The 112,058-nt window shown below is 61.3% G+C and carries 118 protein-coding genes, 3 pseudogenes and 1 riboswitch (1 of these 122 only partly in view); of the genes and pseudogenes, 50 read left to right on the top strand and 71 right to left on the bottom strand.

The features are described from left to right. From AR689_RS15680 to AR689_RS15665, 4 genes are all read right to left on the bottom strand, one after another. Positions 1-162 carry the start of an adenylate kinase gene (locus AR689_RS15680; protein WP_062071595.1) on the bottom strand. 417 nt of this gene lie to the left of the window's left edge, so 162 of the gene's 579 nt are visible here — the first part of the coding sequence; its start codon is at positions 160-162; the stop codon falls past the left edge of the window. 101 nt (positions 163-263) lie between these two features. Further along, positions 264-752: an SRPBCC family protein gene (locus AR689_RS15675; RefSeq protein ID WP_062071593.1), complete on the bottom strand. Its 489-nt coding sequence runs from the start codon at positions 750-752 to the stop codon at positions 264-266. Continuing rightward, complete coding sequence (locus tag AR689_RS15670; RefSeq protein ID WP_062071592.1) at positions 749-1,111, bottom strand: ArsR/SmtB family transcription factor; 363 nt, start codon at positions 1,109-1,111, stop codon at positions 749-751. The genes AR689_RS15675 and AR689_RS15670 overlap by 4 nt, the downstream gene beginning before the upstream one ends. Before the next feature lie 66 nt (positions 1,112-1,177). After that, positions 1,178-2,056 (bottom strand): MurR/RpiR family transcriptional regulator, encoded by an 879-nt coding sequence (locus AR689_RS15665; RefSeq protein WP_062071590.1) that lies wholly within the window; start codon positions 2,054-2,056, stop codon positions 1,178-1,180. A gap of 108 nt (positions 2,057-2,164) precedes the next feature. Between AR689_RS15665 and AR689_RS15660 the strand changes: the two genes are divergently transcribed. Genes AR689_RS15660 through AR689_RS15650 form a run of 3 tightly spaced genes read left to right on the top strand, consistent with a single transcriptional unit; the run spans position 2,165 to position 5,274 of the window. Then, positions 2,165-3,553 carry an MFS transporter gene (locus AR689_RS15660; protein WP_062071588.1) on the top strand — a complete coding sequence of 463 codons (1,389 nt, stop codon included), beginning with the start codon at positions 2,165-2,167 and terminating at the stop codon, positions 3,551-3,553. 5 nt (positions 3,554-3,558) lie between these two features. After that, a complete protein-coding gene (locus tag AR689_RS15655; RefSeq protein WP_082698167.1) occupies positions 3,559-4,053 on the top strand; it encodes a GAF domain-containing protein in 495 nt (164 codons plus the stop codon). Beyond that, a complete protein-coding gene (locus tag AR689_RS15650) occupies positions 4,054-5,274 on the top strand; it encodes a metal-dependent hydrolase family protein (RefSeq protein ID WP_062071586.1) in 1,221 nt (406 codons plus the stop codon). Between the two features lie 104 nt (positions 5,275-5,378). On the opposite strand, the gene AR689_RS15645 is transcribed toward AR689_RS15650, so the two are convergent. The 6 genes from AR689_RS15645 to AR689_RS15620 all read right to left on the bottom strand — a co-directional run bounded on the left by AR689_RS15645 (position 5,379) and on the right by AR689_RS15620 (position 13,173). After that, positions 5,379-7,046 carry an ABC transporter ATP-binding protein gene (locus AR689_RS15645; protein WP_062071584.1) on the bottom strand — a complete coding sequence of 556 codons (1,668 nt, stop codon included), beginning with the start codon at positions 7,044-7,046 and terminating at the stop codon, positions 5,379-5,381. Continuing rightward, positions 7,043-7,996 (bottom strand): ABC transporter permease, encoded by a 954-nt coding sequence (locus AR689_RS15640; protein WP_062071582.1) that lies wholly within the window; start codon positions 7,994-7,996, stop codon positions 7,043-7,045. Before AR689_RS15640 ends, AR689_RS15645 begins: the two co-directional genes overlap by 4 nt. 10 nt (positions 7,997-8,006) lie before the next feature. After that, positions 8,007-8,954 carry an ABC transporter permease gene (locus tag AR689_RS15635; RefSeq protein ID WP_062071581.1) on the bottom strand — a complete coding sequence of 316 codons (948 nt, stop codon included), beginning with the start codon at positions 8,952-8,954 and terminating at the stop codon, positions 8,007-8,009. Positions 8,955-8,961: 7 nt separating this feature from the next. Continuing rightward, positions 8,962-10,599 (bottom strand): ABC transporter substrate-binding protein, encoded by a 1,638-nt coding sequence (locus AR689_RS15630; RefSeq protein ID WP_062071579.1) that lies wholly within the window; start codon positions 10,597-10,599, stop codon positions 8,962-8,964. Beyond that, positions 10,596-12,011, bottom strand: a complete 1,416-nt coding sequence (locus AR689_RS15625) for an NtaA/DmoA family FMN-dependent monooxygenase (RefSeq protein ID WP_062071578.1) — start codon at positions 12,009-12,011, stop codon at positions 10,596-10,598. Before AR689_RS15625 ends, AR689_RS15630 begins: the two co-directional genes overlap by 4 nt. A 64-nt stretch (positions 12,012-12,075) precedes the next feature. Continuing rightward, a complete protein-coding gene (locus AR689_RS15620) occupies positions 12,076-13,173 on the bottom strand; it encodes an LLM class flavin-dependent oxidoreductase (protein ID WP_062071576.1) in 1,098 nt (365 codons plus the stop codon). A 36-nt stretch (positions 13,174-13,209) separates the two neighbouring features. Continuing rightward, a riboswitch (SAM riboswitch) is annotated at positions 13,210-13,319 on the bottom strand. Between the two features lie 222 nt (positions 13,320-13,541). Between AR689_RS15620 and AR689_RS15615 the strand changes: the two genes are divergently transcribed. Then, a complete protein-coding gene (locus tag AR689_RS15615; RefSeq protein WP_062071574.1) occupies positions 13,542-14,681 on the top strand; it encodes an LLM class flavin-dependent oxidoreductase in 1,140 nt (379 codons plus the stop codon). Positions 14,682-14,722: 41 nt separating this feature from the next. Beyond that, positions 14,723-15,163 carry a rhodanese-like domain-containing protein gene (locus AR689_RS15610; protein ID WP_062071573.1) on the top strand — a complete coding sequence of 147 codons (441 nt, stop codon included), beginning with the start codon at positions 14,723-14,725 and terminating at the stop codon, positions 15,161-15,163. Here the strand turns inward: AR689_RS15610 and AR689_RS15605 are convergent. Continuing rightward, entirely contained in the window at positions 15,127-16,662 is a 1,536-nt protein-coding gene (locus tag AR689_RS15605) for an MFS transporter (RefSeq protein ID WP_062071571.1), read from the bottom strand. The genes AR689_RS15610 and AR689_RS15605 overlap by 37 nt on opposite strands. Positions 16,663-16,854: 192 nt before the next feature. Here AR689_RS15605 and AR689_RS15600 point away from each other — a divergent pair, with 192 nt between their 5' ends. Then, positions 16,855-18,228, top strand: coding sequence for a PLP-dependent cysteine synthase family protein (locus AR689_RS15600; protein WP_062071570.1), 1,374 nt, complete (start codon positions 16,855-16,857; stop codon positions 18,226-18,228). Between the two features lie 33 nt (positions 18,229-18,261). On the opposite strand, the gene AR689_RS15595 is transcribed toward AR689_RS15600, so the two are convergent. From AR689_RS15595 to AR689_RS15585, 3 genes are read right to left on the bottom strand one after another with little or no spacing between them, the layout of a single operon-like run. Continuing rightward, a complete protein-coding gene (locus AR689_RS15595; protein ID WP_062071568.1) occupies positions 18,262-19,422 on the bottom strand; it encodes an LLM class flavin-dependent oxidoreductase in 1,161 nt (386 codons plus the stop codon). Between the two features lie 17 nt (positions 19,423-19,439). Further along, positions 19,440-20,099: a methionine ABC transporter permease gene (locus AR689_RS15590; RefSeq protein ID WP_011776065.1), complete on the bottom strand. Its 660-nt coding sequence runs from the start codon at positions 20,097-20,099 to the stop codon at positions 19,440-19,442. Between the two features lie 2 nt (positions 20,100-20,101). Continuing rightward, the gene (locus AR689_RS15585) at positions 20,102-21,205 is read right to left on the bottom strand and encodes a methionine ABC transporter ATP-binding protein (protein ID WP_156424616.1); all 1,104 of its coding nucleotides are present in this window, start codon (positions 21,203-21,205) and stop codon (positions 20,102-20,104) included. Between the two features lie 221 nt (positions 21,206-21,426). Between AR689_RS15585 and AR689_RS15580 the strand changes: the two genes are divergently transcribed. The 3 genes from AR689_RS15580 (at position 21,427) to AR689_RS15570 (ending at position 24,277) form a co-directional block, all read left to right on the top strand. Continuing rightward, positions 21,427-22,311 carry a MetQ/NlpA family ABC transporter substrate-binding protein gene (locus AR689_RS15580; protein ID WP_062071566.1) on the top strand — a complete coding sequence of 295 codons (885 nt, stop codon included), beginning with the start codon at positions 21,427-21,429 and terminating at the stop codon, positions 22,309-22,311. Between the two features lie 80 nt (positions 22,312-22,391). Beyond that, positions 22,392-23,741, top strand: a complete 1,350-nt coding sequence (locus tag AR689_RS15575; protein WP_062071565.1) for an LLM class flavin-dependent oxidoreductase — start codon at positions 22,392-22,394, stop codon at positions 23,739-23,741. Beyond that, a complete protein-coding gene (locus AR689_RS15570) occupies positions 23,738-24,277 on the top strand; it encodes a GNAT family N-acetyltransferase (protein WP_062071563.1) in 540 nt (179 codons plus the stop codon). Before AR689_RS15575 ends, AR689_RS15570 begins: the two co-directional genes overlap by 4 nt. Before the next feature lie 81 nt (positions 24,278-24,358). Here the strand turns inward: AR689_RS15570 and AR689_RS15565 are convergent, their stop codons facing one another. Next, entirely contained in the window at positions 24,359-25,087 is a 729-nt protein-coding gene (locus AR689_RS15565) for a hypothetical protein (RefSeq protein WP_062071562.1), read from the bottom strand. Positions 25,088-25,218: 131 nt separating this feature from the next. Between AR689_RS15565 and AR689_RS15560 the strand changes: the two genes are divergently transcribed. The 4 genes from AR689_RS15560 (at position 25,219) to AR689_RS23390 (ending at position 27,586) form a co-directional block, all read left to right on the top strand. Beyond that, positions 25,219-25,578 (top strand): hypothetical protein, encoded by a 360-nt coding sequence (locus tag AR689_RS15560; RefSeq protein WP_062071560.1) that lies wholly within the window; start codon positions 25,219-25,221, stop codon positions 25,576-25,578. Positions 25,579-25,840: 262 nt separating this feature from the next. After that, complete coding sequence (locus AR689_RS15555) at positions 25,841-26,011, top strand: hypothetical protein (RefSeq protein ID WP_178994140.1); 171 nt, start codon at positions 25,841-25,843, stop codon at positions 26,009-26,011. A gap of 242 nt (positions 26,012-26,253) precedes the next feature. After that, a complete protein-coding gene (locus tag AR689_RS15550; RefSeq protein ID WP_231745548.1) occupies positions 26,254-27,402 on the top strand; it encodes a glycosyltransferase family 2 protein in 1,149 nt (382 codons plus the stop codon). A gap of 7 nt (positions 27,403-27,409) precedes the next feature. Continuing rightward, entirely contained in the window at positions 27,410-27,586 is a 177-nt protein-coding gene (locus tag AR689_RS23390) for a hypothetical protein (RefSeq protein ID WP_185751186.1), read from the top strand. A 91-nt stretch (positions 27,587-27,677) separates the two neighbouring features. Here the strand turns inward: AR689_RS23390 and AR689_RS15545 are convergent, their stop codons facing one another. Beyond that, on the bottom strand, positions 27,678-28,817 hold the full coding sequence (locus tag AR689_RS15545) for a hypothetical protein (protein WP_231745547.1): 1,140 nt from the start codon (positions 28,815-28,817) through the stop codon (positions 27,678-27,680). 475 nt (positions 28,818-29,292) lie between these two features. On the opposite strand from AR689_RS15545, the gene AR689_RS15540 reads away from it, so the two are divergent. Beyond that, a complete protein-coding gene (locus tag AR689_RS15540) occupies positions 29,293-29,772 on the top strand; it encodes an NUDIX hydrolase (RefSeq protein WP_062073830.1) in 480 nt (159 codons plus the stop codon). Here AR689_RS15540 and AR689_RS15535 read toward each other — a convergent pair. Further along, the gene (locus AR689_RS15535) at positions 29,767-30,546 is read right to left on the bottom strand and encodes an SDR family NAD(P)-dependent oxidoreductase (RefSeq protein ID WP_062071559.1); all 780 of its coding nucleotides are present in this window, start codon (positions 30,544-30,546) and stop codon (positions 29,767-29,769) included. The genes AR689_RS15540 and AR689_RS15535 overlap by 6 nt on opposite strands. Before the next feature lie 80 nt (positions 30,547-30,626). Here AR689_RS15535 and AR689_RS15530 point away from each other — a divergent pair, with 80 nt between their 5' ends. Continuing rightward, entirely contained in the window at positions 30,627-31,253 is a 627-nt protein-coding gene (locus tag AR689_RS15530) for a TetR family transcriptional regulator (protein WP_062071557.1), read from the top strand. Next, positions 31,241-31,807 carry a hypothetical protein gene (locus AR689_RS15525; protein WP_156424615.1) on the top strand — a complete coding sequence of 189 codons (567 nt, stop codon included), beginning with the start codon at positions 31,241-31,243 and terminating at the stop codon, positions 31,805-31,807. Before AR689_RS15530 ends, AR689_RS15525 begins: the two co-directional genes overlap by 13 nt. A gap of 24 nt (positions 31,808-31,831) precedes the next feature. Here the strand turns inward: AR689_RS15525 and AR689_RS15520 are convergent, their stop codons facing one another. The 3 genes from AR689_RS15520 to AR689_RS15510 all read right to left on the bottom strand — a co-directional run bounded on the left by AR689_RS15520 (position 31,832) and on the right by AR689_RS15510 (position 33,323). After that, positions 31,832-32,614 (bottom strand): alpha/beta fold hydrolase, encoded by a 783-nt coding sequence (locus AR689_RS15520; RefSeq protein WP_062071554.1) that lies wholly within the window; start codon positions 32,612-32,614, stop codon positions 31,832-31,834. A 66-nt stretch (positions 32,615-32,680) separates the two neighbouring features. Further along, the gene (locus AR689_RS15515; protein WP_062071552.1) at positions 32,681-32,872 is read right to left on the bottom strand and encodes a helix-turn-helix transcriptional regulator; all 192 of its coding nucleotides are present in this window, start codon (positions 32,870-32,872) and stop codon (positions 32,681-32,683) included. A 13-nt stretch (positions 32,873-32,885) separates the two neighbouring features. Further along, positions 32,886-33,323, bottom strand: coding sequence for a hypothetical protein (locus AR689_RS15510; protein ID WP_062071550.1), 438 nt, complete (start codon positions 33,321-33,323; stop codon positions 32,886-32,888). Between the two features lie 82 nt (positions 33,324-33,405). Between AR689_RS15510 and AR689_RS15505 the strand changes: the two genes are divergently transcribed. From AR689_RS15505 to AR689_RS15495, 3 genes are all read left to right on the top strand, one after another. Next, positions 33,406-34,077: a helix-turn-helix domain-containing protein gene (locus tag AR689_RS15505; RefSeq protein WP_197412903.1), complete on the top strand. Its 672-nt coding sequence runs from the start codon at positions 33,406-33,408 to the stop codon at positions 34,075-34,077. Between the two features lie 82 nt (positions 34,078-34,159). Next, a complete protein-coding gene (locus tag AR689_RS15500; RefSeq protein WP_062071547.1) occupies positions 34,160-34,693 on the top strand; it encodes a VOC family protein in 534 nt (177 codons plus the stop codon). A 40-nt stretch (positions 34,694-34,733) separates the two neighbouring features. After that, positions 34,734-35,306: an MOSC domain-containing protein gene (locus AR689_RS15495; protein ID WP_062071545.1), complete on the top strand. Its 573-nt coding sequence runs from the start codon at positions 34,734-34,736 to the stop codon at positions 35,304-35,306. Positions 35,307-35,487: 181 nt separating this feature from the next. Here the strand turns inward: AR689_RS15495 and AR689_RS15490 are convergent. The 6 genes and pseudogenes from AR689_RS15490 to AR689_RS15465 all read right to left on the bottom strand — a co-directional run. Beyond that, a pseudogene (locus AR689_RS15490) lies at positions 35,488-35,937 on the bottom strand (MFS transporter); the annotation flags it as partial. 115 nt (positions 35,938-36,052) lie between these two features. Then, positions 36,053-37,453 carry an MBL fold metallo-hydrolase gene (locus AR689_RS15485; RefSeq protein WP_062071543.1) on the bottom strand — a complete coding sequence of 467 codons (1,401 nt, stop codon included), beginning with the start codon at positions 37,451-37,453 and terminating at the stop codon, positions 36,053-36,055. A 138-nt stretch (positions 37,454-37,591) separates the two neighbouring features. Further along, entirely contained in the window at positions 37,592-37,933 is a 342-nt protein-coding gene (locus AR689_RS15480; RefSeq protein WP_062073829.1) for a thioredoxin family protein, read from the bottom strand. 276 nt (positions 37,934-38,209) lie between these two features. Beyond that, the gene (locus tag AR689_RS15475) at positions 38,210-38,551 is read right to left on the bottom strand and encodes a rhodanese-like domain-containing protein (protein WP_062071541.1); all 342 of its coding nucleotides are present in this window, start codon (positions 38,549-38,551) and stop codon (positions 38,210-38,212) included. A 22-nt stretch (positions 38,552-38,573) separates the two neighbouring features. Next, complete coding sequence (locus tag AR689_RS15470) at positions 38,574-39,332, bottom strand: sulfite exporter TauE/SafE family protein (protein ID WP_062071540.1); 759 nt, start codon at positions 39,330-39,332, stop codon at positions 38,574-38,576. Further along, the gene (locus AR689_RS15465; RefSeq protein WP_062071538.1) at positions 39,329-39,946 is read right to left on the bottom strand and encodes a rhodanese-like domain-containing protein; all 618 of its coding nucleotides are present in this window, start codon (positions 39,944-39,946) and stop codon (positions 39,329-39,331) included. The genes AR689_RS15470 and AR689_RS15465 overlap by 4 nt, the downstream gene beginning before the upstream one ends. Positions 39,947-40,069: 123 nt before the next feature. Here AR689_RS15465 and AR689_RS15460 point away from each other — a divergent pair, with 123 nt between their 5' ends. From AR689_RS15460 to AR689_RS15450, 3 genes and pseudogenes are all read left to right on the top strand, one after another. Then, a complete protein-coding gene (locus AR689_RS15460; protein WP_062071535.1) occupies positions 40,070-40,327 on the top strand; it encodes a metal-sensitive transcriptional regulator in 258 nt (85 codons plus the stop codon). A gap of 34 nt (positions 40,328-40,361) precedes the next feature. After that, positions 40,362-40,778: a DUF302 domain-containing protein gene (locus AR689_RS15455; protein WP_062071533.1), complete on the top strand. Its 417-nt coding sequence runs from the start codon at positions 40,362-40,364 to the stop codon at positions 40,776-40,778. A 215-nt stretch (positions 40,779-40,993) separates the two neighbouring features. Continuing rightward, positions 40,994-41,346 (top strand): annotated as a pseudogene (locus AR689_RS15450) (recombinase family protein); the annotation flags it as partial. Between the two features lie 117 nt (positions 41,347-41,463). Here the strand turns inward: AR689_RS15450 and AR689_RS15445 are convergent. Continuing rightward, a complete protein-coding gene (locus tag AR689_RS15445; RefSeq protein ID WP_062071531.1) occupies positions 41,464-43,437 on the bottom strand; it encodes an ABC transporter ATP-binding protein in 1,974 nt (657 codons plus the stop codon). Next, positions 43,434-45,167 (bottom strand): ABC transporter ATP-binding protein, encoded by a 1,734-nt coding sequence (locus AR689_RS15440; RefSeq protein ID WP_062071529.1) that lies wholly within the window; start codon positions 45,165-45,167, stop codon positions 43,434-43,436. The genes AR689_RS15445 and AR689_RS15440 overlap by 4 nt, the downstream gene beginning before the upstream one ends. A 160-nt stretch (positions 45,168-45,327) precedes the next feature. Here AR689_RS15440 and AR689_RS15435 point away from each other — a divergent pair, with 160 nt between their 5' ends. Next, the gene (locus tag AR689_RS15435) at positions 45,328-46,326 is read left to right on the top strand and encodes an aldo/keto reductase (protein WP_062071527.1); all 999 of its coding nucleotides are present in this window, start codon (positions 45,328-45,330) and stop codon (positions 46,324-46,326) included. A 73-nt stretch (positions 46,327-46,399) separates the two neighbouring features. Then, positions 46,400-47,236 (top strand): alpha/beta fold hydrolase, encoded by an 837-nt coding sequence (locus AR689_RS15430; RefSeq protein ID WP_062071525.1) that lies wholly within the window; start codon positions 46,400-46,402, stop codon positions 47,234-47,236. Positions 47,237-47,240: 4 nt separating this feature from the next. On the opposite strand, the gene AR689_RS15425 is transcribed toward AR689_RS15430, so the two are convergent. The 7 genes from AR689_RS15425 to AR689_RS15400 form a co-directional block, all read right to left on the bottom strand. Beyond that, the gene (locus tag AR689_RS15425; protein ID WP_062071523.1) at positions 47,241-48,761 is read right to left on the bottom strand and encodes a CYTH and CHAD domain-containing protein; all 1,521 of its coding nucleotides are present in this window, start codon (positions 48,759-48,761) and stop codon (positions 47,241-47,243) included. A 118-nt stretch (positions 48,762-48,879) separates the two neighbouring features. Beyond that, entirely contained in the window at positions 48,880-49,383 is a 504-nt protein-coding gene (locus AR689_RS15420) for an SRPBCC family protein (protein WP_062071522.1), read from the bottom strand. A gap of 114 nt (positions 49,384-49,497) precedes the next feature. Beyond that, entirely contained in the window at positions 49,498-49,851 is a 354-nt protein-coding gene (locus AR689_RS15415; RefSeq protein WP_062071520.1) for a hypothetical protein, read from the bottom strand. Between the two features lie 220 nt (positions 49,852-50,071). Further along, complete coding sequence (locus AR689_RS15410; protein ID WP_062071518.1) at positions 50,072-50,275, bottom strand: hypothetical protein; 204 nt, start codon at positions 50,273-50,275, stop codon at positions 50,072-50,074. A 119-nt stretch (positions 50,276-50,394) separates the two neighbouring features. Further along, the gene (locus AR689_RS15405; RefSeq protein ID WP_197412902.1) at positions 50,395-50,568 is read right to left on the bottom strand and encodes a hypothetical protein; all 174 of its coding nucleotides are present in this window, start codon (positions 50,566-50,568) and stop codon (positions 50,395-50,397) included. Between the two features lie 86 nt (positions 50,569-50,654). Further along, positions 50,655-50,813 (bottom strand): hypothetical protein, encoded by a 159-nt coding sequence (locus tag AR689_RS23385; RefSeq protein ID WP_018778776.1) that lies wholly within the window; start codon positions 50,811-50,813, stop codon positions 50,655-50,657. A gap of 232 nt (positions 50,814-51,045) precedes the next feature. After that, on the bottom strand, positions 51,046-51,810 hold the full coding sequence (locus AR689_RS15400; RefSeq protein WP_062071515.1) for an IclR family transcriptional regulator: 765 nt from the start codon (positions 51,808-51,810) through the stop codon (positions 51,046-51,048). A 163-nt stretch (positions 51,811-51,973) separates the two neighbouring features. On the opposite strand from AR689_RS15400, the gene AR689_RS15395 reads away from it, so the two are divergent. The 7 genes from AR689_RS15395 to AR689_RS15365 all read left to right on the top strand — a co-directional run bounded on the left by AR689_RS15395 (position 51,974) and on the right by AR689_RS15365 (position 56,883). Further along, on the top strand, positions 51,974-53,191 hold the full coding sequence (locus tag AR689_RS15395) for a CaiB/BaiF CoA transferase family protein (protein WP_062071513.1): 1,218 nt from the start codon (positions 51,974-51,976) through the stop codon (positions 53,189-53,191). Further along, positions 53,188-53,988, top strand: a complete 801-nt coding sequence (locus AR689_RS15390) for an enoyl-CoA hydratase/isomerase family protein (protein ID WP_062071512.1) — start codon at positions 53,188-53,190, stop codon at positions 53,986-53,988. The genes AR689_RS15395 and AR689_RS15390 overlap by 4 nt, the downstream gene beginning before the upstream one ends. A 96-nt stretch (positions 53,989-54,084) precedes the next feature. Then, positions 54,085-54,672: an AAA family ATPase gene (locus AR689_RS15385; protein WP_062071510.1), complete on the top strand. Its 588-nt coding sequence runs from the start codon at positions 54,085-54,087 to the stop codon at positions 54,670-54,672. Between the two features lie 109 nt (positions 54,673-54,781). Next, on the top strand, positions 54,782-55,225 hold the full coding sequence (locus AR689_RS15380) for a hypothetical protein (RefSeq protein WP_062071508.1): 444 nt from the start codon (positions 54,782-54,784) through the stop codon (positions 55,223-55,225). A 75-nt stretch (positions 55,226-55,300) separates the two neighbouring features. Next, positions 55,301-55,753, top strand: coding sequence for an HNH endonuclease (locus tag AR689_RS23775; RefSeq protein WP_062071506.1), 453 nt, complete (start codon positions 55,301-55,303; stop codon positions 55,751-55,753). Between the two features lie 96 nt (positions 55,754-55,849). Beyond that, positions 55,850-56,317 (top strand): nuclear transport factor 2 family protein, encoded by a 468-nt coding sequence (locus tag AR689_RS15370; RefSeq protein WP_197412901.1) that lies wholly within the window; start codon positions 55,850-55,852, stop codon positions 56,315-56,317. Then, on the top strand, positions 56,317-56,883 hold the full coding sequence (locus tag AR689_RS15365; protein WP_062071504.1) for a TetR/AcrR family transcriptional regulator: 567 nt from the start codon (positions 56,317-56,319) through the stop codon (positions 56,881-56,883). Before AR689_RS15370 ends, AR689_RS15365 begins: the two co-directional genes overlap by 1 nt. 721 nt (positions 56,884-57,604) lie before the next feature. On the opposite strand, the gene AR689_RS15355 is transcribed toward AR689_RS15365, so the two are convergent. The 3 genes from AR689_RS15355 to AR689_RS23380 are packed head-to-tail and all read right to left on the bottom strand — an operon-like array spanning position 57,605 to position 59,263. After that, complete coding sequence (locus AR689_RS15355) at positions 57,605-58,426, bottom strand: nuclease-related domain-containing protein (protein WP_231745546.1); 822 nt, start codon at positions 58,424-58,426, stop codon at positions 57,605-57,607. Positions 58,427-58,431: 5 nt separating this feature from the next. Beyond that, positions 58,432-58,851, bottom strand: a complete 420-nt coding sequence (locus tag AR689_RS15350) for a hypothetical protein (RefSeq protein ID WP_062071501.1) — start codon at positions 58,849-58,851, stop codon at positions 58,432-58,434. A 4-nt stretch (positions 58,852-58,855) separates the two neighbouring features. After that, the gene (locus AR689_RS23380; protein WP_197412900.1) at positions 58,856-59,263 is read right to left on the bottom strand and encodes a toll/interleukin-1 receptor domain-containing protein; all 408 of its coding nucleotides are present in this window, start codon (positions 59,261-59,263) and stop codon (positions 58,856-58,858) included. 165 nt (positions 59,264-59,428) lie between these two features. Between AR689_RS23380 and AR689_RS23375 the strand changes: the two genes are divergently transcribed. Next, a complete protein-coding gene (locus AR689_RS23375; protein WP_197412899.1) occupies positions 59,429-59,623 on the top strand; it encodes a hypothetical protein in 195 nt (64 codons plus the stop codon). Positions 59,624-59,846: 223 nt separating this feature from the next. Beyond that, positions 59,847-60,407 (top strand): annotated as a pseudogene (locus tag AR689_RS22785) (recombinase family protein); the annotation flags it as partial. 52 nt (positions 60,408-60,459) lie between these two features. On the opposite strand, the gene AR689_RS15335 reads toward AR689_RS22785, so the two are convergent. Continuing rightward, positions 60,460-61,194, bottom strand: a complete 735-nt coding sequence (locus AR689_RS15335) for an NUDIX hydrolase (RefSeq protein WP_062071496.1) — start codon at positions 61,192-61,194, stop codon at positions 60,460-60,462. A gap of 103 nt (positions 61,195-61,297) precedes the next feature. Between AR689_RS15335 and AR689_RS15330 the strand changes: the two genes are divergently transcribed. The 7 genes from AR689_RS15330 (at position 61,298) to AR689_RS15300 (ending at position 69,227) form a co-directional block, all read left to right on the top strand. Continuing rightward, positions 61,298-62,317 (top strand): SPFH domain-containing protein, encoded by a 1,020-nt coding sequence (locus AR689_RS15330; RefSeq protein ID WP_062071494.1) that lies wholly within the window; start codon positions 61,298-61,300, stop codon positions 62,315-62,317. Between the two features lie 9 nt (positions 62,318-62,326). Next, complete coding sequence (locus AR689_RS15325) at positions 62,327-63,229, top strand: diacylglycerol kinase catalytic domain-containing protein (RefSeq protein ID WP_062071492.1); 903 nt, start codon at positions 62,327-62,329, stop codon at positions 63,227-63,229. A 76-nt stretch (positions 63,230-63,305) separates the two neighbouring features. Next, on the top strand, positions 63,306-64,214 hold the full coding sequence (locus AR689_RS15320) for a LysR family transcriptional regulator (RefSeq protein WP_062071490.1): 909 nt from the start codon (positions 63,306-63,308) through the stop codon (positions 64,212-64,214). 130 nt (positions 64,215-64,344) lie between these two features. After that, positions 64,345-65,442 carry a tartrate dehydrogenase gene (locus AR689_RS15315; protein ID WP_062071488.1) on the top strand — a complete coding sequence of 366 codons (1,098 nt, stop codon included), beginning with the start codon at positions 64,345-64,347 and terminating at the stop codon, positions 65,440-65,442. Positions 65,443-65,536: 94 nt separating this feature from the next. Then, complete coding sequence (dctA, locus tag AR689_RS15310) at positions 65,537-67,030, top strand: C4-dicarboxylate transporter DctA (RefSeq protein WP_062071486.1); 1,494 nt, start codon at positions 65,537-65,539, stop codon at positions 67,028-67,030. Between the two features lies 1 nt (position 67,031). After that, positions 67,032-68,186, top strand: coding sequence for a glycerate kinase (locus tag AR689_RS15305; protein WP_062071484.1), 1,155 nt, complete (start codon positions 67,032-67,034; stop codon positions 68,184-68,186). A 93-nt stretch (positions 68,187-68,279) separates the two neighbouring features. Beyond that, positions 68,280-69,227 carry a hypothetical protein gene (locus AR689_RS15300; protein ID WP_231745545.1) on the top strand — a complete coding sequence of 316 codons (948 nt, stop codon included), beginning with the start codon at positions 68,280-68,282 and terminating at the stop codon, positions 69,225-69,227. Here the strand turns inward: AR689_RS15300 and AR689_RS15295 are convergent. After that, the gene (locus AR689_RS15295) at positions 69,224-69,724 is read right to left on the bottom strand and encodes a GNAT family N-acetyltransferase (RefSeq protein ID WP_197412898.1); all 501 of its coding nucleotides are present in this window, start codon (positions 69,722-69,724) and stop codon (positions 69,224-69,226) included. The genes AR689_RS15300 and AR689_RS15295 overlap by 4 nt on opposite strands. Before the next feature lie 175 nt (positions 69,725-69,899). Between AR689_RS15295 and ggt the strand changes: the two genes are divergently transcribed. Beyond that, the gene (ggt, locus tag AR689_RS15290; protein WP_062071482.1) at positions 69,900-71,741 is read left to right on the top strand and encodes a gamma-glutamyltransferase; all 1,842 of its coding nucleotides are present in this window, start codon (positions 69,900-69,902) and stop codon (positions 71,739-71,741) included. Between the two features lie 245 nt (positions 71,742-71,986). Here the strand turns inward: ggt and AR689_RS15280 are convergent, their stop codons facing one another. The 14 genes from AR689_RS15280 to AR689_RS15230 all read right to left on the bottom strand — a co-directional run bounded on the left by AR689_RS15280 (position 71,987) and on the right by AR689_RS15230 (position 84,272). After that, entirely contained in the window at positions 71,987-72,679 is a 693-nt protein-coding gene (locus AR689_RS15280; RefSeq protein WP_062071478.1) for a hypothetical protein, read from the bottom strand. Further along, entirely contained in the window at positions 72,680-73,405 is a 726-nt protein-coding gene (locus tag AR689_RS15275; RefSeq protein WP_062073824.1) for a hypothetical protein, read from the bottom strand. A 20-nt stretch (positions 73,406-73,425) separates the two neighbouring features. Next, positions 73,426-74,136, bottom strand: coding sequence for an ABC transporter ATP-binding protein (locus AR689_RS15270; protein WP_062071477.1), 711 nt, complete (start codon positions 74,134-74,136; stop codon positions 73,426-73,428). Further along, complete coding sequence (gene mpaP / locus AR689_RS15265; protein WP_062071475.1) at positions 74,133-75,806, bottom strand: daptide biosynthesis intramembrane metalloprotease; 1,674 nt, start codon at positions 75,804-75,806, stop codon at positions 74,133-74,135. The genes AR689_RS15270 and mpaP overlap by 4 nt, the downstream gene beginning before the upstream one ends. Then, positions 75,803-77,005, bottom strand: a complete 1,203-nt coding sequence (locus AR689_RS15260) for a YcaO-like family protein (protein WP_231745544.1) — start codon at positions 77,003-77,005, stop codon at positions 75,803-75,805. Before AR689_RS15260 ends, mpaP begins: the two co-directional genes overlap by 4 nt. 41 nt (positions 77,006-77,046) lie before the next feature. Then, positions 77,047-77,865 carry a daptide-type RiPP biosynthesis methyltransferase gene (gene mpaM / locus AR689_RS15255; protein WP_062071473.1) on the bottom strand — a complete coding sequence of 273 codons (819 nt, stop codon included), beginning with the start codon at positions 77,863-77,865 and terminating at the stop codon, positions 77,047-77,049. An 84-nt stretch (positions 77,866-77,949) separates the two neighbouring features. Next, positions 77,950-78,087 carry a daptide-type RiPP gene (locus tag AR689_RS23115; RefSeq protein ID WP_156424614.1) on the bottom strand — a complete coding sequence of 46 codons (138 nt, stop codon included), beginning with the start codon at positions 78,085-78,087 and terminating at the stop codon, positions 77,950-77,952. Between the two features lie 39 nt (positions 78,088-78,126). After that, positions 78,127-78,252: a daptide-type RiPP gene (locus tag AR689_RS23665; RefSeq protein WP_272941661.1), complete on the bottom strand. Its 126-nt coding sequence runs from the start codon at positions 78,250-78,252 to the stop codon at positions 78,127-78,129. A gap of 47 nt (positions 78,253-78,299) precedes the next feature. Continuing rightward, positions 78,300-78,440, bottom strand: a complete 141-nt coding sequence (locus AR689_RS23110; protein ID WP_156424613.1) for a hypothetical protein — start codon at positions 78,438-78,440, stop codon at positions 78,300-78,302. Positions 78,441-78,444: 4 nt separating this feature from the next. Then, the gene (gene mpaC / locus AR689_RS15250; protein ID WP_231745543.1) at positions 78,445-79,659 is read right to left on the bottom strand and encodes a daptide-type RiPP biosynthesis dehydogenase; all 1,215 of its coding nucleotides are present in this window, start codon (positions 79,657-79,659) and stop codon (positions 78,445-78,447) included. Further along, the gene (gene mpaD, locus AR689_RS15245; protein WP_062071471.1) at positions 79,656-80,945 is read right to left on the bottom strand and encodes a daptide-type RiPP biosynthesis aminotransferase; all 1,290 of its coding nucleotides are present in this window, start codon (positions 80,943-80,945) and stop codon (positions 79,656-79,658) included. Before mpaD ends, mpaC begins: the two co-directional genes overlap by 4 nt. Beyond that, entirely contained in the window at positions 80,945-81,967 is a 1,023-nt protein-coding gene (mpaB, locus tag AR689_RS15240; RefSeq protein ID WP_062071469.1) for a daptide biosynthesis RiPP recognition protein, read from the bottom strand. The genes mpaD and mpaB overlap by 1 nt, the downstream gene beginning before the upstream one ends. 275 nt (positions 81,968-82,242) lie before the next feature. Further along, entirely contained in the window at positions 82,243-82,728 is a 486-nt protein-coding gene (locus AR689_RS15235; RefSeq protein ID WP_156424612.1) for a DUF6301 family protein, read from the bottom strand. Beyond that, complete coding sequence (locus AR689_RS15230; RefSeq protein ID WP_062071466.1) at positions 82,725-84,272, bottom strand: TY-Chap domain-containing protein; 1,548 nt, start codon at positions 84,270-84,272, stop codon at positions 82,725-82,727. The genes AR689_RS15235 and AR689_RS15230 overlap by 4 nt, the downstream gene beginning before the upstream one ends. 204 nt (positions 84,273-84,476) lie before the next feature. Between AR689_RS15230 and AR689_RS15225 the strand changes: the two genes are divergently transcribed. Next, positions 84,477-85,052, top strand: a complete 576-nt coding sequence (locus AR689_RS15225; RefSeq protein ID WP_231745542.1) for a hypothetical protein — start codon at positions 84,477-84,479, stop codon at positions 85,050-85,052. Between the two features lie 64 nt (positions 85,053-85,116). Here AR689_RS15225 and AR689_RS15220 read toward each other — a convergent pair whose 3' ends face one another. Both AR689_RS15220 and AR689_RS15215 read right to left on the bottom strand, forming a co-directional pair. Beyond that, complete coding sequence (locus tag AR689_RS15220) at positions 85,117-86,493, bottom strand: APC family permease (RefSeq protein WP_502686019.1); 1,377 nt, start codon at positions 86,491-86,493, stop codon at positions 85,117-85,119. 283 nt (positions 86,494-86,776) lie between these two features. Further along, complete coding sequence (locus AR689_RS15215; RefSeq protein WP_231745541.1) at positions 86,777-87,190, bottom strand: cupin domain-containing protein; 414 nt, start codon at positions 87,188-87,190, stop codon at positions 86,777-86,779. 421 nt (positions 87,191-87,611) lie between these two features. On the opposite strand from AR689_RS15215, the gene AR689_RS15210 reads away from it, so the two are divergent. From AR689_RS15210 to AR689_RS15195, 4 genes are all read left to right on the top strand, one after another. Next, positions 87,612-87,992, top strand: a complete 381-nt coding sequence (locus AR689_RS15210) for a cupin domain-containing protein (protein ID WP_197412896.1) — start codon at positions 87,612-87,614, stop codon at positions 87,990-87,992. 20 nt (positions 87,993-88,012) lie between these two features. After that, positions 88,013-89,413 (top strand): trimethylamine monooxygenase, encoded by a 1,401-nt coding sequence (locus AR689_RS15205; protein WP_062071461.1) that lies wholly within the window; start codon positions 88,013-88,015, stop codon positions 89,411-89,413. Between the two features lie 210 nt (positions 89,414-89,623). Next, positions 89,624-90,211, top strand: coding sequence for a TetR/AcrR family transcriptional regulator (locus AR689_RS15200; protein WP_082697990.1), 588 nt, complete (start codon positions 89,624-89,626; stop codon positions 90,209-90,211). An 85-nt stretch (positions 90,212-90,296) separates the two neighbouring features. Further along, a complete protein-coding gene (locus AR689_RS15195) occupies positions 90,297-90,680 on the top strand; it encodes a DUF1304 family protein (RefSeq protein ID WP_062071459.1) in 384 nt (127 codons plus the stop codon). Positions 90,681-90,706: 26 nt separating this feature from the next. Here AR689_RS15195 and AR689_RS15190 read toward each other — a convergent pair whose 3' ends face one another. From AR689_RS15190 to AR689_RS15140, 12 genes are all read right to left on the bottom strand, one after another. Next, positions 90,707-91,171 (bottom strand): VOC family protein, encoded by a 465-nt coding sequence (locus tag AR689_RS15190; RefSeq protein WP_062071457.1) that lies wholly within the window; start codon positions 91,169-91,171, stop codon positions 90,707-90,709. Further along, positions 91,110-91,547 carry a MerR family transcriptional regulator gene (locus AR689_RS22780; RefSeq protein WP_082698165.1) on the bottom strand — a complete coding sequence of 146 codons (438 nt, stop codon included), beginning with the start codon at positions 91,545-91,547 and terminating at the stop codon, positions 91,110-91,112. Before AR689_RS22780 ends, AR689_RS15190 begins: the two co-directional genes overlap by 62 nt. Positions 91,548-91,713: 166 nt before the next feature. After that, positions 91,714-92,307 (bottom strand): P-loop nucleotide/nucleoside kinase family protein, encoded by a 594-nt coding sequence (locus AR689_RS15185; protein ID WP_197412895.1) that lies wholly within the window; start codon positions 92,305-92,307, stop codon positions 91,714-91,716. Positions 92,308-92,482: 175 nt separating this feature from the next. Next, entirely contained in the window at positions 92,483-92,893 is a 411-nt protein-coding gene (locus tag AR689_RS15180) for a hypothetical protein (protein ID WP_062071456.1), read from the bottom strand. Between the two features lie 97 nt (positions 92,894-92,990). Further along, positions 92,991-94,184, bottom strand: a complete 1,194-nt coding sequence (locus AR689_RS15175) for a Gfo/Idh/MocA family protein (RefSeq protein WP_062071454.1) — start codon at positions 94,182-94,184, stop codon at positions 92,991-92,993. Positions 94,185-94,187: 3 nt separating this feature from the next. Continuing rightward, entirely contained in the window at positions 94,188-94,931 is a 744-nt protein-coding gene (locus tag AR689_RS15170) for a ThuA domain-containing protein (protein WP_062071452.1), read from the bottom strand. A gap of 1 nt (position 94,932) precedes the next feature. Then, positions 94,933-96,036 (bottom strand): Gfo/Idh/MocA family protein, encoded by a 1,104-nt coding sequence (locus AR689_RS15165; protein WP_062071451.1) that lies wholly within the window; start codon positions 96,034-96,036, stop codon positions 94,933-94,935. Between the two features lie 37 nt (positions 96,037-96,073). Continuing rightward, on the bottom strand, positions 96,074-96,973 hold the full coding sequence (locus tag AR689_RS15160; protein WP_062071449.1) for a carbohydrate ABC transporter permease: 900 nt from the start codon (positions 96,971-96,973) through the stop codon (positions 96,074-96,076). After that, positions 96,970-97,902 (bottom strand): carbohydrate ABC transporter permease, encoded by a 933-nt coding sequence (locus tag AR689_RS15155; RefSeq protein WP_062071448.1) that lies wholly within the window; start codon positions 97,900-97,902, stop codon positions 96,970-96,972. Before AR689_RS15155 ends, AR689_RS15160 begins: the two co-directional genes overlap by 4 nt. 2 nt (positions 97,903-97,904) lie before the next feature. Beyond that, on the bottom strand, positions 97,905-99,218 hold the full coding sequence (locus AR689_RS15150; protein ID WP_062071446.1) for an ABC transporter substrate-binding protein: 1,314 nt from the start codon (positions 99,216-99,218) through the stop codon (positions 97,905-97,907). Between the two features lie 200 nt (positions 99,219-99,418). Further along, positions 99,419-100,414 carry a LacI family DNA-binding transcriptional regulator gene (locus tag AR689_RS15145; protein WP_062071444.1) on the bottom strand — a complete coding sequence of 332 codons (996 nt, stop codon included), beginning with the start codon at positions 100,412-100,414 and terminating at the stop codon, positions 99,419-99,421. Between the two features lie 620 nt (positions 100,415-101,034). Beyond that, complete coding sequence (locus tag AR689_RS15140; protein WP_062071442.1) at positions 101,035-101,892, bottom strand: hypothetical protein; 858 nt, start codon at positions 101,890-101,892, stop codon at positions 101,035-101,037. Positions 101,893-102,555: 663 nt separating this feature from the next. Between AR689_RS15140 and AR689_RS15135 the strand changes: the two genes are divergently transcribed. Beyond that, the gene (locus AR689_RS15135; RefSeq protein WP_156424611.1) at positions 102,556-104,889 is read left to right on the top strand and encodes a preprotein translocase subunit SecA; all 2,334 of its coding nucleotides are present in this window, start codon (positions 102,556-102,558) and stop codon (positions 104,887-104,889) included. A 183-nt stretch (positions 104,890-105,072) separates the two neighbouring features. On the opposite strand, the gene AR689_RS15130 is transcribed toward AR689_RS15135, so the two are convergent. Continuing rightward, the gene (locus AR689_RS15130) at positions 105,073-106,059 is read right to left on the bottom strand and encodes a phospholipase D-like domain-containing protein (RefSeq protein WP_062071440.1); all 987 of its coding nucleotides are present in this window, start codon (positions 106,057-106,059) and stop codon (positions 105,073-105,075) included. Between the two features lie 674 nt (positions 106,060-106,733). On the opposite strand from AR689_RS15130, the gene AR689_RS15125 reads away from it, so the two are divergent. From AR689_RS15125 to AR689_RS15115, 3 genes are all read left to right on the top strand, one after another. Continuing rightward, entirely contained in the window at positions 106,734-107,435 is a 702-nt protein-coding gene (locus AR689_RS15125; RefSeq protein ID WP_062071438.1) for a hypothetical protein, read from the top strand. Continuing rightward, entirely contained in the window at positions 107,428-108,549 is a 1,122-nt protein-coding gene (locus AR689_RS15120; RefSeq protein WP_062071437.1) for an XRE family transcriptional regulator, read from the top strand. Before AR689_RS15125 ends, AR689_RS15120 begins: the two co-directional genes overlap by 8 nt. A 574-nt stretch (positions 108,550-109,123) precedes the next feature. Further along, positions 109,124-109,651, top strand: a complete 528-nt coding sequence (locus tag AR689_RS15115; protein WP_197412894.1) for a hypothetical protein — start codon at positions 109,124-109,126, stop codon at positions 109,649-109,651. A gap of 101 nt (positions 109,652-109,752) precedes the next feature. Here the strand turns inward: AR689_RS15115 and AR689_RS15110 are convergent, their stop codons facing one another. Together AR689_RS15110 and AR689_RS15105 are read right to left on the bottom strand one after the other, a co-directional pair. Beyond that, a complete protein-coding gene (locus tag AR689_RS15110; protein WP_062071433.1) occupies positions 109,753-110,418 on the bottom strand; it encodes a hypothetical protein in 666 nt (221 codons plus the stop codon). Positions 110,419-110,585: 167 nt separating this feature from the next. Then, entirely contained in the window at positions 110,586-111,587 is a 1,002-nt protein-coding gene (locus AR689_RS15105; protein ID WP_156424609.1) for a PASTA domain-containing protein, read from the bottom strand. Positions 111,588-112,058 lie beyond the last annotated feature (471 nt).

Genomic DNA, 112,058 nt, shown 5'->3' with positions numbered 1-112,058 from the left:
CATATACCCGCTGGCTTCTGTCCCCAACTCCGTTTTGTCGCGGACGTGGGTGCGGAACAGCTCACCGGTGGAAATGGCGGGGATCCCAAAATGCCGGGCAATGTGCTCAGCCTGCGTGCCTTTTCCGGAACCCGGAGGACCCATGATGATCAATCGCGCCATGACACTGGTCCGTTTCGAGAGGCAACCGGGACTTAACCATACGCCGACGACGGCGGGAGGCACCCGCCGTCGTCGGCATCTTTTTGTTTTCGGTTCAGTGCTCAGGCGTTGGCAAGAACAGCGTCGATCTGTTCCGCTGCCTCCCGCATTCCCTCTTCCATGCCCATCTCGACCATCTTCTGCATTTGCTCTTCGGAGTCGAAGGAGGAGGTGATGGTCATCCGGGTGCGGTTCTCCAAGGGTTCGAGCTTCACGGTGGCGTGGGTGATGCCCAGGTGGTCCACGGGTTCACCGTTATCGTCCGCGAAGCCGTCGTCGAACTCCAGGTGGTCCGGGGAGTTGATGGCGGTGAACTTCCACCAGCCCCGCGCCTTGGTGCCGTCCGGACCGGTCATGTAGTAGGCGGCCTTCCCGCCAACGGTGAATTCATGCGTCTCAAAGGTGGCCGGCCAGGTGGGCGGTCCCCACCAGCGCTCAAGCTGCCGGGGGTCTTCCCATACCTGCCAGACGCGCTTCACGTCGGCATCGAATTCGGAAACTATGCTGAAGCTCAGTGCCTCAACATCCTTGTTTAGGCTGACAACAGTCATGGCAGATCCTTTTCATCGTCTTCGGCGAGTATGTCCGCAATCCGGTCGGCGCGTTGCCGCCAGATCGTTTCCAGTTGATCCAGCAGATGGCGGGCTTTCTGCAACCCTTCATGGTTTCCCCGCACGATCTGCTCCCTCCCACGCTTCTCCTTGGTCACCAGGGAGGCCCGTTCCAGAACCGCAACATGCTTCTGTACGGCCGCGAAACTCATGGTGTAGAGCGCAGCAAGCCCGGAGACCGAGTACTCCCCTGCCGTCACCCGGGCCACGATGTCCCTGCGGGTGGCATCGGCCAAAGCCTGGAAGATCCGGTCGATCTCGGCGTTGGAGAGATGTTTACTGAGCTTATCTACAACCATTTGGTTGTACGATATCTCCGCCTGTCACGCCAAGTCAATGGTTCTGCCCAGGTCAATGGTTCTGCGCTAGGAACTGGAGCGGGGATGCATGATGCGCATCTGGTCCCACGTCCGCTCCGAGGCGGCGATGTTCTGATTGGAGCGCTCACGATCCAAGGAGGCAAGCTCGACGGCGATCGCCTGGACCGCGGCAACGGCACCTGTCAGAGACGGGAAGAAACCCGCGCCCTCAGTGGGCACCACGATCCTGTGATCAGCATGCACTGCCACGGGCGAGCCAGCGCTGTCCGTAATGGAAACAATGGGGGTACCCAGGTTGTGGGCGATGTCCACGGCGCGCATGGTGCTGTCGTAGACCCGCCAGAGACTGATGGCGATAACGAGGTCTTCCGCACCAAGCCGTGCAATGGCGTTAGTGAGGGCAGCAACGTCGGCATCGAGGAGCCGGACGTTGTATCCGGCAATGATTGCGTTGTGCTCCAGAGCCTTGCCGGGGATGGCGTAACTTCCTGCCGCGACGATGAAAGTCTGCCGCGCACCTGCGATCGCCTTCGCAATATCTTGGAGAGTGTGGGCGTCCAATGTGCGCTCGAAATGCGCCAGATTCGCCCGGTCAGTGGACACCGCCGCCTGTGCAGGGCTGCTGATGTGGCCATTGTGCTCGGCCGCAACCTCCACTGCGCTCAGAGACGCCAGAAACCGCGAACGCAGCTCAAATTGGAAGTCTGCCCACCCTTTGAATCCCAGTGTTTGCGCGGTTCTGGTGACGGTGGAGGCGTTGGATGCGGCCACGGCGGCGATGTCGCTGACGGAGCCGTAGGACGCAAGCCGGGGCTGCGATCGGAGGATGCCAATGACCTGCATTTGGCGCGCCGCGAGCTTCCGCCCTTGCACGCGACTATCCAGCCACTCGGTCAACGTTGACGAGTCGAAATCTTCTTCCACCTATTGACCTACCTCACATTTTGGCCGTACCTTCGATACATCGCTTCTGCACAGACCCGTGCATATTCCTAAAAATGTACAACTTGGCCCAATTTGGCAGGAATCCCCATGTCTCTCACAGCACGCCTGGATCGTCTGGCTCTCAGTCGACCACACTACAAGCTTCTCCTCATTGGAGGCCTCGGCTACTCGTTCGACGGTATGGACGGGGCAGTGGTCGCCTTCCTGCTCCCACGCATCCAGGAACTGTGGGGCCTCAGCACTGCCAGCCTCGGTTTGGTTGGCTCAGCAGCCCCGTTCGGCTTCTTCTTCGGCGCCATCCTGGCGGGATGGATGGGCGACCGCTTCGGCCGCAAGAAGGTCATGCTCTGGGCCCTCGCCTTCTACTGCCTCATGTCAGTGGTGGCGGCAATGGCCCCCAACTTTGAAATCTTCCTGATTGCACGGATCTTTGCAGGACTGGGAGCGGGCGCCGAAAGCGTCATCATTGCACCGTTCCTCTCTGAGTTCATCCCCCCGAAGCGTCGCGGCTGGTTCATTGGAACCCTGGCCGGATTCTTCTCCTTTGGCTTTGTGGCTGCCGCACTGATCGGCCGCTTCGTTGTTCCGCTGGGTGAAGACGGCTGGCGCTGGGCGCAGGTCATCACCGCAGTCCCCATCCTTCTTCTGCTCTGGTGGCGCAGGAGCCTGCCTGAGTCCCCACGCTTCCTCATCAGCCAAGGCCGCATCGCAGAGGCAACCGAAGTGGTGGACCGATTCGAGCAGAGCGTCGTGAAGGCCACAGGGAAGCCCCTTGCTCCCTTGCCGGCAGTCGAGGAAGAGATCACCAAGCACGAGCAAAAGATCAGCGTTTGGAATGCCCTGAAGTTCATGTGGTCCAAGGCGATGCGCCGCCGGACAGCTGTTATTTGGCTGATCTGGTTCGTGATCACCTTCTCCTACTACGGCTTCTTCTCCTGGATCCCCACCCTCCTGGTGGGCCGCGGCATCACCATCACCAAGAGCTTCGAGTTCTCAATCCTGATCTACCTGGCGCAGATCCCCGGCTACTTCTCCGCCGCGTGGTTGTGCGACCGGATTGACCGCAAGAACACCATCGCCCTGTACCTGGCAGGATCGGCCATCAGCGCCTTCTGGCTGAGCCAATCCAACGACTCCGGCATGATCCTCCTGGCCGCCGCCACATTGTCCTTCTTCCTGAACGGCACCTACGCCGGCGTCTACGCCTACACTCCGGAGCTCTTCCCCACCTGGATGCGCGCCACGGGTGTTGGCCTGGCCAGCGCAGTGGGCCGCATCGGCAGCATCCTGGCACCGTCCATCATCGGCATCTTCGCCGCATCCCTCGGTTTCGGCGGAGTGTTCACCATGACCACCGTGGTGCTGACCATCGGCGTGCTGGGTGTGGTGATCTTCGGAGCGTCCACCGCAGGCAAATCCTTGGAGGACATCAACGCCCGCGCCGAGCATGATCCGGCAGCGGCAGGAAGCAAGTGAACGCCGTGAATTCAGACGAAATTTTCCAGCAGACGCTAGAGGCAATGCAGCAAGACCCCGGCGTCATTCTCTTCACGGCACTGCAATGGATTCCGCAACGCTCCAGCCTCAAGCGCCTCTTCACCAGCCACCCGGCCGAGTATCCGGTGGGCGGCGAGAAAACCGTGGAGATCTCACCCGGCTGGCTGGGTACGGTCATCGACAAGAAGGAGCCGTTCCTGGCTCCCGATCTGACGGCACTGAGGGAAGTCTTTGCAGACTCCGAGCTCATCCAGCAACTAGGCTGCGGGGCCGTCATCAACGTGCCGGTCCTCGACCAACAGCACAACGTGGTTGGCGTCCTCGCCCTTCTGGACGCGGAAGGCAAGTACACGCAGCAGAGTGTGGAAACCGCCGTCGGCGTCATTCACCAGAACCTCGCCAGCCTTGTTAAGGCCTTTGAAGCCCATCCCACCGAAGCACACGAATCCCCCGAAGCACCTGCGAAGGACACCGTTTAAATGAGCACCACCCCACTCATCATCCGCAACGCAAGCGTCCTGAACGTTGAGGCTGGCACCTACTCAACTGCCGACGTCGTCAGCGTTAACGGGAAGATCAGCAGCGTCGGGCCTGACCTTGAAGCTCCATCGGGTGCGCGGGTCATCGATGGCACCGGCAAGTTTGTGATCCCGGGCCTGATCGATGCCCACGTTCACGTGGTGGCATCCAGCGCCGACTTCCGCTCGCTCACCTACACGCCGGCGTCCTATGTTTACGCGCAGACGGCCCGGATCATGGGCGAGATGCTGCGACGCGGCTTCACCACTGTCCGGGATCTGTCCGGTGCCGACTTTGGTCTGGCCATGGCGCAGGCGGAGGGGCTGCTGGAGGGGCCGAAGATCCATTTCTGCGGACACGCCCTCAGCCAGACCGGCGGCCACGGCGACATGCGCCTGCCCGGCGAAGACCACGATCCCAATGGCCGGGGCTGCTGCGGGATCGGCCGGGTGGCCGACGGTGTTGACGCTGTCCGCGCCGCCGCCCGCGATGAGATCCGCAAGGGCGCCCACCACATCAAGATCATGGCGTCCGGCGGCGTCTCCTCCCCCACGGACCGCATCGATTCCACCCAGTACTCCATGGAAGAAATGCGGGCGGCAGTGGAGGAGGCACAGGCTGCCAACCGCTACGTTGCCGCCCACGCCTACACTGCCCGGGCCATCAACCGTGCGCTTGAGGCGGGTGTCCGCTCGATCGAACACGGTAACCTCCTGGACGACGAAAGCCTGAAGCTGTTCCTCGAAAAGGACGCTTTCCTGGTCCCCACACTCGTCACGTACTGGGCGCTGAAGGAAGAGGGCAAGGAGTTCGGGCTCACCGAGGAAATGTGGGCCAAGGTGGACTCAGTGCTCACCAGCGGCCTCGAAGCGATCGGCCGCGCCCACGAAGCCGGTGTGAAGATGGCCTTCGGCACAGACCTCCTGGGCGGCATGCACCGCCACCAGAATGAACAGTTCAGGCTGCTCGGGAAGGTCCAGCCGGCGATTGATGCCATCCGTTCTGCAACCACGACGGCGGCCCTGCTGCTTGAGCGCGAAGGTGAACTTGGCGTGATCGCGCCTGGTGCGGATGCTGACCTCCTGGTTCTGGGAGCCGACCCGGTGGCGGACATCGCTGTGCTGGCTGACATCTCCGAGCACATGGAATACCTCATCCAGAACGGCCGGGTGATCTCCTAGCTTCTGAGCCGGGCGCACACCCCTTCCCGACGCTCTCTCACATGACACGCCATTTCCGCCGACGCTCTATCACCAGGTGATAGATCGTTGGGCGGAAGGGGCCGTTATGTGAGAGAGCGTTGGGGCTGGCGGCCCGGGATGGCCGTGATCAGCTGCCGGGTGTAGTCCTCCACAGGGTTCTCCAGCACTGCGGTGGCCTCCCCGAGTTCCACCAGTTTCCCTGCCTGCATGACGGCCACGCGGTCCGAGATTTGCTGCACCACGGCGAGGTCATGCGAGATGAAGAGGTAGCTTAACGACTCCTGTACCTGCAGTTCAGCCAAGAGAGTCAGAATCTGAGCCTGCACCGAAACATCCAGGGCTGAGACCGCTTCATCCAGCACCACGAGCTCGGGCTTCAGCGCCAAAGCCCGGGCGATGGCGATCCGCTGCCGCTGCCCACCCGAGAGTTCGGCCGGCCGCCGGGTTCCGTAGTCCGCGGGAAGGTGGACCTCCTCAAGCAGCGCCTTCACCCGGCTCTTTCGTTCAGTCGGGGAGCCCTCCGCGAATGCTCGCAGCGGCTCGGCGATGATGTCCTCCACAGAGAACCTTGGATCCAGCGATGCGTAAGGACTTTGGAACACCACCTGGAACCGGCGTCGGAGGTGGCGCAGCTTCTCCCCTTTCGCACTGGCGAGGTCCACGCCGTCGAACGTCACTGAACCTGAGGTTGGCTTGTCCAACCGCAGCAGCAGGCGGGCAACTGTGCTCTTCCCGGAACCGGACTCCCCCACCAATGCCAGGGTCTCGCCCCGCCGGATGTCCAGCGAAACATCGTCGACGGCGGTCAGCGACCTTGCGCCTCCGGCTGTCCGGGGCAGGCTGAACACCTTGCGGAGCGACTTGGCCTCCACAAGAGGGGAAACGTGGACAGTGCCGCTGCCCGCCGTCGTGCTTGGGTTCTGGACCGAAAGCGATGGCCGCAATCTGCGCGGGCTGAGCCCCGGAGCCGCCGCAATGAGTTGCTGCGTGTAGCTGTGCTGCGGGTCGCCCAGCACGGCCGTCGCGGACCCTTCCTCCACAATTTCGCCGCCGCGCATCACGATGATGCGGTCGGCGCGGTCAGCTGCGACGCCGAGGTCGTGCGTGATCAGCAAGACGGCGGTTCCCCGCTCCGCGGTCAGTGCAGCAATGTTGTCCAGGATCTGTCGCTGGACCGTCACGTCAAGCGCACTGGTGGGCTCATCAGCAATGACCAGTTTTGGCTGGGCAGCAAGCGCAGTGGCTATAAGCACGCGTTGGCGCATGCCGCCGGAAAACTGATGAGGAAACTGGCGCGCCCGGGAGGGAGCGTCGCGGATTCCGGATTCCTCCAGCAACCTGACGGCACTCTGCCGCGCAGCCTTCCTGGGCTGGAGCCGGTGGATGGTGAGCGCTTCCGCCACTTGTTCACCCACCCGTTGGAGGGGATCCAGCGACGCCGTGGGGTCCTGCGGAATCAGCCCGATGTCCTTGCCGCGCACCCCCTGCCACTCCTTGCGCGTCAGCTGCGTCAGGTCCGTGCCGTCGAAGGTCACGCTGCCGGAGGAAACCCGGGCGTTGCCGGGGAGCAGGTTGATGATTGAATGCGCCGTGGTGGTCTTGCCGGAGCCCGACTCCCCCACAATCGCCACCACTTCGCCCGCCCGGACCTCAAAACTGACACTCGCCACCGCGTTCCGTGGAGATCCCTCCACCACGTAGTCCACGCGGAGATTTTCCACCTTCAACAGCGGTTCAGCATGGGAGCTCATCGCCCGTTCCTTTCGGAGTCTTGGAAAGCATGCGAAATACGGTTGGTGGACAGCACGACGGCGGCAATTACCACGCCCGGCAGCGTCACCAGCCACCACGCAGCCACCAGGTAGTCGCGGCCTCCGGCCACCAGTGAACCCCATTCCGCGGAGGGCGGTGGTGCGCCGAACCCGAGGAAGCTCAGCGACGAAATCGACAGGACTGCCATGCCGAACTCCAGCGCGGACAAGGCCAGAACCGGGCCGGCAGCATTGGGGAGGACATGTCGGAGGAGGATGGAGTGCCACCGGACACCTGAGGACCGTGCGGCCTCAACGTACACAGCAGTGCTCACCCGGAGGGTTTCAGCACGCATGATCCGGGCGAAGTTGGCCACACTGGCAATGCCCACCGCGATGGCAATGTTGATGGTTCCGAAGCCGAGCACCGTGATGAGAGCCAAGGAAAGCAGCAAGCTCGGAATGGCCAGCAGCACATCCATGACGCGCATGATGGCGTCATCCACCCACCCCCTGATGGAGCCAGCCAGCAAACCGAGCGCCGATCCCGCAACCAGGCCAACGGCTACCGCCACTGCCGTTGCAGCCAACGAGGTTGCCGAACCGTGGACCACACGGGAGAAGAGATCACGGCCCAGGCTGTCGGTGCCGAACCAGTGTTCCGCGGACGGTGGTTTGAGCCGCGACGACGGAACACCCGTGTCCGGAGGCCACTGGGTAAAGGCCTGGGGAACCAACGCCCACAGGATCACCAAGGCAAGGACCAGCACGGACAGCACCAATCCGGGCTTGGCCAGGAACCTTCGGGCGCCGGCCCAAGGGGAACCAGCCCAACTAACTGAAGCCTGGTCGGCGGCCGGCGGGACGGGAACTGATGCCTCGGGCGCGGCGGCCGAGTGCCCCGCTGCAGGATCTACGGAGTGCGTCCCCCTCACAAGTTGCTGCGTCATAATGGCCCTCCTAGACCTTGGCCCCGCGCGCTGTGTTGATACGCGGGTCCACGAGCGGATAAATCAGGTCAACGATCAAGCTGGTGATCACAAAGATGACGGCGGCCAGGACCACCAAGGTCTGGACTACGGGGATGTCCCTGCTGTTGACGGCCGTGACCGTGAGCCGCCCTATGCCCGCACGGGAGAACACTGTTTCGCTCACCACTGCCCCGGCCAGCAGGTTGCCCACCAGGATTCCGAGCATGGTGAGCGTGGGAATGGCTGCGTTCCGGAGGGCATGGCCAAAGTTGATCAGCGCTTCACTGGCTCCCTTGGCTCGGATCTGTTCGATGTACGGTTCGCCCAGCGTTTGGCGCAAGCTGCGCGTCAGCAGCTGGGCGATCACCGCTGAGGTGGGTATGGCCAGAGTCAGGGCGGGAAGCACGAGGCTCTGGCCGCCGTCGTTCCCTATCGCTGGGAACAATCGCAACCTGAACGAGAAGAACTGCAGCAGCAGGAGGCCAATCCAGAAGGTGGGCACCGCGATTCCCAGAGGAGGGAGCGAGGAGAAGGCCTGGCGGATCCAGCGGTTGCGGCTGAACGCCGCAACCACTGCCAGGGCACTGCCCAGAAGCACCGCGAGCGCGAATCCCGCCACGGCCAACTTGATGGTCTCCGGCAGCACTTCCGCCACAGTCTGGGTCGCAGGGACACCGTTCTTGACGGACAGCCCGAAGTCCAGCTGGAGCGCCTTGAACAGGGCAATAAAGTATTGCTCGTAAAGAGGCCTGTCCAATCCGTACTCCGCGCGAAGTTTCTCCACGAGAGCCGGATCCACTGCGTTCTGTTCGTCTCCGCTGGCCATGATGCTCACGGCGTCGCCGGGCAACAGGTACAGGATCAGGAAGGACACTGTGTAGGCGGCCCAGAGGACGAACGCGCCCTGCAGCAACCGTTGGCCGATGTAGCGGATCATGGGATTCCTACTTGCTCAGCCAGGCGTCATAGAAGTCCAGGCGGCTGGAAGCTTCGAACGTGAGGCCCTTGACGTGCTCGCTGGCGGAAATGGTGGTGGACAGCTCATAAAGCGGGATGGAGTGGGCGTCCTTGATCAGAATTTCCTGTGCTTCGTCCACCAGTTTCTGGCGTGCGTCCTTGTCCAGCGCCGCGGCCTGCTCCCCCAGGACATCGTCCACGGGCAGCTTCTCGCGGAGGTTGCTTCCGCCACGGGCTGTGGTGGAGGCGAAGACGGTGCGCAGGACGTCCGGGTCGCTGCGGGTCAGGTTGCCGTAGGAGAAGTCATAGGTCTTGTCAGCCTGGGCAGCCGTCACGTCCGCTATGGTGGTGAACTTCAGCTGCAGGTCCACGCCGATCACTTTGAGTTGCTGCTGCACGAGCTCCAGCACTTCCTTGGGTGACTGCCAGTAAGTGACCTTGAAGGACAGTTTCTCGCCGTTCTTCTCGCGGACCCCATCGGTGCCAACCTTCCAGCCGGCATCGTCCAGGAGCTTCTTGGCGCCATCGGGATCGTTTTTCAGCAGCTCGCTGTAGTCCTTGAAGTACGGAGTGGTGTGGGAGAGAACGCCCTTGGCCGGCTGGTCCGCTTCGGTCAGCAGGGTCTTGGTAATTTCCTCACGGTTGATGGCCTTGGAGATGGCCTGGCGGACGGCGGTTTCCTTGAGCTTGGGGTTGGACTGGTTGGCGTACAGGTTGTAGACCACGCCCGGGTTGGCCCGGGTTTCGTTCCAGAAGCCGTTGCCGTTGAACAGGCTGATGTCAGCAGCGGAGATTGCCGCCGTCGCATCGATCTGGCCGGACTGCAGGCTGCCCGTGCGGTTCCCTGCCTCAGGAATGATCTTGAAGGTGACAGTGTCCAGGTAGGCCTCGCCCTTGTTGCTGTTGGTGGCGGCGGGCCAGGTATAGCCCGCACGGCGTTCCAGGACAGCTTCCTTGTCCACGGTGTAGCTCTTCACGCTGAACGGGCCGGAGCCGGAGAACTTCCCGGCGCAACGGTCAGCTTCGGAAAGAGTTGCAGAGGCCGGGGACAACAGGCCGAGCGTGAACGTGGACGTTGCCTGGAGGAACTGCGCGTTCGGCTTGGAGAAGTCCACCACCACGGTCTGCGGGTCCTTCACGGTGATGGCGCTGACGTCGCTCAGGTAGGTGGAGCCCAGCGTCGCTTTCGCACCGAGTGCTTTGATGGCCTCGAAGTTGGTCTTCACCGAAGCAGCATCAATCGCAGTCCCGTCAGCGAAGGTGGCACCGCTGCGGAGGGTAAACGTGAAACTGGTGGCGTTCGTATTGGTTTCGAACCTCTCCGCCAGCCACGGAACGATCTCGCCCGTCTTCGGATCCTGCGACGTCAACGACGCCACTGTCTGACGGGCAATCGCAATCGCATCGTTGTTGCCCACCTGCTGCGGGTCAATGCATCCGCGGTCAACGGACACCGCGAAGTTCAGGTTGCCACCGGAAACCGGGGTGGCGTCGGCACTTTGCTGGGTGCCGGCGTCGGCCCCTCCAGCGCAAGCTGAGGCCAGGAGCGCAAAGGCTCCCAGGACGGACACGACGGCGGCTGGTTTCCGCAGCTTGCGCGCTGCAGTTAGGTTGGGGACGCTCATGCGACTTCTTCGCTTTCAGTGAGTTGGGTGCTGGTGAGTGATCCGCGGCGGGTCAGCGGGACGCGGAGGCCGAGGTTTTCGCGGAGGTTGGTGCCTTCGTATTCGGTGCGGTAGACGCCACGGTCCTGCAGGCGGGGAACCAGTTCGTTGACAATGTCATCCAGCCCGCCAGGCACAATCCATGGGGTGATGTTGAAGCCGTCAACTGCGCCGGTGTGGGCGTACTCGGCGAGTTTGTCCGCAATGTCGTCGTACGATCCCACCAGGCCGCGGCCGTTGAGCCGGGAACGGGCAGCAACGAACTGGCGGATCGACTGGCCGTTTTCCTTGGCATCCGCACGCCACTGGGCGGCGAGGTCCTTGGCGCTCTTCCCGTGGAAGGCGTTGCCGCGGGTGGGGTTGGTGACGTCCACAAGGGGGTCGATATCCGGCAGCGGCCCGTCGGGGTCGTATTCGGTGAGGGTGCGTCCCCAGAACTGTTCCAAGTAGGCGATGGCCGTTTCCGGACCCACTTGCAGCGAGCGGACCCACTGGTGCTTTTCCTCGGCCTCTGCCGCGGTGGCGCCAAGGATGAACTCCTGGCCGGGGAAGATCTTCACGTCGTCTGCCGGGCGCCCGGCTTTGAGGGTGCGGGCCACAATGTCGTCGCGGAACTTCTTGGCGTCTTCCAGTTCCGGATGTGCCGAGAAGATCACGTCGGCGTTCCGCACGGCGAAATCGCGTCCGTCCGGTGAGTCCCCGGCCTGGAACAAGACAGGGTGCTGCTGGCTGGAGCGCGGCAGCCTGCCGGTGATTTCGACGTCGAAACTCTCATCGTGGCGTTCGACCGTGGTGATGGCGTCCTCGCGGAGCCAGCGTTGATCATTCCGGGACCCGGCGATTGCGCCGTCAGCCCAGGAATCCCAAATGGCCTTGGCCGTCTGAACGAACGCTTCGGCCCGGACGTAGCGGTACTCGTGCTTGAGGAACCCGCCGCGCCTGAAGTTGGCACCGGTCCATGCGTTGTCCGTGGTGACGATGTTCCATGCCGCACGGCCGCCGGACAGCAGGTCCAGGCTGGCCAAGCGGTGGGCAAGATCCGCGGGATCGTTGTACGTAGTGTTCTGCGTGGCAACCAACCCGATATTTGTGGTGATGGCTGCGAGCGCGGCGAGGGCGGTCTGCGCGTCAGGACGGCCCACGACATCCAGATCGTGGATCTTTCCGAGGTGTTCCCGGAGGCGGAGTCCTTCTCCGAGGAAGAACGCGGAGAAGAGTCCGCGTTCAGCTGTCTGGGCCACCCGGCGGAATGACTCGAAGTCGGTTTGCGAGCCGCTCTGCGCGTCCTTCCACACGGTGGTGTGGTTAACGCCTTGGAAGAAGACGCCGAACTGGATCTGGCCGTTGCCTGCGATGCGGTGATGGTTGGTCATGGTTCTTCTCTCTGAATCTGGCTCTGTGAGTGGGCTCTTGGCGGCGGGCGTTGGTCAGCCGGCGTCAGGCTGCGGCGAAGCGGTTGGCGGGACGGGGAAGGCCGAAGGTTTCACGGAGTGTGGCGCCCGGAAGCGGCGGCACCACCAACCCGCTGCGGTGCAGTTCGGGGAGCACCTTGTTGGCCAATTCGGGGAGGTCCACGTCCAGTACCGCTGGCTTGAGGCGGACGCCGTCGGCTGCTGCGAACAGCGTGGTGAGCAGCTCCACCAAGCCTTCGGTGCTGCCCACGTAGCGGGCACCCCCCGTCCACTCTTCGTACGAGTCCAGTTCGGCCAGACGGTCCTCCGCGGTCTGCCCACGGGAATCGAGGATGACGTCCAGCTCCACCAAGGTCCGCGGCGCACCCGAAGATGCTGCCGCCTGGGCAGCTTGCGGGAGGTCGTCCGTGGTGTCTGCGGAGACCAAGGCAACATCAGCCTCGACGGCGGGAATCAGTTCAGCAGGCGCGAACACCACGAGCTGCCCTTGGAGTGGGCGCGGGATGATGGACGGTCCCTTGACGGAGAAGCGCTCACCGTCAAAGTCGGCGTAGTGCAGCTTGTCCCGGTCCAGGTACCGCCCCGTTGCAACGTCACGGATCACCGCGTCGTCTTCCCAGGAGTCCCAAAGCCGGCGGCTGGCTTGGACCACATCCGCGGCTTCGCTGGCTACCTGTCCTTCTGGCAACTGCGTGCGCCCCACGGAACGGGCTTCCTTGGCCAGGTTGTCCGCGGTGACCAGCCAACCCGCCCTCCCCAAGGAGGAGTAGTCCAGGCTGGCCAGCTGCGTGGCTACATGGAACGGCTCAGTGAAGAGCGTTCCGGCCTCAGGGACAAGACCGATGGACCGTGTGATCGGTGCTGCAAAGGCCGCGCGCTGGATCGCATCAATCCGGCCCGCAATCCCGGTGCTTCCAGGATCCACCACGCGGCTGTCCTTGAACGTGGACACATGGAAACCGGCGATGTCCGCTGCTAGCACGGTTTCACGGATCCGCTGGCCCCCCAATAGCGCCTGCGGATCATGGTGGGCCTTGCGCCACGACGCGGGGTGGGCTCCGTCGCCGTCGAGCTCCAACGCGATGACGCGGGAGCGGAATGCGGGTACAGGTGTGGAAGGCATGATTCTCTCTTTCAGAGGCCGCACAGCGGCTGGGACGACATTCACTTGCCGCAGATGCGGCCTGGTCTGTTTCCGGAGCACCCCGCCACGTAATGCCTGAGGGTTGCCGCAGCACGAGCCGGTCCTTGGCGTGCTGACTCTTGACCTGAACTTGAATCTAGGAGGCTGTCCAAGGAATGTACAAACCGCTGGACTTGCAGCGTCAAGGCGGGAAATACCGCGTCAAAGGGCTGCTGGAATCGTCATTTTCGGGCCTTTGAAGGGTCGGTTGTGACGGCCCGTTTCGCCGGATTTCGTTGGATTTAGCCCGGTTGAGCGGGGTGACGGATCGGCTTTGGGCTCTGCGCGTGGCTCCGTAGTGTCGTGCCATGCCGAAGCCTCCAGTTACTCCCCTGTCCGTCCTTGACCTGAGCCCGGTGTCCGCCGGTCAGACTCCCGGCGATGCCCTGCGGAGCACCCTTGCCCTTGCCGCCGCTGCCGAGGCTTCCGGCTACTCGCGGTATTGGCTGGCCGAGCACCACCTCAACACCGGCGTTGCAGGATCAGCCCCGCACATTCTGGCCGGGTTGGTTGCCTCCGCCACCAAGACCATCAGGGTGGGTACCGCGGCCACCTTGCTGGGGAACTACAGGCCGCTCCAGATTGCCGAGAGTATTGGAACGCTGGCCGCCGTGTTCCCGGACCGCGTGGACTTGGGCTTCGGCCGCTCCGGCCCGCCCAAATCCCCCAGCGATCCGGCTCCCGGTGTGGTACCCGCTGACTCTTCGGAACCCACCGATCGGGTGGTTGACGGACTGCTGATCCCCGCGCCGCGCCCCATCTTTGGTGCGGTCCTGCCCAGGAAGTTCCGGCTGCAGGGTGAACTGCTGGGTCGCTTTCCCGGTGATACGGACAACTTCGAGAACGACCTCCAGGACATCATCGGATTTTTCACCGGCGAGTACAGGACCAAACACGGCGAGGAAGTCACGGCTACACCCGCTCTTGGCCAGTCGCCCCAGTTTTGGATCCATGGGTCCACCGCCGGCCCCAGCGCCCGCTTGGCTGGCAAGTTAGGTCTCCCCTTCGGCGCGAACTACCACGTGGCACCGGCAGGCGTGCTGGACTCCATTGCCGAGTACAGGGCTCACTTCGAACCCTCCGCGGCCTTGCCGGAACCGCATGTGATCGTCTCCGCGGACGTGCTGGTAGCCCCGGAGGAACGCCAGGCCCAGCGCTTGGCCCGCGGCTACGCCCAGTGGGTTCACGGGATCCGCAGCGGCCACGGCGCCATCCCGTACCCGTCCCCGGAGGATGCGCTGGAGCTTTCCTTGGACGCCGAAGCCGGGGAGCTCATCAAGGATCGCCTGGACACCCGGTTCGTGGGCGACCCCCACCAGGTCAGCGAAGGACTCCGCACTTTGCAGCGGGCCACCGGTGCCCAGGAACTTCTCATCACCACCATTGCCCATGACCCCGCCGACCGGCAGAACTCCTACCAACTGCTCGCCGAGGTATGGGGTCTCTAGCCTTTCCGATTTTCCAACCACCACCTACATAAGGGAGCACCATGTCCATCGAAACCGAAGTCCAAGACACCCAGCTGATCACCGCCGATGCCGCCGCCAAGCTCATCGAAGACGGCGCCCTGCTGATCGACGTCCGCAGCGAAGGCGGCCGCGCCAGCACCGGCGCAGTCCCCGGCGCCGTGGTGGTGAACCGCGAGCACGTGGAGGAGGACTTCAGCCTTGAATCCGCCCACCGGCTGCCCCAGGTCACCGGCACGGACCAGAAGATCGTGGTGTTCTGCGGCTCTGTCAACGGTTCACGACCCGTCGCGCAGAAGCTCCAGGTCCTCGGCTACGCCAACGCTGTCCACGTGGATGGTGGCTTCCCGGCCCTCCGCGACGCCGGGGTCCCCACCACCGGGCCCACCGCACCGCCCGTCGAAGCGGCACCGCCCGCCGCCACTACTCAGGCGTCCACCGAATCGGTGACTTCCGAGCGCTGAGTACCTGCCGCCGTCGTGCCTTCCGGCGTCAGCACCAGTGCCGTCGTCGCGGCTTCCCTCCCGGAAGTCACGACGGCGGCACTCGTCTTTGTGCGGTCCCGCGCCTCGCGCAGCCAGTCGATTCCGCCGGCGAGCAAGGCGACGCCCAGCAAGATGCAGCACATCACGATGCCTTGGTGGAAGGCGTCCTTGGAGGCTGCACCGGTGGCCGCGCCATGGGCTTGAAGGAACATTCCTGCTGCCGCGGCCGAGCACAGCGCCGCAGCGAACCGTTGGCTGAGTTGGTAGAACCCTGCGGCCACTCCGGCGGCACCCACGGGCGCATGGGCCAGGGTGAGTGTCTGGTTCGGCGCGACCACCAGGCCTGTTGCCACACCTTGGAGAAGCCCGACGGCGGCCACCGCAAGAGCCGCTGTCCCGCCGTCGAGCCCCTGCACAAAAAGGTCTTTGGCAATCAGGCAGGCCAAGCTGCCGAGAAGTGCGTACACGATCCCGGCACGCCCGTAGCGAGCCACGAAACGCCAGCTGAAACTGGACGCCAGCAGCATGCCAGCGGCTTGCGGCGCAAGGATGGCTGCCGCTGCCAACGGAGCCAGTCCGGTCCCGGACAGGAAGTAGAACGCCGTCACAGCGGCCATTCCCGCGCCCACGCCAAACTGGCAGAGTGCCACCACTGTGCCCAGTGCATAACCCTTGGATTTTGCCAGCGAGGCACTGAGCAACGGGGTTCGGCCGCGCCGGTGGTACAGGATCTCCCAGCCGGCGAAGGCGAGGAGCGCACCGGCACCGATCACCAGCGACGTCACAGCAATGGTGCCCGCGCCGTAGATGGTGGGAATGAGTGATGCCACCACCACTCCGCCCAACAGCAACGCGCCCAAGATGTCGATGGACGGCTTGGCGTTTCCGGGGTTTTTGCCTGCCGGCCGCGGGAGGAGCCGGAAGGCAAGTGGCACCAGGATCAGCACCAGGGGAACGTTCGCCAGGAACAGGATCCGCCATCCGATCGCGGGGTCGCCCAGTGAGAGGACCAGTCCCCCGATCAGTGGCCCGCACACTGCAGCGGAACCACCGGCGGCGGCATAGGCGCCCAAGGCCTTTGCGCGGTCGTGTCCCTGATAGATGTCCTGCAGGAGTCCGAGCACCTGCGGGTTCAGGGTGCCCGCGCCGAGTCCTTGGAGGAGCCTGGCGATGATGACCAGCGACGGGTCGGTGGCCAGGCCGCCCACCAGACTGGATGCCCCGAAAACGGCAATGCCGGCGATGAAAAGCGTGCGCCTCCCGACGATGTCACCCAGCCTGCCGGCGGGAACCAATGCGACGCCGAACGCCAGCGAGTAGCTCGCCAGGATCCATTGCACGGACCCGGAATCGGCGTGCAGGGAGGCGGACATCGCGGGAACGGCCAGGACGAACATTGCCTGGTCCAGCAGCGTGATGAATCCGGCACCCAGGCAAAGCCAGAGGGCGGAACGTTTAGCGTGATTTCCATGGCCCATGATTGTGGACTCTAGGCGGGTTCTTCCCGGCTTTGGGTATCGCGAGACACCCGGTTAAGAGGCGTTAATCCGGGTTACCGCCGGTGACATGTTTATGACTCTTTGGGGCTTGTTCGCCGAGGCTCCGGTCACGGAAGGACGCAGCGGGAAACGCTTTTTTGTGGGGCGATGTCCGCGTCTTAGCGTGGCCGCATGACCGTGTATGAATCAGTCCTGGACGCAATCGGCGGCACTCCCCTGCTTCGGCTGAAGCGGCTGGGCGAAGGTGTCCGGCCCCGCATCTACGCGAAGCTCGAGTTCCAGAACATTGGCGGGAGCGTGAAGGACCGGGCCGCCCTCTCCATGATCCGGGCCGCAGAACGGACCGGTTTGTTGGAGCCCGGCGGGACTGTGGTGGAAGGGACCAGCGGCAACACCGGGATCGGGCTGAGCTTGGTGGCCGCGCAACTGGGATACCGCTCGGTGATATTCGCTCCGGCGGCCACGGCTGCTGAGAAGATCCGCCTCTTGCGCGCTTTCGGAGCCGAGGTCCACCTGGTGGCCGATTTCGTTCCGCGATCCGATCCCAGCCACCTGGCCAACCGGGCTGCGGCCTTCGCTGCCTCCACTCCCGGGGCCTGGCTCGCGCTGCAGTACGACAACCCTGCCAACCCGCAGGCCCATTGGGAAGGTACCGGTCCGGAAATCTGGGCCGATACCCAGGGCGCTGTGACCCACTTTGTGTCCAGCGTCGGGACCGGCGGAACCATCAGCGGAACCGGCCGGTACTTGAAGCAGGCCAGCGACGGTCGAGTGCAGGTCATTGCCGCAGATCCCGAGCACTCCCGTTACGGAGGGGGCAACGGTTCGCTCAAATACACGGAGGGCGCCGGCCATCCCCTGCACCCGGCGTCGACTGAGGACATCTGGCCTGAGGCGTTCGACACCGCGCTGGTGGACAAATACATCAGCATCAGTGATCGCGACGCCATTTTCACCGCCCGCCGTGCTGCCCGTGAGGAAGGACTCCTCATCGGTGCCACCGGCGGGACCGCCCTGGCAGCAGCCCTGAACCTCGCCGAAACCTTGGACGAGGAGCACACCGTCGTGGTGGTCCTGCCGGACTCAGGCCGGAACTACCTCTCCACCTATTTCGACGACCACTGGCTCGCCTCGCTCGGCTTCCTGGAACCCACGACGCCGGAAGGAACCATCCGTTCGCTTCTCACCGCTGCGCCTGCCGGAGTGCAGCTTTTGGCGAGCGACCTGACAGCGGCGGAGGCCGTCGTCGAACTTCACTCCCGCGACGTGGCACCGGACGAACCGGTGTTCTTGGTCCTGAACCGGGGCCAGAGTTTCGGGACCGTTCACCCACGTGAAGTAGTGGGAGTGGTGACCCTGCGTTCGCTGCGCGGCGTTGAGCCTGCCTCGCCGGCGGTCACCGCTGGTATCCCGTACCGGACGGTTGCCGCGGGACTGCCGGCATCAGAGGCTGGAGCCGCCGCGGACCCGGAGTCTGGTGCTGGTGCTGCCCCGGAGGTCATCGCGGTCCTGGTTGACGGCCGAATCGCCGCGACGCTCACCTAACCCCCAACGCTCTCTCACATCCTGAACTGAGCGTCAGGAGGTGTGGGCCAGCACTCGTGCCCGGGCGGCGGCCTGGCCCGCCCGGAGTTCCTCGGCGGTACGGCCCTGCTCCCGGCGCGCCACTTCCTGCTTCAACTGCGGGATGACGTGCTGGCCAAACTCGAGTGCGTCCGGGACGAAGTCGTAGCCGCGGAGGCCGAAGATCTCGAATCCGAGGTCGTGGTAGTCCAAGATCGCGCGGGTGACGGTGTCGTAGGAGCCGACCAACGCCGTCGCGCTTCCTCCCCCGCCGCCCGCTGCTTTGGCGAGGGCCGTCCAGAGGGCGCGGTCGTGGAGGTCGCCACGTTCCGCGGCTGCTAAGAGCCTGAGGGTGCCGGCAGCTTCTGGCTTCTGGTTGTAATGGCGCACAGGATCAATCACCTCGCCAGCGGATCGTCGCGCCTCGAACGTCCCAAGGATGGCGTGCGCCTTCTCCCACGCCAGCTCATCGGTTGCCGCGACGATCGGCCGGAAGGCGATCTGCCAGCGCAACGGTTCAAGCCTGCCCATTGCAGCGGCCCGCGCAAGGATCTGCTCTTGCTGCGAAGCTGCGTCGGCCAGCGGCTCGCCGAAGAGCGCATAGATGTCAGCTTCAGCGGCACCCACAGACCATGCCGCTACCGAGGAACCGCCAAAGGAAATGCCAGGTCTCTTCCCGGCAAAGGGCCCCAGACCAGAGGCGAAGTTTTCGAAGCGGTAATGCTCGCTGTCCCAACTGAACGAATCCCCGGACCACGCCCGCCGCACGATCTGCATGTACTCCTGCGTCCGGCCGTACCGCGCATCCTTGGCCAGGAAATCGCCCTCGCGGGCCTGGTCCGCTTGGCTTCCACCGGTGATGAAGTGCACGGTCAGCCGGCCTTGTGCGATGTGGTCCAGCGTCAGGAAGGACCGGGCGGCGAACGTCGGGTGGGAAACATTGGGCCGGTGTGCCAAGCGCAGTTGGATCCGTTCCGTGTTCGCAGCAACCCACGCCGCGTGGACCGAAGGATCCTGTGTGGTGGAGTTGTAGGCAAAAAGTACGTGGTCCCAGTTGTTGTCCTCATGGATCCTCGCGATGCGGGCCGCGTACTGGGGGTCGAAGAAAGGCGTGGTGGCAGGGGACGTCTCCGTGGAGTCGTTGCCGGCACCCATACCGAGGAATTCGATAGGCATGTTGTGGCTCCTGAAAGTTAGCGGCGAAGGATGCGCTGGGCCAGGAAGTTACCCAGCAACTGCGCGGCCTGAACCATGACGATGATGATCAGGACGGTCACCAGGGTGACTTCCCAGTTGAACTGCTGGTAGCCGTACATGATGGCGAAGTTACCCAGCCCACCGCCGCCGATGTACCCGGCCATGGCAGACATGTCCACAATCGCGATGATCATGAACGTGTAGCCCAGGATCAGCGGCGCCAGCGACTCGGGAATCACCACGGACCACAGGATGTGAAGCCTGCTGTCACCCATGGCCCGGGCGGCCTCAACCACGCCCGGATCGGACGCCACCAGGTTTTGCTCCACTACCCGGCCAATCACCACGCCGGCCATCAGCGCCATGGGCAGGATCGCCGCCGTCGTGCCAATAGTGGTGCCCATGATGATCAAGGTCAGCGGCGCAATGGCCGTGATGAAGATGATGAACGGGATGGGACGGATGATGTTCACCAGGAAGTTCAGGAACGAGAACACGGCCTTATTGGCAAACAGGTTTCCGGGCCTGGTGGCGTAAAGGGTGACGCCCAGCGCCAGGCCGGCGATGCCGCTGAGCAGGACGGTGATGACCACCATGTAGATGGTCTGCTGGAAGGATTCGCCCAGGACGGGCAGGAGGGTTGTCCAGTCGGTCATGGCTATTCTCCTGCGATCGCGGGGACGGGAAGGTGCGGGACGGCACTGTCGGCTCGCGCCGCCGTCGGAATTTGGCGTTCGACGGCTGTAACGTCACCTAGCTCGGCGAGCGCGGCGTCAATCGAGGCGTCGCTGCCTGTGAGCTCGTAGGTGAGTGTGCCCAGGATCTTGTTCTGGATCTCAGTGACGCCGCCGAACACCACGCTGGAGCCCACGCCGTGGCGCTCGAACGTGGCCGCAACCAGTGGCGTGGGCGCTGACTCGGAAATGCCAATGGAGACAAGCTGGCCCGGGTGTGCCGCTGCGAGGCGGCTGACGGTGTCCGATCCCGGTGTGCCGTGAACGGCGGTGGAGACGAAGCGTTGGGTGGAGGCGCTCTGGGGGTCGGCGAACACGGAGTAGGTGGGTCCGGCTTCCACTACCCGGCCGGATTCCATCATCACTACGGTGTCGCAGATTTCCCGGACAACGTGCATCTCGTGGGTGATCACCACAACGGTGGTGCCGAGTTCCTTGTTGATGCGGAGGAGCAGTCGGAGGACGTCGCGGGTGGTTTCCGGGTCCAGTGCGCTGGTGGCTTCGTCGGCGAGCAGGATGTCCGGGGCGTTGGCCAGGGCACGGGCAATGCCGACGCGTTGCTGCTGTCCGCCGGAAAGCCGGCGGGGGTAGGAACGTGATTTGTCCGCGATGCCCACAAATTCCAGGAGTTCGTCCACCCGCGGCTTGATCTTCTCTTTGGGCCATCCTGCCACCTTCAACGGATACGCGACGTTTCCGAACACGGTGCGGGACTTCAGGAGATTGAATTGTTGGAAGATCATGCCGATGCCAGCACGGACTTTGCGCAACTGGCCTTCGGGGAGCGAGGAGATGTCCTGGCCCTTGACGAACACCTGGCCCTCGGTGGGACGTTCCAGGCCGTTGAGCAGGCGGACCAGCGTGGATTTTCCGGCACCGGAATATCCCACGATGCCCACCACCGTGCCCTCGTCAATGTCCAGGGTGACGTCGTCAACGGCCCGCACTGGTTCGGTGCGTTGGCTGCGCTTGCTTCCTTGGACCGGGAACAGCTTGCTGACTCCGCGCAGGGAAACGATCGCGCTCACCGGAGCCTCCTTCTGGGTTGTTTGAATGCCCATTCCAGCAGCGCGGCTGCCGGGCAATCGAACCTCGTGAACCCCTGTGACCTGCGGTTTCTTCCCTTGACGGTGCGCGTCGGAGTGTTGCGCCGGCGTTCGATTCCCACCACGGCAACTGCCTAGCGTGTGGCAGGGGGAACACCCTGTACCTTCCATTCGCATCAATACCCTTTGTATGGAGAAGCATCATGAAGAACCGCTTGTTAGTGGCCGCCGTCGGCCTGATCGCCGCCCTATCGCTCTCGGCATGCGGGGGTGCGTCAAGTGGTTCGTCTACCTCTGCGAACACCAAGGTGGTTATCGGTGTGGACGACGGCGCCGAGGAACACTGGACCATCCTGAAGAGCAAGCTCAAGGATCAGGGCATTGATCTTGAGGTGAAGAACTTCACTGATGGCGCGCAGATCAACACGGCCACCCAGCAGGGACAGGTGGACATCAACCTGTTCCAGCACCTGAAGTACCTGTCCCAGTTCAACGTCAACAGCAACGGCACTCTGGTTCCAGTGGGCGCCACGGCCGTTTACCCGCTGGCGCTGTACTCGGAGAAGTTCAAGTCCGTTGGCGAACTGCCGGCCGACGCTGAGGTTGCCATTCCGAACAACCCCACCAACCAGGCCCGTGCACTGTTGAACCTGCAGACCGCTGGCTTGCTGCAGCTCAAGGATGGCGGCAACTCGCTGTCCACCCCGGCTGAGATCACCTCGAGCAAGATCAAGGTTGTCCCGGTGGACAGCAACCAGACGGTGAACGCACTCAAGGGCACCACTGATGCTGCCGTCGTGAACAACACTCAGGCCCAGAAGGGCGGCTTGGGTGACGAGAAGATCATCTTCAAAGAAGACCTGAACTCGGAGTCCTTGGCGCCCTACATCAACGGCTTCGTAGTGAAGGCAGACCGCAAGGACGATCCCACGTGGAAGAAGATCGTGGACGCCTATCACACCCCTGAGGTGGAAGCCTCGGTGACCAAGCTCAACGACGGCAACCTGCAGTTCAAGGCTGACTGGACCGCTGCCAAGCTGCAGGAAGTCCTTACCGCCGAAGAGGCAGCCATCAAGAAGTCCAAGTAGCACTTGTGGGGCGGCGGTCCTGCGCCACAGAGCACCGCTGCCCCACACTCCCCCCGGAAAAACAGCACCGAAACAGGCCCATGAACCAGACACTCATCCGTGAACGCCAGCAGATCCACTTCTTCGCCTACATCGTGGGCACCGGCATCCACCTGGCTTCGTGGCGCCACGAGACATCGTTCCCTCAGGCGAGCATCGACTTCGCCCACCAGGTACAGCTCGCCAAAACTGCCGAAGAAGCCAAGTTCGACGCGATCTTCCTGGGCGACTCCCTCGCGATCGATGAGACGTCCAATCCGGGCATCCTTAACAGATTCGACCCCATCGGCCTGGTCACGGCCCTTGGCGCGGTCACCAGCAATATCGGCCTCATCGCCACGTCCTCCACGTCCTATGACGAGCCCTTCAACTTTGCCCGTGCGGCCCTCACCGCGGACCACATCAGCGGCGGCCGCGTTGGCTGGAACATCGTCACCACGCGGGACCTCACCAACAGCACGGCCGGCAATTTCAGTGCAGATGAGCACTTCGACCACAGCCTTCGCTACCGTCGCGCTGAAGAGTTTGTGGAGGTCACCCAAGGGCTCTGGAATTCCTGGGACGCGGACGCTTTCCTCTACAACAAAGCGCAAGGACGATTCTTTGACCGGCACAAACTCAGCCGGCTGGACTACCAGGGCGAATTCTTCAAGGTCGCCGGGCCGCTGAACATCGGTCCCTCCCCGCAGCACTCCCCTTTGCTGGCCCAGGCGGGCACCTCCGTCCCCGGCCAGAAGCTGGGGGCCCGCTTCGCCAACGCCCTTTTCGCGAGCCACCCCGACATTCCGCAGGCTCGGCAGTACCGGGAGTCCGTCCGGGCTCAGGCGAAGGCGTTCGGCCGGAATCCCGACGAAATCTACGTCTACCAGGCCATCTCGCCCGTGGTCGCGGACACCCGGGTCGAAGCTCTGGAACGCATCCGGGAGTTGGACAGCCTCATCACCGATCAGCAGGTGCTTGATTTCCTGCAGGAATACTTCGCAGGCCACCTGGATTTCACCGGGCTCGGTGCTGACGCCACAGTGGCCCAGTCCGGCATTCCCACCATCACGCAGCCCAGGACAGACTTCCGCTCCGCCGGGGAACAGATCCGCGGACGTGAGGACGAGGTCACGCTCAAGGACCTCTACTCCATCCTCACGGGCGACAAACGGAACCACGACTTCATCGGAACGCCCCGCCATGTGGCCGACTCCTTGGCCCGCTGGCACGCCGAGGGCGCCGCCGACGGCTTCAACCTCATGTTCTCGCTCCTCCCCCAGGACCTGGAGCGTTTTGCCACCGGCGTCATCCCCCTGCTCCAGGAACGCGGCCTTGCACGAACTGAGTACACGGGCACAACCCTGAAATCGCACCTCGGACTCGATCCGCAGCCGAAAGGACAATCATGACCACCACACCAACCGTTGCCACCGGCACCCACGTGATTCGGCACGCCCGCCCTGAAGAGTACGACGCCGTGGGGCGGCTGACGTACGAAGGGTTCGGTCATCATCTCCCCGGCGCACGCCAGCCCGATGAACAGCGTCTTGACCTCTTGCTGGATGCCGCGGCCAGGGCACGCGAAGGCGTCCTGCTGGTTGCCGAGGACGTGGAAACAGGACGTTTGGTGGGCACCGCAAGTCTCCTGCCCTTTGGCTCACACCTCAGCCGACAGGCACAACACGGCGAAGTGGAACTGAGGCTGCTGGCCGTGCTCCCGGAAGCCCGCCGCACGGGCCTTGGCCAGAAACTCCTCGACGAGTCCGCCGGCCTGGCCGCAGCCCAAGGTGCCCAGCGCGTGGTGCTGGACACCGCCGTCGACAATGAGACCTCGCAGCGCCTCTACCGCCGCTTGGGCTACGTCCGCCGGCCCGAGCGTGAGAAGGAACGGCCCGCGCCGAAGGTGCAGTTGGTGGTCTACACACTGGATTTGCAGTCGGCCTGAGGGAGGAGATCCAGCGCACATCCCCGCAGGCGCCCGGTTGGGTGACCGCCATGTAGATCGCCCTAGTACACAACTAAGGGGCTATTTCAGCGTGACAGTGCTTTCGGCCGTTTCCTTCTTGTCGTGATCGAGGTCGCCGTCAGCACCCTGAGGCGTCATGGTCACCTTGATTTCAGTTTCCTTGCCAGCGGTGTAAGCGAAGTTCTCCGCAATGTTGAAGGACTCACCCGGCTTCAGCACGAACGGGTCCTTCTCTTTCAGCTTCACGCCGGAGTCGGTCAGGCCGTGCTTCTTGTAGCCATCGCTGCTGGAGTCCGAGGGCATACCGCCGAGGTACTTCCAGTCCGTGTACTTCGCGTTGGGCGTGATCAGCGAGTGGCTCAAGGGGATCTCAGCGGATGAAGTGTTGGTCACCACGTAGTTCATGTACACCACGGGGTCACCCTTCTTGAGCAGGTTTTCCTTGGTGTCCTTGTCCACGAACATGCTGTCCTTGGACGCCACATCGGTGGCCACCTGGTAGACATCCACGCTGAAGCTCTCGCCCTTGATGGTGCCCAGCTTGTCCCCGGCTTCGGAAATCGGCAAAGCCCACGCTGCGGTCTTGTACGAGCCCGACGAAGTACCAGCGCCTTCGGATGAGGCAGCCGACGGGGACGCCGAGGCTGACGGCGAAGCAGCCACGGAGGAGGACGACGACGGTTCCGAACCACCCGTCGTCGGGCTGGCTGGTGCCCCGCCACAGGCGGTCAGGGCCAATAGCCCCGCAATCGCAAGACCGCTTGACTTTACTGCAAGATGTATACGCACTTTTCTCCGAGAGACTGGTTGAGTTGACGTGGCACTATTCATGCTTGGTAGTGTCGGCGGCGTCGCGTTTATGATGCGAGAAACCAAGTCCAATTTTGACCGTCAATAAGCGACCCCTTAAGTAGCAGGCGATGAACGAAGAAGCATCGGAAAAGGCAAACACCAGCAAGCCACATCAGATCTCGGTCCGGACTTACCTCATCTGCATCGCTGCACTTATTGCTTTGTCCTTCGGAGCCCCCGCGGTGGAGAAGCTTCTGCGGCCCAGAGCTGAAAAGGTCTGCACCACCGAGAATGTGGTCATTTCCCATGAGAACCGCAGCCGCACCTCTTACAAGCTAGAGACCTCGTGCGGGCAACTTGTGGTGGACGACTCGATAGCCGAGGAAGCCGACAGGACCATCAAACGGCAAACGACGTACCGTATGGTGATCGCCTCAGGTCTCTTGGCTGAGTATCTGGTGGAGTTACCAGTGGAAGTACAACCCTGACGCCGATATCCGACGCATAGCCCACAACTTCCTGTTGGGGGACCACCGAGCTTCGTCTGCGGAGCGCGGGTTACACGGAGTAATGAGCAACGTGTAATCGGTCACACTTGGCCGAATTCGCTTGTCAACCGTGGTGAGCAGCATGAACCATGAAGGAGGGAATTAGTTCCCTTACAAGCTGAATCAGCAATCCTCACCGACGAGGATGCGGCCCCTGCGAAGAAGCTTGGGGCTGTTAACGGCCTGAGTGAAAGTACTGACAATGACGACACATACTGACTCCATCACGCTGAAAATCTGGGACAAGTCGGCCATCGACCACACCATCGATGCCGCCATTGAATCCCTCTCACACCGCGCTGCCGCCGAAAACTGCGGGATCGCGGTAACCCTTAGCGGCCCCAAGACCTTCACGGTCAGCCTGAACCGCTAAGCATCTCAAGCACAACACAAGAGGACGACGCCGGTACCTACCGGCGTCGTCCTCTTGCTTTAACGCCCACCAGGGGCGCGTCCAAAAGCGGTACAAGTGGACCGCCACCCCGAAACGTGACGCCATCCAGAAAGTCCTGATCAAACCTTGAGACTTCCTTGATGGTTTCCCTCCCCTGATCTTGCGTTCGCGTTGGAACTCTAAGTGAGTCAACGCTTCAACGCACGAACGGAGGGATCACCATGCTTACGGAAACAATGGCCGCCACAGCTGCACCGGCCCCGGCAAACGCACCGGCCACGGCTTCCAAGCGGCGCCGGTCCCACCGTGCGGCAGGAGGGGTAGTCACTGTCCTGGTGCCGGCACACAACGAGTCCGCCGGCATCACCGAGACGCTGCACTCCTTGAACAACCAGACACACCGCCCGGACCGCATCATTGTGGTGGCAGATAACTGCACCGATGACACTGAAGAACTCGCCCTGGCCCAAGGCGCCGAGGTGATCCGGACCGTTGGCAACAAGGACAAGAAGGCCGGAGCACTGAACTTCGCCCTCAGCCAGCTTCTTCCGGATGCCGACCCCGAGGACCTTGTCCTGGTGCAAGACGCCGACTCACAGCTCGCCCTCAACTTCATTGAGAACGCCACCAAGAACCTGCTGGCCGACGAACTGCTCGGCGCGGTGGGCGGAGTGTTCAGCGGCGGCCCTGGCGGCGGCTTTGTAGGCCATCTGCAGCGCAACGAATACGCCCGCTACGCGCGGGACGTGAAGCGGCTCCATGGTAAGTGCCTGGTAGTGACCGGCACAGCGGCGCTCTTCCGCGTCAAAACACTGCGCGACGTCGTGGCCGCCCGGTTGGAGGGCACGCTCCCTCCCGGCAACGGTAGGGGCGGCGTCTATGACACCTCGGTCCTGACCGAAGACAACGAACTCTCCTTTGCCCTGTTGACCCTGGGCTACCGCATCGCGTCACCATCTAACTGCACACTGGTCACAGAGGTCATGCCCACGTGGCGTGAGCTGTGGTCACAGCGCCTCCGGTGGAAGCGCGGCGCGGTGGAGAACTGCGTGCAATACGGATGGACAAAAGTAACCAGGCCTTATTGGGGACGCCAATTCCTCTCCATGATCGGCGTCATAGTGACCCTGGCCTACTTCGGTTCCCTCGTGTTCGCGTTATTGTCCGGCACGGGCCTGATCCTTCAGCCCTTCTGGATTACCGTCACCGGCATTTTCATCCTGGAACGCATAGTTACTGTGCGTTTCCGGGGCTGGAGGTACATGCTCCTGGCCGCAACCATGTACGAAACCGTCATCGACATCTTCCTCCAGGCTGTTCACGCCAAGGCGTACCTGGATGCAGCGTTCAACAGAAAGAAAGTTTGGTAAACGACTCATGTACAACAACCCAGTAGCCCCAGTGACCGGGGCGGCAGCCGCCGGAATGGGCTCCGGAACGCTCGCGATGACCGGAGCCGGGGACCTCTTCTGGTTCGCGCTGGCAGCTTTTGCCATGCTGGCCCTCGGACTCGCTATCAAGAGGATTGTCCCGGTCCGGGCCCAGAAGAACTAAGCAAGCAGAACCAGTCCAACCACCCGCCCGCAGTTGTGTCGCTACCTCCAGCGCGACACAACTGCGGGTTTGGTGCATCCGGACTGCCGGTCTAAGGAACCAGAGCCGTGACAGCCGAGTACTTGGCCACCGTGGTGTAGCCGGCCTTGGTACCAGTAACCCTCACGCGGATGGAGTCAGCTTGGTCTGCACTCACCAGCTTGTAGTTCTTGGCGGTTGCACCAGCAATTGCAGCACCGGAGCGGTACCACTGGTACGTCAAGGTAGTCCCGGACGTCCACGTTCCAGGGTTGGCCGTCAGCGTTGAACCCACTGCGAGCGTTCCGGTGATGGTGGGGGTTGGGGCTACCAAAGTCCCTGCCACCACTGCTGCTGTGGGAGCGGATTCCCTCGTAGCTGTGGCATAGCCGGCTTTGCTTCCCGTCACACGCACCGTCAGGGTGTTGCCTTGGTCCGCGGCGGCAAGGACCCGGGTGGCAGCGGTTGCGCCGGCAATCGCTGCACCGTTCCGGAACCACTGGTAGCTCAAGGTTGTTCCCACGGTCCAGGTCCCCGGTGATGCAGTCAGTGTTGAGCCAACAGCGGCCATGCCTGAGATGGTGGGTGTTGGTGCCGTGAGCTGAGCCTGACTGGCAGGTGTGAAGGAGAAGTCCCGAATGGTCACAGTTTCGGGAGCTACGTGCGCCGCATCCCCGCCGCCCCCACCGGTCACCCACAGGTTGAAGTGAATTTGTTCCTTGGCTGGAAGCGGGACAGTGGAGCCTTCCAGAACAGTCCGCTTCAAAAGAGTTCCGTTGTAGCCCTCACCCGCGAACGTCTCATAAGTCAGTTTGCCCGGTTCCCACACCATCCTGTGGGTCAGGATGGGAGCGTTGGTGACATCAAAGGTGACAGTATTGTTTCCCTGCCCTGGAGGCAAGGTGGCATCAAACCAATATCCGTGCCCTTGGGTCACCGGCCAATTCTCACCATACGCTGCGCCCCCGCCCCAAGCTGAGGCCTCACAAAGGTCAATTTCCGTGTACCCGGGCTCCGCATTGGGGTCGTACGTGAACAGGCAGCCCCACACCACCTCCTTCTGAAGGGAGCTGACATCCTTTTCCACGGTGGTGCTATAGGTGCCATATCCGAAACCCTCACGCGTGGACTGGAATTCAGCTCCCATCGGAGCCGAGCCCGTGGGGTTGCTGATGGAGAGCTTGACGTACCCGTTAGCGTCCGGATTGCTCACATTATTGGCATCCCAACTCGCGTTATACATGGGCGCCCCGCCCCAAAAACGCTTCTGCCAGTTGAACCCTTTCCAAGCAAAACTTCCCACCGGGCCTGGATCCTCAGCCATGGGCGTGGTGTCCGCCGCATGTGATGGGCCTAGTCCCGTGAACATCGATAATCCGACCGCCACAACGACGGCCAAACCCATTGCTTTTCTTCCCCCATGTGGAAGGAGCCTCACTGACAATGCCATAGCTATATCCTCCTGCTGATGCGCCCAGACCCGTCACCGGCTGATGCCGGTGACCGCAACGACGTTCCACCCCCGAGGAACGCCTGTCCTCGATTATCAAGTAGCCAGCGCCCAGCCGGAAGAGAAATGAAAAAGAAACTATCCACACCCCACCAAGGTGATAATGCGACCAACCCCACGGGTAGCCTTAGCGTGTCTTGGAAATCCTTCGTGCATCGCACAAAACCCGGGAGGGCACATCAGTATTCGCAGCGCGGGCATCCTCCTTTACCGACGAAACACGGCCGGGAAACTGGAGCTATGGATAGCTCACATGGGCGGTCCCTTCTGGGCCCGCAAAGATGACCACGCCTGGTCCATTCCCAAGGGAGAATTCCCGGAGGATGAAGACGCTTTAGTGGCCGCACAGCGGGAATTCACCGAAGAAATAGGCACACCACCTCCGGCGACGGATTACGAACTGTTGGGCGTTTTCAAGCAGCCCTCCGGAAAGCTGATCACCGCGTTCACCGCAGAAGCCAGCGACTTTCAGCCTCAGGAGATTATCAGCAACACCTTTCCCATGGAGTGGCCAAAAGGCTCGGGTGCCATCAAGGATTTCCCGGAGATCGACGACGCCAAGTGGTTTGAGGAAACAGTGGCCCGGACCAAGCTCGTCAAAGGGCAATTGCCCATTGTGGACGCACTGGTCCGGCGCCTTGGTGAGAGCTCCCTATAGAGCCGACCAGCCGCCGTCGGACGCCAGAATGGCGCCGTTAACGTTGGTGCCGTCGTCACTGAGCAGGAAGGTGATGGAAGCGGCCAATTGAGCTGCGGTGGCGGGCGTGGGAACTGTTGCCTGCATCAGGGGGCCGAGGCGTTCGGCAGCGAGCTGCGAGCCCCAGTTAGCCACAATGTTGGTGGTGGTGGGACCGGGAGCCACAGCATTGAACCGCAAGCCCTTGGGACCGTACAGAACTGCGGAATTCTTGGTCAGGCCCACCACCGCATGCTTGGACGCCGTGTAAGCAGCACCGGCAGCAGAACCACGCAGGCCGGCCTCCGAAGCGACGTTGACTACTGAGCCGGACCCGGCCTCCAACATGAGCGGCACCACAGCGCGGGTCAGGCGCATAAGGGCCGTGACGTTGATGCGGAAAACACGCTCCCAGAGCTCGTCATCAACCTCGTGAATAGGAGCAAAGTTGTCCATGATGCCGGCAACGTTGGCCAGGGCATCTACTCGGCCGCCCGCCGCAGCCACAACGGCCGAAACGGTTTCTTCAGTGGAGATGTCGCCAGCCACCGGAACCATGTCAAGGCCGGCGTTCTCCTCTACAAGAGCGTCCAGACGCTCCTTGCTGATATCTGCAGCAATGACCCTGCCGCCCTCTTTAGCAATCCGCAATGCGGTCGCGTGACCGATTCCTGAGGCTGCGCCCGTGACGATGATGGTCTTGCCGGCGAAACGGCCGGAGGTAACGGCCTCCTGCCATGAAGCGTCGTTGCCCATGATGTCCTTCCGATGATTGCTGGCTGATCCCACCAGCTTATGACACTCTGTGTCATTATGTAAGAGTGAATACTGGAGGAATGACTTCGGACGACGCCAAACCCCCGCGCCCCAGCGGTCGGCCCGCCACCATCGACCCCGACGCCGTGGCCGGACTGGCCTTGGACCTCTTCGCTGAACATGGCTACGAGAACACCTCCATGGAGGACATCGCCAAAGCTGCCGGAATTGGGCGCAAGAGCCTGTACCGCTACTTCACCAGCAAGGCCGATCTCGTGTGGGGTGGCACCGAACCCGTAATTGAGGCCTCGACGCGGGCCTTTGACTCCTTCCACAGTCCCGGAAAGTCCGACGGCGGCGTGCTGGCCGGGCTGCGCGAGGCAACCATTGCCGGGGTCGCCGTCATTCCGGACTTGGCGGTCACACGCGGTCGCCTTCGACTGATCGCCGAGCACCCCGAACTAACCAGCCGGAGTTACGAGTCCTTGGCGCCGCAGCGTGAAAAAGCTTTGGCCTTTCTCGTCGAGAGCGGCCTCACCGACTCCGCGGCGCGGTTTGTGAGCGCCGCATATCTTGCGGTGACTTTTGAGGCATGGCTGCAGTGGGCCGCGGGCTCGGAGCCAGACCCGACCCCATACCTGCTGGCCGCGCTGGAGGTTTTGAACGTTCCGTTAAATAAGGCAGGAGTTAGCCAGTGGAAGCATTAACGGTGCTCTTTGATGTGGCCAATGGAGCAGCATCATTGGCGCCCCTGGCGACGTTCGGAGTGGCCTTGGTGGCTTACTTCGCTTACCGCCAGAAAACCAAGGCCGACAAGCGGGACCAATGGTGGAAACGGGCGCAATGGGCAATCGATGCAGCACTGGATCAGGAAGATCCCCAACGCAGACTTACTGGAGTAAGTGTTCTAGTACACATGGTTGACAGTGACCTTGCCACAACCGAGGACGCCGACCTCATGAAGATCGTCTCCATAGCAATCCAAGATGAAGAACTCGAAGAAGAGCTTGATGACGAGGAAGGTGAGAGCGGAGTAGACGACACGCAAGACGTCAGCCAAACTTTGAACAAGGAGATGAACATGGCTAAGAAAACAGCAATCGATACATCCCACCGCCCATCAAGCGGAGGACGGTACGAGGTGCGCCTAGTATCCCGCAATAAGACAGTCACTGTCTCGTCCCCCGTTCGGGCCAAGATTCTCGAACAGACCGAGAAGCTGATCGCTGCTTCAGAGCGCAAGGCTGGACCGTCCAAGTAGCACACCGATTCAAGAGTCTTTGGATTATGAGCTACTCTTCCGGTGGATGAATTGCCGGATCCACTCAACCGTCTCAGGGTGGTCCAGATGCAAGCCATGACCCGCTCCGGGCAGCCGCACCAGCACAGAGCCACGGATGTGCTCGCGCAGAAGGAGTGCGTTGGGCAAGGGCGTCAACGCATCTTCAGTACCGTGGAGGATCAGCGTCGGGGCTTGGATTTCGCTGAGCCGACTCCAAGCATCGTGCTCGCGGCTTGCGGTGAAGTGGCGCGCCTTAGCCCACGCCGAAGCATGTGAGTTGAAGAACGTGTGAGCCGCTTCGGGATTGTTCAGGACCCAAGCAGCCTCGAAGAATAGCGGCTCAAGCCGGGACATGTCACCACTGACCAGCGCTTCCAAGGCCGCCCTCTCAGGCTGAGTTCCGGCGTCGGGCGACTTTCCGCCACTGGTTGCTGCGAGGATCAGCGTGCGAACCTTCTGCGGATAATCCACTGCCAACCACTGCCCGACGCGACCACCCATCGAATGCCCGTACACGTGTGCTAAATCCACTCCGGCTGCGTCGAGAACGGACACCGCATCCTCCGCGAGCAGCCTCGTGGTGTAGCGCTCGGCGTCGCCCTTCCCACTCCGCCCTATCCCCCGGTGATCAAAGCGGATGACGCGGTAATAGCGGGACAGAAGCTCCGCCGTCGGGCCCCAACCGTCCATGGACGTGGCCTGTCCGGCGATCAGCAGCATTGGCTCGCCCTCGCCTTCTGAGGTCCAGGCGAGTTCAGTACCGTCGGCGGCCTCAGCAAAGTTCACCGTGCCACAGTATCCGGACAGCGCTCAAAGCGCTGCGGCGCAGGACACAACGCCTCAATCAGCGGCTCAATCAGCGATAAAGATGTCCTCGATCCTGCAGTCAAAGGTCCTGGCAATCTGGAACGCCAACGGAAGAGAGGGATCAAACTTCTCCCTCTCGATGGAGATCACAGTCTGGCGGGAAACTCCGAGCGCCGCAGCCAGATCCGCTTGTGTCCAGCGCCGTTCGGCGCGACGCTCCGCGAGGTTGTTCTTCATGTCAGCGGAACCTTCACTTCAGCGCACGGTGGCGAATAGCCACGTACCGCAGGCCGGCGTCAGTCGCACTCAAGGCAACCAGACCTAGAAGTACCGGAAGCGCATCCATGTCGAAGCGGCCGATGGCCAGCACCAGCGAAGCGACCACGATAACCACAAGGACATCCAGGAATGCCCCCGCTCCCGCTTGGCGCATCCACTGCAGTTCCACGCTTTGTTCACCGTGGGCATCGCGGGCCGCCGTGTGGTTCGAAACGAAGACCTTGGCTCCAAGCGACATCGCCGGATAGGCGGCGCATAGGGCACCTATGCCCGCTGCAAGCCAGAAGTCATCCGGATTTGATGCTCCCACCGCGACGGAAACTGCAAGTGTCAGGATGACGCCGAGGACGATCGCCAGGACGTAGTGGTGGACTGGCGTCCATCGTGATGTAAAGGATGCTTTACTCATATCTGAAGTAAAGCACCCTTTACATTGCAGGGCAATGGTCTTCCATCGCGTGAACCAGTTAGCCGGGCACACTAAGCTGGCGATGATGTATGAGCAGAAGCCCAGCTCGTCGCCCGCCATCAACTCAGTGTGGCGGGCTTTCGTTGAAGAACCAGATATCTACACGGACCCGGCCAACGAGTTCTGGGGCCTGGCCTTCACGCGTCACAGTGACGCAACGCTCCGAGCGGAGCTGATCGGCCCGTCCTTGCAGCCGCGGGTTCTCGAGAGCATCCAAGGCGACAACTACTGGGGCGTTGAATTCCGGTCCCATGTGGTCATCGATGGCGCGTCGAAGCAAAGCATCCTCGGGGAAACCGTGGAGCTTGCGGTGGACGGAGACTTCTTCGAATTCCTCGGACGGCAGTACAGCATCCCGGAGTACGAAGGCCTGGAGGCTTTCGTTGGGCGTCTGCTCGACGACGGCGCAATCGTCAGTCGCGACGACGTCGGCCGGTCCCTGGCTGGCGACATCGGCGGATACTCGCCGCGCAGTTGGCAACGCCATATCCGTTGGGTCACCGGCCTGAGCCGTAAACAGATCGAACAGCTGGAACGAGCACGCGCCGCCTTCTTTCTGCTTCAGAGCGGGTACTCCGCGAGCTCAGCCGCCGCGGCTGCGGGGTACGCGGACCAAGCCCATATGTCCCGCTCTTTGCGTCTGCTCCGATCTGAAACTCCGGCACAGATCATTGCCCGCCACGTCGCGGATTGAGATGGCGTTTTTCTTCAAGCCAACCAGCACACTACGTGGCTGACTTGTAGGTACCACTCACCAACGTCAAAGGGTCACCACTATGAGCATTCCCCAAGCCCCGGAGGGGTACAACACGGTCAACTCCTTCATCATCACTGAGGATGCGCCTGGGATGATCTCTTTCCTCACCACAGTCTTCAGGGCACAAGCGATACCCGAGGCCCACACCCTTGACGACGACGGTCTGATCCTTCATTCCGAACTCAAAGTAGGCGACTCAACGGTGATGGTGGCTGAGAGGAAACCGGACTGGCCGTTCACCCCCAGCCTTTTGCAGGTCTATGTGGATGATCTTGACGCGACACTGGCAAGTGCCATTGGTCTTGGAGCGACCGTGGTGACTGCTCCCACCGACTTCTTCGGCGATCGCCTTTCGCGCGTCGTGGACCCCTGGAGCAATCTGTGGTGGATCTACCAGCACAGCGGGGAAGCGCCTGAATGGGTTGACAGTGCCACTGACTGGGGCGACGTGAGCCCTGACAATGAAGACGCCTCCTGGGCCGCAGAAGCCAGCCCGGAACTCGTGTACATCCACGACACCTTGCTCACCACCATGAAGGGCCTGGGGCGCTGATGGCGGTGCGCTCCCAGCCAGCTGGGGCTAGCGTTAAGGGATGACCGCTGAGTACAGGTACGACGTCGAGGTACTGCACCTTTTGGTGTCACCGTCCCACGCCTATTTTGGTCGCGCCAGGGAAGGAGCGGCAGACGTTCCCACTGCTGACGCCGAGCAGGCTGAATTGGTGACGGGCAAAGGCATTGTTGGCGATAGGTTCTTCGGCAAGGCCGCACACATGGACGCCGCGGTGACGCTGTTTGCGATGGAAGCCCTCGAATCCATCGCGGCCGATCTGGGGGCCGGGCCCTTCGATCCACTGCTGACCCGGCGGAACGTCATCCTTCGGGGAGTAGAGCTGGCTCCCTTGCTGGGGCATGAGTTCACTCTTGAATCGGGCAGAGATGAGGTGCGTCTGAAGGCAGGACGCCCTGCCCACCCCTGCGCCTGGATGGACCAGATGCTCGCCCCGGGCGCGCACAAAGCGATGCGGGGGCGGGGTGGCGTCCGGTGCCAGGTGGTTGCCGGCGGCTTGCTGCATCGCGGGCCGGCAGTGTTGGTCAGTCCGGTTCCGCTCGATCCCACCAAGGCCGGGGATGCCAACGTGCTGCGGCCGTCGCGGTTGCCGTAGTTTCCGTCGGCCCCAGACTCTCTTTTGCGGTTACGAGGAACCCAATGCAACCCATCAAGGTTGACTTTAGGTCCCAGTACCTTCAAAGAATGCCGTGCCCTTAGCAGGGAGCTGAATGAGATCGGTAATGGTTGACCAGCATGCCGGCTGTGATGAACCATTTGCGGACCCAGCGGTCGGAGGCGGCTCCGAGCAGGAGAGGGGCAGGGCGGAGGCCGTAGGTGGCGGCCAGGTAGCCGGTCCCCAGCCCGGTCACGGCGACGCCCAGGTAGCCGGCAGCCTCGTTGAAGCCCATGGCCAGGCCGCGCTGTCTTGGGCCGCCGAGGTCCATCTTCATGATGACCGCAGTGGACGAGGTGAGGCCTTGGCTGATGCCTAGGAGCACGTTGGCGACCACGATCCAGGCCCAGGACTGGCCGAACGCCAGGATGTAGGTCAGCGCCCCGGTGTAGAGGTCGAGGTGGAATTCCTGGGAGGCGAGCAGGGGCAGGACCGTTCGTTCCTGACCGAGGGTGCCGCCGACCAGGGCGTTGACGGCAACCAGCAGCATGAATTGGGCCAGGTTCTGCCGCAGACCCAGCAAAGGACCGACAGAACTGGAAGCGAGGCGGGAGTGGCTGCTGCCCTGCATGTGTTCTCCATTCCAGGACACAAGGGTGGCCCGGGCGCATCGGGGAACGCGACCGGGCCAGGGCCCGGGCAGCACGGGGGTCCTGCAGGGGCGGTTTTGGGGTAGTGCGGCGCGGCTAGGCTGCGGAGACGCTGTTGTGCCAGGCGTTCCATGCGGCGTAGCTGCCGTCGAGTTCGACGACGTCGTACCCGGCGCGGCGCAGGGCGCTGGCGGCGACGGAGTTCCGCACGCCCGATTGGCAGTACGTCACGATGGTCCCTTCGCCCGGGAGCTTATCGAGGTGCCACATGATTCGTCCGCCGCTGAGCTGGTACGAACCGGGGATGTTGCCGGCGATGTGCTCGCTGCGGTTGCGGACATCCAGGACCATGGCCGCGTCGAAGCCCTTGAGCTCTTCAGGCTGGATCAGCTTGGGTGTGAAAGTGGGGAGCCCTTCGATGCTGGTGAGGTAGCCGGCGACGTTGTCGATGCCGACCCGGACCAGGTGGTCCCATATGTCCTGGGCCTGTTCCTGGTCCTGGGCCAGGAGGACCAAGGGGTTCTTGTCGGTCTCGGGGTTGACTACCCAGGCGCCGTAGCTCGCCACGGACTTGCCCGCCGGAACGTTCAGGGACCGCGTCACGGTGCTTTCGTGGACTTCGCTGCTGGGTCGGGTGTCGACGAAGGTCAGGGTGTCGGCTGCCAGGCCTGCGGCGACGGCTTCGCTCGAGAGTTCGCGCAGCAGGGTCCGTTCGCCTATGACGGCGGGGCCTTCACGGTTTTCGCGCTTCATGCGGCCGAAGTAGGCGTGGGCGTCTGGCTGGCCATCTAAGAGTTCATCGATGAAGCCCTGCTCGTCATTGGCGGCGAGGTAGGGACCCCACCAGGAGTAGAGCCGCTCGTATCCCACCGTGGAGGACGGGATGGCGCCGAGGGCCTTGCCGCAGGCGCTGCCGGCGCCGTGGGCGGGGTGGACCTGGACGTAGTCGGGCAGGGTGAGGAACTTGTCGCGCAGGCTGGCGAAGAGCTGCTTGGCGCCTTCGAAGCGGGTGTCGATGCCGCCGGCTGCCTCGTCGAGCAGGTCTGGCCGGCCCAGGTCGCCGGAGAAGACGAAGTCTCCGGAGAGCAGGTAGCCGGGCTGGTCGCTGAACGCGCCGTCGGTGACCAGGAAGGACAGGTGTTCGGGGGTGTGGCCGGGGGTATGGAGGGCCTTGATGCTGATGTTGCCCAGGGCGATTGTGTCGCCGTCGTAGAGCCGTTCGCCCTCGAACTGGTACTGCCAGTCGGGTCCGCCCTCTCCGGAGACGTAGATCTTGGCACCGGTCGCAGCGGCGAGTTCGCGCGTGCCGGAGAGGTAGTCGGCGTGAATGTGGGTCTCGGTGACGGCCACGATCTTCATGCCGTTTTTCGCGGCAAGCTCCTGATAGACGGCGATGTCGCGGCGGCCGTCCACCACGATTGCTTCGCCCTTGGCTTGGCAGCCGATGACGTAGCTGGCCTGGGCGAGGTCTTCGTCGTAAATGCGCTCGAAAAGCATGTGGTGCTCTCCTTCAGGTGGGAGGGAAATTGTTGTCTCTGGTACTGAGTTTAGATACCCCATGGGGTATTTTACAAGGGGACTTCCGCCAAGGTGATTCCGCATCGGTCCGGCTGGTCAGGCGTGCTGGTGTCCGGCTTAGGCCCGAAGTTTGTCCATGTCCAGGTTCTTGACGGCCTGGATGACTTCCTCCAGGCCGGTGGCGTTGAGCGCTCCGGGCTGGGAGAAGACGAGGGTCTTGTCCTTGAGGGCCATCAGGGTGGGGATGGACGTGATGTTCGCTGCGGCGGCGAGGGCTTGTTCGGCTTCGGTGTCCACCTTGGCGAAGGTGATGTCCGGGTGACGTTCTGCGGCGGCGCCGTAGGTGAGGGCGAACATGCGGCAGGGGCCACACCAGGCTGCCCAGAAGTCAACGAAGACGATGTCGCTCTCCTCCAGGGTCTGGGCAAAAGTTTGCTCGGTGATGTCGATGGTTGCCATGGTCTGCAGTCGTCCTTTCGGGCGGGATTTGGTGGGTCCCCGGGGTGGGTTTAGGTGGTGGGGAGTCCGGCGCGGGTCCAGTTCGGCCAAGCGGGCCTGCAGTTGGCCCATGGGGATGTGTAGGGCGCTGGGGATCATGCCTTCGGCGACTTCGAAGTCTTCGCGGACGTCGAGGATCCGGGCGGCGAAGCGGCGTTGGTCGGTTTCGGTGATGGTGATTTCAGCCATGATGGTTTCTCCTTCGAAGTGGTTTTTGGCTTGGTGCTTAGTGGTTGTTCAGCGGACGGGTTCGCCGGTCTGGCGCCAGGCGGCCATGCCTCCGCGGACTGAGTAGGCGTCGTAGCCGTTGGCCGCGAGCAGCCGGGCTGCTGAGGCGGAGCGCACGCCGGAGGCGCAGACGGCGATCACGGGGCGGGTTTTCTGGATGCCGGCCGTGCTGGACTGCAGCCGGTCCAGTGGAACGTGCTTGGCTTGCGGCGCCCGGCCGGTCCGCCATTCCTGCGTCGACCTGACATCGATCAGCGTCGCCCCGGAACTAAGGAGTTCTTTGGCCTGGGCCACGGAGATCGTCTTGTAGGGCCTACTGAAGGCTTTTTTGAGGGAATCGATCAGTCCCATGGTGTTCTCCTTTGTGGATGGATCAGGCGGTGACGGTGCCGGCGGTCACCCACGCCGCGACGGCGAAGATGAGTACCGCGAACGAAATGCGGATGTGCTTGTCCTTGAGCCGGCGGGCCAGCCGGGCGGCAATGACCGATCCCACGATGGCGGGGACCGCGAATGCCAGGGTGGTGGTCCAGTCAATGGTGTAGCCGGCGGCGTGGGCGCTGAAGCCGGCGGCGGAGTTGACGACGATGATCGCCAGGGACGTGCCGACAGCCTGTTTCATGCGCAGACCCAGGAAGATGGTCAGCGCCGGGGTGATCAGAAAGCCGCCGCCCACGCCGAGCAGGCCGGTGAGGAACCCGACGAGCAGGCCCACCCCCACGGCCTTGGGAGCGCAGGACCGGAAGGCCCGGTGCGGGCCGGTGCTGCAGGAGCCTTCGGTTTCGCGGGTCTTCATGAGCATCCGGATGCCCGCGGCCACCATGATCACCGCAAATGCCAGCATCAGAATCCTGGGATCCAGCAGCTTGCCTACGGCAGCACCGGCCCAAGCCGCCGGGACGCCGGCACCTCCCACCAGGGCGATCACTGGCCAGTTCAGGTCCTCGCGGATCCTGGGAATCAGGGCCGCCAGCGAGGAGATGCCCACCACCAGCAGTGAGGTGGGGATGGCCTGGGCGGGGCTCATCCCGACGCCATACACCAGGGCCGGAACGGCGATGATGGACCCGCCGCCGCCTACTACGCCCAGAACGACGCCGACGACGAGCCCCAGTCCCAGGGCCGGAATCATGCCGCAGCGCCCGCTTCAGCCGGCTGCACGGGCAGGGCCAGGATGGCGCTTTCGCGGGTCGGTTCCTTGGCGGCCTTGTTCCACGGCATCGCCGAAATAGCCTTGCCCATGGCGCAGGTATTGGTGGCGGCCGAGAACGTTAGCCCGGTGCCGATGACCCCGGCAAGCGTCCGGACCTTCGGGGAAACGAACCTGCCTCCGGCCAGGCCCAGCACTACGAGGGAACCGGCCACAAGGCGGACCTGCCGTTCCAGATCCCAGCGGTCCTTGCCCTTGACCACACTGCCGCCGGCGGCAGCGAAGCCGGGTGCCCCGCCGGTCAGGACATACGCCGTGTCAATCCCGGCCTTGGCAAGACGCTGGCGGGCCTGCTCGGCGCGGACGCCGGACTGGCAGACCAGGACCACGCGGGAGCCCAGCCGGGCGGCGAGCTCGTCGGTGTGCTCGGAAAGCAGCGGCAGCGGCACGTTGTAGGAACCGCGGATATGCATGGACTCGAACTCAGCAGCGGAACGCACATCAATCACCACAAGATCCTGATGCTCCTTGATCCAGGACTGCAGGACTTCAGGGGCGAGTGCGGTAACGGCTGCTGCTTTGGACGGGGGCGTCATGGGTGGCCTCTCGGAAGGGGGCGGGTGGATACCCCACCGAGTATTACAGATACCCCAGGGGGTATGCAAAACACCGGTGGGGGTATATTGTTGAAGGCAGTACCTCATCGATGGAGAACCCTTATGGAACTGAACCCAACCGAACTCACGCCCGTGATCAACCGCCTTAAGCGCGCCCAGGGCCAGCTCGCCGCTGTCACCCGGATGCTCGAGGAAGGCCGGGACTGCAAGGACGTCGTCACCCAGCTGGCCGCCGTATCCAAAGCCCTTGACCGGGCCGGCTTCGCCATCATCGCCACAGGCCTTGAGCAGTGCATCGTCCAGAAGGACGCCACCATGGACAAGAAAGACCTGGAGAAGCTCTTCCTCTCCCTCGCCTGACCAAACCCCTGTTCGAGCCATCCAAAGGAGAACAATGACGTACACGCTCAGCACGACCATCAATCTCCCATGGGACGAAGCCGTGGAACGCACCCGGGAGGCATTGGCAGCCCAGGGATTCGGGATCCTCACCGAAATCAACGTCCGGTCCACGTTCGAAGCCAAACTGGGTGCCGAAGCCGCTGAGGCGGTCGGTGACTACGTGATCCTCGGTGCCTGCAACCCCGCCCTGGCCAGCCGCGCCCTTGCCGTCGAACCCGAGATTGGAGCGCTCCTGCCCTGTAATGTCGTCGTACGCCGCGGCCAGGATGCAGGAGTCACCACCATCGAGGCGATCGACCCGCAGACCATGGTCCAGCTCAGCGCTGCTCCTGCCGTCAAGGAAATCGCCGACGACGCCGGTAGCCGCCTCCGGAAGGCACTCGCCGACCTTGGCGCAGCGACCAAGTAGAGATGTCCCTACGGGCACCTGGTCCGTCAGTTCTAAGAGCCTCTGCATGTGGGAGATCGGCGGCCTTCCGGCCCACGTACCTTTAGTACACGACGTGGTTGTTCTTGCACCACTGGCAGGCCTAATGGCGGTGATCTTCGCACTCTGGCGCCGCAGCAGAGCCTATCTGGCCTGGCCCCTTGCGAGCAGCTGGCGATAGCAAAACCCGCGTCGGCGTCAACCTGCTGAGAGAACGCGGCGTCCAGGTCCGATCCATCTCAGACGGCATAGACCCGGCAACCTCGACGGGTCGGCTGATGCTGAACATGCTCGCCACGTTGGCAGAATATGAGCGCGAGCTGATCGTCGAGCGTGTAAATGCCGGCATCGCCGCTGCCGGGCAGAACCGAACACGCTTTGGCCGGCCGCTGACGGATCCGCTTGTCATTGCGGACAAGCTCGCGATCGCGCAGGATGCCCGGGCGAAGGGACGCACTGCGGAGGACCGGCCCGCCTCGTGGGCTGGAGCCGTGCGACTCTTTACCGCCACCAGCAAGCCCTCGCCGCGCGCGAGGGCATCACTATGTAGGTGTTCCTGACGGCGAAGAGCGCTGGAGAGTCCTCGGCACCCCAAAATCGACCTGCCGCAGTTGCAAATCCAGCCATCGGCGTCGAAAGATGGGCCAGAAGCAACGCGCCTGAAGGTCTAGGGCTCCAATGCCGCGGGCGCCGCGAACTGCGCCTCGTACAGCCGGGCGTACGCCCCACCCTCAGCAAGCAGCTCCGGGTGTGTCCCCTGTTCCACGATCTGGCCGGCTTCCATTACCAGGATGAGATCGGCGTCCCGGATGGTGGAGAGCCGGTGGGCGATCACAAAGCTCGTCCGGTCGGACCTCAGAGCGTTCATGGCTTTCTGCACCAACACCTCGGTCCGGGTATCCACGGAGCTGGTGGCTTCATCCAGGATCAATACCGAGGGTCGGGACAGGAAGGCCCTGGCAATGGTGAGCAGCTGTTTCTCGCCGGCAGAAACGTTGCCGCCTTCATCGTCCAGCAGCGTGTCGTAGCCCTCGGGCAGCGACTTCACGAACCGGTCCACGTACGTGGCCTGCGCAGCCTCCATCATCTCGGCTTCCGAGGCAGTGGGCCGGCCATACGCGATGTTGTCGCGGATGGTCCCCCCGAACAGCCAGGTGTCTTGGAGGACCATCCCCATCCGTGAGCGCAGTCCCTGCCGCGAGAGCGAGGCGATGTCCACGCCGTCGAGGGTGATGCGCCCTGAGTCCAACTCGTAGAACCGCATCATGAGGTTCACCAGGGTGGTTTTACCTGCACCGGTTGGCCCTACTATGGCGATGCTCTGTCCCGGCTCGGCAACCAAGCTGAGGTCTGTGATGAGCGGCATGTCCGGCGAGTACCTGAAGGATACGTTCTCGAACACCAAACGCCCCCGCGAAGGACCGGACTGAGGAATGGGAGCGGGCTCAACGGATTCTTCCTCCTCATCCAGCAGATCGAACACCCGCTCGGCTGAGGCAACGCCGGATTGCAGCATGTTGGCCATCGATCCGAGTTGAGCCAGTGGCATGGTGAACTGCCGCGAGTACTGGATGAAAGCCTGGACGTCGCCCAATTGCATGGAGCCGGACGCCACCTGCAGGCCGCCCACCACGGCAATCCCCACATAAACCAGGTTCCCGATGAACGTCATGGCCGGCATGATCAAGCCACTCACGAACTGCGCGCCGAAGCTCGCCTGATACAGCTCACCGTTCTTCGCCCGGAATTTCTCCTGAACCTCGTTCTGCCGCCCGAACACCTTCACCAAAGCGTGCCCGGTGTACGTTTCCTCAATTTGGCCGTTGAGCTCACCGGTGTTCTTCCACTGCGCCACGAACAGTTTCTGCGAGCGTTTGGCGATCAGCAGCGTGGTCCCCAGCGTCAACGGAATGGTCACCAAGGCAATCAGGGCCAGCAGCGGCGAGAGCAGGAACATCATCACCAGCACACCCAGCACGGTCAGCAGGGAGGAGACCACCTGGCTGATGGATTGCTGCAGGCTTTGGGAGATGTTGTCCACGTCATTGGTCACCCTGCTGAGCAGTTCACCGCGCTGGATGGAGTCGAAATAGCGCAGGGGCAGCCGATGGATTTTCGCTTCGATCCGCTCGCGGAGGCGGTACACGGTCCGCTGTACGACGCCGTTGAGCACGTACGCCTGCATCCAACCGAACGCTGAGGCTAGGACATAGAGCGCCAGCGCCCACAACAGCACAGAGGCCAGCGCGGTGAAGTCGATTCCGACGCCGGGAGTGAGGGTCATGGCGCTCAGCATGTCGGCCTTGCTGTCATCACCTGAAGCACGCAATCCCGCGATCACATCGGCTTTGGAGGCGCCTGCGGGAAGCTGTTTTGAGACGACGCCGGCGAAGTTCAGGTTGGTGCCTTCGCCCAGCAGCCTTGGCCCGATGACGGACAGGGCAACACTGACCACGGCAAAGACCAACACCAGAATCAACCAAAGACGTTCCGGCCGGAGCGTCCCCAGCAGCCGCCGGGCAGAGGCACTGAAGTTCGAGGCTTTCTCAGCCGGGACGTTCATCCCCGCAAACGGTCCACCGCGGCCCGGTCCCATGGCTGGCCGTTGAGGACCGCGTGGTCCGGCTGATACGGCGCTCATGCCGCCTCCTCCGCCGCGAGCTGGGAGGACACGATTTCCCGGTAGGTTTCGGAGGTCTCCAGTAACTCATGGTGCGTTCCGCGCCCAACTATCCTGCCGTCGTCGAGCACCAGGATCTGGTCCGCGTCCGCGATGCTGGAGACGCGTTGCGCCACGATCACCAGCGTGGCGCCGTTGGTGTGGCGTTTGAGGGCCTGCCGGAGCCGGGCATCGGTGGCGGTGTCCAAGGATGAGAAGGAGTCGTCAAAGATGTAGAGCTCCGGCTGTTTCACCAGCGCCCGGGCGATCGCGAGCCGCTGCCGTTGGCCGCCGGAAACGTTGGTGCCGCCTTGTGAAATGACCGCATCCAGGCCACCTTCCATCTCCTCCACAAAATCCCGGGCCTGGGCTACGGACAGCGCCTGCCACAGCTCGTCCTCAGTGGCATCGGGTTTGCCGTAGTGAAGGTTGCTGCGGACCGTTCCGGAGAACAGGTAGGGCCGCTGCGGCACCAGCCCGATGTGGCCCCAGAGCAGGTCCGGGTGCAGCTCTCGGACGTCCACGCCGTCCATTAGCACGGAACCGGACGTGGCGTCGAACAGCCGAGGCATGAGGTTCACGAGCGTGGTTTTGCCGGCGCCGGTGCTACCGATGATCGCTGTGGTCTCCCCCGCTCGGGCGGTGAAAGAAAGCCCGCTCAGCACCGGCTGCTCGGCACCCGGGTAGGCGAATCCGACGTCGAGCATCTCCAGTTCTCCCCGGCGGATACCGCCGGTGACAGGGTTCGACGGCGGCTGGACACTTGATGCGGTGTCCAGCACCTCGCCGATCCGGTCGGCCGAAACGGACGCGCGCGGGATCATCACGGCCATGAACGTGGCCATCATGACGGACATCAGGATCTGCATGAGGTAACTCAGGAACGCGATCAGGGTGCCCACCTGCATGGAGCCGTCCTCAATCCGGAAGGACCCGAACCAGATCACCGCCACGGAGGAAACGTTCATCACCAACATGACCACAGGGAACATGAGAGCCATCAGACGGCCGGCCCGCAGCGCAACGTCAGTGACGTCGTCGTTCGCTGTGGCAAAACGGGCGGCTTCCATGTCCTCGCGGACGAAGGCCCGCACCACACGGATACCGGTGAGCTGCTCACGGAGGACCCGGTTCACGGCGTCGATCCGGACCTGCATCTTGCGGAAGAGCGGCACCATCCGCGTCACGATCAACCCGACCGCCACCAGCAGCACCGGCACGCAGACGGCGATCAGCCAGGAGAGTTGGGCGTCCTGCCGCACGGCCATGATCACGCCGCCAATGCTGAGCATGGGTGCCGCCACCATGAGCGTGCAGGACATGAGCACCAGTTGTTGCACCTGCTGGACGTCATTGGTGGAGCGCGTGATCAAGGACGGCGCCCCGAATTTGGTGACCTCCTGCTCGGAGAACTCCCCCACCCTGCTGAAAATCGCGTCACGAAGATCCCGGCCCATCCCCATGGCCGCCTTCGCACCGAAATACACGGCCACCACCGCACACGCGATCTGCACCAGGGTAATGAGCAGCATGAGCCCACCCATGCGCAGAATGTAGTCCGTGTCCCCGGTGGCGACGCCGTTATCGATGATGTCGGCGTTCAGCGTCGGAAGGTACAGGGACGCAATGGACTGCGCCAACTGGAAGACGACGACGGCGATCAGCAGCCGCTGATGCGGCCGCAGAAACCGAACAAGTACCTTCCACAGCATGGGAACTCCCAGCAGAAATCGTTGAACCGAAGGCCAGTTTACGTCTGGTTGCTGTGGGCAACTAGAGAGATGTGAGGGGTAATGTCAGGGACTCCCTCACACTGGTCCGGCCCCATAACGTCGAAGTAGTCATCAGCCCGTACAGCAGAGGAGAACAACCATGGAGAAGCGCACACTCGGCACCAACGGCCTGGAGGTTTCCGCGATTGGCATGGGATGCATGAGCATGAGCGGCGGATACAGCGAACGGCCGGATCGCGACGAAATGATCTCCCTCATCCGCACAGGCGTGGAGCGCGGCGTGACATTCTTCGATACCGCCGAGATCTACGGCCCCTATGCCAATGAGGAACTTGTTGGCGAAGCCTTGGCACCGTTCAAGGATCAGGTGGTCATCGCCACCAAGTTCGGCTGGGACATTGACCCCGCTGAGCGGAAGCCAAGCGGCAAGGTCACCAGCCGGCCCGAGATCATCAAAGAAGTAGTTGAGGGATCCCTGCGTCGGCTCGGAGTGGACGCCCTGGACCTCTACTACCAGCACCGCGTCGATCCGGAGGTGCCCATCGAGGACGTGGCAGGTGCCGTCAAGGAATTGGTAGACGCCGGAAAGGTGAAGCACTTCGGTATGTCGGAGGCAGCCGCAGGGACCATCCGGCGAGCCCACGCAGTCCTCCCCGTGGCTGCGGTTCAGAGCGAGTACTCCTTGTGGTGGCGCCGCCCCGAAGAAGAAGTCCTGGACGTGTGCGAAGAACTTGGAATCGGGTTCGTTCCCTTCAGCCCGCTGGGCAAAGGCTTCCTGACCGGCACCATCAACGCTTCCACCAGCTTCGAATCCGGCAACGACATCCGCAGTACCATCCCTCGGTTCACGCCCGAGGCCATGCAGAACAATCAGGCCGTGGTGGACCTCCTCGCCGGAATCGCTGAACGAAAAGGCGCGACGCCGGGCCAGATCGCCTTGGCATGGCTGCTGGCACAGAAGCCGTGGATCGTGCCGATTCCCGGCACACGGAAACTGCACCGCCTCGAAGAGAACCTGGCAGCGGCCGACGTCGAACTTTCACCTGCTGAACTGGACGAGATCGAGGCGGCCGCCGCGAAAATCACCGTGGAGGGCGGCCGCTACAACGACGCTGGAGAGCGGATGACCAACCTCTGAACCCGTGCCGGCGTCGCAGCAGGACAGTAGGCTGGAAACGTTCGTGTTGAACCGCATCGAAGGGACTTGAGTTTTGGCTTACATCACCGTCGGAAACGAAAACAGCACCGAGATCGAGCTTTATTACGAGGACCATGGGACCGGGCAGGCGGTGGTCCTGATTCACGGCTACCCGTTGGACGGTTCTTCCTGGGAGAAGCAGACAGCCGCGCTGCTCGACGCCGGTTACCGCGTCATCACCTACGATCGCCGCGGGTTCGGCAAGTCCAGCCAGCCCACCGAGGGCTACGACTACGACACCTTCGCAGCAGATCTGAAAACCGTGTTGGACACGCTGGACCTGAACGATGCCGTCTTGGTGGGCTTCTCCATGGGCACCGGCGAAGTTGCGCGCTACATCAGCACGTACGGTTCGGCCCGCGTTGCCAAGGCTGTGTTCCTCGGTTCGTTGGAGCCGTTCCTCCTGAAGACCGACGATAACCCTGACGGCGTCCCGCAGGACGTCTTCGATGGCCTCGCCGCCGCCGTCAAAGCTGACCGCTACGCCTTCTTCACCGATTTCTTCAAGAACTTCTACAACAGCGACACCTTCTTGGGAACGGATCGCCTCAGTCAGGAATCCGTGGATGCCAGCTGGAACCTGGCCAGCAAATCCGGAGCGTTCGCCTCAGTTGCTGCCCAGCCCACCTGGCTCACAGACTTCCGTGCCGACATCCCCAAGATCGACGTCCCGGCCCTGATTGTTCACGGCACGGCGGACAACATCCTGCCCATCGACGTCACTGGACGGCGATTCAAGGACGCCTTGCCCAGCGCAGAGTACTTGGAGATTGAAGGAGCACCGCACGGCCTGCTATGGACGCACGGGGCAGAGATCAACGAGGCCCTGCTGGCGTTCCTCAAGAAGTAAGTCACTACTTCTTGAGGCGAAGGTGCCGCGCCTTCTTGCCCTTGCGCAGGTACTTTTCCAGCGTCGCATCAGCGGCGGTGCTTTCCATGGCATGGAGCACTCCATACGTGAAGGCACCGTTGCTGATGCCTGGCGCGGAACCCAGCTTCAGCAGTTCTTCACGGGCCATGACACTGTCTTGGTGGTCGCCAAGGATGGATTGAACCCTGTGGGCCGCATCTCCCAGCTTCACCGCACTCTTGCCGTGGACGGATTCCACAGCCGCTGCGGCAAAGCGCAGCTTTTTGGCGGCCTTCCGGACTTCGTGGAAGGCCTTGTCATGTTCAGGCCCGACGGCGGTAGCCACCGCTGCGTTGTGGCGTTTGCGGAGCCTTTCGCCGGCCTTGTTGACGAGCTTTGCCGTGGTTTTCCTCGCTGGCGCTGACCCCTTTGGAGTCAGCGGGGGATCCTTCAGGAAAGCTTCCAGATTGTCCAGCAACGTGAAGTAGCGGGGGCTGTTCAGCCGATTCCTCACGGCAGACATCGCATTGTTGGCCCTCAGGGCCATGCGTTCTTCAAGCTCATCCCCGAGCTGACCGAGTACCAGCTTCCCCGGCAGTTCCTCAAGGCTGACCTTCAGGCGTTCGTGCAGAACCTCAACGTCGCGGTAACGGCCCAGGATCCGTGCGAGCGATTTCAGCTCCCGTTCCAGATCCTTCACAGCTGTCGGCTCGAAGAGCGCACTAAAACCATGCAACACGGCCCGGATCCGGCGGATCTGGGACCGCATTTGATGGACCGAATCGTCGCGGGCAAGGCGGACATGTGAATCCTGGAGGAGCATCTCGGCCACTTGTTCGTCCAGATAAGTGAGTACGGGAACCGCCGCTGGGTCCTTGCCGCTGGGCTCGTCGCGTTCCGTCCGCCGCGAGGCGGGCCATGCGTCGCCCAAGGCGGCGGCCAGCTTGGAAGTACGCTGGCTCGGCTTAGCGCCGGCGTCGGCAAGTTGCTTCGTTAGTGTGCCCAGCAGAGCGTGGTCGGCTACATCCGATGCCAGTTCCACCTCCCACTCACGCCATTGAAGTTCACGTGGTTCCCCAAACATCGCCTCTGCGCGAACGTGATCATCTACGAAATCGGCCATGCGGCGGCCATCCTTGCCATACAAGGGGTAACTGGTGCGTTCCGTGGTCAGCGCTGCGACTGGAGCCACTGCATGTCCCCGCGTGTAGGCGAGCACGCGGTCCATGAGTTCTACCGGGACCGTATCCGCGGTGCCCAGCGGGGCCTGGATCTCTATTCTCTTGCCGGCGCTGTGCGGGAGCTTCAGATGCCATCCGGCGTCAGGTCCACCGGTGCGGCGGCGCAACGTGATGCCCCGTGCCGCGAGGGCCAAGTGCTGGGTGTCAAAGTAGATGGCTTCCAGGCTATGGCTCGTCGGTTCACCCACTTTTCCGATGCCATCCAGCTGATCCAAGGCCGGCAGCGGCGTGGTCGCATCGGCGTCGAATTTCTGTTCAACTTCCACGGTGCCGGTGGTTGCCATGATGGCGGAAATCCTGTCTTCCGGGGGTGCCACGAGGGCCGGCCCGTTGACGTGGCCGGCCCCCGTTGGAGCAATCTATTGGTGCTGTATCCAGTGTGAGCCAGTCCGTAGCTTGGCGCTAGAGACCCGGCGCGCGGCCGCCTGGTGTCTCACCCGTGTCATCAACATCTCCGCCGGACACTGTGCCACGCCAAGCACCGGTTTCATGCCCTTGGGCTTCGATGAATTTCTTGAACTTGTCAAGATCAGCGCCAACCCGCAGGCTGTCCACACCGAGCGCTGAGCCCGCTTTTTCAGCGAGGCCCTCGGGCTCCCACACAATCTCAACGTTCACCCGCGTCCGTCCGGAGTCGAGGGGCTCGAAGCTTACAGTGCCGCCGTTGCGGGGACCGTCAACGCTGGCCCAACTCACCAGGGAGTCCGGGACCTGCTCGACGATTTGCGCGTTGTACTCGCGCTTCACTCCGCCCACATTGGTTGAAAAGTGCAGGCCCGTCTCGTCGATTTGTTCTACGGACTCCACCCCATTCATGAACTGGGGAAATGCCTCGAATTGCGTCCACTGGTTGTAGGCGACAGTTACGGGGACATCTACTTCGATTGACTTATTGACCGTAGCCATAGGGTTGCTCCTTCGGTTTCGCCGCGGGTGCTCATGCTGTACTGCTGGTGGCGCGCCAGCCAGCTGGCTGCTTAACCAGTGGCGCGCCTGTCTAGAGCGCGCCAGCCAAAGCTCTTAGCCGGCGTCGAAACTTTCGTCGTCATCGTCGTTGGGAGACTCTTCCTGGGGAAGGTCATTGCCGCTGCCGTCCGGCAGGCTGTCGTCGTTGCCGTCGGGCAGGGAGGACTGCTCGGCGTGGGCCTGCTCTTCGGTTCCGCCGAATCGGCCGGCACCGGGCTCGCCTGCACTGTCTGAATCCTCCGGATTCAGGTGGCTGAGGTTTGGCGCGCCTGTTCCCTCTCCGAGGGAAGCCTCCTCGATGTCTTCTTCAACGCGCGGTTGCGCCTGGCCTCCGCCGGCTTCCTGCTCCGCGGTGGGAGTGCCGTAGCCTCCCACTTCCTCTTCCGGCGTGGCGTTCTGCTTGTCCATGTGAACTGTCCTTTCCCTGAGCGGTGGAACGTGTTTATGGAACACTTCGAACCTATAAGGCTCCTTGGTGGCATGTCCATGCCTTTGACGATAATAGTCAGCAAACTTAGTAAAAGGCCATTCGGGGGTCTAGGCTTCCACCATGAACCCGTAGGTCATCACGGCGAGTGCCATCGACGCGCCATGTGAGGGCACAGCTTGGGTAGCCGTCGCGAGCTAGTTAGGACGGCTGCGGAATCTCACAGCCACCCTGAGGATCCAAGCCCGTGTAATTCAGTGGGCCGGCAACAATATTCAACGCTATGGTGGCGAACTGTGAGCACTGCGCGGGCGGCGAAGTGAAATATCCCCGCTGCCCGGCTGCAACGGCCCCAATAATGAGCCACACCACCACGAACAGCCCGATGATTGAACCGATTCGCATTTATTTCCCCATCACTAAAGACAGCTCCCGGCAATTAACGGCAACCCCGGTTTTTTCCGTGGAACGACACAGCGCGGCTGCGGACTGGATATCTCCTGTTCGCAGCCGCGCTGGCGCCATCAATCCGCGGGATTGGTTTCGGTAGTCAGACCGCGCGAGTCCGCGGCCTTCTCGTCCTTCTCTTCTGCCGGGCCGGGCGGACTGGCAGATTCGCTGGCTCCGGCGTCGACGGCGTCGCTGGGACTTTCCGACGAGGCGTCACCGGCCGGTACTTTGCTGGTGGATTGCGCCACTATCGGGTCCCTGGGAATGGGATTTCCCGGGGTTGTGGTCCCATCGCGAACCTGGGTGAAACCGGCAACTTCACTGGGGTCTGTCGTCATACGCGCGACCGGCCCCGGCCCACCACCCAGCCGATCAGGGCCAGCACCAGCAGGATGATTCCCACCCACAGCAGGAAGCTGAGGGCCTGGTTGAAGCCGCCTACCAAGAGCAAGATGATCGCGATAACACCGGCGATTATTAAGAGAGTGTTCATTGAGCTACGCATCCCTTTCAATAACTGTTGTCTATTCAGGAAGGCGTCCGCTGGTACTTCATTACTGAAGCGCCACCCATGCCAACGGGCACCGATCAGGGAATTTCTTCCCTATTTCGCTTACGTACCCCCACGGAATTAGTTCAAACGGACCCTTTGCCCGTGAAGGGGTACGTACATAGCATCATGATAGGCGCGCATTACGCCGGAACGAAGTATTCGGACAGGAAACTTAGTATCCCTTTGTGGAGAACGCCCCCAAGGCACGGCTGATCTCCAAAGCAGTTCCCGCGGCCGCCTCGCCGTACTCCTGATACTTGGCCGGCACGATTCTGCTGGACGGTCCGGAAATGGAGATGGAACCGGCCGCCACGCCGCCCGGCCCCAGCAGCGGGACGCCGATCGAGGTGATTCCAGTACTGAGGCCCTGCTCATTGATGGAGTACCCGCGTGCCCTGGTGTCAACGATCATCGTCCGGAGCTGGACGGGATCAACCACCGTCTGCGGCGTCAAAGCCTCCAGCGGACCGGCGAGGTAGCCATCCACAAAAGCTTCATCGGCCGCGGACAAGTACGCCATTCCTGTGGAGGACGCGTGCATGGGAAGCCGCGAACCCAGGGGCAGGAACGCCCGGAGAACGTGCGGGGTGTCGAGGCGCTCGATGATCAGCATGTATCCGCGGTCCGGCACGGCTAAGTGAACGGTCTCGGTGGTGTCCAGTTGAAGCGCGTTCAGCGGTCCCATGGCGGCGTCACGAATGACCGAACCACTGCTTCCGCGGCTCGCCACAGCAAAGGCGTGGTTGGTCAGCACCCATTTACCGGCCTGCGCTTCTGACTGCGCAACCCAGCCCAGCTCGGCCAGCGTCCTCAGCATGCGGAGCACGGTGGCCTTGGGGACATCCACCTCGCGGCTTAGCTCGGACAGGCCCGCCGGCTGGTTGTCCGAGACCGCTTCCAACACACGAATCGCCGTGACCACGCTCTGCGTACTCATCCACACTCCCGCTTGACCGACTTCCCTCAGTGCCCTACATTACAGGCGACTTCCCAAAATGAACCAACGGTTCATCCAGTGAACCGACGAAGTTTGATTGGAGAACGACCTTTGGCACTACCCACCGGCTCCAAGTCTTTTCAACGCACGAAAGGTGCCCACCATGCTCAAACCACTCCGCGGGATCACCGTGATCGACCTCAGCCGAGCACTCGCTGGCCCTTATTGCACCGCACTCCTGGCCGACATGGGCGCCAGGATCATCAAGGTGGAAAGCGTCAACGGGGGTGACACTGCCCGGCAGTGGCCCCCGTTCCAGGACGGTCACAGCCTTTACTTCGACTCCGTCAACCGGAACAAAGTGTCCGTGTGCTTGGACTTCTATTCAGACGAAGGTCGAGAGATCCTCTCGGGCTTGATCGCCGACGCGGACGTCCTGGTGGAGAACTTCAAGCCCGGCACGCTGGAGAAAATGGGTTTCACTCCTGCCCGGCTTGATGAGTTGAACCCCGGGCTCGTAGTGGGCTCCGTGACCGGATTCGGAAACACCGGCCCCCTCAAAGACGACGCCGGGCTGGACCAGGTCATCCAAGGAATGTCCGGCCTGATGTCCGTCACCGGCCCCGGACCAGGCTCCGCCTATCGCGTGGGGGTGCCTATTGTGGACATCACCTCGGGAATGATCTGCGCGTTTGGAATCGTAGCTTCACTCCTCGGAGCCCGGAACGGCGAGCGCCCCAGCCGAGTGTCAACCTCCCTGCTGGAAACCGCACTGAATCTCTCCGCTTTCCAAGGGCAGAAGGCCCTTAGCCTCGGCGAAGCACCCACGCCGCAGGGCAACAACCACCCCGTGATCGCCCCCTATGGAATGTTCGGCACGGCCACGGAGTCCATCAATATTGCCGTGGGAAGCGACAAACAATGGCGGGCGTTCTGCGGCTTGCTCGGTGTTCTGTCTGCTGTGGAAGATCCCCGGTTCATCACCGGAGCGGACCGGTCAGTTAACCGCGATCAGCTGACCGAAATGATTGAAACTGCATTGGCGGCCAAATCCGCCGCCGAGTGGGTTCCGCTGATCAGCCAGGCCGGCATTCCTTGCGGCCCTATTTATGACTACACGCAGGCCCTCGCCTCGGAACAGGTCGCGGCTTTGGGGCTCGTGCAGCGCCGCGAGCGCCGCGACGGCTCCGAGCTCCCCCTGCTCCGCGGCCCCCTGAGCCTGGATGGCGAGGCCAGCGAGATCCTCTCGCCCCCACCGCTTCTGGGCGAGGACACCGCGGATGTACTGATGGAGTTTGGAATGACGCACGACGACGTCACCCGGCTTGAGCGCGAGGGCCGTATTGTGTGCGGGCCGGCAAAGACTGGAGCACAGCGATGACCACAGTTTCTGACGTCAGGGCAGGCCGTATGGCCGTCTCGATCACTGGCGGCGTGGCCACCGTGGAGATCAGCAACCTGGCACAGCGGAACGCCCTGACCCGGGATATGTGCTTGGAGATCCAGGAGCTGATGCCGCGTCTGGACGCCGATCCGGACGTTGACCTGGTGGTGCTGAGAGGCGCCGGGGACACGTTCTGCGCCGGGGCCTCCATCAGCGAACTCTCTTCTGTGCTGGTGGACCCCCAACCGGACGGCACCTCCGTGGATCATCTCAGTGGGGCCGATTCCGCCATCGCTTCCCTGTCCAAGCCTTCCGTTGCTTTGGTGGATGGTGCCTGCATGGGCGGCGGCTGGCAGATCGCCTCAGCCTGCGACTTCATCATTGCCAACGAACGTGCGGTGATCGGGCTGACTCCGGCCAAGATCGGGATCATTTACCCCCGCCCGGGCATCGAACGGCTCGTCCGGCTTGTGGGACACGCCAACGCCAAGTACATCCTCCTCACCGGACTGACGTTCAGCGCAACCGAGGCCCGGGCGCTGGGGCTGGTGGCCGACGTCGTGCCTTCAGAATCTTTTGAGGAGAAGTGCGCGGCACTTGTCAGCACCCTTCGGAGCCGCTCCCGATTCTCCATGCATTCCATGAAAAGACTGATGGACGCTGCCCCATCGGATGTTGATCAGGAATGGGCTGGCGCTTGGGCTGCCATGCCGGACAGCCCGGATATGAGGATTGGTATCAGCGCATTCCTGAACCGTGAGCAGCCCGAATTCATGTGGCGGCCTGTGGACTAAGCCTGCTCACATGTGATCTGCACCTCAAGCGGCACAAGTGACGCCCTCCCCGCGTTGTACAGAGAACGAGTTGCACAGAAGACGAAGGGAGGGCTCATGCTCATTGTTCTGACGGGAATTGACGGCTCAGGTAAAACGACGGCGGCCCGCGCCTTGGTCGATTCGGCTCGCGCTGAAGGACGAAGCGCCCTGCTGCTCAGTAATCACGCTGCCCGCCGGAGGATGTCGCTGTTGCCCGAGCGGTTTGGATGGACAGTGCCTCCACGCGCATTGGACGTCATTGAAACCGGCGTTCGATTGTTCAACGTGCTGGTCAACCATGCACGGGCCCGGCGGTTTGATGGTCTGGTGGTGATGGACCGCCACCTCCACTGCCAACTGGCGTTACGCGAGGCCAACGGCTTGGCGCGCGGCACGCTGCTTCCGTGGCTGCTGGAGAAGCTTCCAGCAGCCGACCTGCACGTCCACTTCGACACAGACCCCACCGTTGCCCACGCGCGGGTCATGGCACGTGGCACGGATCAGGAGACAGAGGCGGATCTCCGGGCATTCCGGGATGCTTACCGTTCTCTACCTGAGTATGAAAACTTTGTTGAGGTGGACGCCAACGGCGAGCCCGGCAACGTCCTGGCCCAGCTGAACCGGGTCATCTCGGCCGCATACCCCGCCCGCTTACCCAACTAGGGGAGCCTGTCACACTCTGGCCACGCGACCACTTGACCAGTTCCCCATCCCACGACAAGTAGGCTCGCCCCATGCGTACACTTGGCAGACACTCCCATGGGAGTCACCAGTGATCTCAGAGGCCCGGATCAGTCGCGGCCCTCAGAAGGTCATCGCTAGTGTGGTGGGCCTGCTCTGTTTCTTCATCATTGCAACGGCCATTCCCAGCGGAGTTCTGCTGATGAGCGCAGCGCTGGTTGCGGTCATTGGGCTCCTGACAATTTCGGTACTCCGCATCAGGGTGACCATTGAAGCCTCAGAGCAGAACCTAGCGGTCAGATGCCGTCCGTTCTACTCCAAGACGATCCCGCTGGAGGACATCGTTGATGCCTCCCCTGCGCCATCCAGTTCCATGATCGAAGGTTTCGGCGTCCGGTACTTGGGCCAGCGAACGTGGGGGCTGCTGGTCGGCGGTCCGGCCATCGTCTTGGAGACCCCCAGCCGCACCTGGCTGATCTCCACGCCGGACCCCGAGTCCACAGCCGCTTCCATCCTCGCCCACGCCCGCCAGTGATGGGCAGATAACGGCGGGGGCCAGCTCGAAGAGCAAAGCTTCTTTCACAGTGGACGTGTGAACGGTACGGATTGAGTGGCGGGCGCGTGCAAGGCCGACAGCGCGCAACGAGCATTCGCCGAAACGGTCAAGAGCAATTACAGCGGGCACTGCGCGATCACAGGCATCTCGACGCGAGAGTTCTTAGTCGCATCGCACATCGTGCCGTGGAGTAAGGCACCAGGGATCAGGATCGACCCGAGCAACGGAATCCGCCTGTCAACCTTCGTGGATCGTGCGTCCGATGCGGGATTTCTCCAGATCGGAACGGACTACGTTGTTCGGATCGACTGGGTGAAGGTTGGCGATGACCAAGCGCTAAAGGATGCGCTTGGGGCCCTTCGACGGCCGGCATGTGGCTATGCCAATGCGCGACGAGCCGCAGGCGGACTACCTTCGGCGTCGCCTTGCGAGCGAGTTCACCACTGTCCGATAGCCGGTCCCAAGACTGACATCCTGTCCCGCGTCGCACAAGCCCACCACATCTAGAACGCCAAGAATCGGGTTGACGGCGACCGTTCAAAAGCTGTACCGTTTAGTACAACTTGTACTATTCGGTACAGCCTAATGATGAAGGAGTCCATAATGTCTCGTCCCCCCTTCCCCCCGTACACCGAAGCGACCGCCATTCAGAAGGTGCGTGCAGCCGAGGACGGCTGGAACACTCGTGACCCCGAGCGCATCTCCCTCGCGTACAGCGAGAACAGCTGGTGGCGCAATCGCTCGACGTTTGTTCAGGGTCGCGCCGCCATTGTCGAGTTTCTCGCCGACAAGTGGGAACGGGAGCTCGACTACCGGCTCATCAAGGAATTGTGGGCCTACACCGATGACGTCATTGCTGTTCGCTTCGCCTACGAGTACCATGACGCAGCGGGCCAGTGGTTCCGCGCTTACGGCAACGAGAACTGGCACTTCGACAAGGAAGGACTCATGACGCATCGCCACGCGAGTATCAACGACCTCGCCATCGACGAGGCCGAACGTAAGTTCTTCTGGGATACCTCCGGCCCCCGCCCGGCGGATCACCCCGGCTTGAGCGAACTCGGACTGTAATGCCACGCACCCTTCTCGAACGATCGGACGCCGTCCACGCCCTCGCCGGCGTTTTCCGTCGGCGAGGGTACGAGAGCAGCTCCCTTTCCGTGATCCAGCAGGAGGCCGGCATCGGTCGCGGCAGTTTGTACCACTTCTTCCCGGACGGGAAGACCGACATGGCCAGGGCCGTGCTTGACCAAGTGAGCGACTGGTTCGAGGATGAGGTTTTCGCGCCGCTCCGTTCAGCAACTGACGCAGCTGACGCAGTCTCAGCGATGACGAAGGCAGTCTCTGACTACTTCGTCTCCCGCGAGAATGTCTGCCTCTTCGCCGCAATGACACTCGGCGAGGAGAAGGAAACGTTCGCCGGCGAGGTCAAGACATACTTCGCAGACTGGGTCGAGGCGCTGGCCGTGCTGCTGCACCGCGGAGGACTTGACCTTGAGGATGCCCACGAGAACGCGCTGGACGCGGTTGCCGTGATCCAAGGCGGACTCATCATTACCCGCGCCTACGCCGACGAAACTACATTCCTGGGCGTCATGGAACGTGTCGAGCGTCGCCTGCTCTCACAGCTCAGCTGACGCTGAACACGCAGACCCGACCTCATTACTTGGAACCAGGACGTCCGGGGGAAGTGGGCCTCAACGCCACCAGTCAACAGTCCCACTTCCTCAGAACAGGGAGGTTCTCGCGGAACACTCCCCCATCAGTTCGGGGGCGCGTAAATGTGACTTACAGCGGTAAATGGCGGTGTTTTCACAGCGCTATTTGGCGCATGGGATAGCCCGCAAGGGGATCCCCTGCCGGGCACCTGCGCGACAGCGTTTTGCGCTGCCCGCCATGCCCGGTGTGCATTTTTCAACGACGTGAGTATAGGACCATCCCCGTCGAGGCGTCCCGGACTTGGGTGACGCGGTCCGTAAAGAAGAAATCGATCGGTAGACCAGCCACGAACGGGCTCGCATTAGTTGTTATATGCGCGAATTCGTCGCCGAGGTCGTATCCCCAAGCAATGTTGAAAACTGTGAAAGTAGGCCCGTTCTGTACATCCACCAGGGTTCCGATGCCGTCACGAGCATTCAAGAGATCAACTAAGTCCGCATCTCGAGGCTCAGGCTGTGACACTTCCATGAAAACAGACTATCGGCACCAGTTCCCCGGCCCTTTTCAGTGGCGCCGTGAACCAGGCCGAGCTGTCCAGACTTCTTGCTCAAACAGACACCTGTTCAGGTGGCCAACAACGTCCGAATAAGGATCCCCGTGCGTGCTCCCCAAACAGCTTCGGAGCTTGGCACCTAAACTTCACGCAGGTTTGAACCGCGAGGCTACCGACTGACGCATCCTTGCCACATCAAACCCGCCGGCTGTCTGCTCTGTGAGCACTTTGACTAAGCGTTTCGGCCAGAGCACATGAACGCCCCGAGTCGAGAACGACCCTCCAATTAGGGGCCAATCTGCTTCGATGAAGCACAACGCCCCGGTGATCGGAACGTCGCCAAACAGGGATCGCACGACCTCGACCTGTTTGAGCACCCCGTCGACCAGTTTCGTGCAATCACGTCGGCCAACTAGGAGTTTCTCGACTCGGGGACGAAGGATGCCACCCTCTATCTTCAACTCCGGCCGTCCCTTGTACCGCTTAGCGTCAATCACCCAGATTCCAGCCGGAGTGATAGCGATATGGTCGATGTTGGCCTTCGACCCGGGGATGCGTCGGTCGTGGAGGACAGCCAGGCCATCGGTGGCCAAGGCGTTAAGCCGAGCGCCGAGACGTTCCTCACCGATCGCGCCTCGATCCCAGGACTTGGTGTGCTGCCGCTCGCCCGAGAGGGCCCCTGCGAGGCCACTGAAGCGACCCCACTTCTCTCGAAGCTTTTCTTCGTCCTTCGCCTGGCGGCGTTCGTATTCGCGCCGGGCGGAAGACCCGGGTACTCCGGGTGCATCGGACAATGAATCGTCATCAGGCGGTTCCAGATCTGGGGACCTGGTTTCCATAGCCTCGGTGGCACACTCCAAGCAACGGATGGTCTTCGTCTCGGTGGCGTAGATGGCTTCAGCCCCGGCCGGAAGAGAGGCACGGCAGTCTCTGCACACTCCGGCGTACCGGAGCCTCATCTGCTTCATGCTGCCTAGTCGTTCCGTACGGGATCCTGTTTGAAAAGTTTTAGATCGGATCGCCATCTTGCTACTGATGCGGCGTCGCGTGGCCCTCTCTCGTACTGAATAAGCCGTGTCGAAAGCTGATCCACCCATGAATTGAAGCGTGAGATGATTCGTGCCCGCATCTGTCGGTCGGCGAAGGTTCCCTTGCCCTGCTGTTCGTGGTTCCAGTTCATTTTACCGGCGGCGTAGAGGACTGCTCCCTTGTAGTGTTCGTCGCCCAACCACTCCAGCAGCCAGGGCTCAGTGTCGGATGTGAAAGCATCAATGGCGATCTTAAGCTCTGCGATACGCTCCACTACGGCGTCGCCTGCGGCAAAATCATTCTCGTGCAGCGCGAGTCGTCGAACCGCCTCTCGGAGCCGCTGCATATTTGCTGTGTCCGTCATCGTACTAGTCCTCGATCTCACTATCCGCAGGGAGCACAGCAGCAGCAATCTTCTCCGCGATCGTTTCGATGTCGTCGCGTGCTGTCTCGAAACCGGCAAGGTCGGGAAGGATGCCGCTGTACTCAGCAACTTCCTTGAAGGTGGTGCCGTGCAACACAGGGATCAGTGTGTTCTTATGCAGAAGTGCGCCGAGTTCTCGCTCGGTCCAGAAACGACCCACGAGGTAGGCCGGTGTCAGGAGAACCAGGCCCGCTCGCGCATTCCGAAGTCCCTGATCCATCTGCAGTGCCTGGCTCCTGCCAGGGACGATCGCGATTTCATCGAACCAAACGCGCACCTTGAACGCCTCAAGGGCATCACGCAAGGCAGCTGCAGCCTGTGCCCCATCAATGCGGGCGTAACTAAGAAACACATCCCACTCTCGTTCGTCACGTGGGACCAGCGAGTGTTGGACCCGATCAGCTAGCGCCTGCTCTGCAGGCGTGTATCGAGGTCCGCTGCCGCCAGAGCGCAATTGTCTCTGCAGGTCCGCGATGACACGAGAGTTGCGATCGTTTGCCCGGCGTACGTCTTGGTTATGAGCGTCAACCCGCCGGTTGAACTGGTTCACAACCTGCTGATTGTGGGCCCGGACTTTCCTGTTGTAGTCATCCACGGCTCGCTGGTTCTTCCTATTGATCTCGTCAATCTGTCGTTTTACCTGTGCTTCGGCTCTCCGTTGGGCAGCCTGAATATCACGCTTAAACTTGTTGGCATGGAATGTTGCCATTGAGGTTCCTCCTTCGAAGGCACATGGTTCTCCTATCAGGGCACAGTTTGACATGCACGTCCGACAAAAAAGGCTCACGGCGGGACGTCCGTATTTTCATGCCCGTTAGCCGGTCGATCACCGTGTGGCCAAAGCCCGTCACCACGCTCTGCGCCATTGCCGCCATGGGCCATGTACGTAAGACCCGCACGATGAAATGCACGGTGACGGGGGGATTACTGCAACCATGTTCCTTATAACTGGAATGAAGATCGGTTATGCACGGGTCTCGACGAACGACCAGGACCTCACTGCCCAACGCAATGCCCTCGTTGCTTTGGGTGTGGAAGAGACCTAGATCTTCGTCGATCACGGGCTCACGGGAGCGAATCGAGTGCGCCCAGGTCTCCGTGAAGCAATGGCGGCCTGCCGGGCCGGCGATACGCTCGTGGTGACCAAGCTCGACCGGCTGGCGCGTTCCCTTTCCGATGCCAGGGACATCGTCGATGAGCTGACGGCTAAGGGGGTTGTGCTTAGTCTCGGTGGAAGCACCCATGACCAAACTGACCCGGTAGTCCGTCTGCTGTTCAACGTCCTGGGAATGGTGGCCGAGTTTGAGGCGGATCTGATCCGGATGCGCACCCGCGAGGGCATGGCGGTAGCAAAAGCCAAGGGACGGCTAAAAGGCAAGCAGCCAAAGTTGTCCAAGACACAGCGGAAGCACCTACTGACACTGCATGACGCCGGCGAGCATACGCAGGCCGAACTGGCCGAGCTGTTCCGGGTGTCACGGACCACGGTGTACCGCGGGCACTGGGCGAATCCGCTACCGCGACCGCCCCAGTTCAGTGTCAGCCGCTTTAGTCCCTCGGCCGCATCAGCGGCGGGTTCAGGACCGCGCGTGCGGGGTGGCCCGCCGTCGGACGCGCCTCGGGGGCGAGCCGGAACAGCGCAGCCGGCCTCCCGGCGTCGCCCGTTGTCATCCGTCCGACTTCTTCCAGGAAGCCGGGCGTCCCTGTCGCTTTTCTGTGGAAGTTCCGCGGGTCCAGGCGCGTACCCCACATGGCTTCGTAGACGGTGCGGAGTTGGGCGATGGTGAACTCTTCTCCGCAGAACGCGGCGCCCAAGGGTGAGTACTCGAGCTTGGATTTGGCCCGTTCCAGGGCGTCGTCGAGGATGCGGGCATGGTCGAAGGCGAGCTCCAGCGTCCCGTCGAGGACTTCCCGCACCGGGTACCAGGCGGCCTGTTCGGCGTCGCTGCCGGCCGCCAACACCGGGAAGTCCGGCGCGAGCAGCAGGTGCGCCACAGTGAGGACGTCGCCGCGGGGGTCGCGCCCCTGCGGGCCGTAGCTCCCCAACTGCTCAAGGTGCCCGGGCAGATGTTCGACGCCGGTTTCCTCCGCGAGTTCCCGGCCCGCCGCCTCGAGGAGGTTCTCCCCCGCGAGGACGAAGCCGCCGGGAAGGGCGAGTTTGCCGCGGAAGGGCTCGATGAGTCGGGTGATGAGCAGGACGTTCAGTTCGCCTTCGCGAACGGTGAGGGCGACGACGTCGACGGTCACCGGGAAGCGCTCGGGCGCCGGATGGGATGCAGGCATGCATCAATCGTAGGTAATTATCGTCATGTTGACAATAATGCCGAGGTGGCCCTACTGTGTAGTTATCGTCAAATTGACGACAATAATTGAAAGCGAGAACACCATGGCCATCATCAAGCGCTACCCCTGGGTCAGCCACTTCCTCGGCAGCCCCACCGGTTACGTCGTCCACCTGCAGAAAGGCGCAGTCAAGCACCAAGGAGTCGGACAGGCGTTCTTCTTCCGCCCCGCGAACTCCGTGTTAAGCGAGGTACCCGTGGACGATCAGGAACTGCCCACCCTCTTCCACGCCATCACCCGCGACCACCAGGATGTGAGCGTTCAGGCCAACGTGACCTACCGCTTCATCGATCCTGTGGCCGTCTCCACCCGACTCGACTTTGGACTCCAGACCTCCGGCAAGGCACCTGCAACCGGACGCGAGCAGGTGTCCACCATCATCGGCCAGCTCTGCCAGAGCCACGCGATCGACCAGATCGCCACCACCACACTGGCCGAAGCATTGGCACGCGGAGTCAGCCAGCTCCGGCTGATCCTCACGGAGGCGCTGCGGGCAGATGCCCGCCTCCAGTCCACCGGCATCGAAATCCTCGGCGTGCAGGTACTGGCCATCCGACCCGAGGCCGACGTCGAACGTGCGCTGCAGACTCCAGTGCGCGAACAACTCCAAGCCGAAGCGGACCGGGCTGTCTACGAGAGGCGGGCAGTCGCCGTCGAACGCGAACGCACTATCTCCGAGAACGAGATGGCGAGCCAGATCGAACTCGCCTACCGGCGGGAGAACCTGGTGGCCCAAGAGGGTGCCAACGCCCGCCGCGCTGCCGAAGAGAAGGCCGCCGCTGGACTCATCGAGGCACAGGGTTCTGCGGAACGAAAGGGTATTGGCGCAGCAGCCGAGGCGAACCAGATCCGACTCGTCGGCGAAGCAGCAGCGGCCCGCGAAGCAGCAACCATGGAGGTCTACCGCGGCATGGAACAGGCCACGCTCCTCGCGTTGGCACTCAAGGATGCGGCCGGCAGCCTGCCGAACATCGGTAACCTCACCATTACCCCGGACCTGCTCAGCGGAGCACTTGCCGGATTGTTCAAGGAACCCGCCACAACCGTAGAAGCCACCAAGTAAGGACCCGTCATGGCAACCCCGCGCATCGTCATCGTCCATCGGCGGACCGAACTTCAGGAACTCCTGGACCGGCATGCCACCCGAGGACAGGCCGAGTTCTTCCTCAGCACCCGTGGCCGCAGCATCCAGGACGTACAGGACCGTCACGACCGCCTGACTGACGCGCTGGCAACCATCAGGGCTTCCGTGCCATCGGATTGGCGGCAGGCCGAGGTGGAACGCGCAGACCTCAGCCGCTTCCTGCTCACGGCGGAGGACATCATCGCCGTGGTGGGGCAGGACGGGCTCGTGGCGAACGTTGCCAAGTACCTGAACGGCCAGCCGGTGATCGGCATCGATCCCGAGCCCGGCGCTAACCCGGGCGTTCTTGTCCGGCACACTCCGGCGGCGGCTGCAGCCCTCCTCTCCTCCGGTGACGTAGCCCGTCTTCGCTGCCAGAACCTCACCACCGTGACGGCAACGCTCGACGACGGCCAGCAGCTTTCGGCGCTCAACGAAGTTTTCATCGGGCACGCCTCACACCAGTCGGCGAAATACTCCATCACCGCCCCGAGCTTCACCCAGGCGGGCGGACAAACGGAGCGGCAATCGTCGTCCGGCCTGATCGTGTCCACGGGCACAGGCGCCACCGGCTGGTGTGCCTCCATCGCCTTGGAGCGCGGCGGGCGCGCCTTGCCGGCACCCACCGATCCCCGGCTCGCGTGGTTTGTCCGCGAAGCCTGGCCCTCACCTGTCACCGGCGCCTCGCTGACGGAAGGCATCCTGGAAGCCGGGGAGGTTCTCCGGATCACCGTAGCGTCCGATCAACTGGTGGTGTTCGGCGACGGCATGGAAGATGACCGGCTGACGGCGTCGTGGGGGCAGGAGATTGCGATTCAGTTGGGGCAGAGGCCGCTGCGACTGGTGGTGTGATCCAAACGGAGCCCAGGAGGCTTGATAGGCATAAACTATCGATGCCCTCGCTCGACATTCCAAAGGACCCCAGGCCATGGACACGCGCAAGCTCAAATACTTCCTCGCCGTCGTTGACCATGACGGCTTCAACCGCGCTGCTGAACATCTCCTGATCGCCCAGCCATCGCTGTCCCAAACCATAGCGGGCCTTGAGAAGGAGCTCGGCGTTCCCCTTTTTCACCGCATCGGCAGGCGCGCTGTCCTGAGCGAAGCTGGCAAGGAACTGGTGGGCCCGGCCCGACTCGTGATGCGGGACCTGGACGCTGCGCAATCCGCCGTTCAATCCTTGCGCGGGATCCGCAGCGGAAAACTGGACATCATCACCATGCCCTCCCCGGGGATAGAGCCCCTGACGTCAATGATTGCCTCCTTCACCCAACTTCACCCGTCGGTTCGGCTGAACGTCGGCGCCGCTTTCACTCCGGAGGAAGTCATCGAATCAGTCCGCAGCGGCAGCCATGAGGTAGGTCTGGCCGGCTCATCCACACCCATCAAGGTCCCCGGCGTTGAGGTCCTGGAGCTCGAGCGGCAACCGCTGATCCTGATCGTCAACCCGCATGCAGATACCTTCCCCTCTACCGGCACTGCCATCCAGCGCGAAGAACTGGGCGGACACCGACTCATCGCAAGTCAGCGCGGATCCCTGATGCGGTGGCTCGTGGACGACGCCTTGGCCCACGGAGTACAGGTGGAGATCGTGGTGGAAGTGGCACACCGGACGTCCATCCTGCCGCTGGTGCTGGCAGGCGTCGGGCATGCTGTGATGCCGTCCTCGTGGGCGCCTACAGCTCATAAGGCCGGGCTTCGAACTTTGTTGGTGGAGCCGGTGAATTACCTCGATGTTGCCGTACTCAGCCGAAAGGAAAACCTCACGCCGGCCGCGAAGGCCTTCCTGAAGGTCGCCGCCCACCACACTGAACGTGGGCCGGGAGCGAATAGATAGGCAGTACCTATCAGGTGTATCGAAACTAAGTCTTGGACGCCGCCCACCCCTCCGCCGTGTACTTGAAGAGGAAGAACAGTGTGACCCGCATAACAGGCTCACTGCTAACAAACTCAACGAGGAGGTAGGCATGAGCGCCACCCAGAAATTCAGCATCGCATCGATCCCCGCAGACGGCGTGGGCAAGGAAGTTGTTTCCGCCGGCCGCCGCGTTCTGGAAGCCTTGGCTGAGAACTCCAACGGCAAGTTCGCCTTCGACTGGACCGAGTTCCCTTGGGGCTCGGAGTACTACGCAAAGACGGGTCAGATGATGGACTCCAAGGGCCTGGAAGCCCTGAAGGAATTCGACGCGATCTACTTCGGAGCCGTTGGCTGGGAAAACGTCCCGGACCACATCAGCCTTTGGGGCCTGCGCCTGAACATCACCCAGAACTTTGACCAGTGGGCCAACATCCGCCCGGTCAAATTCCTCCCCGGAGTCCAGTCGCCGCTCCGCAAAGCAGACACCACCGAGCTCGATTGGGTGGTTGTCCGCGAGAACAGCGAAGGAGAATACGCCGGACTGGGCGGCCGCAACCTGAGCGGTCGCGGCCCGGGCAACGAGGTGGCACTGCAGACCGCGCTCTTCACGGAGAAGGGCTGCGAGCGCATCATGCGATTCGCTTTCGATCTCGCCCGGACCCGCACAGTGAAAAAGGTTTCCTCGGTCACCAAATCCAATGCCCAGCAGTACGGCATGGTCCTCTGGGACGAAACCTTCCAGCGCGTCGCCCTGGATTACCCGGACGTGCAGACCGAGAGCGTTCTGGTTGACGCCATGAGCGCCAAGTTCATCCTCAAGCCCGAGGATCTGTCCGTTGTGGTTGCGTCCAATCTGAACGCCGATATCCTCTCGGATCTTGGCTCCGCCCTCGCCGGCAGCCTGGGCCTGGCAGCGAGCGCCAACCTGAACCCTGAGCGCCGTTTCCCGTCCATGTTCGAACCGGTCCACGGATCTGCACCTGACATTGCAGGCCAGGGCATCAGCAACCCGATCGGTGCCATCGCCAGCGCCGCACTCATGCTGGACCACTTTGGCCTGCACGAGGAAGCACGCCGTGTGGAGGCCGCCATCGAAACGGCCACCGGCTCAGGCCACCTGACCCGCGACGTCGGCGGCACTGCCACCACCGAGAACGTCACCGAGGCCATCATCGCGGCACTCGTCACCACTCTCGCAACCGTCTGACCACAGACTCAACGTTCGACGGCGGCCAGCCCGCCGCCGTCGAACATCACCTTCAGTTTTCCCTCCAGAGACATTCCACAACGAGGTAGGAATCATGGATCACAGCACCACCGCCGGCGCAGCCGCTTCAGGCAAGAAGGCGCCAACAAAGACCCGCTGGTACAAACAGTTGTACTTCTGGGTACTGACCGCAATCGTCATCGGCATCCTGGTGGGGTGGCTGGCTCCAGCTGCCGGCATCGCCATGGAACCGATCGGTACCACCTTCGTGGATGCCATGAAGATGCTCATCGGCCCCATCGTCTTCCTGACCATCGTGGGTGGCATCGCCAGCGTGGCCGATCTGAAAAAGGTGGGGATGACGGGCCTCAAGGCTCTGACCTACTTCCAGATCGGTACCATTTGCGCCATGGTTTTCGGCCTCGTGGCCATCAACATCTTCCGTCTCGGTGACGGCGTCAACGCGGACGCCAGCACTATCCAGACCTCGGACTCGGCCGCCAAGCTGATCGACGCCGGACAGCACCAGGAATGGTGGCAGTTCCTCACCCACATCATTCCTGAAAGCATGGTTTCGCCCTTTGTTGAGGGAAACATCCTGCAGATCATTTTCATCGCGGTTGTTTTCGGCATCGCCCTCAATGCCATGGGCAAAGTTGGCGCGCCGGTTCTGGACGGCATACAGCGGCTGACCAGCGTGATGTTCAAGATCCTCGGCTTCATCATGAAGGCCGCACCGCTGGGTGCGTTTGGTGCCATGGCTTATGCGGTGGGCAAGTACGGGGTCTCATCGCTGACCAGCATGGGCGGTCTGATCGCCCTGTTCTACGTCACCTCAATCCTGTTCGTGGTGATTGTCCTCGGCTCTGTCATGGCGTTCCTGAGGCTGAATATTTTCACCATGATCCGCCACCTCAAAGAGGAGTACATGCTCATCCTGGGCACCTCCACTGCTGAACCCGCCCTGCCTGGGCTGATGCGCAAACTGGAGCATGCCGGGGTGAAGAAGGAAACGGTGGGCCTGGTGGTCCCCACGGGATACAGCTTCAACCTGGACGGCGCCGCCATTTATCTGTCCCTCGCCGCCCTATACATCGCCCAGGCCACCAACACGGATCTCACCATCGGGCAGCAACTGGGACTCCTTGCCGTCATGCTGCTGACATCCAAGGGTGCCGCCGGTGTCGCGGGTGGAGGTTTCATCGCCCTCACAGCAACACTGACCACTCTTGGCACCATCCCCGCAGCCGGCATCATGCTCATTTTCGGCATCGACAAGTTCATGTCCGAGTGCCGCGCCTTGGTGAACTTCACTGGCAACGCCGTCGCCACGCTTTTCATCGCTTGGTGGGACCGCACCTTGGACGCCGACCGCGCCCGCCGTGTCTTCCGCGGCGAAGCAGTGGAGCCGATCCCTGCAGAAGACCCCGCCCACGCGGACGAAGTCACCGACATCGACGATGACCTGACTGAGTACGGGCACCACGGCCCCAAACACCCATCTTCACTGGACAGCACAGTGGGCGAGGGTCTCTCCAAGCAGACCGCCTCATCCGACCGCCGCCCCGCCTACTCGGAGACACTCTGACATGACCAGCACCGTTCTTATTGCTCCCGACAAATTCAAGGGCAGTCTCACCGCCGGCGAGGTAGCCGATGCACTTGCTGCCGGGCTCCGCTCGGCTGGATCGGACGGCACCGGAACAGTGCACTGCGAGATCCTTCCACTTGCCGACGGAGGCGATGGCAGCGTTGATGCCGCTGTCGTCTCCGGTTTCGCCCGGCACCGTTGCACCGTTGCCGGCCCCACCGGGCAGCCCGTCCGCGCGTCCGTTGCGTTCGACGGCATCACCGCAGTGGTTGAGGTTGCGAATACCTGCGGTTTGACGGTCCTGACCGGCTCCACCCTTGAGCCACTGGATGCCTCGAGCCGTGGATTCGGCGAGGCCGTACGGTTCGCCTTGACTCTTGGGCCATCCCGGGTTGTTTTGGCCTTGGGTGGCAGCTCCAGCACCGACGGCGGCATGGGCATGCTCACCGCTCTGGGCCTGAACTTCCTCGACCAGTCCGGGGCCTCGCTGGAGGGCACCGGCCGCTCGCTGTCCCAGGTTCACTCAGTGACCGGCCCCCTGGTCCCGGAACTGGACGGCGTGGAACTCATTCTCGCCAGCGATGTCCACAACCCTCTGTACGGACCCACAGGTGCCGCGGCCGTCTTCGGCCCCCAAAAGGGCGCCACCCCGTCTGATGTTTCAACGCTCGACGCCGGGCTGAAGCACTTCTCTTCTGTACTTACTGGTGCTGGACTCTTTTCGGGCGGCGCTTCCAATGCAGCGCACCACCCTGGCGCCGGGAGTGCCGGTGGCGTCGGCTTCGCCTGTTTGTTGATGGGAGCGAAGCAGGTTTCCGGCGCGGACTACTTTCTGGACCTTCTGGACTTCGATGCACGCAAGGATGTTTGCGACGTTGTCATCACGGGTGAAGGCAGCATTGATGACCAGACTCTGGCCGGGAAGCTGCCCGCCGCCGTCGCCCGCCGTTCCGGCCCCCGACCGATCATCGCCGTTGCCGGCCGCTCGCTGCTCGCACGTGAGCAATGGGCCGAGATGTCGCTAGCGTCGGTATATGCGCTGACCGACTACACGGACTTGGACTCCTCGAAGGATGCTGAGCTCTCTGCGGACTTGCTGCGCGTGATTGGGCGGGAAATTGGAGATGCGGTGCTGGGGATTGCCCAGAGCTGAGGACCGATACATTAATCCACTCGGTGTAGTATAGGTGCCTGCCCGCCCGGCTTAGGCTCGGGCACCAATTTCCAGACTCATACGAGGAGCCTCGTGAGCCACCCCGAGAAAACTGCCCAGACTTCCACCCCGGCCACGAACCCTTCAGGAAAACCCGGCCGGGACGCTTTGTGGGGGTGGTTGATCGGACTCCTCGCCGGTATTCTCGGTCTGGTGCCATGGTGGATCACAGGCGGCACACTGCCACTCCAAAACCTGTGGGCCACACAAGTGATGCCGGCTCAGATGCCTCCCGCCCTTCTCCCCCTGAGCCAGTACGAGGCGACAACCATTGTTGCGCTGCTGACGGTTGGCGGAGCATTGGCCGGGCTTGCTGTTCGCATCTGGTCACCCGCCCGCCGTCGCCTCGTCATGTGGTGCGCGGCCGCCGGTGTCTTCGCGGTGCACTTCACGGCCACCGTTCAATCATTTTCTGTACTTCACCAGGGCCTCGCCACGGGCACCTTGGCCAGCCTCTACTTCGGCGGTCTCCTCGCGGGCGTCATCGGTTCGGTGATCGCGGCATTTGTTGCCATGCTGCTCATCGCTTCACCCTCCCATGTCAAAGCCACCATCGGATTCGGGCTCGTGGCTGTTCCCTTCACTTCCTGGGCAGTGGTGTGGGTAGTGAGCGTGGTGGGTTTCCTCAATGTACCCACTGCCGTGCCCACCATCGCGCGATGGGTCCCCGCCGTCCTGGTGGGTTGCGCGCTGGCGTGGTGTGGACTCCGGCCCGCCCGTCGAGCGGTTGCCTGGGTGCTTAACCTCGTATTCCTATGGCTGCTTCCGGCACTGTTCACTGCCGTCCAAGCCGTCCTTGGAACCCGGGTGCTGGCAGGCGATATTCCGGAGATGCTGTTGATGGGCAGGCAGGTTTTGACGGCTGCCCTTGGCCCGGACGGAGGGGCTTTGCCCACGCTTTTGCTGGCCCTGGCTATTGGGCTGGCGGGAGTCGGAGGGCGAATCATCGCTGCGCGCAGGAGCTCGGACCCAGCTCACTAGTTCGTATGAGTGCGAACCATTCGAACGTCCTTCACGTCGTCTTCAATCTTCACCGTGCCATCAGCGATGAATCCGTTCTTCCGATAGAAAGCCTGGGCTCGCGGATTGGGATCGGCCACCCACAACACCGCGGGCGTCGAAGGGCTGATGACTTCATTAAGTAGCGCCGCTCCCACCCCCGAGCCGTGGAACGCTGCGTAGGCGTACAGGACAAACAACTCCTGCTGCTCTTCAGCCTGCTCGGGCGCGGGGCCCGACATAGCAATGCCGATCACTCTGTCTTCATGCACAGCGACGGCGGCGTTGTTCTTTTCATAGCGAGGATCACTCAGCGCTGCCGTCCAGAATTTTTCCCGCCACACCAGGAGCTCCGGGTCGTCCAGCGCGGAGTCACTCATCAAGCCCCGATAAGTTTCGCGCCAGGTATCCACATGAACTTTCGCCATCTCCAGCGCATCCATTGGTTCAGCACGACGCACGTCAAAGTTGATTGCCATGGCTCAACGGTACAGGCGGTCTTAAGCCGTGCCTGCGCGTGGAGGCCAAGGGTGCGTTGACCGTCCTTACCCCTAATACCCCTCGAATTTCAACCGTTGTTCCCTTGCAAACCCCGCGATAGGGTGACCGGACCGTCCACCCACATCATCGTCTGGAACAACTCTGGGAGACACCATGACACATGTGAGACGTCAATTTGCTGCGGTCACTGCAGCCTTGGCACTGACCGCAACGAGCGGCGCGATGGCCAGTCCGGCCTTCGCCGACCCCCGCGAAACAGACAAGACAGCCACGGCCACCGGCTATGGCGGCGCTGTGAGCACCGTGGATCCCGAAGCTTCCGCAGCAGCCATCGAAGTACTCAGGAAGGGTGGCAACGCTGCCGACGCCGCCGTCGCCGCAGCAGCAACTTTGGGAGTGACCGAGCCCTACAGCGCAGGCATTGGTGGCGGCGGCTACTTCGTGTTCTATGACGCGAAAACCCAGCAAGTAGGGACCATCGACGGGCGCGAAACCGCTCCGGCGGGCATGCCGAACGATGCCTTTATCAACCCTGCAGACCCCGAGGGGAAGCCCTACAGGTTCACGCCGGAACTTGTGACCAGCGGCGTTTCCGTGGGCGTTCCCGGCACACCCGCAACCTGGGAGCGGGCGCTGGAACGCTGGGGAACGCTGGATTTGGGCCAGGCGCTGAAGCCGGCCATCAAGGTGGCCAACCGCGGTTTTGTTGTGGACGAGACGTTCCGGCAGCAAACGCTGGACAACAAGCTGCGCTTTGACGCGTTCACCTCCACCCAGGACCTGTTCCTGCCCGGTGGTGACGCTCCCGCCGTCGGAAGTGTCTTCAAGAACCACGATCTCGCGGAGACCTACCGGCAAATAGCCAAAGAGGGCACTGACGCCTTCTATGGCGGCCCGATCGCGGAGGAAATCGTCAAAACGGTCCAGGCCCCGCCGAAGACCGCCACCACCGGACTTCCCGTCCCTGTCGGTTTCATGACCACCCAGGACCTGGCCAACTACAAGGTGCTGGACCAGGACCCCACCGAGGTGAAGTATCGCGGCTACGAGGTTTACGGCATGGCTCCTTCCAGCAGCGGCGGCACCACGGTGGGTGAGTCGCTGAACATCCTGGAAAACTACGACCTCAAGGGCATGACACCAGTGGATGCCCTCCACCATTACCTCGAGGCCAGCTCACTGGCTTTCGCGGATCGTGGCGCCTACGTGGGCGATCCTGCTTTCGTCAATGTCCCCACCACCACGCTGCTGAACGACGTCTTTGCCAAGGAACGCTCCTGCGAGATCGATCCCACGGTGGCGGCTCCCAAGCCTGTAGCCCCCGGCAATATTAAGGAGTACGACGGCGCGTGCCCGGCTGCCGTGGCGCCCCTCGCCAAGGAATCGGATACGGAGAACATTTCCACCACAAACCTCACGGTCGCCGACAAGTGGGGGAACGTGGTGGAATACACGCTGACGATCGAGCAGACCGGCGGTTCGGGAATTGTTGTCCCGGGCCGGGGCTTCCTGCTCAACAACGAGCTCACTGACTTCAGCACGGTGTATGACCCGAAGGATCCCAACCGCATTGAACCGAACAAGCGGCCGCGTTCTTCAATGTCACCAACGATCATTCTCAAGGACCAGAAGCCGTTCCTGGCACTGGGCTCCCCCGGCGGATCCACCATCATCACCACGGTGCTGCAGACCATCCTGAACCGCATCGACCTTGGGATGACAGTCTCGGAGGCCCTCGCTGCGCCACGTACTTCTCCGCGGAACGGTGCCACGGTCAGCTCCGAACCCGCTTTCATTGAGGCCTATGGTCCTGCGCTGGAGCAGTTGGGGCATGACTTGGTTCCCGCTGGTGACGCCTTCACTTCAGCTGCCGAGATTGGGGCCGCAACTGCCATCGAGTTCAATCCGGACGGATCGTTGACCGCGGCCGCCGAGCCTGAACGCCGTGGCGGAGGTTCGGCGATGGTGGTGAACCCGACTAAACCTGGCAAGTAGCGGCTGGCTGAGTCAGTGGACGACCGTCTTAGGGTTGTCGATTCTTCCTCACCTCCCGGACAAACCTCCACAGCGTCATCACGGATGCCGCCGCAATGACGATTCCGGACAGAATAGACCACCACGTTTGATCTGAATCGGAAACGAAAATGGACACAGCATAGGCACCCAGAACCAGTGCCAAGAAGAGCCAAACCAACGGACTGCGGTTCATTGAAGATTCCTTAATCGAACTAGATGAAAGGTCAGGCCAGATCCCGCTTCAGGAACACCCCGAACGCAACCGCTGTAACTACTACAAGCCAGGTCCCGGCTCCTGCAAAAGAACCGGAGAGTGGTATGTGGATAGCTACGTGGTCAGCCCAGTCAGCGGCCAGGACAGGGAAAAGAAACTCTTCGGCGTGCCCTAACGAATCGGCCAGAAGCTCTGGAAGTACCAGGCTCAGAGGCACCACGAAGAGGCTCACCAGATGGCTGCGTAGAAGGGAGCCGATGGCAAAGCCCCACAGCGATCCCATGGCGGCCATGCCCGCGAACGCCAGGACTGAGTAGGTGCTGAGTCCCCATGCTCCTGCCAGGATTTCTCCGAACGCTCCGAACAGGGTGCCCACGGTTGCGCCTACCAGGAGGGCCGCCAGAGAAGTGCTGGCCGCCCGGGCAGCGAACGCCGGTCCCCGATGGAACAGCAGTACTCTGCGTGTGAAGCACCCCGCCCGATAATCCGATGTGAAGGAAAAGGAGCCAGTCACCGCGGCCGCCGTCAGCATGAGGGACAGCCCTGCTTGCTGGAAAACGCGGTCAATTCCCGGTGGTGTTTGGGGCTCAAGGCTCGCCATCCCAAGGAGTATGCCCACGAGCCCCAGCACCAGCAGGGCGCAGATGGCTGTTCCCAGCCACAACCAAGGCCGTCTGAGGTCCGAGAGAAAGGCGGACACCATCTAGAACTCCCTTCCTCGGAGGATTCGCACTGCACCTAAACCTGCCGCGATGAGCCAGCCAAGCGATACAAGGAAGGCTGGCAATGGATCCAGAAGACCCTCAAATGGCAGGGACGTTATTCCCGCCAAAGCTCCAGAGGGCAGCCATCGAGCTATGCCTGGTGCGCTTGCCAGAAGTGGCACCTCAAGGGCCAAGGGGATCAGCAAGGTGAGCATCGTCGTCGCGTAGTAATGCCGAATGATCCACCCCAACGAACATCCCCACAACGCACCCATAATGGAGGCAAGCACCACTCCCGGCATCCGGTGCCATGACTCGGCGGCCAGCAAGTGCTCCAGCACGCCAGGGGGCAGCGAAAACGCCATACTGACGCCCCACAGCACTGTTCCGATGAGGACCGTGGCAAGACCAACAAACGCTGCGGCCACGTATTTGGCTGTCAGCACCTGCTTCAGCCCTGACATGACCACACTGCGCCGGAGGGTTCCGTAGTATGACTCCCGGGTGACCACATAGCTTCCTGCAAACGTCGCCACGGGTGCAATGCTCGCTGAAAGAGTCCAAAATGTCCGGACGTTGTCCGCAGCGGATAGCCCTTCCGAAATACCTGGCCACCCCAGGAAGTTCGCAACGAACCAAGGGACCAGCGCGGTGAAGGCAAGGATGCCCAGCACTGAATAGCCACTGACATACCGGAGGAGCTCTGCCCGGAGAGCACCGGTCAAGGAACTTAGGGCGGCTCCCTTCACCGGGAGCCCTCCAGAATCTTGAAATACGCGGATTCCAAGCTGCCCCCACCGAGCGCCTTGGCTTCCTCGAGGGTGCCTCGGAACAGCGTCCTTTGCTTGAGAATCACCACTTCGTCCGTAACCTGCTCCAACTCCATGAGCTGGTGGCTTGAGACCAGGGCGCTCCCGCCGGACGCAACGAATTCCCGGAGGAACCTCCGCAGCCACTGGATGCCCTCTGGGTCCAGCCCGTTGGCGGGCTCGTCAAGGACCAGCATCTCCGGGTTGCCCACCAAAGCGGAGGCGATTCCCAGGCGTTGCCGCATTCCCAGCGAGTAGTCCCGTACCTTCTTGTTTCCTTCGGCCGCGAGGTCCACCAACTCAAGGACGCGCTCTACGCTGCCCGGCTCAGCCCCGGAAGCAAGCCGGCAGATCTGCAAGTGCCGGCGTCCTGTGAGCCCAGGCTCCACGTCCATGCCGTCCAGATTCACGCCAACTTTGGTGGCGGGCCTGGGCAGTGTCCGGTAATCACGGCCGAAGACGGTTGCACGCCCTGACGTTGCCTCCACCAGGCCGGTTAGCCCTGCGAGCGCGGTGCTCTTTCCTGCACCGTTGGGACCAATCAGGCCCACCACCCGTCCGGCCGCAACATCGAACGTCAGGTCTTCAACAGCGAACCGCGGGCCTCGCTTCTTACTGAAGGCCTCGAAACTGGCGTGGATTCTCATGGGTTCCCCCTCGTGGATTCTGTGGTTTGCCCGGACTGACCTGGCCATAGCGGTGAATTGATGACCGTCTCCCATAACCACTCCCCCAATCTGAGCTCCCGCTGGCTTGTCACTTCTGCGCGTCCGGAGGAGGACAGGTTCACGCCTGATTCCAGCTCGCTTGGATAGGCCAGTACCGGCAGGTTGTTGCCGGCCACGACGATGGGGGCCATGGTGTCCAGTGCTGCCATGGAGTTCGACGGCGGCGGGTCGCCTATGGTGGCCTGGCCCAGCTCTTCGTGGATGATCATTCCCTGCGATTGCAAAGTGACACGATCGCCGGGTTCGAACGCCTTGCCGGAACCTTGCTGCGGGGTGACCACATGCAATTGGCCGTCTGCATAGGTGTAGCCGGCTACGGTCACGGACCTTATGGGCACGAGCGCTAAGAGTGCTCCCACAGCCAGGGCTCCCAACCCGACAACAAGGATCCGCCTCCACGCCGGGCTTCCGTTCAGGGTTGCCACGCGGAAAAACCGGAAGACACCCTTGGCAGCCATGACAAGCAGGAGGCATAAGACCCCGAACACAACAAGGTGCCCCACGTAGCCAAGTTGCAGGAAGATCGGCACGAGTCGTTGGTAGCCGATCACCATGAAGGCAAGTCCTGATACGAAGCTTGCAAGGCCAAACCACGGCAGAAAGCCGTGCTTGAAGGAGGTGCGCCGGGAACCGAGAACGCGTGAACCGACGACGTCGGCCAGTGCATCCATCGACTTCTTCCGCAGATGGGGAACGTCCACGGCCGACATCAACGCTACATAGCCGTCCAACTTGATGAAGGGAAAGAGGTTCAGCACCGCCACGGCGTAGCAAATCATCCCGTAGAGCACGGCGGCGTCCTTCTCTGGCGAGTCCGGAAGAAACATCTGAACCGTCATGGCAGCGCTCCCCAGGGCAACATGCACCAAAGGGCCGGCAAGGGCCACGAGCACCCGCTGTCTTCCGGAGCTCAGGCGCCAACCATCGGTGACGTCGCAGAAGAAGGCAGGCGACAAGTAGAACAGCATGATCCCGATCCGGCGCGGTGTGCCGCCACAGTACGTGAGCGCCATGCCGTGACCCAGTTCGTGCAGCAAGGTGGAGACGAACATCGCTGCCACTACGTACAGATAGGCCTCCACAGGAAGCGGCGTTGAGAGAACACGCCACATGCTGGGCCCGGCAAAAGACGCGCCGATCAATCCGCTCAGCAGGAGCAACAAGGCTGGGACGGCACCACCGGGTCGCATCATGGCTGCGACCACCGGGCGGAATGTCTCCAGCAGCCGTGCCGGATTGAAAAGAGTGAACTGCACGGTGAGGGGTGGCCGGAACTGGATCCGTCGAATCTCGGCCGGCCCCGCGCCGTCGTCGAAAATCCCCGTCGGCGCCAACTGGCGCACAATCCCTTCCACATCCGCGGGCGTCCAGACTGGTCCCAGCAGCTGGGCGATTTGGTCCGGTTGCCGTTCCCCGTCCACTGCTTTCAAAACATCGGCGACGTCGGACGAGACCCGCACTTTCGGCACACCATTGATGGCGACGATCCATGGCCCGCCGTCCTTCAACGGCACGTCGATGGACGCAGACGAAGCAAGCTGCACCGGCCACTCGAGCTCACCGGGCGTTGCCTTTCCCCACCTGCTCATATCAGCGGATGCGGGGTTGAAAGGCAGCCAGGCATGACGAACAGCTTCTTGGTCTCATCCATGGTCAAAGGGACAGCCCCAGGGCAGATGGCCTTACCGGCCACCCAACCCAACTCTTGGATTGGGCGGGGAAGCCTGTGAGTGAGGTTGACCCAGTGGGAGCGGATGTTTCGTCCGGCCAAATGCTGCACCAGAACATCCACGTCAGGGGTGGGGAGGCTTCCGGGAAAGCAGGATGATGTGAAGGTTCCAACCCACTGCCGCAGCTCAGCAATCGCCGGTGCAGTTGTCCAGAAGGCGGCACGGGAGTCGTCATCTGTCACCGGGGGGCCTGTCACCTCGGTGTGTGGACTGGCGGAAACCACACCATCGGAGGCTGTCCCGGCAGACTGTGCCCGGGCGAGGAAGAGCTCCCGGATTTGCAGCCCCTCCTGAAGTGCTCCCCTGAGGGCGATGACAGGGTCCGATGCAGCTTTAAGTCCCACAGCACCGAAGCCGTTTGGCCCCGCCTCCTCAGTAATGATGCACACGGCGGTCAGCAGCGGACCGCCGTTCCCCGGAATGAAGGCAAGAGTGGGCTCCACACCGGCCGCCCGGGCAGCAATGAGGAGCACACTGAGTCCCCTGGTTTCCGGCGCCTGCCGTGCGGCTACGGGCATGCTTTCTGCGTCGAACTTTTCCAGCGGGGTCCGCTGGCGCCACGCTCCAATGAAGGCATCACGTTCCACGATCTCCGCTATGCCGGAGAGCTGGGCGAAGGCCTCCGAGGGGCCGGAGGCCGCACCGTTGGGTGAAGGATCGAAGTGTCCATCCCAAGGATTCACCTGTCCCAGTCCAGGGGTGTAGTCCACAACAGGAGCGGGTACCAGGGTGGGGTCTCCAGTCCGCAGATCAGTGGCCCGATACCAAGGAAAGTCGCAGGTGAGCGCGGATGCGCGCCCTAAACCAGTGCCCGCGACGTCGATTTTCGTTCCGAGGCTGCCTTTCGGGGCTAGCAAATGCTCGGAATCTGCCGGCACGGGAACCAGTGCGAAGCGTTCAACCGCTTCGCCCGCCCCTCTGGTCAGCGACGCCCGTTTGGTGACATCGAAGGCCCCTACGGCAGAGGCTAGCCGAGCACCCGGTGCACTGTTGGCTAATCGCCCCACGGTTCGCCACAGCCCCACTTCATTGGGTACGTAGACGGTTGCTTCCGTCACCAGTCCTAGGGACGGGTGCAGCGTTCTTACGGCATCTATGCTCATTTGCCGCAAACCCACAGCTCCACGTCGTACACATCAGGGCTTGGCGACGCTATCCGCACCGGCCGGCGTTCAACGATGGTCAATCCTTCGGCGGCGATCTCCTCCTCAAGGAGGCTGTTGCTCAGAAACGCGACGTCGCTGGCGTATGCGGTGGATCTATAGGTGCCGTCGTGGCCGAAACTGACGTGGATCATGGTTACGTGACGCGCTCCGTTGGCGGGGTCCCGGCCTTCGGCAGTAATCAGAAACGAGTCTTCATCCAGTGCGGAGACTATACAGCGGCCGTCGCCAGCGGAGGGTGCTTGGTGGTTGTCGGCATTCAGAACCGTCAACAGAAACAGTCCGTCCGGTGTCAAGCATTCGCGCACCCTGCGGAACAGATCCCCGCGGCCGGCCGGATCCAGGAGCGTTATGGAACTGGCACCCAAAACCACGCAACCGAAACCGGCGTCCACTTCGAAGCGGGACATGTCCGCCTCCACCAGCTCGAGAGGCACGCGGCGCGGGTTGAAGGCTTTGGTGACGGCTTTTTCTTTCAGCATTGCCAGCATTTCCGGTGACGAATCCACGGCGGTCAGTGGACGGCCCAGTGCGAGGAGCGGCCGCGTGATCCGCCCGGATCCGGAGGCAAGTTCCAAGATGGGCCCTGAGGTTTTGCGCGCTGCGGCCAGGATCTCAGGGAGCTCGGTGAGGTCGTTGGCGGTGATCTGGTCGTAGAGACGGGATCCGGAGACGCTGTACAGATCTTCAGGCGGATCGACGTGTCCAAGGATCCGCAGAATGGCGTCGGCGGTCTCATCTGGTGCGGTGTTCATCAGCTCGTGTTCTCCGGGATTTCCTGTTGTGGACTGGCGATCACGCGGGTGGTGGCGATCTTGGCACCACCCGCGTGAACTGGCTTAGGTAGCGGCGAGGCCGACGACGACGCCGGCGATGATGATGACGTCACCAACGCGGATGTACCACGGCGTATCGTCCGGGGTGTCGAGGTTCTCCAGTTCTTCGATGCTCAGCTGGAGGTTCGAGGTTGCAATCATTGGCTTCTCCTTTCTTCTGGTTGTGAACGGAACCTGGGTTTAGGTGATGCTGACGGCGATCAATCCGATGGCAACTCCTTGGGAGACACCGATGAACCAGTTGTTAAAGTCCGGGGTGTCCATCGACTCGATCTCCTGAATGGAAATGTTGAGCTGATTTTGCATTCGTTTTCACCTCCTCGGTGTGCTCTTTGACCAGCTGGGTGATGCGATCAGGTGATGCCTACTGCGATTCCCACCAAGGCCAGTCCTGCGGTGATGCCCTTGATTCGTTCGTCCCAGTCATCCGGGACATCCATGGCCTCCAGCTCCTGGATGTTGAGGTCCAAGGCTTTGAATGCTGTGCTGTTCATGTACTCACCTCCTCTCTCTTGCCGCTGCTAGATCGCCCATTGGGCCTGACAAGACGTGATGTCCTCTCGCCGCAGTGGCGAGGACATGGTGAATCTGCGCGGAGTCGATGCCGCGAAGCATGGGAAGCGCTCCTCCCCAATTTCGGATGGCGGCTTCCGTGGTTCGGAGCAGCGTTTCCTCGCCTAGGGTCTCCAGACCGGCGATGCCCCACCGCCGCATCAGATCGGTGATTCCGGGAGCCGGTTCAGGGTCCAGGACAGGAACTACTTCAGTGACCATGGACCACAGTTGTTGCAGGCGCCGGCGGTCTCCCCACGCTGCAGCACCGTGGGAGATTTCCTCCCAGATGGGACCGATCACGGAAGCTGTTGCCGTCATTTTTCTCGTCCCGGTGGCGTATGCGAGCTCGTTCGCGAGGTACCAGTGCCTGGCCCCGTAAGGATTGCGGCCCATGAGAGCCCATCCCGTGTGTGTTTCCATGCTGAGCCGTGCCGCGGTCAGCCTCAGTTCCGGCGCATCGAACATGGTCAGTTGCTCGCCCAGCCGGACCATCCGTTGGATGAGGACATGACCGTCGTCGTCGAAGATGCTGTGCTGACTGCCAACCATGGTCCCTGCCACCCTCAAAAGAGCTTCGAACAGGCCTTCCAAAACCAGATACTTGGGCAGGGTGGCGAGGTGCCCGGCGTCGAGCATTGCAACGTCACCTGCAAGGTTCCGGGAGGCTATCAAGCGGCGTCCGACGGCGGTGTCCAGGCAGGCGACAGCGCTGACTTCAGCGCCGGTCCCCACGGTGGACGGCATGAGGATGGTCTTGGGGCGTTCCGTGCCATTGGTGATGGGCGACAACACCAACAGCCCTGAGCGTTTGGCGTGGCGTTCCGCAAATATGGTCAGAGCAGGGTCGGCCGTGAAAAGCGCAGCCAGCTTTACGGCATCCAGGACGGATCCGCCACCTAGTCCCACGATGGTTTGAAGACCATTTTCGCGGATGAAGCTGCCAACGTTCCTCAGCGTTTCCACAGTGACCGGCGCCGCGGTCAGTTCCAGGACGGCTGATCCTTTGAGGTCACCTGCGAGGAGCTTGTCGCGGTGTCCCAGGAGCTCCTTGTCCACTACCAGGCCTGTTCGGCCGCGGGTGAGGCTGCCTACATATTTGGGTGTTGTCCCGTCGTTGGCAATGACGCACCGGGTCCTCGACCCGTGATCGGCAATCATTCGAAAACTCCGTCCCGGTGGGCTTTGACCAGGCCAGCTTCCATGGCGGCTTGAAGCTCTTCGAAGTTCTCCTCGGTATAAGTGAGCGCCGGCAACAATTGGATTCGTCCAGGCCCCGGCTGCACTATTGCGCCGGCCTGATGGATGCTCCGCACCACGGCCAGGACTCCCTCGGACGAGAGCGGCAAACCATTTCTGGAATGGAGCTTCAGTCCACGCATGCAGCCCCTGCCGGTTGAGTTGCCTACGCTGGGGAGGCGTCGAAGATCTTCCATGAGCGTGCCGAGGCCTTCGGCCACCTGCTTGTTCAGAGTGTGGTGGTCCAGCCGCTTCATCTCAGCGATGGTGCTGAGGATGGCTGCACACGTTGCCGGGGTGCCAGCTTGGGTTTCTCCATGAACGAAGATGGCCTCCGTTGTGTCGAAGCGTTGGGTCACGCGTTGAGCTACCAAGAGTGCGGCGCATGCGCTGGTACCGTTCGTCAGGCCTTTGGATGTGACCACGATGTCCGGCTGCTGGGGCCACTCATCGGAGGCGAACCAGCCGTTCACCCTGCCAAAGCCGGTGGCAACCTCGTCCGCGACCAGAAGGAAGCCGTGCTGGTCCCGGTGCTTAATGACGTCCTCGATGAAAGCGTCCGGCACCGATTCCGCACCTGAGCCCAGAACCGGTTCCAGAATGACCGCAGCAACTCTGTGGCCTTCTCTCAGCATGAGGCGGTTCAATTCGGCGCCGTCGTCGTCGAATCTGATGTGGCGGATATTGCGCCTGTCCACGCCGTACACTGCTTGCCCAAGTTCATCTCCGCTGAGAGCTTGGCTTCCATACGTCAGGCCGTGGTAGCTGCCGTCCAGTCCCACGATGAGCTTCCGCTCCGGCTGCGCGTTCAAAACGAAGTAGTGGCGGGCGAGCTTCATCGCTGCGTCGTTGGCCGCACCTCCGGAAGTGGAGAACACCGCCCGATGGAAGCTGTGGGCAGGCAGAGTCAGAAGAGCCCCGGCGGCCTCGGCAGCTTTCCGATGGGCCGAGCGGAAAAGGGGAAGGTAGGAGGCGGTACGGAGTTCGTTGGCAATGGAATCAGCTATCTGTTGGTTTCCGTAGCCGAGGTTGGTGTTCCACAAACCACTCTTAGCGCAGATCCGTTTCCGGCCGTCTTCAAAGGTGACGTGGACGCCGTCAGCGCTGACTGCCGTGTAGCTGGCCTCATCGAAGGAGTGCTGAGTGACCAGCGGAACCCAGAGTGGACTTTGTGTTCTTGGAGCCGGAAGAACGGGTACCACCGTCATCAGCGTGCACCCATAACGTCGATACCGAGCTGTTCGAAGTGTGTGACTACTGCCCTCGCGGCTCCTTCAGCCACACCGGCTGAAACCTTGAGAACGGGTGCCAACACCCTGGCGGCAGTCTTGATGTCCCGCACATTGGAGACGGCCTCAATGATGGCCGCGGCGTCCGAACCGATCCGGAACAGCCGGCCAGTCTTCGTGTCCAGCAAGGTGTGCTCCGCCGCCCGCTTGAGGATAAAGGGAGCACCCGCCGACGGCACGCCATCCCTGAGGCTGGCGCCGTAAAGACTGACGCCGAATCCGAGCAGGCTTGTGTTGGCTCTGTCTTCACGGGGAATGAACTTCCAAGCATCCAAAGCGGCAAGGTAGCGCGGGATCCAGGGCTTGGCCTCAAGGGAGTCCTGGATGTCCCAAGGGTAATAGGCAGCGGCGACGGCGGACTCCGGCCTCAGCGAAAGGGCCCGGACTCTGATATCCGGCAGCGAATCGCCTACCTTGCCGATTTTGGTTCCGTAGGGCCCGGTCCTGACGGAACCATCCCCTGTGATGTGAAGCCGAGTCAGCAGCAGGTTGTTCTTCGCGGCCCCGCTCAACAACCCGCGCTCCGCCAGAACCGTGTTGACTTCAATGAGTTGCTGAACAAAGTGGCCGGAACGGATAGCTTCTTCTGCGTCGTCGAAGAACGCCTGCCAGTCTTCCTCTGTGGTGATCCTGGCTACCGTCACGCCCACCAGGTTCACAAAAGGGATGGCCACATAGTCTTGGATTTCCAAACTGAGGGTGCCATCAACCAGGAGCTCTTCCCCAGCGGTATCGAACGAGCCCGATACCGGGACGATGCCTTCGTCGGCTTTGTCCCCGTTCAGAACCAGAACCGTAGAGCCCTCACCGGCAAGCGTCTTCGCGTACCCGGCGTGCTCGGGATTCTCAACAAAAATGACGTGACCCGGTATCCGTCCGGGAACCCCCGTGATCCACTGATCCACCGCGGCGGCAATGCTCTGTTGCTGACTCAGCTTCAATTCCCCAACCCCAATAGTTGTCTACTCCAGCGGCCCCGCATTTAGTCGGGCCTGCGTTCTGAGAAGGACACTATGGGCGGGTTGGTGGGCCACAGGGCGGAAAGACGAAACTAGGTGGTGATTTGGCCGAAATTAGGGGTCAATCTGGGGCAACTAGGTGGCGTTTGGGGGTGTCCTAGGTGTTCGAAGCTGGGTCCGCTTTCGGGCCGTGCAGACGAGTTCGTTGGATCAGGTGAGGGAGCCCGCCAACTCATCAGCGGGCGCGCCGGCCATCGTCATACGTCGCCGAGTTTCCGCTCCACTTCCGCGCCTTGGGGTGTTTCGAACCTTGCGGAGAGACCCCTGGGTGAGAAGTTGAAGGTGACGCGAGCACCGCCGTCGACGTTCCACCGAGCAGTTTTGGCTTTTTCGAAATCCCGTAGGGCTGGCTTCCCCCATTTCGCTTCGCCCTCGCGAACCATGAGCGTGAAGGAATCGCCAAGGAAGGCGGTGGACTCGGGTGTTACGTCCCGGATGGTGTCCGACGTGTCCAGGCTCAATTCCCTCATCACGTTCTTGTAGTCGATGGTCATAACATCAGCGGTTGTGAAGTTGGATACTGTGTTCATCAAATATGGCGTGTCGTTCTCGACTTCGATGGTCCACCCGAACCTCTCCACAGCACGTTGTTGGGCCTCGGACTCCGGCATAGGCCATGGCGCAGCAATCCAGAAGTCCATGATGTCGCAGACCTCAGCGGGGGGCATTGATTTCCAGGTCACTTGTTCCGTCCTCTTTCCAGTTTTTCGTTCTTTGCTCTTTCCAGCCAGACTCTCCAGGCGTTATAGCTGAAAAAGGTGAAGTTGTACCCTGCCGTAGCCGCTGCATCCTTCAACGTCTCACCCACTCGGAAAACGGGTCGGCCGTCATCGGCTTCGATTGACTGAACGATCTCGGTGTCCGTGGCATTGAGCATGTGGATCAGGGGGTACGCGGTCCGAAAACTCTCGGAGCCTCCCATGAAATGGACCCAGTGATCGCGTCCCCAACGAATCTCCGTGCCGTTTGCCCCGACTTTTACCTCAACCCCAGGGGCATCCTCAAAGCTCGCTATCTGCTTGGCCGGCCAGAGCATCCCCTGCACAAGGTCCAGGGCAAAAGGGCGGGCAGCGTTGGACCGGGCCACTACCTTCGTGCGATTGATGCCAGCATGACGCAATTCCAGAGTGCCATTGTCGGTTACAGCGATGACCTTCGTCATCGACAGGTTCCTCCATTCCAGAACCCCGTCGGAGTGGGTGAGGAGGCTGACCTTCACCCGGGGGTTGATCGCCTTCATTGGCGGGGTGCTGAGAAGTTGCTCAACCAGCGGATGGTCGAGGGAACTGACCCATACGGTGGGTCGGCGTTCTCGCTCCACCTTCCCCGTTGAGTCGCGTTGGTTCGAATCGAGCCCCAGGCCAGGGAGTTCCAGGGAACGGGAACCGGGGTCCATATGTGCTACTTGTTCCGCGGACCAGGTCTGTCCTTCTGGTATCTGCTCTGCCTCACGCCAGGCCCGATAGCTGAGGTCGTCAGGGCTCTTGACGCCGTAGGAATTCCGAAGTGCGGCGACACACCGATCCGCGAGCTCGCGGTATTCGGAGGTCAACGCCGGAAGGGGGAGGGAGGAGGACCAGTTCGGCTGCGCAACTCCGGGTGCCTGCCAACCGCCGTCGCTCAGCACGGACTCCACCGCGTTAACCACTACATCTTGACCTGGAGCCTCGGCGTGAAGACGGTCGGACTGTCCTGCGAATTGAACATACCTATTCGGGTGCAGATCGGAGGCGATGATCAGGATGACACGATCCGATACGCTGCGGAGTGTGGCCGCGAGCCTGCCGCGAAAATCGTTCCAGTCGAAGGTGGCCCGATCGCTGGGTTTTCGCTCAGCCCACGGCATGGGCACCCTTGTTCTTACAGTGTTGAAGTGCAGATCCGGGTGGTCATGGGGAATTACTTGGATCATTTCCACGTCGCGGGGATCACTACGTTCGAACCCTTCGTCGCCCGCTGATGGTTCGCGCGTGCTGGTCATGAGTCCACGCTGGCCACTCGAGTGGACTTCGACAATCAAGCCTCGATACGTGCCGCGATGGTGGATGTCATAGCACTCCAGCTGCTCATCCGGAGCGATCTCCCTGATGAATCCGCGCTTACCCGCGGGGCTGAAACCCGGCGTTGGCTGATCCGTCCACAGCACCCACCCGTCTCCTTGCGACCGCAGCCGGTACTCAATGCCGTCAAGCACGGCATAACGCCCTGGTCTGATGAAAGTTCTCATATAGGCCTCCTCCATGGAAAGTTCGACGGCGGACGGTTGGGTAAGCGGGATCGGAGCCTTGTGGCGCGGCGCATTTCAGGTGCCCAGCTTCCGGTGGAGCTCGACCTCCCCAGTGTAAAAGAGGGGCCGGACCGCTAGTGACACATGAATATCAATTTCTCCGGCCTGCCACGAGCACGTGCAGGGCGCCCGGTAGCATGCCTTATGGAGTCTTTCACTTGGGCAAAAGCCACCACTGATGGCCCGGAGAAAACCAAGGTAGCTGTCCTGCTTCCGGGTTCCGGATACCCAGTGGAGGGTCCAGTCCTCTTCTGGATTGGTGAAATGCTCGCATCCATAGGCTGGCATGTTCAGGCCGTCCGGTGGACTCCCGACGATTCGCCGAGTGCCGCCCCTCATGAATTTGCGGCCAATGCCGCGAAACTGGCTTTTGCTGAGGCACCCGACGCCGATCACCGACTGATCATCGCCAAGTCGTTCAGCACCTTATGCATTCCTTGGGCCGAAAAAGCTCGGATCCCTGGGATCTGGCTGACACCCTTGCTCACAGATGAACGGGTCAGAAGCGCCCTTGGTGCATCGTCGAAGAACGACCTCTTAATCGGAGGTTCAGGGGACAAACTCTGGGACGGAGGACGCAAATCCGAGAGTGCGGGAACGTTCTTTGAAGTGCCTGGAGCAGACCACTCTCTGCAGATCCCGCACGATTGGAGAGCCTCCCAGAAAGCTCAAGCCGACGTGTTCGAGCGGGTTGAGGCGTTTATCTTGGGACTTGGCTAGGCCCCAACGTTTATCGGCGGGGGCAACGTTCCACTACTAAGCCCAAAGGCGACCAGTCGTGGGCTCACGTCATCGTCGGAAGCTTGTCCACGTCAGCGGCATCGTTGTCGGTAGCTTGATCCGAAGAATGAGCGTTGGCCCGCCGATTCTTTGAGCGCCTGGATTCACCTTGGGAGTAAAACCAGATGGGGATGTAGAGGGCCAGGACAGTGAAGCCCAGCCATGTTGAGGTCCACCCGATCTCCAGGCTGTTGAGGTACACCACACCCACCAAGCACAGCGGGAGGTTGAAGAGGCCAAAAAGCATGGCAACATGTTTCCAGCCCTTGGGTGCTTTGAAAGGCCTTTCGAGTTTAGAGAGCGTCGGGTGCTTTACAGCTTTGACATAGGCGAACAGGCTGATGCCGTTGGCACACGTGTAGCCGATGGCAGCCGCGGCAAGAATTGCCGCCATGGATCCCATCGAGATGAGCACCATGTTGAATGCTGCAGTGACGAGCAATGCGATGAAGGGGGTGCCGTGGCGGTTGGTCTTGCCGAAGACCTTGGGGAGATTGCCTTCGGCCGACATGGAGTGCATGGCACGGGAGGAACCCAGGTAAGCCGTCTGGATGATCAGGACCATGGCAGCGATCAGCATGATGATGGTGATGACAGAGCCGGCATTGCCGAACACCGCCTGGGCTACTGGAATCAACGGCGAGATGGGTTCGGCCGCTACACCGTCCACGCCCAGGACTCCGATCACTGCAGTCTGAACCAGAACGTAGGAGAAGAAGCAGATGGTGCCGCAGGCAAACAGCGCCTTGGGGATATCTTTGGCCGGGTTCTTGTACTCCGGACCGTAGATCGCGGCCGTCTCCCAGCCACAAGCGCTCCACTGTGCGATGGCGAAGATGCCAAAGAGGATCAAAATGTGGTGCATGTCCCAGGCCCAGTCAGCCGGCAGCCAATTGCTGGTGATGTTCGCCAGGTCAACATGTCCCGTAGCAAAGGGGGCCACAGACAAGATGACCAGTGGCAGCAAGGAAACCGCCGCCAGGACATAACCCAAGATGGCGCCGTCCTTCAGGCCAAACCAGTTGACCACGAACAGTCCTGTGAAGATCACCAGACCTGAAAGCAATGAGAGCTGGTATGAGGTGAACGTCGCTGCCAGCACCGGGAAGAGCCCATGAAGATAGCCGCCCACCAAGATGGAGAAGATTGCCAGCACCGGGTTCCACGCGAACCAGTAGCTCCAAGCACTGAACCCGCCGATCAGCTTGCCCTTGTCGTACTTGCCCTTGTAATTCTCGGTCCGGAATATGTGCTGGGCATAACCCGGAAGCCCTGAAGCCTTGGGGAAAGTGGTGGCCATTTCGGCGTAAGCAGCGTTTTGCATGAAACCTTGGATGACGGACAATCCCCAGACAACTATGGCCGCAGCAGATAAGTACATTGGAATATATCCCAATGAAGGCAGTATCAGGAGTGGCACCCCCAGCGAAATGGATAAGCCTTGCTTCCAATCAATCGATCTTTTTAGATCGTTCGCAATGGGGAAACTGTTTTCACTCATTAAGTTCTCCTGTGTATAGCGATGAAACCCGGGACATCTCAGTCCAAAGACGGGATGGATTCCCGGGAATCAGCTACCGGGATGGAGCCCAACAGGGCAGCAGTTCGCCTGGCGCAAATTCTTGAGGCGAGCTGAGGCGCGGAGCGGCGGGGCCGCGGACGAATCAGAGTTCGAAGTATCTGAAAGAGTGCGAGTCCACTCCGTGAGGATTAGGGCCGTAGACGGTGAGCATTCGCGCATAGACGGGAGCCCAATACGTCCCCAGCTGCCCGCGATTCACCCGCGCCGTGTCACCTGGCTTGAGAATGACCGTCTTGCCCTCGCTCTTGACGTGCAGCTCTCCTTCCAGGACGAAGTTGGTTTCGGTGTGCGGATGGAAGTCTTCCCAGCCGCAGGACGTCAACTCCCATTCGGACAGGATGAATTCATCCCAGCTGCCCACCGGGTCAGCGTTGATGAACCTGCACCGCAATCGTTGCCATTCAGCCTTCATGGGCTTCATGGCCGTCGCCGGCCAGAGGTCGATCTCTTCCATCGTTTCGGGTGTCACAGGCTGAGGGAACGCGGCAGTTGACATGAATATTTCACCCTTTCTAGGCCCGCCGTCTGCTGCGGGATGATTCGGCAAATCCAGAGCGGATTCCGATGCGGTGACGTAGGTCACAGCGATGCCAACTGTGACACGAACAGCTGTTCAAGTCAATGGTTCATCATGAACTATTCGCGACATTACGGCCGCGCTCGGAAATCAAAAAATTAATCACATGAACGATTGACTTGCACGCTTGTTCATGTCACCTTTTTGGTGTGAGCTCCCGTGACTGACATCACGGCACGGGAGCCGAATCGGCCTTAGGTAAACCTTTCTGGAAACTGACGCAATGCTGGTCCGGCCGCGATTCCTCAGAGCCCTACAGGGCATCTCTTTGATCTTCGGCATTTCCCTATGCCGCAAATACCGTAATTACACGCTCTATTCGCATTAATAAGGAGAAATCATGGATACCACCCTCGTAGGAACGCTCAGCACGGCCGGCTCCATCCATAAGGTGGAGGGTGGTTATATCGGCCTTCCCTCAATGAACGAGCCGGGATCCGTCGCAGCCATCGGCGATTCCCTTCACAACCCTGCCGGCTCAGTCATGTGCGCGGGCTTTTTTGAGCTCAAGGCTTCGGAACCGCTGGTGTACACATACACCTATGACGAGATGAAGGTTGTCATTAAAGGCGAATTCATCCTCACGGATCAGTCCACCGGAGAAACCACCCACGCCAAAGAGCGTGATGTGTTGTTCTTCCCCAAAGGAACCACCGTCAAGTTCGAGACCCCTGACTATGCCCTGGGGTTCTTCGTCGGCGATCGCAATTTCGCAGCCTAGATCAACTACAGGAGAACACCGTGGCATTGAGAGTCGGAATCATTGGTGCCGGACCCAGCGGCCTGGCACAACTACGCGCCTTTGAATCAGCACGTCAAAAGGGCGCCGCTATCCCCGAGATCATGTGTTTCGAGAAACGCGATGACTGGGGTGGGCAGTGGAACAACAGTTGGCGCATTGGTCTGGACGATCGCGGCGAGCCAGTGCACTCCAGCATGTATCGCCACCTGTGGTCCAACGGGCCCAAAGAATGCTTGGAGTTCTCGGATTACTCTTTTGACGAGCACTTCGGCCGGCCCATCTCCTCCTTCCCGCCCCGTGAAGTTCTCTTCGACTACATCAAGGGACGGGTGGAAAAGTCCGACGTCCGCAAGTACGTCCGGTTCAACAGCGTTGCCCGCCACACCAGCTATAACGAGGCCACGCAGGAATTTACGCTGACGGTTGAGGACCTCAAGACGAACCTTACCGAGACCCATGTGTTCGACAAGTTGGTGGTTGCCACCGGTCACTTCTCCGTCCCCGCAGTCCCCGAGTTCAAGGGCATCAAGACTTTCCCGGGCGAAGTTCTTCACGCACACGACTTCCGGGGTGCTGAACGTTTTTACGGCAAGAAGCTGCTCATGATCGGCAGCAGTTATTCTGCCGAGGACATTGGCATGCAGGCCCACAAAATGGGAGCCGCGTCCATCACGCTAAGCTACCGCTCTGCGCCGATGGGCTACCGCTGGCCAGCCACAACGGTAGAGCGACCCCTCGTGACGCACTTCGAGGGTCGCACCGCATTTTTCAGTGACGGTTCGCAAGGTGACTTTGACGCCGTCGTACTTTGCACTGGATACCAACACAAGTATCCGTTCCTGCCCAGCGGGCTGTCGTTGAAGTCGCCGAACGTGCTGTACCCGGCTGGTCTCTACAAAGGAGTGGTGTGGCAGCAGAACACTAATCTGTACTATCTGGGCGCCCAGGACCAGTACTACACCTTCAATATGTTCGACGCTCAGGCCTGGTTTGCACGTGACGTCATGACCGGGAGGATCAACCTGCCGTCCTTGGCTGAGCGTGAGGCTGACATCCAGCACTGGCTCCAGCGTCTGGCCGCATTGCCGGACCATGATGCAGAAGCCGATTTCCAGACGGACTACCTGCGGGAACTCATAGCCGCAACCGACTACCCTCCGTTCGATTTGGACGCTGTCTGTCAGTTGTTCAAGGATTGGATGCACCACAAACACGACGACATCCTGGGGTACCGCGATATGCTCCACCGCTCGGTGGTCACCGGCACCATGGCCACCAAGCACCACACCCGCTGGCTGAATGCTATGGACGACTCGTTGGAGCGGTACCTGAACGGCCCATCTCAGGATTTGGGCAACGTCTCCCCGGACGATCTGAGCGAGACCGTAACCGCCAGGTAGCTCCGCCGCACCGCTCGGGGATAGCACCTCCCCTTGCAGGCCGCCGCCTAGACCAACAGGCGGCGGCCCGCAGCGCCCTCATCCGTGAACGCTTCCCTCCTCGCCATGTATTGGTCAGTCGTTCACAACAGAGGTGCAACTTTGTACTCTCCAAGCAATAGTCTTAAGAGGGGTCCCAGCGGGGCCGAATCGTGAGACTGGGAGTGAGCAATGCGGGTTTCCGCAAAAGATCGAAAAGAACAGCTGATAGCGGCAACAGTGGAACTCATGAGGCGTGAGGGTGTCCAGTCGGTGACCATGCGGGCTATCGCCAAAGAGGCGAATGCTCCTTTGGCGACGGCCAACTATTGCTTCAGCGGTAAGGACGAGCTCATGGAGGCAGCAGCCGAGGCCTGGCTGAAGAATCTCAGCAGTTTTTCCGGTGAAGTCCCAGTCCATTTAGGCCTTCGCAAGGCGGTGGAACAAGTAGCCGAAGGGTACTGGCGGGCACTCGAAGAAGAGCCAGCCAGCCTCATTGCTGAGATCGAGCTGATTCTGTGGGCAACTCGGAATGCTCCCGTCAGCCCGCTGGCCGCGAAAATCTATCCAGCCTACGAAGTGGAACTGGGGGACATTTTCTCCTCCGCAGCCGAAAGCAACGGCGATCACTGCCTCATCGGCATTCCGGCGCTCGTACGGGCTTTCCTGATGATCTACGACGGAGCAACTCTTCAGTACTTGACGAACCCGACGGCGGCAGATCACCGCGCGCTGTTCTTCATGACTTTGGATGCGCTACTGATCAAGGCGGGAGTCTGAGGCACCCACCTCTTGAAGGTGGTCGCACCTATAGCTAACCTGCAGACACAAGTAATGAAGAGTGCAGGTTTGCTAGGAGCACGGCATGAATTTGCTGAGCCAAATACTCGCGGGGGCCACCGGCCTTGCGCTGATAAGCGTTGGCGTCCTGGAGATCTTCTTCCATGGTGATCAACGCTTCCACCGGATCTTCCTGATCCGTCCCGACGACGTGCGGGCAGTACGGATGTGGGCGATGAACGTTGGCGCCTACAACATAACCTTTGGCATCGGAATCGCAGTAGGACTGTGGCTGGTGAACTTCTCCGGCACTCCCGCGAGTGGGTCGGCGATAGTTGTTTTCTGCTGCGCCTGCCACGTCTTCCTTGGTTTCTGGCTGTGGGTCACAGAGAAGAGGCTCCTGCTCAGCGCCATCGGCCAAGCCCTCTTTCCTCTACTCGCAATCGTTTTCTACGTTGTCCTTCACTAGGGCGTGGACGGATCCATCGGGATGCCTCACCTGGCACGATCGACGTCAGTGGTGAAGCCTTTCCTCTTGGTACGTTCTTGCAGAGTCTCAAGTTCTTGGAAGAAGGTCACTTGCCAGCCATCAGGACCCTGCACTCTGCCGTTAATGGTCTCGAACGGAGTTCTCCTTGGAGGTGCGAGCACCTCTAACCCAAATTCTTCGGCGGAGGTCATTGCAGCTTCGGTGTTGTCTACCTCCAGGGCTATCCGAAGCGTAGGACCTTGGGAAGATGGTGCGTCTTCGATGGCGTCGATGTTGCGAACGTGTGTGGGTGTGGCGAGCTCAATGGTGGCCGTGGCGATGTTCAGTATCGCCACTCGGTCCTCCCCATCGGTTGCGAATGCTGGCTGTTCCGGGAGACCAAGGACGTCGCGGTAAAAACGCAGGGCGCTATCGAAGTCGTCTGTTTCGATGATCAAACGCAATTGCTTGGGCGGCTGTGAAAGAGTCATGTCCATCATTTTGGAGGGTGACATGCGTGTCAGGTGCAAGCCCGTATCGATCTCCCAGCCGTTTCAGCTGCCGAAGTTCGGCTTCGACGGATTCCTTCTCGCTCTCCAGCCGCGCCTTCGCAGCTGTTATGGCTGCCAGGAGCAGGTCGCGGTCTTTTAAGGGATTGACCAGGGCAGGAAGCAGCGTGCGGATTACGGAACTGCAAAAACCGGCCTCAAACAAGTCTTGGATCTGAAGCACACGACGCTCATCCTCGTTCGAGTAAATGCGGTGACCTGCCGAAGACCGCTGCGGCTCAAGCAGGTCTTGCTGTTCGTAATAGCGCAAGGACCTGACGCTGACGCCAGTCCTCGTGGATAATTCTCCGATCCTCATGCAATCATCTTCGTTGATTTCTGCCGGAGAGACCGTGCCCTCCTTTTCCAAGCGACAGCGAAGACCCTCCCAACGAACGCATCCATGAGAGCGCCTCGACGGACATGCATGCCTTGTGTCCGATGAGGAATCCCGACCGGATTGAAGAGCGGCAGCGGCTGGTCCCTCAAGCCAGAGCGTTCAGGAGGCTTGTGTAGGTCTCCTCGATTTCGCCTCTGCGACTGTGGATGACTGAAGCAGAGGGACGGGCGTGAAGCCCACTGGTCAGGCTGTCGTACATTGACTTCAGCAAGGTGGAGCCGCCGTTCTGTTCCACAATCGCCGTTACCTTGCCATGCCAAGGATCGTGGTTGTCTCCGCGAGCGTAGAATCGCTCTACTGAGGACTCTCCCGTATCCATGAGGACTACCTCCCGAAAGCCCGCGCCGGCCTTCAGCGCAATGCCGGCGAACAACCCGACTTCCTCGTCGGCGTCGAGAAATTGCGGCATGATCACTCGATGCCCTCCCGCCAGGTGCGTGGCGGCCATGTTGAGAGCGATGGGGCGGACCAGATCCCCAGCCGCCTGAAAATCTTCTTGCCAGCCGCCAATGAGGCACCGGACCTGATCGACGTCCAAGTTCAACGTTCCGGGATGGCGGTCTGCAAAGAGTCTGGCGAGAGTGGACTTTCCGATGCCCGGCGGGCCGTTCAGCAAAATCAATTCTGCCCCCGGTTGGTCACTCACTGGCCAGTTGAACTTTCCTAGGTTTGCAGACATGCATGACACTCTAGGCGCTAGAAGAGAGCTATCACTGGACACATCCCTCTCTTCCAGGGTGTGCATCACCGATCGGCCGGATGGAACCAGATACGGGTTTGCCTTCCGATGACTTCGCCAACTAGCCGCGCTATCGGATCACGGGGATTGACTTAGCGGCGTCCGCATTAGCCCTTCAGGCAGCCATTCGCCCCTCCGGACGTTGACGCAGGGACATCAGAGCGAGGGCAAACAGCAAGCCGCGGGCTACACCGAACAACCATGGAAAGGGCAGATCGAAGCCCAACCAGAACACCGCTTCCACAGGCAGGAGGGCCAGGCCAAGAACCAACCCGGACCTACGCCCCCTCCACGCCAGCCAAGCCGCCCACGATGCTGCCAGGACTACAACGAGGAACACCATGAGGAGCGTCACGAACACCCAGCGCTGCAGTCCGTCCCATGGACCCGCGTACATCGGGAACAGGTCCATGAACATCGGCAGGTACCCGTTTTGGAGGAGATGAATGCTGACGGGTATCGCCGGTATTCCGAACGCCGCAGCGTAGATCCACGTCAGCACCGCCGCCACACGCGCTTTCTGCATAGCCTTCCTCGTTTCGGCAATCCCTGGTGAACCAGGCTCTCAGCGGAGCCAATTACCACCAGTGTGGAGCAGTCCCTACATCCGCGATAGAGGCCAACTATTTCGCGCCCAGAGCCTGGAGATCCCCGATTCCCTTAGTGACGGCCGGAACCTCCGTGACCACGCTCCTGTTCCGCGCCGACTCTTCGACGGCGGCCAGCACCCGCTGGATCTGGAGCCCGTCAGCGAACGACGGCGATGGCTGGGTTCCGTCGCGAACGGCAAGGAGGAAGTCGCGAACTTGGTGGGTGAAGGTGTGTTCCCAGCCGATGACGTGACCCTGCGGCCACCATGCTGCAGCGTAGGGGTGCTCGGACTCATTGACCAGGATCCGCCGGAAGCCCTGCTCCCTCACCGGAAGCGTAGCGTCCAGGAAGCCGAGTTCGTTCAGGTTCTCCAGATCAAACGTCAACGACCCCAAAGACCCGTAGATCTCTATCTTCAAAGAGTTCTTCTGTCCGGTAGCCACTCGTGACGCTTCTACCGACGCGCTAAGGCCGCCGGTCAGGCCCAAAGTTGCCCACGCGGCGTCGTCGACCGTCACTTTCTCCAGTCCAGCGGCTTCGGGGCGCTCGGCCACAAAAGTCCGCAACGTTCCGGTCACCTCAGTAACGGTCTGACCCGTCAGGTGCTGGACCTGGTCTATGGCGTGCGAGGCAATGTCCCCCAGCGCCCCGGACCCGGCTGTCTCCTTGCGGAGCCGCCAACTCATGGGGACGTCGACGTCGGACAGCCAGTCCTGAAGGTAAGCGGCACGGATGTGCCGCACAGTTCCGAGACGTCCTTCGGCAATCAGCTCCCGAGCCAAGGCCAGCGCAGGAACGCGGCGGTAGTTGAAGCCGATCATCGACTGCACTCCCCGGACCCGGGCCGCGGCGGCCGCTTCCGCCATCAATTCAGCCTCACCCAGAGTGTTGGCCAGCGGCTTCTCCACGAGTACATGCTTCCCGGCAGCCAGAGCTCCCAGAGCGATCTCCGCGTGCATCCAACCGGGCGCGCAGATATCCACGATGTCGATGTCGTCCCGCGAAATCACGGAACGCCAATCGGTCGCGGACTCGGCCCAGCCATACTTCGCGGCGGCCTCCGCCACCGCCAAGGCGTCCCGGCCAACGAGCACTTTCTGTTCGAAGGCCGGGACGTCGAAGAAACTGGCCACGTTCCGCCACGCGTTCGAGTGGGCTTTCCCCATAAAGGCGTAACCAATGGCGGCGACGCCCAACGGACGGCCACTAGGAAGAGAAACGGTCATGACCTACTCGAACCAACCCCGGGCCGGGTTGGAAACCTCCGGCGCATCCCGGAAAACACCAGGCTGGGCAACCCAACCAACACCGTTGGCGATGACCTTCTGGATCTGCGGCTGGTGGTACACCGGGTATTCCTGGTCGCCGGGGCTGAAGTAGAAAATCCGACCCTTGCCGCGCGAGAACGTCACGCCTGAACGGAACACTTCTCCCCCGGTAAACGAGCTGATGAAGATCAGGTCATCGGGTTCCGGGATGTCGAACAGTTCGCCGTACATTTCCTGTTGCGGAATAACAATCGGGCTCTCAATGCCAGCCGCGATCGGGTGTGAAGGTTTCACCGTCCACACGAGTTCGCGTTCGCCCTCATTGCGCCACTTCAGCGAGCAGGTGGTGCCCAACAAACGAGTGAAGATCTTGGCGAAGTGCCCGGAGTGCAGCACCACCAAACCCATTCCGCCAAGGACGTGGCGCTGCACGCGCTCCACCACCTCGTCAGCGACTTCCCCATGCGCAATGTGCCCCCACCAGAGCAGTACGTCGGTTTGCGCAAGGACTTCCTCGGAAAGTCCGTGCTCGGGGTCGGCGAGTGTCGCCGTCGAGATTTCGGAGTCCGGGTAGAAGCCGCGCAGTCCGGCGGCAATGGCGCCGTGGATCCCTTCGGGGTACATGTCGCCGATGGTCGCAGGCTCGTTACGGGCCTCGTGGACGGCCTCGTTCCAGACAACAATCTTCAATTTCGCATCAGACATTTCAGAGCACCACTTCACGTTGTTCGAGGGCGGATTTGTAGCAGGCATCGAGCACCAAGGCCCGGCTGAGGGCCAGTGACCCGTCATGGCTTCCCCACACAGTTTCGCCACCGCGCACGGCGGCAATGAAATCGTCGACAACGGCCTGGTGGGCTCGCCCGGGTTCGGCAACCACTTCGAAGTCGGCGTTCTCGCCGTCCTTCTCGGTGAAGACGTGAACATCCGCCACCGGGTTCTCGGAGGCGCCCACTGAGCGCAAGTCCGCTCCGCCGTCGGTCCCGTAAACGGTGAAGTCCATGAGGTCCCGCTCGTCCCGGTACGTGGCCCACCCCGCTTCAAGGATCAAGGTACCGCCGCCTTCCAACCGGATGAACGCGGATGCGAAGTCTTCCACTTCAAATTTATGGCTGGAGTTGGAGGCTGTGTAGCGGGCGTTGCCGCCGAGGCCGCGCGGGCCAAGTTCGGAGTGGGTGGACGCTGAGACGGCCAGGACTTTCGGCTCGCCGAGGAGGTGCAGCGAGTAGTCCAGCACGTGGACACCGATATCAGCCAGCGGTCCGCCGCCGGCGAGTTCCGGGTTGGTGAACCAGCTGCCCAGCATCGGAATTCCTTGGCGTCGGAGCCACGATGCCTTGGCGTAGTACGGGCGACCCAGCGTGCCGGCGTCGATTACTTCCTTGAGTGCCTGGATGTCGCCGCGGCGGCGGTGGTTGAACGCGACGTCCAGCACGCGTCCAGCCTTCCGGGCGGCGTCCACCATCTGTTGACCCTCGACGGCGTTGCGCGCCAACGGCTTTTCGCTCAGCACATGCAATCCCCGCTCGAGCGACGCAATGGCGATGGGTGCGTGCAGGAACGTCGGCACGGCGACGCTGACGGCGTCGAGACCTTCAAGCTCGATCATGTCTTCCCAGCGTGCGAACGCGTGGGGAATGCTGTACTCCTCCTTCAGCTGGGCAAGAAGGTCTTGTTCCATGCCCGCGACGGCGACAATCTCGACGCCGGGAATGTTGCTGTACGCCTTGAGGTGCTGCTGGCCGGCCCAACCGATGCCCACAACTCCCACCTTGAGGGTTGCGGACGGGGCCTGCTGCTGAATACTCACGTTGTTCCTGTTCTTTCTGGGGTTTCTAGGTTTGGGGTTAGCCTTTGACGGCGCCGGCCGTCATGCCGGAAACGATGCGCTTCTGGCACACGAGCACCAGAATCACCAGCGGGACAGTGATGATCACCGACGCGGCGCTGATGGTGCCGAGGGGCTGGTCGAACTCGCTGGTTCCGCTGAAGAACGCAATCGCGACCGGCACGGGCCGGGCTTCGGGCGAGGTGGTCAGGGTGACGGCCAGGAGGAACTCGTTCCAGACCGAGATGAACACCAGGATCGCCGTCGTCGCCAAGCCCGGGACCGCCAACGGCAGGATGACCTTGCGGAAAGCCACAAACGGGGTGGCGCCATCCATGTACGCGGATTCCTCCAGCTCACGCGGGATCTCTTTGAAGAAAGACGTCAGCGTGTAGATCGCCAGCGGCAACGCGAATGTCAGCTTCGGGATGATGAGGCCCAGCAAAGTGTCGTACAGGCCGATCTCGCGCCAGATGGAGAACATCGGGGCTGCGATGGCGATGGCCGGGAACGTGGTGACCGAGAGGATCAGCGTGAGGATCATCGCCTTGCGGCGCATCTTCAACCGGGCAAGCGCATAGGCGGCGAAGGACGCGAACACCAAAGCCACTGTTGTGGTCACGACGGCGATAATCACCGAGTTGCGCAAGGCCAGGAGGAACTCGGGGTTCTGGAAGACCACCAGATAGTTCTCGAGTGTCGGCTGGCTTGGGAAGAGCTCGCCTTGGGACAGGCTCGCACCCTTCTTAAGGGAGGTGTTCACCAGCCAGTAGAACGGGATGAGCGAGAAAGCCATGACGGCCACCACGAACACCCATACCAAGGGGTGCAGTTTTGATTCCCCACGCAAGCGACGCTTCGGCGCCTTGGGGCGCTTGGCGAGATCCGCCGTCGGGCGTTCTGCAGTCAGCGTGCTCATTGTTCCTCCTTCGCGACGTCGCGGATGTTGCCGCCGGCGAAGCGGACGTAGATGACCGAGACCACCATGACGGTGAGGAAGGTCAGGATGGACAGCGCCGAGCCTTCGCCCACCAGCCGGTTTTCGCGCAGTTGCGTGTAGGCCAGCATGGACATGGATTCGGTGCCGTTGGCGCCGCGGGTGAGGACGAACGGGAGGTCGAAGACGCGGAGGGCGTCCATGGTGCGGAAGATCGCGGCGAGGACGATCGCCGGACGCAGCAGCGGCAGGGTGATGTTCACGAAGGTCTGCCATTTGCTGGCGCCGTCGAGTTCCGCGGCCTCGTACGTTTCGGCGGAGATGACCTGCAGGCCGGCCAGGATGATGAGCGCCGCGAACGGGGTGGTCTTCCAGACGTCGGCCATGACGATCACGGCCATCGCGTAGCCGTGCTCACCGAGCCACACCACATCGCCGCCTGGCAGTCCCAGCGCGGAGAGGACGTTGGTGACCAGGCCCATGTTGGGCTGAAACATCGTTTGCCAGGTGATGGCGCTGACCACGGTGATGATGGCGTACGGCAGCAGAACCACGGTGCGCAGGACGGCGCGGCCCTTGAACGCGAGGTTGAGCAGCAACGCCATGGCCGTACCGAGGATGAGTTCCAGGCTGACCGAGAGGCCTGCGAAGAGGAATGTCTGGCCGAACGCTGCCCACCATTCTTGGCTTGCGAGGGCGTTGACGTAGTTTTCCAGTCCCACAAAGCGGGACAGGCCGGCGGTCCGAACGCTGTACTGGTTCAGTGAGAGCCAGATCGCGTAGCCGATGGGGACCGCCGCAACCAGGGCCATGATGAACAGCGACGGTGCGGTCATGCGGAACGCGAGCTTGCGCTCGGCGCGGTCGCGGCCGCTTGTTTTTGCTGGCGCCTGTAGTGTTCTGGTGGCCATGGCTAGAAGCTCGCCTTGGCGGTGGTGATTTCCTCGGCCATCTTCTGCACGGCTTCCTCGGTGGAGGCTGTGCCGGAGAGGACGGCGTAGACGTTCTTGTAGATCGCCTGCGAGATCTGCGGGTAGACCGGGGAGATCGGGCGCGGCTTGGCGCCCTTCACCGAGGCGAGGAGTTCCGTGGCGAACGGCATCTTCTGCAGCACCGCCGGATCCGAGTAGGCAGCTTCGTTGACCGGGGCCTGCGAGTAATCCATGGCCACGTGCTTCTGCCAGTTCGGGCTAGTAGCGAAGTCGATGAACGCGACAGCCCCGGCCTGGTTGGTGGAGTGAGCCGAGATCGCCAGGTTCCAGCCGCCCAGCACGCCGGAGGCCTTGCCGCCTTCCCATGCCGGCAGCGGCGCGACCGCGAAGCTGGACGCCAGCGGTGTCGCGTTCAGCAGGCGGTACACGTGCGGCCAGTTGCGCTGGTAACCGAAGTCGCCGGACTCGTAGGCGAGGCGGGCGGGGTCTTCGTTGTAGGTGAGGACGGCGCGGTCTGCTGAGCTGTTCTTGAGGCCGTCGCTCATGAAGTTCAGGACGTCGCGGGTTTCCTTGGAGTCGATTTTGACGTCGCCCTGTTCGTTGAGGACTTCGCCGCCTGCGCTGTAGAGCATTTCGAGGAAGTTCACCGTGAGGCCCTCGTACTGCTTGCCCTGGTAGACGTATCCGTTGCCGGGAGCCTTGGCGGCTTCAGCGTAGAGCTGCTGCCAGGACTCGGGCTTGGCTACCTTGTCCTTCTGGTAGTAGATCAATCCGGCGTTGGTGAAGAACGGCGAGCCCCAGTACTTGTCCTGGTACTTGGTGGTTTCCACAGTGGACGGAATGAGCCGGTCCTTGTTGGCTTCCACCAGTTTGGTCTGGTCCAGCAGCCAGCCTTGGGACGCGAACTCGGAGGTCCAGATGACGTCCGTGACGAAGAGGTCGCACTCCGTGGACTTGCCCTCGAGCCGCTGCACGATCTGCGTGCGGGCTTCATCCGTGGTGGCGCCGATCTCCGTGTACTTGGCCGCGACCTTGCCGTTCGCCTTAGTGAACGCCTCCGCCGTGCCCTTGTAGATGCCACTCGCGTCCTTGACGCCGCAGATGTTCACGGCACCGCTGGCATTAGCGCCCGACGCCGGATCGGCAGCTGCCGCTTGTTCGGCACCTTGGGGTGCGGCTCCCCCGCCGCACGCGCTGAGGAGGAGGGCTGCTGCTACTGCGGTCGCGGCTAGGGCTTTACGGGTGCGGGGCGTTGCTTTGTTCTGGAGCGGGAGAGCAGGTCGGTTCAAGTCCACAAGTGGCTCCTTTGGTGGCTGTGGGTGGTGGCGTTCAGTGCGCGTTTTGGCTGTCCCGCGTACTGAGGAGTGGCTTCTTTGCCGGTGGTTCTTTTTAGTTTGTGGAATCGATTCCAAATGTTGCCTGAAAAACGGCCTTGCGGCCGTGGAATCGATTCCAAAGTAGTGTGACAGGGACCACGGAGGGCTGTCAACCCTCTTTATTTCGTGGAGTCTCGGATGACGAGTTCGTGCGGGAGGAAGGTTCTTCCCTTGCGATGGACGCCTGGGACCGTCATGCGTTCCAGGAGTTCAGCGAAGGCTACGCGGCCCATTTCGTAGGCGGGCTGCCTTACCGTGGTCAGCTCCGGGACGCACATTTCTGCTTGGGCCGAGTCATCGAAGCCTGCTACGGCGATGTCCTCCGGAACGTTGAGGCCAGCGTCGGTGAGTTCGCGAACGCAGCCGGCTGCGACCACGTCGGTTCCGCAAAAGATCGCATCCGGTAGGTCTTTTGCTTCCAGGAGTCCCTTTGTGAGTGCTCTGCCTGAGTGGAAACCGAAGTTGCCTTCACCGAACAGGATCTGGTCATCTTCTAAGCCCGATTCCTTGAGTGCTTGGCGGAACCCTTCTTCGCGCAGCCGGCCTGAGCGGGCACCCCTATGGGCAAGCATGGCCAGCTTCTTAGCGCCCGTGTTGATCAGGTGTTTGGTGATGTCGTAGGCGGCTTGGCGGTCATCGATGGACACTCCGAATGCTGCTTCGGCGTCGACAATTTCACAGACCTGAATCACGCTGAGTTGCTCAGCGACTGCGTTGACGTCGTCGTCCGGCATTGTCGGGGAAAAGATGACAAGTCCGTCAACGGAGCCATTGCGCAGCATGTCGACAAGCTGCTGCTCGCGGTCGAGGTCTCCGTCGGTGGCCGCGATGAGGCTGACATAGCCGGAGTCAGCTGCAGCGTCACCTACACCTCGGAAGACTTCGCTGATCACTAGAGAATCCAGGTTCTTAGCCAACGCCAGGACTCGCATTGTTCTGTCACGCCGAAGGTCCCTTGCTGACGCGAGGGGACGATAGCTGAGCTCCCGGATCGCGGTGTTGACCTTCTCCTTGGCCGCCTCACTGACAGCCGGGCTTCCGTTCAAGACGCGCGACACCGTCCCTACGGACACGCCCGCCGTTCTGGCGACGTCCTGAACTGTCGGCCGAGCCATTCGATTGTCCTTCCGCGAGCGATTCTGCGGCTTCTGCACAATTGCCGTGGCATGCCCAGCGGCGCTCCTCAGCTTAGCCGGAGTATGGAAACCGGCCATGCCTGACGATCAGTCGCAATTCGACCGCTGACGCGATCAGTGCGAGCGGTCGTAGGTGAACCCACCCGTTGACGGGCTCGCGCCCCGTCAGAACAGCGACATCAAGAATGAACAAACCTCCCACAATCTCGCTAAAGGCGCGAACTCATCAACATTGAGAAAAACGAAATGAGACAGTCTGCTTGGACGTCGCGACCCCGGTACAGAGCCTTACGGATTGACCGAAGCCTTTACGAGAGGGGTCGAATTAAAAGGACTCTTTTACGCGACGCCCTTGACGCCCGAGTACCAGCAATGACTGCCGCAGTGAGACATGCACGGAGGCAACTATCGCCTCATACTGAAGAACCAGCTCAGCGCGCCGATAGCGGATGTTATGTCGTGTTGTACTCTGCATATCTCATCCGATGAATCAATTCGCCCTTTCCCTGGTCCTGTCGGGATCTGCTGAATCGCCCCTTCGCTGCGCGGAATTCTGGCATCCTGGCGGTCTCGTCCGGAGTTGCTGCCGGCAACCTCGATCAGGGGTTCACGAGATCCGTTTCTTGCAAATGACGGACGTCCCAGCCATCAGCTTCGCGCCACCGGTAGACCGTTACGTCATTGCTAGTGAAGTGTCGACCGATCCAAACCTCGTCGACAAGTCCTACGTTCCGGACAGTTCCGCCAAGGAGCCCATTATCCAACCTACGTGTGATGTCGAAGTGGCTCTCGACATCTAACCAGAGGAATAGCACACGGCGATTCGCCACGGCCCGCCCCATTTTCTGAACATCCGACAAGTGTTTACCGGCTAGCTGTTCTGACACGAATGTCGAGACGTACTCGGGATCCGTCGGGTCCCACGAGAACCCATCGTCAATCTTAGCCAGAGTGCAGTGGCCTGCCGGGAGGGTTGGCACCACCCCTGCAGAAATCACCCCAGCTGCGTGCATTGCCACTAGCGTGCTGTACCAAACCGGACGATCCGCTTCGGAGCTAAATAAATGCTGTTGCAAGCTCACCGAATCGACCGAAGGCACCGTCAGGCGTTCAAGCTCCGCGAGCCAAGTCTCCAGCTGCTGACGGATTTCACGCGCGTTTCCTCCACTAGAGACCGCGACCAACCAACCCTGTTTTAGACCGTCAAAGTCGGCGGCGAGATTCGGAAAGTGGTAATTGAATTGCGCACTGTCTCGGAGCGTGTCGGTCTCAGCAATTGTCGTAACCTCGACTGCAACTGTTGTCGTTCCATCGGACAGATCGAAGTCATGAGTTCCTGAAGGTGCACCGTCGACGTCCCTGGGAGTGATTTCCCATCTCGCGGCGCCGTACACGGAGCGCACTGCTTGAGCGGCACGTAGTTCACGAACGTCGAGAGCAGAATTTCCCTTGGCCATACCGCAGATTAGCAGACCTTTCCCTAGACTTTGAGCTCCGCAGGCGGCACCCTCTTGCGTTACTCCACCAACGACGACGGTCAGTGACGAGGCCCGGGAGACCAACAAAGTGTCTAACGCCTCCTTGACGCCGGTCCCGTCACCACGTGGGAGTAAGCACGCCGCCCCGTTCAACGGCCGAACAGACCTGTTGATGGACGATCAGATCCACTGCGCAAAACTGCGAGCATCAGCGATCCCCAAAAGTGCCGCCAGGACGGTGTCCTAGGCACCCCTCCCTATCTCACCGTTCGGACGGTCCGCACAAACCGGGCCGAGACGCCTCGATCAGCCCTCAGTTTGAACCACTAGGCCTTCGTACCGCTGCGAGGGTGGGGAGTCTCACTGCGATCGGAGATCACCGAGGTTACGAAATCAAGCGCTGTCCAGTTACCGGGACTTGCGGTCACTTCTGCTACGGATTCCATCTTGCCTCCGGCGGGACGGGTACTGTTCCCGGAGGTTTCGATGCATCGCATGCCTGGATGTTGCTCCGGTTAAAGGGTCAGTTACCTGTGGTCAAATTGACCCATGACAGCCAGATCCAAACGCAGGAATGCCAGGAAGCGCCAAAGAAAGAGTCGTCGGGCAGTTCCGTCGTTCGATGTCCACGCACGTCACCTGATGGACTCCGTAGTTTCGATTGAAGCGTTGGCTCGTCAATTCGCTGGTATGGATAAGCCGGAGGAATCAATCCAGAAGGCATTCGACGAGGCGGTGGCAGAATTTGTCGGCGAACTAGAAAGATTTGAGCCCCACCGTCTGCTCGAAGTCGCTCGGATGGCATACTTGCCATGGGCGCGGGTAGGCCAGATGACTCCCAATCCCGAGGCCAAGGCCGCGCACATAGAACTACTTGCCCTAATCGCCCTGTCGGCAATGAATCAGCGAAGTCAAGACAACGGCTTTCCTACGCCTGCGCCAAATGAGATGAGCCGCTTCGTCTCAGAAGCTACCGAGCGTCTGAACAATCTGTTGGAGATGTCCCATCTCCGTGCTCTAGCAGCTGAAGACCCAACCAACCGTCTGGCAATGATTAACCAGCTGCTGCGCGGCTCCCAGGTGCTGGTCCGACACACCTCCTACGCTGAGATGGTTGAACAGACCTTGGTACAACTGTTCGACGGCAACCCTGACGTACGTGCGACCTTGACATCTGAACTTGGATTTGACGTAAAGGACGCGCTGGCTGTTTTGAAGGGTTGCCACGACCTTCAGCAGAATCAGTTGAACTGTCGCGGTGCGTACTTCGCTGAGGTACTTAATACATCGGAGATAGTCGATGAAGATGCGCCTATTGAGGAAAGTCGGGCTGCGATCGAAACGGCTTTTACACAACTGTTTGAACCCGACATTGGTCAGGCGACAGTTGACGTAAATGACCTTGCACGTCAGTCGGGAGTCCCTCTAGCCCGGACTCGTGCGGTCTGCAAAAGCTTCCGTGTTGACCTGTCCTCCTTTACCCCAAGCGAGGTAGTACAAGAATTCATGTCAGGAAATAACCCTCTGCGAACACGTCCCATGATAGTCACTTCTGAAGGCCGTCTAATGATGCCTCATGGATCGTTGACCATGGATGCGATCAAAGAGAACTTGGAAGAGCACCTAAAATCATCCATTACTTGGAATAAGTATGTTAAGCACCGCGGTGAGCTTCTTGAGCAGCGCACATCGAATATTCTGCAAAAAGTCATGCCTGGTGCAGTATTTCGTGATGGATTTGAATACTATGTTCCTGCCAGTGAAGCCGAATTAGCTTTGGCCGATCCGAAAGTTTATACGAAAAGGGTAGAGGGTGACCACTTAATTATCCTCGATGACGTAGCCGTTATCATCGAGGACAAGGCAGTTGCCCTCAGTGCCCTGTCCAAAGGTGGGAAAACCAACCGGATCCGTACTGACTTGACCGGCCTAATTACGAAGGCTGCAGCCCAGGCTGGCCGCCTAAGGGAACTGATAGAACGCGATGGTGGTGTTCGCGTGGAGGCCGAGGGCTGGGTAGATCTTTCCCAAATTCGAGAAATACACACTGTCGCCGTGAGCCTCGATGATCTCGGAAGTGTCTCTACCGCGACAATTGAGCTCGTCCGTGCAGGAATTCTAGAGCCGGACAACATCCCGTGGACTGTATCCTTGCATGACCTTGAGCTTATTTCGGAACTTATGGAGCGACCAGCAGAATTTTTACTGTACTTGCGCAGAAGATTGAACCCAAATGCAACAGTGATGTTCTCAGCATCGGATGAACTGGACCTGTTCCTGTTCTTTTTTGAAGACGGCTTGTGGGTCGAACCGGACCCTGAATTCGTACGGTCAGTTTTTAGCTGGCTGCCTGCGCCGACAACCATTGATCGCCGACGGTTCCGTGAGCAGACGCCCAGCATCATCACGAGCAGAACAGATGCCCTAGATGCGTGGTACTACTCAAAAATCAGAGGTGACAATCCACCGGCCCCCAGACCGAAAATGGTTACATCACCCCTGGGGGAGGTTATCGATGAGCTCCAATCACGGAGAGTAGAAGGATGGTTGAGCATCGGTGCAACGCTCCTGGGCGCTGCGACCAAGACTCAGCATCAATTAGCGCGGAATCCGAAGGACCTCCTCGACGCACCTGCAGCTAACGGTCTCGGCCGAAGTATGACCATCCCGTTTACTGGGACGACAGTACTGTCAGAAGCTTGGTTGATGGTCTGGGGGACTCGCCCGGTTGATCAAGAACCGGTGGCAGATGAAAAGCTGTGGCGAGATTATCTAAGGTCGAAAAAGTACCAGCTAAAGTTTCCTCGTGCTGCCGCATTCATATACGACGAGGGCACTCGTGCTTTGGCTGATGTGTACTATGACGGCCATAGTGGTGAGTTGCCAGAGGATCTTCGAAAGAACCTGGTCAAACTTCATCCAGCATCGTCGCTGACCGGTCGGCTGCACCCCGACGGGAAGCGTGCCCGGAGGTAGGGCACCGGAAACTGTACGTGCCGTCCTCCGGTTAGTGCTAAGGGTCGCCGCGAAGGCAGCGTCGCCTTAGACGACTAATTTCGTCACTGACTCTCTGGCACTCGCTCTTGCTCACCGAAAGCCCACCACAACCTAACCTGCGCCGTGGTGGGCTTTCTGAACGCCTTAGGTTAGGTCAATCATCTAACTTAATAGCCTCGCAAGGGCCCTTACACCTGCTGTGAATTCATCGAATTCCAGCTTCATGTGACCGTTTTGCAGACCTCCCGTGCTGGCAACAAGCTCCCGGGCCTTAAGTTTCAGTACCCGGTCCGGCACGAAGCGTGGTTTGGTGCGGCTCACCCAAGGCCAACGTAATGCTTCATCACCTCTGAGCTCACAGTAGTCGGCAGGTAGCTTTTCTGGATCCGAGGTTACTTCCACCACGGCATAGCAATCACGCGTCTCCGCGCAAATGATGACCAGGTCGCGGGGCTTGATACTCGGTCGCCCTTCTCCCCTGCCGTTGCCCATCCGAGGGCTCCCGAAAAGCCAATCTCCCCTCCATTGCTCCAGAGCGGGTTTGCCGTACTCGCCCTTCAGCCATAGCTTCCGCGTGCCATCACGGGCATCTAATAGCAGCTGCTCAACTTGTGCCAGTGCTGACTCAGCATCAAGCTCGCCTGAACCGTGCGGGGGAGATTGGTTTAGGCGGCGTGCCCGGATGGACAGCTTCTGTAGGTCCGCAGAAGTTACGTCGGTATGACGCCAAACGCTGATGTTATGCCTGACAGCTTCGACTTGGCTGGGACTAAGATCAACGCCCATCTCGAGATTGGGTGCCGCTGAACTTCCGAGGCCGGCACCAGTAAGGTTGGCAGATCCCAGAAAACCGCGGCCGCCGATGAGGAAGATCTTTGCGTGCAAGCGGTTGACATGACTGACTGTAACCCCGCTCTCCATCAGAGTTCTTAGCCCCTCCACCGACAGATAGCCGTTTGCCACCGCGGTTGGATCCAGACACGTGAAGACGCGCCAGCAACCGCCCTTTCGGGCAACAGAAGCAGCCAACTCCCTGCACACATCAAATGACAAATATGGGCTTGCAAGCACCACGTCCCCACCTGGGCTGCTGACTGCCTCGAACAGCCAGCTGGCAGCAGTCGTGTAAACAAGGCCCTCGTTCAGCATGATAGAGACACTACGACAGAGAATCCAGGCGCCACTTTGGCCACACCGTATTCCGACGAATGAGAGCCCAGAATCCAGCTACGCCTAGCCCTCGAAAACGACTCTTTGGTCTTTAACAACCACATCAAAAAGCCTGGCGCAGCGGGTGGTGCAGAAGCGACAAACAAAGTCGGGCCCGCGACGTCCAGCGCCTGTGAGTGTTGCTAGAAGACGAGTGTGACGGTCACGACTGGCTGGCCACTCCCCTGCAATTCAGTTTCATTTTTCCGAAAGCGCCGAAGTCGGCGACGATCTAGGCCAGTGCTTTCGGCATGATGAAATAGGTGCCGTGGATGCGCAGATGAAGCTAATGGATGTTGCTCCCGGGGTGGAGTCCCTGAAAGATGCTTACAGGGATGCTACCGATGATCTGGTTCGGGCGGACCCCGATTCGACTGTCGGACTGGTTATGTGCGCTTGTCATCCGCTCGTTCCTCATCGACATGCCCTCGCTCTGCAGGACATCCCCACGCCACCCTTGCGTCTCGTCCGGGCGAGCAGTTGCCTGAGGTTGCCAAGCCAGGACGCGCCATCCAGCATGTCAAACTAAAGCAAAAACGCTCGAAACGTGTGCGATACTAAAGTCACTTGGGGCCGGCTCCGCGGCTCCTAGCCCCGACTCAGGAGGTCCCCCAGTGGTCCCAGTCTCACCTGCCGCCGCCCTCGGCGAGCAAGCAAACGACGTGCGCCCGCTTCTGGTAGATGTTGTGCGCTACAGGCACGATCGCTCCGCGGAGGCGCATCAAGTCTCGGAGTCACGCTATGGGATGGGATTCGGGAGTCAGTGGCGTGACCTTTTGGACGACGTCCAGGACGCGATGAAAGCGAGGGGATACAGGACGTACAGATTGCCTCCGGCCGGATACAAGCTTCCGGTCGTGAACGACTGCCTGGTTTACGTCTGGCGTGTACCGGACTCTGTTGATGCGATCTCCTCGTTCGCATCAAGTCCGACGCGATTGAATGGTTTTGCTGCGGAGCTCCTTGACCCGACCCTATTCGAGCCAGGTTTCACTGGCGAGCCCGAGTTGACGTCAGTGAATGATTCGCCGGAAGTAGACGAACTCGGGAGAGTTGTACGGGCGGCCGATGATGTTATGCCACTGGTGCTCGTCATGATCCAGTCGACACCCCGGCAGCTGCAGTCGATTGTGTGGGCAGTGGCCGAGCTCGACAAAGAGAGCGGAGACGTCAGGTTGCACGGGCAGGAAACCCTTTGGGCGCCCCAAGTCAACGTCGACGATGCTGCGATCTACGTCGAGTCGTTCGATAGCGGCACACCGAATGAACCCAAGATCGCCCCACAGGAACAGGAGGGGACACAGCCAGATGCATGACGACGCCCCTGGTCTATTTGAGCTTGGCGCCGTCAAACAAACATTCGGTCGTTTCGAGCCTGCCCGGCTAACCCAAGCACGTGTTCGCACGGGCGTCAGCAAAACAGACTTAGCCACCGAAGTCGGTGTGTCTGCAGCCGCAATCGGTCAATATGAGGCGGGGGTGAACTCGCCTCGTGTCGATGTACTCGATCGTTTAGCGAAGGTGCTGGATGTGCACCCGAGCTTTTTCGGCGCTGGCCGACCACTCGCCAGAATTGATACCGTGCATGCTCACTTTCGGAGCTTGCGGTCTGCCCGCGTCAGCGAACGGCAAAGGGCCCTGGCTACCGCAACTTTGATGTGGGAATTGACGTTCGTCCTAGAACGCCACGTCAAGCTCCCGGAAGTTGACTTACCCGTCATTCCAGCCGGCACCCCGCCGTCTGACGCGGCAGCCCTATTGCGCCATCACTGGGGACTTCCTCGAGGACCTGTGCGCCACTTGGTTGCAACCGCAGAATCGCACGGCATCGTGGTTGCAGTCCGCCCGTTGGGCGAGATCGATTCGGTTGATGCCTTTTCGGTCGTGATACTCGATCGTCCTATCCTCGTCACTACACCGCGGCGCAGCGAAAACGTCTTTCGCCACCGATTCTCAATTGCACATGAAATCGGCCACCTTCTGCTCCACTCTGATTCTTCCGAGTACAGCGCAGCGCTTGAGAACGAAGCGGACGAGTTTGCCGCTGCTTTCCTGACACCCGCAACAGATATGGACTCGTCCCTCCCCCAGAGACTCGATTTGGCAACTTTGGATCGCATCGGACGGACTTGGGGAGTCTCGCCCCACTCGCTTATCCGCAGGATGGTCGAACGGGGTCGAACCACCGAATCATCGGCGCGCAGAGCGTACCAACGCCTAACCATGACCGAGGACCCCACAGCGGATCCGACCAGTGCCTATCCAGGAGAAGTGCCGACGCTACTGAAAAAAGCTGCCGAACTAGCCGCCGACTACGGCGCGGGAGCTCCCGTAATTGCCGATGCTCTAAAGATCAGCCCTCGGCAGGTTAGGGATCTGCTAGGAGAGGTAGACAGGCGACCACGGCTCCGCCTGATAGACGGTGGCTAATTGAGGCCCTGTCGAAAGTCACCGGTGCCCGCTTCCTGGCCTGGGTACCAAGCCCAACCATGCGTTGGAAATCGAAGTAATCAACGATCTCCAGAAGCATGACGTCGTATGTACCCGCATACAGCTTCGAACGCCCATCCCTGGGTTGGCCATCTTATAACTACTACTCCGGTGCAGTCGTGAGGCTGGTGATCAAGCTTGTCCACAACGGGATCGACCTGATCATCACAAGGCACCGCCTTCGGACATTCGTGCGAATTCTTCATCAGCAGTTGCTTTCTGGTGCCCCTGTGTTGGGGCTGTCCTTGGCAGACAGATCGCTCTTTGATCGTTCAGTACCCCCGGAGGCCCCTGCAGGCCGTTCTCATTTCGTGGGACGCTGGGACATGTGGGCGGGTCCTATGATCGCTCCTTGATCAGGATCTGTAGAGCAATCCGGATCACACCAATGGAGTCTAAAGCGTTGGAACTACTTTGGTACATTTAGCCGGAGTCTAGATATTCGACCTAACGTTCCGGATTGTCCGAAAGCGAAAATGCTTGTCTCCTCGCCGATGCGTAAGCAAAGCGTGGCATGGACTTTTCAGGCGAACGGTCGAGCTGCTGCCAAGCGCCCTCCGAGAGAAAGAAAATTGTGACGGAAATTGGTGATGTCCTAGCGCTCTGGGCGTTGATAGTCAGCATCGTTGGAACGACGATAGCCCTCTGCGCACTGGCCGTTGCCTATCTCGACTGGCGCCAGGTAGGCATGGAATCTCCTTGGAAATTCACAGCGGTCGGTGGTGGGCTCTGGCTGCTTGAACGCGTCCACCGGAAGCCGGCAGAGATTCGCAGGTTTGAGTATGGGCAGAAATGTTCCGGGCTAGAGTTTGGAATCATGACTCCAGCAGGCATCCCGCTGAGGGTTTATCGCAGGGGCGACACTGAACTTGTGTCGGTGAGTCCCTCCTCAAGCGTTGAGATGATATCCATCGTGTATAAGGAGCACGGGATCCGGAGCAGGTTCTTCAGGAGAGTTCCGAAGCGAAGCTCCTTATATTCTCATGGTTCGGATGATGAATCATACGAACGGTGGGATACCCCCGTGTATTCGAACCCCTAAGAAAATGGGCAGCCTGGAATTTCAAACATGAACAGCTTCCAGTAGCTCATCCGAGACTTACCTATTTGCGCGTGCTCTAAACCGCACACTACATATAGTTCCTATCGTGACTTTACCTTTTCAACTTTGACCCGCAGAGGAAGCCATCTTTTGGTCTTAATAATCCTCACTGCAATCAGTGAGCAAGAAAGGTCATCTTCCAGTATCTGAGTGATCCGCAGAAGTCGCCCCACAGTGACATGCGCGGCTGCCATTTCAAAACTGATTCGCCTGGAATGGCGGTAGTCATTGGGATTCTCGTACCAATTTGAGACTGCCCCTATCATATACTGACGATTGGGGAACTTATCTTCGAGGTGCTCAAGAAGACCAGGAAGAACTGCTGCGATACCCGCAAGCAAGCCAGCATCTGGGAGTGGTAGCGAGCCGCCTACATGCTTCGCAGAAAACTGGATCCAGACCATGGGTAGGCGGGTATTCAGCTGAGCAAGTTGGCGCTTCCGTACTTTGTCCACAACCCACCGGACAGCAGCTCCGACGGCCTTGAGCGCGCCAATGATCATCCCCACAGAAACCTTTATCTCGATGGGTCCGCCCCCGAGACCGGTAGGTTCTGTCGCCCTGATGAAAAAACCAGAGCGGCGCATGTATTCAGTAATTGCGGAGGTGAGTCCCTCATCATCTCGGCGACCATATCGGTCGAGGGTCGCTGAAGAGACAGTTAGCTCTGAGGAGTAGGCGTGGATATTTTGCGGAAGGCTGGCCATCTGTCTAGGACTCCTTGTGTAGCCAAGCTGTGCAGGCTTGATCATTCAATAGATATTTCAGTTGACGGGAAAAACGATATTTGCGGCTTCGCTGTAGGGCACCTACGCGGTCACCGTACACGGCTTCGAGGACGGCAGGAGGCCTAATTGTGGGCGGAAACGGCCATCTAGCTTATCTTGGTCCAAATACCGCACCCTGAAGACTCGAAGCCTTCACCTGCGTACACCGTCGCTATGGCGCCGTCCGGGGCGAAGCCCACGAAATCGTTTGAGATGATACTCCCTGAACCGGTGTTCCTGGACCAGTAGCAATTTTTCACACCCGGCTTGGTTCGGTAGGTTCCAGCCTCCATGTCTTTTCCGACAATCTTGTTGCCATCGCTGATCTGCACCGCGTGCGCGGCTTCCTCTAAGGCCGCAGCGTGAGGGGCATCCGGGCACATAGCAAGGGCAGCCAAAGCCTCAGCCTTCTTCCACTGAGGCTTGGCTGGCAACTCATCGGCATAGTCAGGGTTGTCGATTGCACACAAGTCGAAAACGGACGCGTAGGCGAAGCCAGGGATGCTTGCATCGCCGCCGTTAATCGCAACAATGTCAACGATCTTCTGCTCTCGAGGCAAGAGCTTCGTAGTGTCGTAGACGCTGGTTCCGTCAAGGTAAAGGGAGCAGCCGTTCCGCCGGTGGTAGTACAGGCTGGCCCAGACCTCTTTGTAGGATTTGAAAATCTTTTGAGGTTCCGATGTTCCAGCGCCTCCGCAGGTGTACGTGTATCTGAGGGCAAGAGTCGCCTGTGCAGCCTTCTCGGCTTTTGCTGAAGCAGCAGCTTTCTGTTCCGCTTCGCTAACGTTTGTGATGATGCGGACCACACCATCTGGCTTTGCTTCATGTGCGGCTGGTTCGGTCCCAACAACCAAAACATCTGTATCCGGGTAATCCTTCAACCACTCGTTCCCGTTGGCGTCGAAGAAGGATGCATCGAAGCCGAGGCTGCGAAGCTCGCTCCGTGCGTCCACAGCCCTCTTGCCCTGCACATCCGGAAGAGTAGTTGGCGATTGAGAGACAGCTGGCGTACCGCTTGGCGACAAATTCGCGGGCGGGGCATTCGACCCACATGCCGTAATTGTTGCCAGCAAGACCGCTGCAAATGCGGTAGCAATCGTGATCTTCATTTTTTCCTGGATACAGCGAGTGACGGATGAGATGGGCAGCTGTGAATGACTAAAGGGTCACCAACAACCGGCTAACAATACCAACGATCTTGTACGAGGCTCCTCGGTAGGAGAGGACTACTCACTTACTTCTGGAGGCTGGCCACCTCCCTAGTCGGGAGATACGAATGGTTGACCACAAGATTGCAAATCTCATCAGCGGCTACTTGCCAGCTGAAGGCAAGGCCGGCTCGGCGGCCCAAAGGGTGTGAAGATGGCCGAACTCTTGGTGATCGAGAATGACGTGGAGCGCAAATGCTCGCACGCGATTAGGTGTGGGTTCATCCAGGAAAGGAATTGGCCGGCACGCACAACGCGCCTGGCTTTCGTTGATCGATGGCTGAGACTCCAAGGGCCATCGAAACCGCGGTATGTCCTAGCACGCTGTGGCGACAAAGCCAAGTTCATCACCCCTGGTATCCCAAACCCCAC

Origin of the sequence: Arthrobacter sp. EpRS71 (assembly GCF_001512285.1) — a bacterium.
Lineage (GTDB): Bacteria > Actinomycetota > Actinomycetes > Actinomycetales > Micrococcaceae > Arthrobacter.
This window is presented reverse-complemented; position numbering and strand designations above follow the sequence as displayed.

Bases quoted from the DNA above. Each gene is read 5' to 3' on its own strand.
- AR689_RS15570 (WP_062071563.1), top strand. From the start codon at position 23,738: ATGACCACCACACCAACCGTTGCCACCGGCACCCACGTGATTCGGCAC.
- mpaM (WP_062071473.1), bottom strand. From the start codon at position 77,865: ATGAACACCGCACCAGATGAGACCGCCGACGCCATTCTGCGGATCCTT.
- AR689_RS15640 (WP_062071582.1), bottom strand. From the start codon at position 7,996: ATGACGCAGCAACTTGTGAGGGGGACGCACTCCGTAGATCCTGCAGCG.
- AR689_RS15610 (WP_062071573.1), top strand. From the start codon at position 14,723: ATGTCCATCGAAACCGAAGTCCAAGACACCCAGCTGATCACCGCCGAT.
- AR689_RS15370 (WP_197412901.1), top strand. From the start codon at position 55,850: ATGTCTCGTCCCCCCTTCCCCCCGTACACCGAAGCGACCGCCATTCAG.
- AR689_RS15115 (WP_197412894.1), top strand. From the start codon at position 109,124: ATGGACTTTTCAGGCGAACGGTCGAGCTGCTGCCAAGCGCCCTCCGAG.
- AR689_RS15200 (WP_082697990.1), top strand. From the start codon at position 89,624: ATGCGGGTTTCCGCAAAAGATCGAAAAGAACAGCTGATAGCGGCAACA.
- AR689_RS15325 (WP_062071492.1), top strand. From the start codon at position 62,327: ATGGCAACCCCGCGCATCGTCATCGTCCATCGGCGGACCGAACTTCAG.
- AR689_RS15495 (WP_062071545.1), top strand. From the start codon at position 34,734: ATGACCGCTGAGTACAGGTACGACGTCGAGGTACTGCACCTTTTGGTG.
- AR689_RS15480 (WP_062073829.1), bottom strand. From the start codon at position 37,933: ATGGCAACCATCGACATCACCGAGCAAACTTTTGCCCAGACCCTGGAG.
- AR689_RS15305 (WP_062071484.1), top strand. From the start codon at position 67,032: ATGACCAGCACCGTTCTTATTGCTCCCGACAAATTCAAGGGCAGTCTC.
- AR689_RS15555 (WP_178994140.1), top strand. From the start codon at position 25,841: ATGACGACACATACTGACTCCATCACGCTGAAAATCTGGGACAAGTCG.
- AR689_RS15605 (WP_062071571.1), bottom strand. From the start codon at position 16,662: ATGGGCCATGGAAATCACGCTAAACGTTCCGCCCTCTGGCTTTGCCTG.
- AR689_RS15590 (WP_011776065.1), bottom strand. From the start codon at position 20,099: ATGACCGACTGGACAACCCTCCTGCCCGTCCTGGGCGAATCCTTCCAG.
- AR689_RS15560 (WP_062071560.1), top strand. From the start codon at position 25,219: ATGAACGAAGAAGCATCGGAAAAGGCAAACACCAGCAAGCCACATCAG.
- AR689_RS15330 (WP_062071494.1), top strand. From the start codon at position 61,298: ATGGCCATCATCAAGCGCTACCCCTGGGTCAGCCACTTCCTCGGCAGC.
- AR689_RS15320 (WP_062071490.1), top strand. From the start codon at position 63,306: ATGGACACGCGCAAGCTCAAATACTTCCTCGCCGTCGTTGACCATGAC.
- AR689_RS15435 (WP_062071527.1), top strand. From the start codon at position 45,328: ATGGAGAAGCGCACACTCGGCACCAACGGCCTGGAGGTTTCCGCGATT.
- AR689_RS15670 (WP_062071592.1), bottom strand. From the start codon at position 1,111: ATGGTTGTAGATAAGCTCAGTAAACATCTCTCCAACGCCGAGATCGAC.
- AR689_RS15220 (WP_502686019.1), bottom strand. From the start codon at position 86,493: ATGTACTTATCTGCTGCGGCCATAGTTGTCTGGGGATTGTCCGTCATC.
- AR689_RS15485 (WP_062071543.1), bottom strand. From the start codon at position 37,453: ATGCTTTTCGAGCGCATTTACGACGAAGACCTCGCCCAGGCCAGCTAC.
- AR689_RS15625 (WP_062071578.1), bottom strand. From the start codon at position 12,011: ATGACCAACCATCACCGCATCGCAGGCAACGGCCAGATCCAGTTCGGC.
- AR689_RS15105 (WP_156424609.1), bottom strand. From the start codon at position 111,587: ATGAAGATCACGATTGCTACCGCATTTGCAGCGGTCTTGCTGGCAACA.
- AR689_RS15280 (WP_062071478.1), bottom strand. From the start codon at position 72,679: ATGGTGTCCGCCTTTCTCTCGGACCTCAGACGGCCTTGGTTGTGGCTG.
- AR689_RS15575 (WP_062071565.1), top strand. From the start codon at position 22,392: ATGAACCAGACACTCATCCGTGAACGCCAGCAGATCCACTTCTTCGCC.
- AR689_RS15110 (WP_062071433.1), bottom strand. From the start codon at position 110,418: ATGGCCAGCCTTCCGCAAAATATCCACGCCTACTCCTCAGAGCTAACT.
- AR689_RS15595 (WP_062071568.1), bottom strand. From the start codon at position 19,422: ATGCCTATCGAATTCCTCGGTATGGGTGCCGGCAACGACTCCACGGAG.
- AR689_RS15415 (WP_062071520.1), bottom strand. From the start codon at position 49,851: ATGGACAAGCAGAACGCCACGCCGGAAGAGGAAGTGGGAGGCTACGGC.
- AR689_RS15210 (WP_197412896.1), top strand. From the start codon at position 87,612: ATGGATACCACCCTCGTAGGAACGCTCAGCACGGCCGGCTCCATCCAT.
- AR689_RS15190 (WP_062071457.1), bottom strand. From the start codon at position 91,171: ATGACTCTTTCACAGCCGCCCAAGCAATTGCGTTTGATCATCGAAACA.
- AR689_RS15395 (WP_062071513.1), top strand. From the start codon at position 51,974: ATGCTCAAACCACTCCGCGGGATCACCGTGATCGACCTCAGCCGAGCA.
- AR689_RS15445 (WP_062071531.1), bottom strand. From the start codon at position 43,437: ATGAGCGCCGTATCAGCCGGACCACGCGGTCCTCAACGGCCAGCCATG.
- AR689_RS15470 (WP_062071540.1), bottom strand. From the start codon at position 39,332: ATGATTCCGGCCCTGGGACTGGGGCTCGTCGTCGGCGTCGTTCTGGGC.
- AR689_RS23390 (WP_185751186.1), top strand. From the start codon at position 27,410: ATGTACAACAACCCAGTAGCCCCAGTGACCGGGGCGGCAGCCGCCGGA.
- AR689_RS23375 (WP_197412899.1), top strand. From the start codon at position 59,429: ATGAGCGTCAACCCGCCGGTTGAACTGGTTCACAACCTGCTGATTGTG.
- AR689_RS15120 (WP_062071437.1), top strand. From the start codon at position 107,428: ATGCATGACGACGCCCCTGGTCTATTTGAGCTTGGCGCCGTCAAACAA.
- AR689_RS15505 (WP_197412903.1), top strand. From the start codon at position 33,406: ATGATGTATGAGCAGAAGCCCAGCTCGTCGCCCGCCATCAACTCAGTG.
- AR689_RS15410 (WP_062071518.1), bottom strand. From the start codon at position 50,275: ATGCGAATCGGTTCAATCATCGGGCTGTTCGTGGTGGTGTGGCTCATT.
- AR689_RS15225 (WP_231745542.1), top strand. From the start codon at position 84,477: ATGGAGTCTTTCACTTGGGCAAAAGCCACCACTGATGGCCCGGAGAAA.
- AR689_RS15510 (WP_062071550.1), bottom strand. From the start codon at position 33,323: ATGAGTAAAGCATCCTTTACATCACGATGGACGCCAGTCCACCACTAC.
- AR689_RS15515 (WP_062071552.1), bottom strand. From the start codon at position 32,872: ATGAAGAACAACCTCGCGGAGCGTCGCGCCGAACGGCGCTGGACACAA.
- AR689_RS15420 (WP_062071522.1), bottom strand. From the start codon at position 49,383: ATGGCTACGGTCAATAAGTCAATCGAAGTAGATGTCCCCGTAACTGTC.
- AR689_RS15365 (WP_062071504.1), top strand. From the start codon at position 56,317: ATGCCACGCACCCTTCTCGAACGATCGGACGCCGTCCACGCCCTCGCC.
- AR689_RS15135 (WP_156424611.1), top strand. From the start codon at position 102,556: ATGGACTCCGTAGTTTCGATTGAAGCGTTGGCTCGTCAATTCGCTGGT.
- AR689_RS15295 (WP_197412898.1), bottom strand. From the start codon at position 69,724: ATGGCAATCAACTTTGACGTGCGTCGTGCTGAACCAATGGATGCGCTG.
- AR689_RS15215 (WP_231745541.1), bottom strand. From the start codon at position 87,190: ATGTCAACTGCCGCGTTCCCTCAGCCTGTGACACCCGAAACGATGGAA.
- AR689_RS15675 (WP_062071593.1), bottom strand. From the start codon at position 752: ATGACTGTTGTCAGCCTAAACAAGGATGTTGAGGCACTGAGCTTCAGC.
- AR689_RS15155 (WP_062071448.1), bottom strand. From the start codon at position 97,902: ATGGCCACCAGAACACTACAGGCGCCAGCAAAAACAAGCGGCCGCGAC.
- AR689_RS15660 (WP_062071588.1), top strand. From the start codon at position 2,165: ATGTCTCTCACAGCACGCCTGGATCGTCTGGCTCTCAGTCGACCACAC.
- AR689_RS15355 (WP_231745546.1), bottom strand. From the start codon at position 58,426: ATGAAGCAGATGAGGCTCCGGTACGCCGGAGTGTGCAGAGACTGCCGT.
- AR689_RS15635 (WP_062071581.1), bottom strand. From the start codon at position 8,954: ATGATCCGCTACATCGGCCAACGGTTGCTGCAGGGCGCGTTCGTCCTC.
- AR689_RS15460 (WP_062071535.1), top strand. From the start codon at position 40,070: ATGGAACTGAACCCAACCGAACTCACGCCCGTGATCAACCGCCTTAAG.
- AR689_RS23385 (WP_018778776.1), bottom strand. From the start codon at position 50,813: ATGAACACTCTCTTAATAATCGCCGGTGTTATCGCGATCATCTTGCTC.
- AR689_RS15185 (WP_197412895.1), bottom strand. From the start codon at position 92,307: ATGTCTGCAAACCTAGGAAAGTTCAACTGGCCAGTGAGTGACCAACCG.
- AR689_RS15645 (WP_062071584.1), bottom strand. From the start codon at position 7,046: ATGAGCTCCCATGCTGAACCGCTGTTGAAGGTGGAAAATCTCCGCGTG.
- ggt (WP_062071482.1), top strand. From the start codon at position 69,900: ATGACACATGTGAGACGTCAATTTGCTGCGGTCACTGCAGCCTTGGCA.
- AR689_RS15535 (WP_062071559.1), bottom strand. From the start codon at position 30,546: ATGGGCAACGACGCTTCATGGCAGGAGGCCGTTACCTCCGGCCGTTTC.
- AR689_RS15270 (WP_062071477.1), bottom strand. From the start codon at position 74,136: ATGAGAATCCACGCCAGTTTCGAGGCCTTCAGTAAGAAGCGAGGCCCG.
- AR689_RS15350 (WP_062071501.1), bottom strand. From the start codon at position 58,851: ATGACGGACACAGCAAATATGCAGCGGCTCCGAGAGGCGGTTCGACGA.
- AR689_RS15195 (WP_062071459.1), top strand. From the start codon at position 90,297: ATGAATTTGCTGAGCCAAATACTCGCGGGGGCCACCGGCCTTGCGCTG.
- AR689_RS15400 (WP_062071515.1), bottom strand. From the start codon at position 51,810: ATGAGTACGCAGAGCGTGGTCACGGCGATTCGTGTGTTGGAAGCGGTC.
- AR689_RS23115 (WP_156424614.1), bottom strand. From the start codon at position 78,087: ATGATTGCAACCTCGAACCTCCAGCTGAGCATCGAAGAACTGGAGAAC.
- AR689_RS15500 (WP_062071547.1), top strand. From the start codon at position 34,160: ATGAGCATTCCCCAAGCCCCGGAGGGGTACAACACGGTCAACTCCTTC.
- AR689_RS15455 (WP_062071533.1), top strand. From the start codon at position 40,362: ATGACGTACACGCTCAGCACGACCATCAATCTCCCATGGGACGAAGCC.
- mpaP (WP_062071475.1), bottom strand. From the start codon at position 75,806: ATGAGCAGGTGGGGAAAGGCAACGCCCGGTGAGCTCGAGTGGCCGGTG.
- AR689_RS15170 (WP_062071452.1), bottom strand. From the start codon at position 94,931: ATGTCTGATGCGAAATTGAAGATTGTTGTCTGGAACGAGGCCGTCCAC.
- AR689_RS15580 (WP_062071566.1), top strand. From the start codon at position 21,427: ATGAAGAACCGCTTGTTAGTGGCCGCCGTCGGCCTGATCGCCGCCCTA.
- AR689_RS15630 (WP_062071579.1), bottom strand. From the start codon at position 10,599: ATGAGCGTCCCCAACCTAACTGCAGCGCGCAAGCTGCGGAAACCAGCC.
- mpaD (WP_062071471.1), bottom strand. From the start codon at position 80,945: ATGACGGTGGTACCCGTTCTTCCGGCTCCAAGAACACAAAGTCCACTC.
- dctA (WP_062071486.1), top strand. From the start codon at position 65,537: ATGGATCACAGCACCACCGCCGGCGCAGCCGCTTCAGGCAAGAAGGCG.
- AR689_RS15145 (WP_062071444.1), bottom strand. From the start codon at position 100,414: ATGGCTCGGCCGACAGTTCAGGACGTCGCCAGAACGGCGGGCGTGTCC.
- AR689_RS15550 (WP_231745548.1), top strand. From the start codon at position 26,254: ATGCTTACGGAAACAATGGCCGCCACAGCTGCACCGGCCCCGGCAAAC.
- AR689_RS15650 (WP_062071586.1), top strand. From the start codon at position 4,054: ATGAGCACCACCCCACTCATCATCCGCAACGCAAGCGTCCTGAACGTT.
- mpaC (WP_231745543.1), bottom strand. From the start codon at position 79,659: ATGATTGCCGATCACGGGTCGAGGACCCGGTGCGTCATTGCCAACGAC.
- AR689_RS15160 (WP_062071449.1), bottom strand. From the start codon at position 96,973: ATGAGCACGCTGACTGCAGAACGCCCGACGGCGGATCTCGCCAAGCGC.
- AR689_RS23665 (WP_272941661.1), bottom strand. From the start codon at position 78,252: ATGCAAAATCAGCTCAACATTTCCATTCAGGAGATCGAGTCGATGGAC.
- AR689_RS15440 (WP_062071529.1), bottom strand. From the start codon at position 45,167: ATGCTGTGGAAGGTACTTGTTCGGTTTCTGCGGCCGCATCAGCGGCTG.
- AR689_RS15390 (WP_062071512.1), top strand. From the start codon at position 53,188: ATGACCACAGTTTCTGACGTCAGGGCAGGCCGTATGGCCGTCTCGATC.
- AR689_RS15315 (WP_062071488.1), top strand. From the start codon at position 64,345: ATGAGCGCCACCCAGAAATTCAGCATCGCATCGATCCCCGCAGACGGC.
- AR689_RS15180 (WP_062071456.1), bottom strand. From the start codon at position 92,893: ATGCAGAAAGCGCGTGTGGCGGCGGTGCTGACGTGGATCTACGCTGCG.
- AR689_RS15140 (WP_062071442.1), bottom strand. From the start codon at position 101,892: ATGGCCAAGGGAAATTCTGCTCTCGACGTTCGTGAACTACGTGCCGCT.
- AR689_RS23110 (WP_156424613.1), bottom strand. From the start codon at position 78,440: ATGAACAGCACAGCATTCAAAGCCTTGGACCTCAACATCCAGGAGCTG.
- AR689_RS15130 (WP_062071440.1), bottom strand. From the start codon at position 106,059: ATGCTGAACGAGGGCCTTGTTTACACGACTGCTGCCAGCTGGCTGTTC.
- AR689_RS15335 (WP_062071496.1), bottom strand. From the start codon at position 61,194: ATGCCTGCATCCCATCCGGCGCCCGAGCGCTTCCCGGTGACCGTCGAC.
- AR689_RS15230 (WP_062071466.1), bottom strand. From the start codon at position 84,272: ATGAGAACTTTCATCAGACCAGGGCGTTATGCCGTGCTTGACGGCATT.
- AR689_RS15425 (WP_062071523.1), bottom strand. From the start codon at position 48,761: ATGGCAACCACCGGCACCGTGGAAGTTGAACAGAAATTCGACGCCGAT.
- AR689_RS15600 (WP_062071570.1), top strand. From the start codon at position 16,855: ATGACCGTGTATGAATCAGTCCTGGACGCAATCGGCGGCACTCCCCTG.
- AR689_RS22780 (WP_082698165.1), bottom strand. From the start codon at position 91,547: ATGAGGATCGGAGAATTATCCACGAGGACTGGCGTCAGCGTCAGGTCC.
- AR689_RS15465 (WP_062071538.1), bottom strand. From the start codon at position 39,946: ATGACGCCCCCGTCCAAAGCAGCAGCCGTTACCGCACTCGCCCCTGAA.
- AR689_RS15530 (WP_062071557.1), top strand. From the start codon at position 30,627: ATGACTTCGGACGACGCCAAACCCCCGCGCCCCAGCGGTCGGCCCGCC.
- AR689_RS15475 (WP_062071541.1), bottom strand. From the start codon at position 38,551: ATGGGACTGATCGATTCCCTCAAAAAAGCCTTCAGTAGGCCCTACAAG.
- AR689_RS15620 (WP_062071576.1), bottom strand. From the start codon at position 13,173: ATGCCTTCCACACCTGTACCCGCATTCCGCTCCCGCGTCATCGCGTTG.
- AR689_RS15175 (WP_062071454.1), bottom strand. From the start codon at position 94,184: ATGACCGTTTCTCTTCCTAGTGGCCGTCCGTTGGGCGTCGCCGCCATT.
- AR689_RS15615 (WP_062071574.1), top strand. From the start codon at position 13,542: ATGCCGAAGCCTCCAGTTACTCCCCTGTCCGTCCTTGACCTGAGCCCG.
- AR689_RS15385 (WP_062071510.1), top strand. From the start codon at position 54,085: ATGCTCATTGTTCTGACGGGAATTGACGGCTCAGGTAAAACGACGGCG.